Source organism: Thauera sp. SWB20, from assembly GCF_000831325.1.
GTDB lineage: Bacteria > Pseudomonadota > Gammaproteobacteria > Burkholderiales > Rhodocyclaceae > Thauera > Thauera aminoaromatica.
In genome coordinates, this window is sequence record NZ_JTDM01000016.1 from 112,610 (window position 1) to 224,764 (window position 112,155).

Below are 112,155 nucleotides of genomic sequence, written 5' to 3' on the forward strand. Positions count from 1 at the left end.
GTGCATGCGCTTGGTGCGCAGCGCGACCCAGCGCAGGGGGTGGCGGCGGGCGAGGGCGTGCCACAGCGCGTGCGCGCCGGCGGACTGGCGGGCGCCGCTGACCAGACAGAAGCCGCGCCCGAGCGCCCAGTCATACACCGCGCTGGCGATGCCGCGGCCCTGGTAGGCGGGGGCGTACTTGGAGTGCGGTGAGCGCACGTGGCGGTCGGTGCGGCGGTCGACCTCGATCAGGCGGTTGAACACCGTGTAGCCGGCGAGGCACCCACGCGCGACGTCTTCCACATAGACGTAGTGCTCGCCGTCGGCCTCGCGGTGGTGGAAGACCAGGTCGGGCAGCAGCGTGGGCAGGCGGGTGCAGGCGTGCAGGGCGTCGCCGGGGGTGTGGAGCCGGCCGTGGAGGGTGTCGAGTTCGGCCTCGATGGCAGTGTCGGGCGGGCTCACGTCGATGCGCAATTCCATGCGCGGCGGCCGCAGCATGCGACGCAGGACGGTAGCGAGCGCAGTGCCGAGTGCGGTGCGCAAGGCCACGGCCGGCCCGGCAACGAACGGCGGCGGCTGCGGGAAGGCCAGCACCGAGCGCGGTGAGAGGCTGGCGCGGTGGGAGAGCGGGGTGTGGCGGGCGGGCAGGCCGCGCAGGTGCAGGGCGAGAGTGTTCATGACGCGTCCTCCGTTCAGCACGGCGAGGGGCCGGCCCACCAGCCGCTCATCAGGCCCTCGGGGCGCTGCGGCGCGCTCACCCGCGCGCTCGCCTCCCAGGCTTCCATCTGCACGTCGAGACCGGCGAACACGCCATAGCCGGTGCCGGCACGGATCGCCTCGCCCGCCGCCAGGCTCTCGCCGGCACGGATCGCGCCCGCAGCGGCGATCACGCCGCCGGCCTTGATGCCCCAGCCGGCCTCGAGGTGCATGCCGGAACGGATCGAGCCGCCCGCGGCGATGCCCTGTGCGGCGCGCAAGGTGTTCTCGACCTGGATGTCGCCGCCCGCCTGCAGGCCCTTGGCGCAGCGCACGCCCTCTTCGGCCTGCAGGTCGAGGCCGACGTACGCGTTGCCGGCGACGCGCAGGCGCCCGCCGCAGCGCAGGTCCCAGCCGGTGCGCAGATCGCCGTCGCAGCGCAGCTCGCCCGCGCAGTCCACGCCCCAGCCCACGCGCAGGTCGCCGCCGATCTGGAGGCCGGCCTCGGCGCGCACGCTGCCTTCCACACGCAGGTCGGCGCCGATGTGGACTTCGCCACCCGCGCGCACCCCGGCACCGGCCTGCAGCGAGCGGCCGACACGCAGCACACCGTCGACGTCCACGCCGCCGCGCACCTCGAGGGTGCCGGCGAACACGATCGCGTCGGCCTCGATCGCGTCGACCACGCGCAACTCGTCGGTGGGGCCGAACTGCTCGAGCAGCCAGCAGGCGTCGCCGACGCGGCCGGCGGCGACCATCTCGTCGAGCATGGCCTGGTAGTCGCCGCCTTCGCCGAACTGGCGGACGAACCAGCGGAATCCATCGGTACAGGGCCGCTTCGCCCTGACGAAACTTCTTGTGAGAACCATCGCATCACCCTCGTGCATCGCATCGCCACGCGGCGGGCGTGGCGTTCCGGGTGCAGCCCCGTGGGGCAGTGCCGATGGCCGGGAGGATCCGGATGGACCGCGGCCGGACCGCCAGCCTGGTCGATGAGCGGTCGATGGGCGGGAAGCTGGAGAAAGACCCGCGGCGGCTGCACGTTGAACGGGAGGCGCGGCGTGCGCGTCCCGGGCAAGGTGCCGTGCGGGGGTGGGGCTCAGCCCCTTTGGTGGCCCCGCACGGCCTGGGAAAGCACGGCGGGAGACCCTGTGACCTTGAATGCGAGCTGGGTCGCGAGATCGCGCAGCGGCGACACGATGCCGCGCGCACGCACACGCACGCCCGCGCGCAACGCGGCGCGACGATGGGCGGAACGAAGGCGGGCGGGCAGGGTCATGCGGCGCTCGATCGGTGGAAAGAGGCGACATTGTAGGCCAGGAGGTGGGGCATTGTCCCCCCCCCGCCCGGTCCGCGCCGCCCCGGCTCGGCGGATTCGGCGCCGAAGATCGCGAATGCGCCGCTCCTTCGGCAAGGATGCATCCCGCGTCGCCCCGGGGCAGGTGACGCGGCGGCGGTGGCGACCGGGCGCATTTCCGATTACCTTGCCGGGCGATGAAGACTCCCGCCAATCCCATCTCCGCGAGCGGCCGCACGGCGCTTGCCCATTTCCGCGAGGCCGCACGATGAGCGGCCAGTTCCGCCTGCTGCGGGAGCGCCGCTTCCTGCCCTTCTTCCTGACCCAGTTCCTCGGCGCCTTCAACGACAACGTCTACAAGAACGCGCTGGTGGTGCTGATCACCTTCCAGGCCGCGCGTCTGGGGGCGGACTCGCCCGGGGTGCTGGTGAACCTCGCCGCGGGTGTCTTCATCCTGCCCTTCTTCCTGTTCTCGGCCACCGCCGGCCAACTCGCCGACAAGTACGAGAAGAGCCGCCTGATCCGCGCCACCAAGCTGCTCGAGATCGCCGTAATGGCGCTTGCGGTGGTCGGCTTCGCCCTGATGTCGCTGCCGCTGCTGCTCGTCGTGCTGTTCCTGATGGGGGCGCAGTCGGCACTGTTCGGGCCGGTCAAGTACGCGATCATCCCGCAGCAGCTCGCCGACGACGAGCTGGTGGGCGGCAACGCGCTGGTGGAGGCGGCGACCTTCGTCGCCATCCTCGCCGGCACCATCGTCGGCGGCCTGCTGGTGGCGGGGGATGCCGGGCCCGGCCGTGTGGCGGTCGCGGTGCTCGCGATCGCGCTGCTCGGCTGGTGGTCCAGCCGCGCCATCCCGCCCGCGGCGGCGGCCGACCCCGGGCTGCGGGTGAACTGGAATCCGGTGACGCAGACGCGCGAGATGCTGCGCTTCATGCTCGAGGCGCGCGCGGTCTTCGTCGCCATCGTCGGCATCTCGTGGTTCTGGTTCTACGGTGCCGTGTTCCTGTCGCAGTTTCCCGGCTTCGCCGCGGATCATCTCGGCGGCGACGAGCGCGCGGTGACGCTGCTGCTGGCGCTGTTCTCGGTCGGCATCGGCGCGGGCTCGCTGTTGTGCGGGCGCCTGTCGCGCGGGCGGGTGGAGCCGCGCATGGTGCTGCCGGGGGCGATCGGGCTGAGCCTGTTCGCGCTCGACCTGTGGTGGGCGAGCCCGGCGGCGGGCGCCTTCCCGCCCGGCCAGGGGCTGGATGCGCTGTTTGCCCGCGCCGAGGTGTGGCGGGTGGTGTTCGACCTCGTGATGATCGGGGTGTGCGGCGGCTTCTTCATCGTGCCGCTGTATGCGCTCGTGCAGCAGCGCTCCGCGCCGGCGCACCGCGCGCGCGTGATCGCCGGCAACAACATCCTCAACGCGCTCTTCATGGTTGCCGCCGCGGCGATGGGCATCGGGCTGCTGGCCGCGGGCTTCGCGGTGCCGCAGCTCTTCCTGGCCACGGCCTTGCTCAACGCGCTGGTCGCCGCGCTGCTGTTCGCCCGCGAGCCCGCCTTCCGCCAGCGCGGCGGCCCCCCGTAGGAGCGACGCGAGTCGCGATCGCAGCGCTCGATCGGCGAGGGCGCGAAAGTTCTGGGCGGCCTGATCGCGACTTGCGTCGCTCCCACAAAACCACCGCATCCGGTGCGAGCGGTAGGCGCGACGCAAGTCGCGATTCGAAAATGCGACCGCATCCGGTGTGAGCGGTAGGAGCGACGCGAGTCGCGATCGCGGCGCGGGCTGAGGCACGGCGCCGGCTGGAGGATCGGAGATCGCGGCTCGTGTCGCTGCTGCGCAGGATGCCGGCCCACGCTACATTCCCGCGCCGAAACGTGGAAAGATGCAGCCCATCCGTCCCAATGACGAGGTCCCCCGCAATGAACCCCGCATCGCAAGCGACCCCTGGCGACCGTCCTTCCCCCGCTTACTCCTCCGCCGGCAGCCCTGCGCCCCTCTTCCCGCGCACCCCGCTGCTCTCCGGCACCGATATCGAGGCCAAGCGCGCCGAGCTGCTGCATTACTTCCACGCCACCTTCGACCGCTACGAGTCGCTGTTCGAGGTGCTCACCTGCGACGAGGCCTACTACCGGAAACCGATCAGCCTGCGCCACCCGCTGATCTTCTACTTCGGCCACACCGCCACCTTCTTCATCAACAAGTTCATGCTCGCCGGCCTGATCGAGCAGCGCATCGACCCGCGCCTGGAGTCCATGTTCGCCGTCGGCGTCGACGAGATGAGCTGGGACGACCTCGACGACGCGCGCTACGACTGGCCGAGCGTGGCCGAAGTGGCCGCCTACCGGGGCAAGGTGCGCGCGGTGGTCGAGCGCGTGATCCGCGACATGCCCTTCACCTTGCCGATCGGCTGGAAGGACCCGTTCTGGGCGGTGGTGATGGGCATCGAGCACGAGCGCATCCACCTCGAGACCTCCTCGGTGCTGATGCGCCAGCACGCGCTGCAGTACGTGAAGCCGCATCCCGCCTGGCAGCCCTGCGCCGAGCATGGCGAGCCGCCGGCCAACGCGCTGGTCGACATCCCCGCCGGCACGGTCACGCTCGGCCGCAGCTTCGACGAGCCGATCTACGGCTGGGACAACGAGTACGGCACGCACCGCGCCGAGGTGCCGGCCTTCCAGGCCGCCCGCCATCTGGTGACCAATCGCGAATACCTCGGCTTCGTCGAGGCCGGCGGCTACGCCGACGACAGCGTCTGGGACGAGGAGGGCCTGGGCTGGCGCAGGTTCGCCCGCGCCGAGCACCCGACCTTCTGGGTCCCCGACGCTGCGGGCTGGAAGCTACGCCTGATGACCGAGGAAGTGCCGATGCGCTGGGACTGGCCGGTGGAGGTCAACTGTCTGGAGGCGCGCGCCTTCTGCCGCTGGAAAGCGCGCGAGACCGGCCAGCCGGTGCGCCTGCCCACCGAGGACGAGTGGAACCGCATCCACGACCACGCGGGCCTCGCCGATGTGCCGCACGACGCCCCCGCCAACGCCAACCTGCATCTGGACCACTGGGCCTCGAGCTGTCCGGTGACGCGCTTCGCCCACGGCGAGCTCTTCGACGTGGTCGGCAACGTCTGGCAGTGGTGCGAGACCCCGACCTATCCCTTCGATGGCTTCGACGTGCACCCGATCTACGACGACTTCACCACGCCGACCTTCGACGACCGCCATGCCATCATCAAGGGCGGCAGCTGGATTTCCGCCGGCAACGAGTCGCGCCACGCCTCGCGCTACGCCTTCCGCCGCCATTTCTTCCAGCACGCGGGCTTGCGCTACGTCGTCAGCGAGGCGCCGGTGATCAACCCGGCCTCGAGCTACGAGACCGACACCCTGCTGTCGCAGTACGCCGAGTTCCACTACGGCGACGAGGCCTTCGGCGTGCCCAACTTCCCGAAGGCGCTCGCCGACATCGCGATCGCGGCCCAGCGCCGCTTCGGCAAGGGCCGCTTCGGCCGCGCGCTCGACCTCGGCTGCGCCACCGGTCGCGCCAGCTTCGAGCTGGCGCGCGCCTTCGAGCGCGTGGTCGGCATCGACTTCTCGGCGCGCTTCATCCAGGCTGGCGTCAAGCTCGCCGAGACCGGCGTGCTGCGCTACACGATGCCCGACGAGGGCGAGCTGGTCACCTACCACGAGCGCCGGCTCGACGCCCTCGGGCTGGCCGGGACCGCCGGCCGCGTCGAGTTCTGGCAAGGCGACGCGTGCAACCTCAAGGACGTGTTCACCGGCTTCGACCTCATCCTCGCCGCCAACCTGATCGACCGCCTGTACAGCCCGCGCCGCTTCCTCGCCGACGTGCCGCGGCGGCTCAAGCCCGGCGGCCTGCTGCTGCTCGCCTCGCCCTACACCTGGCTGGAAGAGCACACCAAGCGCGAGGAGTGGATCGGCGGCTTCAAGAAGGATGGCGAGTCGTACACGACCCTCGACGGGCTCAAGGACCTGCTCGCCGCCGACTTCGAGCTGGTGCAGGGGCCGCAGGCGGTGCCCTTCGTGATCCGCGAGACACGGCGCAAGCACCAGCACACGCTGTCGGAGCTGACCGTCTGGAGGAAGCGCTCCTGAGCCGCCCCGCGCCGCGCTCGTCCGTCGTGCCATGCGGCGGGGCGCGGCCGGCTTGCAAGCCCACGACCGCGGGCTATGCTGGAAGCGTGACCCGCATGGCGGTGCTCCCGGAGGGCCGGGGATCGTCACCGGGCGAAGCGCCCACGGTGGCTTCCGCCGGCGTGGTTCATCGAGCCTGACATGAATCCCCTGGTCGATTCGATCCTGCGAGGTGGAGCGCTGGCCGTGCTGGCCTTGGCAGGCGGGTGCGCGCACGTGTGGGTCGATGCCGAGGGGCAGCGGCATTTGCTCGGCTGGATGCATCTGACCCTCCCGCCGGCGCAAGGCGCGGTCGCCGGGGAGACCTTGCGCGTGCAGACCCTGGGCCTGGGCTGGACTCGTGCCGAGGCGGGCAGCGCGCTCGTGCTGGGCTATGCGGACACCACGCTCGGATTCCTGCGCGATGGCGCCTGCCTCGCGCCCGCTGCAGATCGAACGGAGGTCGTCAGATGAGCACTCGCCGCGTTTCGATCCTCCTGTCGCTCGCGCTGATGGTCGCCGGCTGCGCGAGTCGGCCGGACACCGTGGTCTTCGTGACCAAGAGCTCCCTCGGCGTGGACGTCGAGCAGACGCCGCCATCGGCCAGCATCGCCTACGATCGCGTCGAGGGTTATTTCGGCCCGCGCTACGAGAGCGGCGCGGTGCCGCCCGTGTTGGCGGTGTTCATGACCAACGGGCAGCTGCTCGATCGCCAGGTGAAGCAGCTCTATGCCACCGGCGACGCCGCCCGCGCGTTGCTCGCGCCCGCGGCGCCGCTGCCGTCCGATCCGGAGCAGGGGGGCGACTTCAAGCCGATGTTCTTCGGCAGCTCGACCACGGTGGGCCTGAAGATCGGCTACGAGGCCGGCGGCAGCACCTCCACCTTCACCCTCGGCTACAAGCGCAAGGAGCTGTCGGTGATCCCGGTGAACGCAGGCCGCTTCCCCTCGGTGCTGGCGACCCTGCAGACCGATGTCGACGCCCGCAGCGCGACCGACTCGCGCTTCGGCGCCGGGCAGCTGTTCGCGACCGGCGCCGCCGCGACCGCCCTCGCCGCGCGGCCGGAGGTCCGGGACGTCTTCCTGACCAAGGCCGACGCCGCGCTGAACGCCTATCGCAGCGAGGAACGCCAGCAGTCCCGGCACGCCCTGGTCACGCTGGGCTGCCTGGCCGCGCTGCCCGATGCGAAGCTGCCCGCGGTATGGCGGAACGCCGAGGCGCTGGGGGTCCTGGACCAGGAAGCCGGTGCCGGCGCGTTCGCCAGCCTGGGCCCGGATGCCGCGCGCGAGCGCTATACCCGCTACCTGGCGCTGCTGGACGCCGATTCCGCGGACGCCACGACGCGTCTGTCCCTGCACCGCCAGTACGTGTGCGGCCTTGCCGGGCGTTGATCCCCGAACCCGAAGGAGCGAGCCATGGAACGCATCATTCCCTGCACGGATTGCGCCGAGAAGACGCTCGACGTCGAGCAGCTCGGCTTCCGGGTCACCAGCTGCGATCCCCATCCCGAGCGGCCCGGGTTCTGCGTGCTGCGCTTCGAGGATCGCAGCGCCACGCCGGCGGCCGGGGCAAGCCTCGCAGCCCCCGCCGCAGCGGCGCGCGCGGGGAGGGGGGCGGTCGCCGGTGGCGTCACCGCCACCCAGGCGGCGGTCGCCAAGGCGATCGTCAACCTGTTCGAGACCGGGGAGGTGCTGGGCCAGTACGGGAAGGTGACGCTGATCCCGGGCGATACCGGCCACCTGACCTTCGGCCGATCGCAGACCACGCTCGGCTCTGGCAACCTCGCCAAGCTGCTGCAGCAATACTGCGCCAACCCCGGGGCACGCTTCGCCGGCCGGCTGGCGTCCTACCTGCCGCGCTTCCTGGCCATCGACGAGAGCCTCGACGACGATCCCCGCCTGCACAACGTGCTGCGTGCGACCGCCGACGATCCGGTGATGCGCGATACGCAGGATGCGTTTTTCGATCGGACCTACTGGGAGCCTGCGCTGCGCGCGGCCGCAAGCTTGGGCGTGCACACCCCGCTCGGCGTGGCGGTGGTGTACGACAGCGCCGTGCACGGCTCCTGGCTGGCGATGCGCGACCGCACCACGCGCGCGGTCGGCGAGCCCGCGGCGGTGGGCGAGCAGGCCTGGATCGACGCCTATGTGCGCACGCGACGAGCCTGGCTGGAGGGCCACGCGCGCGCCGACCTGCGCCAGACGGTGTATCGCATGGAAGCGTTCGGACGCCTCATCGACCAGGGCTTCTGGGGGCTCGAGATGCCGCTCGTGGTGCGCGGCAGGGAGATCTCGAGCGTGACGCTCGCCGCCTTGCCGCCCGGCTGCTACGACGGGCCGCAGCCGGGTTCGCGCCCCTTGACGCTGGCGACCCCGCTGGCGCGCGGGCTGGATGTCCGCCTGCTGCAGCTCGGCCTGTCCGACCGGGGCGTGGACATCCTCGCCGATGGCATCTTCGGGCGGACCAGCTTCAACCTGCTCAAGGCCTGGCAGGCGCAGCACGGGCTGGCGGCCACCGGCATCGCGGACCCCGCCCTGATCGGCGAGTTGACGGCCTGAGGGGGCGGGTCGATGAAGCGCGCGAAGACGCTGTGGATGGTGGCGCTGGCCGTGCTGCTGCTCGTGGCCGGCCTGTACGCGGGCGAAAGGCGCGGCGTGCCGGCGCCAGCGCCGGCTCCGGCCCGCACTGCGGTCGAGGAGATCGTCCTGGTCGCGAACGAGGTCGTGGAGGCCTTTGTGCGACGCGACGGCGAACGCCTCGCGGGCAGGGCGCATCCGCACAAGGGCGTGCGCTTCTCGCCCTATGCCTACGTCGATGTCGAGGAGGATCGCGTCTTCCTGCCCGCACAGCTGCGCCACTTCTGGGACGACGCCACGGTCCACGTGTGGGGCCATGCCGACGGCAGCGGCGAGCCGATCGCCTTGACGGCCGCGCAGTATGTCGAGCGCTTCGTGCTCGACCGCGACTATCGCGGGGCGGGCAGGATCGGTGTGAATGTCGACCAGCAGCGCGGCAACACTGCCGACAACGCTGCCCAAGCGTATCCGCAGGGAACACGGGTGGAGTACTACGTCGAGCCCGCGCCGGGTGGCGGGGCCGCGGCCTTCGACTGGAGCGCCTTGCGCCTGGTCTTCGAGCAGGTGGACGGACGCTGGCTGCTGGTGGGGGTCATCCACGACCAATGGACGACCTGATCGGGCCTGGAATCCGCTTGTCGGGGCGCATCGACGGCCTATATTGAAGGGTATCCCGCATGGGCGTCACCGTCCTGCGGGCGCACCCAGGACAGGAAGGAGGGCTGCAAGATGAACGGAACGACCGAAAAACGCGAACCCGACGAGCAGGAGATCGACGTGTGCGACCGCCCGGTCCAGGAGACCGAGGCGACGCCCGACGAAGACCTTCCCGCCGCCGAAGGGGGGGTAGCCTGACATGCCATTCCAGCTGACATGGTTGCCGGTCGTTCTGAGGGACGCCGGCTTGAAGGTCGCGGAGGTCGATGGCTGGCCGAACCGCGGACGGAGCGAAATGGGTGTCGTCAAGGGCGTGATCTGCCATCACACCGCCGGTCCGCGGAGCGGAAACATGCCCAGCCTCGGGGTACTCAAGAACGGGCGTGCCGATCTGGCGAGGCCGCTGGCGCAGCTCGGTCTCGGGCGGGACGGCACGTTCTACGTGATCGCCGCGGGAAGGGCCAATCACGCGGGGCGGGGCGAGTGGAAGGGCATCACTGACGGCAACGGCAGCTTCATCGGCATCGAGGCCGAGAGCACCGGAATCGGTGATCCGACCAAACCCGGGTTCGAACCCTGGCCCGAGGTGCAGCTCGACGCCTATCGTCGCGGCGTGGCCGCCATCCTGGCGCATCTCGGCCAGGATGCCGGGATGTGCTGCGGTCACAAGGAATATGCGCTGCCGAAAGGGCGCAAGAGCGACCCGCACACGCTCGACATGGAGCGTTTCCGCAGCGAGGTCGCGGCCCTCATGAGCGGCGCGGCTGCGCCCGTGCCCTCGATCCCGCGCAAGGATGCGGAGGATCGACCCACCATCCGGCGCGGCGCGACGGGCAATCCGATCTTTCTGGTGAAGGAAGTCCAGCGCAAGCTCGGCTTCGGCGCACAGCAGGTGGATGGCGCCTTCGGCCCCCTGACCGAGGCGGCGATGCGGCGCTTCCAGCGCGCGCACGGCCTGGTGCCGGACGGCATCGTCGGTCCGCGGACCTGGAAGGCGCTCGACACCGTGGCGATCGGCCCCTGATGTCTGCCGACCCGGTTTCCGTCGCGGGCATCGACGGGCCCGCCGCCCTGCGGGACCGTGCCCTCGGTGCCCTGCTCGGAGCCTTCATCGGCGACGCGCTGGCGCTCGGCCCGCACTGGTACTACGACCTCGACGAGCTGCGCGCGCGCTACGGGCCGTGGATCACCGGCTATACCGCGCCCATGCCCGACCACTACCATGCGGGCATGAAGGCGGGCGAATCCTCGCAGGCCGGCGTGCTGCTGAGGCTCACGATGGAGTCGCTGGCCGAATGCGGCGGCTACGACGAGGCCGACTTCTGCCGCCGCATGGACGAGGATTTCTTTCCACGACTCGACGGCACGCCGATGCAGGGGCCCGGCGGCTACACCAGCCAGTCGATCCGCGAGGCCTGGCGCAAGCGCATCCGGCAGGGCCTGCCCTGGGGCCGGGTGGCCGGCAACGCCGACACCACCGAGGCCGCCGAGCGCACGCTGGCGATCGCGGTGCGCTACGCCCTCGACCCCGCCGCGCTCGCCGACGCCGTCACCCGCAACACGGTGCTGACCCAGACCGACGGCACCGTGGTGGCGATGACCGTCGCCTTCGGCGCGGTGCTCGGCATGCTGGTCGAGGGCCACAAGTTCGACGCGGCGATCTCGGCCAAGCTGATGGCGCGGGTGAAATCCGGCGCGCTGCCCTTCCACACCGTGACCGCGGGAAACCTCCAGGCGCCGCGCCCCGGTGCCGCCGAGGCCCCGACCGCCGGCCGCTTCCCGTCGCCGGATGCGCTGCTCACGCAGTCGTCGATCGCGCGCGCGGCGCACAACCCGGACGTGCGCATCGAGCCGGCGTGGAAGGTCGCGCTGGTGTATGGCATGCCCTGCGCGGTGTATCACCAGTTTCCGGCGGCGTATTACCTCGCGGCGCGCTTCGCCGACGACTTCGAGTCGGCGGTGCTGCATGCGCTCAATGGCGGCGGGCAGAACCTCGCGCGCACCATGCTGACCGGTGCGCTGGTGGGGGCGCAGGTCGGTCTGGCGGGGATCCCCACGCGCTTCGTGAAGGGGCTCGTGGATCACGCGGCGCTGCTTGCGCTGGCGGGACGGATCGGGCCGGGCCGGGTCCTGTAGGCGCGACGCAAGTCGAGATGCATGGCGTGCCGATACCCGCCACGCCGGGCTCCTCCGCCGCTGTCCGCCGCACCGCGCTCCTTCGTGCCGCCGCAAAATCCGCTCACGATCCGGGGGGCTGCGAGGCGTCGTCGCCCGCCCCCGGCCTGCGATAATGCAGGCGTCGATGTCGGGCGCGCTTCCGCGCCCGCACGCCGAACCACGAGGACCGCCCCGATGACCCCGATCCGCGCTGCCGCGCTCGCTCTTGTCCTGACCTGCGCCGTGCCGGCCGCGCACGCGCTGGACGACCTCCGCCCCGGCCTGTGGGAGTTCCGCTCCACCCGCCTGAGCTTGGCCGGCCTGCCCGACATGGCGGCGCAGATGGACATGCTGCAGCAACACATCAAGGGCCTGCCGGCCGACACCCGGCGCATGCTGGAGCAGCAGATGCAGCAGCGCGGGGTGAGCCTGGGCGCGGACGGCAGCGTGCGCAGCTGCATCACACCCGCGCAGGCGCGCCAGGACAACGTCTTCGCCGGCAAGGTCGAGGGCAACTGCACGCTGACGCGGGTCGAGCGTAGCGGCAACACCATCCGCGGCAGCCTGCGCTGCACCGATCCGGACGCCGAGGGCGATTTCCACGCGCGCGTCGAAGGCCCGGAGCATTTCACGACCCGCGTGAAGCTCGCCTCGGTGCGCGGCGACCTCGATCTCGAGACGGATGCGCGCTGGCTCGGTGCGGGCTGCGGGGCGGCGGCGGTCGCGCCGAAGCCGGCGCGTTAGCGCGCTGCTGACGGAAATCCGCGCTCGCCTTTTGCGTGCGAGCGTGATGGATTGCGGCCACACCGCGCTTTCATGCTACGCGTTGCGGGGCGTATGAGGGATGATTCCAGGAAGGACGGAGACCCACTGCCTGCGAGCCTGGAACCATGAAAAGTCATCTCGCCGAAGACATCCGCATCGCCAGCCCGCGTTTTCACCTGCCCACCCGCGACGGACTCTATGCACCGATCGCCTTCCTGTTCGTGACCGAGCGGATGCGCGACGACATCCTGAACGAGCGCTCGCTGCTCGTCGCTTCCCTGCCCCCGGCCCTGCGCGCACGCCAGCAGAAGCTCTTCGATCGCTACGACCCGGTGGCGGGGGCGCGCAGCTTCACCGAGCTGCTCGAGCTCTATCGCTACCCCTTCGCCGGCTCGCATTGAGCGGATCCACGCCGCTGCCGCCGCGCACGCAGCGTGTGCGGCGGGATCTTTTTTCCGCTTCCATGGTCGTTCAGACGGACGCGCCGGCCTGCCGCCCGCGTCGACAGCTTTCCGAGCCCGCGTGGTGCGGGACGGACATCGATTTCGACCGTACGACGGAGCCATGAAGAGTCATCTCGCCGAGAACATCCAGATCGCCCACCCCCGTTATCACCTTTCGTCCGACGACGGCCTGTACCGGCCGATCCCCTTCCTGTTCGTGAGTCCGCGGATGCGCGACGACATTCTCGACGAGCGCGAGATGCTGCTGTCGGCACAGCCCGCGGCGCTGCACGAGCGCCAGCAAAAGCTGTTCGCCAGCTACGACCCCGCGGTCAGCATGGAGGCCTTCCGCCAGCTGCTGCGCCTGTACGGCTACCCGTTCAACAACCGGCGCTGAGTCGGCGTCGAGCCGACGGCAGCCGCCCGCTCAGCGTGCGAGCCGCCAGGCATGGCCCTGACGTTCGCCGGCTTCGAGCGCGCGGGCGAGATTGGGAAAGTCCAGTCCGGTGCGCGCCTGCAGGGCGTGGGCTTGGCTGCGCATCCAGTTCCAGCGCGGCGTGAAGGCGGGATCGCGGAAGGCGAACAGGATGTGGTTGCCGTCCTCGCGCACCGGTATCGCGATCACGCGTTCGTCGAAGATCTCGAGCAGGCGGGCGACGTGGGGGGCGAAGGATTCGCGTGCGCCGGCGAGGTTCATGGCCAGCACACCGTGCCCGCCCAGGTGACGGAAGGCGTTGGCGTGGAAATCGGTGTCGAGCAGGGTGTGGGCGACGCCCTCGGCGCCGAAGGCGTCGATCAGCAGCACGTCGCTGCGCGTCTGCGTCTCGCCCAGCCAGCGCACGCCGTCGGCGTGGAGGACGCGAAAGCGCGCGTCGTCGGCGGGCACGCCGAAGTGTCGGCGCAGGGCGATCACGTCGGCGTCGATCTCCACCACGGTCAGCTCGGCCGCCGCCAGATGGCGGTGGCAGAAGTTGGCCAGCGAGCCCCCGCCGAGGCCGATCATGCCGATCCGGCGTGGGCGCGGATTGAACAGCAGGAAGGCCATCATCGCGCGTGCATAGGCGAGCACGAGCGCGCTGGGATTGGCGATGTCCATCACGCTCTGCACGTAGCCGAGGCTGAAGTGCAGCGCTCGCAGGCCGCCATTCTCGAGCACGAAGGGCTTGCCGTAGTCGCCTGCGACGAGGCGGGCGGCGAGCGCGGCGGCGTCGCTCCCGGGCGGCTCGAGCAGGCGCACCACGCCGGGCTCGGCGGGGAAGGGGCTGGGGAACTCGAGGAGGCTGTGCATCGGATCGGCGGCTGCGCGGCGCGCCCGCTCCGGGACGCGCCTGGCATCCGGCCGGGGTGGCGCCGCTCGGGGCGTGGCCGGGCTCAGTCCCAGATGCCCGGCGTGAGCTTGCTGCGGATCTCTGGGTACGCGCGGGCGTCGAAGGTGGGCAGCTTGCCGGCGGCGCGCTGGGCGTTGTAGTCCTTCGCCAGCTTCACCACCAAGCCCGAGAGCAACAGGATGGCGACGAGGTTGGTGATCGCCATCAGGCCCATCGCCACGTCGGCGAAGTTCCACACGAAGGGCAGCGAGCCGATCGCGCCGAACATCACCATGGCCAGCACGATCAGGCGGAAGATCAGCAGGCCCGCGGGGTGGTTGTGCTCGATGAACACCAGGCAGTTCTCGGCGTAGAAGTAGTTGGCGACGATCGAGGTGAAGGCGAAGAACAGCACCACGACGGCGAGGAAGTACTTGCCCCAGCCGCCCACTTCGCTGGTCAGGGCGTTCTGCACCAGGCCGACGCCGGTGCCTTCGACCGGACCGGCGAGCAGGATGATGGCGGCGGACGCGGTGCAGATCAGGATCGTGTCGATGAACACGCCGGCCATCTGCACGTAGCCCTGCGAGGCCGGGTGCGGCGGGTAGGGCGTGGCCGCGGCGGCGGCGTTGGGCGCCGAGCCCATGCCGGCCTCGTTGGAGAACAGGCCGCGCTTGAAGCCGTTGAGGATGGCCGCGCCGATGCCGCCGGCGGCGGCTTCGTGGAAGCCGAAGGCGCTCTTGACGATCATCGCCAGCACGCCCGGCACCTCGCCGAGGTTGACGAGGAGGATGCCGACCGCCACCACCAGGTAACCGACCGCCATGAAGGGCACGGCGAGCTCGGAGAAGCGCGCGATCGAGCGCAGGCCGCCGAAGATGATCACCGCGGTGAGCACGGTGACCGCCACGCCGACCACCAGCGCCGCGACGGCGACCTCGTTGCCGCCCAGCGTGAAGCTGCCCATGTCGAGCTCGAAGGCGCCGACCATCGCGCCGGCGATCGTGTTCGACTGCACCGAGTTGAAGGCGAAGCCGAAGGCGATGATCAGGAAGATCGAGAACATCGTGCCCGCCCAGCGCTGGCCGAGACCTTTCTCCATGTAGTAGGCGGGGCCGCCGCGGAACTGCCCCTTGTCGTCGCGCTGCTTGAAGAGCTGCGCGAGCGTGGCCTCGGCGAAGCCGGTGGCCATGCCCACGAGCGCGATCACCCACATCCAGAAGATCGCGCCCGGGCCGCCGAGCGTGATCGCCACCGCCACGCCGGCGATGTTGCCGGTGCCCACGCGCGCAGCGAGCGAGGTGCACAGGGCCTGGAAGGACGAGATGCCGGAGGCGTCGGACTGGCGGCTGCCGCGCAGCACCGTGAAGGTGTGGCCGAAGTGGCGCAACTGGATGAAGCCCAGGCGCAGGGTGAAATAGATGCCGGTGCCGACCAGCAGCCAGATCAGGATCTTGCCCCAGAGCAGGCCGTTGAGCAGGTCGACGACCTGGTTGGCGAATGCTTCCATGTTTGGTCTCCAGCCGCGGGTGGCGGCGTTTCGTCATGAAGCCCGGATCGCGGGCGGAAAAAGCGAGGGCGCGATTCTAGCGTGCGCATCGGCGATCTCCGCGCTTTTCGCCGCTATCATCGCGGCATCGGTCGTCGTCGCGACACCGTCCGCAGCTTCATGCTGCAGGCGTGGCAACGCGCCGGCACGGCCCCCGAATCCAGGAATCCGATGATGCGCTCGTTCCCTTCGTGCGGGTGGCGTATACGCCTTGCCCGCGTTCGCCTTGCCTGCGTTCTGGCCGCTGCGGCGGCCTGCGTTGCCCTGCCGGTCGCGGCGCTGGAACTGCCGCGCGAGCGCGCGGTGGCGGGCGGGGTCGCCCTGGTCGAACTCGGATCCGCACTGGTCGCGCCCCAGGCCAGCCTGGACGGCGTGCCGGTGCTGGTCGCCGGGCGCCCGGGCGGGTGGACCGCGGTGGTGGGCATTGCGCTCGAAGCCGAGCCGGGCAGCGTGGACCTGGAGGTGCGCGCGGAAGGCGAGCCGCCGCGCCGGGTGCCGGTCGCGGTGGGGCCGGTGCGCTACGCCGAGCAGCGCCTGAAGGTGGCGCCGGGCAAGGTCGACCTGTCGCCCGCCGACCTCGCCCGCCACGAGCGCGAGCGCCTGCGCTCGGCCGAGATCGTCGCCACCTGGAGCACGCTCGATCCCGGCAGCCTGCGCATGCTGCAGCCGGTACCGGGGCGGCGCTCGGGCTCCTTCGGGCTGCGCCGGGTGTTCAACGACCAGCCGCGCAAGCCGCATGGCGGCATGGACATCGCCGCGCCCACGGGCACCCCGGTGGTGGCCGCCGCGGCGGGCCGGGTGATCGACACCGGCGACTACTTCTTCAACGGCAACACGGTATGGCTCGACCATGGCCGCGGCCTGCTCACCATGTATTGCCACCTGTCCTCGATCGCGGTGAAGGCGGGCGACACGGTGAAGGCCGGCGCACGCATCGGCGCGGTGGGCGCCACCGGGCGCGTCACCGGCCCGCACCTGCACTGGTCGGTGATGCTCAACCGCAGCATGGTCGACCCGGCGCTCTTTCTGCCCGGCGGCGGCTAGACGCCTCGAAGCGGGTTGCAGCGCGCTTGCCGCAGCGCAACAATGCGGACATTCTTCTGTCTGCGTGCACCGGCCCGGCCGCGATCGCACGCCTCCACGCCATGAACCACGCTCCCGCCGCCGATGCCGCCACCCGCGGCCGCCATGCCGGCCTGCGCCTCGCCTTTCCGCTCATCGCCCTCACCGTGCTGGTGGGCGGCGTGGGTGCCTTCGGCTACCGCTCGCTGAGCGAGGAGATCCGCCGCGAGACCCAGCGCACGCTGGCGGTCATCGCCGAGCAGAAGCGCCAGCACATCGAAGGCTGGCTCGCCGAGGCGCGCGTGGATGTGCGGATGGTCTTCACCGGCCATTCGCAGCTCGAGGCCTTGTTCGAGGCCTGGCTGGACGGCGGCCGCCGCGACGATGCGGCGTTCGCGCGCATGCGGGCGCTCGTCGAGGAGCTCGCCCGCCTGCGCGGCTGGCAGGGCGTCGCCCTGCTCGACGCCGACGGCGCGCCTGCGCTCGCGGTCGGCAGCCCCGACCTCTCGGCCCATGCCGAACTGATCGCCGACGTGCTGCGGCAGCCGCGCGTCGAGCTCGTCGACCTGCACCAGGACGCCCGGGGGCGCACGCATTACGGCGTGCTCGCGCCGGTGGGCGCGCCGTCGCGCGGTGTGGCCTACCTGACCTGGGAGGCCGAGACCGCGCTGTATCCGATGGTCGAGGCCTGGCCGGTGCCCACGCGCAGCGCCGAGACTTACCTGGTGCGGCGCGAGGGCGAGGGCGTGCGCTTCCTGACCCCGCTGCGCCATCAGGCCGATGCGGCGCTCGCGCTCGAGCGCCCGCTCGCCACTCCCGATCTGCCGGCCGCGCGCGCGGCGCTCGGCGAGCGCGGCATCCTCTCCGGCGGGCGCGACTACCGCGGCGTGCCGGTACTGGCCTACGCCGCCGCGGTCGAGGGCACGCCCTGGCTGATGCTCGCCGAGATCGACGAGCGCGAGGCCTACTCGGGCATCCGCACGCTGACCTGGGGCATGGGCGTGGTGATGGCGCTCGGCCTCATGCTGGTGTACTCGGGCGGCTACCTGGTGTGGCGGCGCGACCGCGAGCAGCGCGAGCGCGCCACCCTGCAGGCCCGCCAGGTCGCCGAGGCGCGCTTTCGGGTGATCTTCGAGCAGGCGCCGCTGGGCGTGGTGCTGCTCGACCCGCGCACGCGGCGGATCACCGAGGCCAACCCGCGCTTCGCCGCGATCGTCGGCCGCAGCGTCGGCGAGCTGGTCGGCGTCGACCCGATCGCGCTCACTCATCCGGACGACGTCGCCGAGAGCCTGCGCCAGCTCGGCCGCCTCGACGCCGGGCGCATCGCCGGCTACCGCCTCAACAAGCGCTACCTGCGCCCGGACGGCACGCCGGTGTGGGTGAGCCTGGCCTTCGCGCCGGTGCAGGTGGCCTCGGAGGACGCACCGCGCTACCTCGGCATCGTCGAGGACATCTCCGCGCGCATCGAGATGGAGGAGCGCCTGCGCGAGGCCTCGGCCGCGGCTGCCGCGGCCAACGCCGCCAAGAGCGAGTTCCTCGCCCACATGAGCCACGAGATCCGCACGCCGATGAACGCGGTGCTCGGCCTCGCCCAGGTCCTCGAGCGCGAGCCGCTCGCGCCTGCGCAGCGCGACATGGTCGGGCGCATCCGCGGCGCCGGCGCTTCGCTGCTGGCGATCCTCGACGACGTGCTCGACCTCTCCAAGATCGAGGCCGGCCAGCTGCGCATCGAGCCGCGGCCCTTCGACCTGCGCGCGCTGCTCGCCAATCTCGACAGCCTGATGGGCCAGGCCGCGCGTGCGAAGGGGCTGGCGCTGCGCATCGAGCCGCCGGCGCTGCCGCCCGGGCAGCTGCGCGGCGATGGGCTGCGCATCGAGCAGATCCTCATCAACCTGGTCAGCAACGCGATCAAGTTCACCGAGCGTGGCGAGGTTTCCCTGCGCGTGCGCGCCGACGAGGTGGGGGATGTGCGACTGCGCCTGCGTGCGGAGGTGCGCGACACCGGCATCGGCATCGCGCCCGAGGCGCAGGCGCGCCTGTTCGCCCCCTTCACCCAGGCCGATGCCGGCATCGCGCGGCGCTTCGGCGGCACCGGGCTGGGCCTGTCGATCTGCAAGCGCCTGGTCGAGCTGATGGGGGGCGCGATCGGTGTGCATAGCCAGCCCGGGCTGGGCAGCACCTTCTGGTTCGAGCTGCCGCTGGAGCGGGTTGCCGGCGGCGAGCCGGCGAGCGTCGGAGTGGTCGCGGCGCCGGAAGGCGATCGCGCGGCCGGGCCGCGGCTGGCCGGCATGCAGGTGCTGGTGGTGGACGACAGCGCGATGAACCGCGATCTGGTGCAACGCGCGCTGGCGCTGGAGGGCGCGTGCGCCACCCTCGCCGCCGACGGCCAGCAGGCCATCGAGTTGCTGCGTGGCCGGCCGCAGGCCTTCGACGCGGTGCTGATGGACGTGCAGATGCCGGTGCTCGACGGCCTCTCCGCCACCCGCCGCATCCGCGACGAGCTCGGCCTCGCCGCGCTGCCCGTGATCGCCTTCACCGCCGGCGTGGGCGAGGATCAGCAGGCCGCCGCGCGCGCCGCCGGCGCCGACGACGTGCTGCCCAAGCCGATGGACCTGGAGCAGATGACGCAGCTGCTGATGCGCTGGGTAATGCCGCAGTCGGCTGCGGGCCTGGCCGAAGCGACGCCCGCGGCCGGCGCGGGTGATCGGCCTGCGCACGTGGTCGCTGCCGCACCCATGCCGGCCGCCGCGCCCGTGCCCCCGCCCGCGTCGCCGGCGCAGAGCGCAGCAGCGCCGCCTGCCGCGGCTGGCGACGATTTCCCCGCGCTGCCCAGCATCGACCGCGAGCGTGCGATGCAGCGCCTCGGCAAGGATCGCGACATGTTCATCGGCCTGCTCGGGCTCTTCATCGAGGACAACGCCGGGGTGGTGGCGGCGACCCGCGCCGATCTCGCACGCGGCGAGCGCGAATCGGCGGCGCGCCGCATGCACACGCTGCGCAGCAACGCCGGCTTCATCTGCGCGCTCGCGATCATGCAGGCGGCCGCAGCGCTGGAGAAGGCAATCGCGCAGGACGAGCCCGACGTGGCGGCGCGCCTGGACGAACTTGCGGCGGACATCGCCGGGCTGGTGGAGGCCGGCCGTGCGTTCTTGTGAACGCCGCCCGCGTTCAGCGCGCGGGTGAGCGGCTCCATGCGGCGAGGGCGAACAGCATGCCGGCCGCGACGGTGAGACCGAGCGCCGCGGTGCCGCGCTGCACGCCGTGCCCGACCAGCATGCCCGCCCCGGCGCCCAGGCCCATCTGCACGAAACCCATCAGCGAGGCCGCGGCACCGGCCATCTTGGGATAGCCGGCGAGTCCGAGCGCGGTGGCGTTGGGCAGGATCAGCCCGATCGCCGCGGTGACGCCCCACATCGGCAGCATCACCGCCGCCGGGTGCTGCGGGCTGGCGAAGGCGAGCGCGGCGAGCAGCACGCCGCACGCCGCGCCGATCCAGACGCCGTAGCGGATCAGGCGAGCCGGGCCGAGGCGGCGCGAGTGCCGCGCCGACAGCGTCGAGCCGATCATGAAGCCGGTGACGTTGAGCCCGAAGGCCAGGCCCATCTGCTGCGGCGACATGCCGAAGTGCTCGATGAACACGAAGGGCGAGCCGGAGATGAAGGCGAACAGCGCGGCGAAGGCGCCGCAGCCGATCAGCAGCGCGCCGCGGTAGGCGGGGTCGGCGAGCAGCGTACGGTAGTTGGCCAGCATCCGGGCCGGGCGCATCGCATGGGCATCGGGGTGGCGGTTGGTCTCCTTCAGCAGCGCGGCCACGGCGAGCATCAGGACCATGGCGTAGATCGCGAGCGCGACGAAGGTCGCGCGCCAGCCCCAGGCGGCGGTGAGCCAGCCGCCGAACAGCGGCGCGAGCAGCGGTGCGAGCGCGGTGGCGGTGGACACGTGCGAGAGTACGCGCGCCGATTCGGCGGGGCCGTAGAGGTCGCGCACCACGGCACGGCCGAGCACCGGCCCTGCGCAGGCGCCGAGGGCCTGCACCAGGCGCGCGCCCACCAGCACGGCGAGCGATTCCGCGAACACGCACACCAGCGTGGAGAGCAGGAACACCAGCATGCCCCACAGCATCACCGGCCGCCGTCCGCAGCGATCCGAGAGCGGGCCGACGAGCAACTGCCCGGCGCCGAAGCCGAGCAGGTAGACCGACAGGGTGAGCTGCACGCCGGCGCTGTCGGTGTGCAGGGCACGCGCGATCGCGGGCAGGGCGGGCAGGTAGAAGTCGGTGGAGAGCGGCCCGAGCGAGGTCAGCGCCACCACCAGCACCGCCAGCGCTGCGGAGGGCATCACCGCCATGGGCCGCCCGCATCCGTCCGCAGCGAAGGGAGCAGGGCCGGTGGCGCGGGCGGGGTGGAATGTTTCGTCATCGGCAATGAGGCGGTCCAGCGGAGCGTGATTGTATCCCGCCTCCGCGCCGTCGCCGCCGTTCATCCACCGCAGCGATCGCGACTCGCGTCGCTCCCACGATCAACCGGCACGGTATCCGCAGCGCCCCGGCGCGACGCGAGTCGCGAGCGGGCGGACGGATCGCACGGACGGTCCCGGCAAGGCGGCGTTCGCGCCCCGCCGTCAGTAGATCGTGCCGGTGAGCGGTGGCGGCTCGTCGCGCTGGATCGGCGCATCGCCGCGCGCCTCCATGCGCGCGGCGATGGCGATGCGTTCGCGGATGCGCTCGTCCTTCGAACGTGCGGCGATGTCGACCAGGGTGGTGCCGTTCTTCATCGTCGCCTGCGTGGAGGCGCCGGCGTCGAGCAGCGTGTTGACGATCTCCCAGTGTCCGTTGGCGACCGCCTTGAGCAGTGCCGTGGAGCCGTCCGCGGCGACGAGATTGACCTTGGCCTTGCGGTCGAGCAGCAGGCGCACGACGCCCAGGTGGCCGCGCGCCGCGGCCTGCAGCAGCGGCGTGATGCCGGCGTTGCTCGTGGCATTGACCTCGGCCTGGCGGCGCACGAGCACCTCGCCGACCTTCTGGTAGCCGTTCACCGAGGCCCAGTGCAGCGGCGTGTAGCCGTCGGCGTCCGTCGCATCCACGCTGGCGCCGAGCCGGATCAGCTCGAGGGCGAGCGCCTCGCGGCCATGGAAGCAGGCGATCATCAGCGGCGTCCACTGGCGCGCGTCGCGGCCGTCGATGTCGAAGCCGGCATGCAGGAAGAGCGAGCACAGGTGCTGGTCGCCAGCCTCCAGCGCGCGCACGAACTGCGCCATCGTGATCGGAATGTCGAGGCGCTCGAGCTCGGCGACCGCGCGCTCGTAGTCCCAGGCGTCGTCGCGCGCGGCCGTCGTGGGCTCGGGGGCCGCTTGCGGGGTGGGACGCACCGGGCCGTGGAGGTCGTAGGCCATGCTCAGATAAACGATCTCTGCGCCCACCTCGGGCGGGAAACCGCGCCGGTTCGGCCGTTTCGAGACCATGAGCTCGGTGAAGTATTCGCCCAGCTTGTCCTTGTCGTCCCAGAGCTCCGCGATGCGGCGGGCGACATGGGGAAAGCCCTCGACGAGCTTGCGCGGATAGCGGCTCGCGTACGGCGTGGTCAGCAGAAATGCCAGCGGTGATTCGATTTCGGCCATGTCCGTTCCGGATGCGCCCGCATCCGTCCTCCTCGACTTTCCGGTTCCGTCCGGGCGCGGCGCCCTGTCTCCTGTCCACCTTGCGTGGCGGACTCCCCGATTCTAGCAGTTCGATCGCAGCACAAAGGCATGGATCGGCGGTGTCGGCGCGGACAGGTCAGCTCGTGAAGAAACGCGCGGAAAGTTCTTCCAGCCCGAGCATCCCGAGCAGCGCGGCGAGGCGTTCGGCCGCGCGCCGGCGCGGGCGCTCGGGCTGGCGGCGGGCGATGATCAGCTCGTTCTTCAACGAGTGCTCCCAGCCCACGAGCTCGGTGACCGTGACCTCGTAGCCGTGGGCCTCGAGCTGCAGGCAGCGCAGCACGTTGGTGACGTGGCTGCCGAACTCGCGGGTGTGGATGGGGTGGCGCCACAGCTCGGCGATCGGGCCGCGCAGCGCCTGTTGCTTGTTCCGGCGCAGCGCCGCGGCGACCTCGGCCTGGCAGCACGGCACCAGCACGATCGCGCGGGCATCCTTCTTCAGCGCGAAGCGGATGGCGTCGTCGGTGGCGGTGTTGCAGGCGTGCAGCGCGGTGACGAGGTCGATGCGTCCGGGCAGGCGGTCCGAGGTGATCGAGTCCGCCACGCTGAGGTTCTGGAAGCGCATCCCGGACGAGAAGCCGAGCTTGTCGGCGAGCCGGCGCGAGCTCGTCACCAGCTCGTCGCGCGTCTCGATGCCGTGGATGCGGCCGCCGGGGGCGTGCGCCTTGAAGAACAGGTCGTAGAGGATGAAGCCCAGGTAGGACTTGCCGGCGCCGTGGTCGACCAGCTCGATGTCGGGGCGCTCGGCCAGGGCCTCGGCGAGCAGCGGTTCGATGAACTGGTAGAGGTGGTAGACCTGCTTGAGCTTGCGCCGGCTGTCCTGGTTGAGCTTGCCGTCGCGGGTCAGGATGTGGAGCTGCTTGAGCAGCTCGACCGACTGGCCGGGGCGGATTTCGGGGTGCGGGGTGGTCATGGCGGGCGGGGCGCGCGGGCGCGGAAGCGGGGTGGGCGCAAATGTACACGGCGGGGGGCGGACCACCAAGCCGCGAACGCGGCGGGCTCGCCCGCGCGCACGCCGGCGCGATCGCGGCTATGCTCTCGTCGCCCATCGAGAGGCTGAGAGGAGACCATGAGCCGCACAGAAGCTTCCCGGAACATGGGCGGGCACGCGCCGTCCGCGGCTGCGGGCGTCCCGCCCGCCTTCGTCGTCATCATCGCCGGCATGGTCGCCGCGCTGCACATCGGCAAGATCCCGCCGGCGATCCCGGTGCTGCGCGATGCGCTCGGCGTGAGCCTGGTCGAGGCCGGCTTCCTGCTCTCCATGGTGCAGATGGCGGGCATGCTCGGCGGCGTCTTCATCGGCCTGGCCGCAGACGGCTTCGGCCTGCGCCGCAGCGTGCTGCTCGGCCAGGGCGTGCTCGCCTCCGCCAGCCTCGCCGGCGCGTGGGCGACCCAGCCCGGCGAGCTGCTGGTCTTGCGCGCGATCGAGGGGCTGGGCTTCCTGCTCGTGGTGCTGCCGGTGCCCAGCCTGATCCGCCAGCTCGTGCCCCCCAGCCGGCTGGCGCTGCACCTGGGCCTGTGGGGCACCTACATGGCCACGGGAACCTCGCTGGTGCTGGCCGGTGGGCCGGCGCTGATGGGGGTGATGGGCTGGCAGGGGCTGTGGGGGCTGCTGGCGATGGCCTCGGCTGCGGTGGCGGCGTGGCTGGCGGTGCGCGTGCCATCCGACCACGCGCGCCGTGCTGCGGCGGGCACCCCCGTCGGGGCGGCGGTCGCGGCACGTGCGCGCTGGGGCGCACGCCTGCGCGCCACGCTCGGCAGCGCGGGGCCGTGGCGGGTGGCGATCACCTTCTCCATGTACTCCAGCCAGTGGCTGGCGGTGATCGGATTCCTGCCGTCGATCTACGCCCAGGCCGGACTGTCGGGCCAGGTGGCCGGGCTGCTGACCGCCTTCGCCTGCCTCGCGAACGTCACCGGCAACGTCGCCGCCGGCCGCCTGCTGCATCGCGGCGTGTGCGCGCGCCACCTGCTGTACGCCGGCTTCCTCGCCATGGCGGCGACCACCTTCGTCGCCTTCTCGCCGCTCACGGCCGAGTTGCCGGTCGCGCGTTACCTGGCCGTGGTGCTGTTCTCGGCGATCGGCGGGCTTATCCCGGCGACCCTGTTCGCGCTCGCGGTGCATGTGGCGCCCGACGACGACACGGTGTCGACCACCGTGGGCTGGATGCAGCAGTGCTCCTCGGCCGGCCAGTTCCTCGGCCCGCCGCTGGTGGCCTGGGTGGCGGGCGCTGTCGGCGGCTGGCAATGGACCTGGGTGATCACCGGGCTCGCCTCCCTTGTCGGCCTGGTGCTGTCGAGCCGGACGCGCTACCAGCGCGCCTGATGCGCGCGGCGCGTCAGCCCCGCCGCCAGGCGTGGTGGCGTTCCAGCCAGCGCAGCACGCGCTGCGGCGCGTGCGCGCGCTTCCATTCGCCGGCGACCGACTTGTTGGCCTCGGCGAAGGTCGGGTAGGCGTGGATCGTGCCGAGGAGCTTGTTCAGGCCCAGACCGTGCTTCATCGCCAGCACGAACTCGGCGAGCAACTCGCCGGCGTGCTCGCCGACGATGGTGGCGCCGAGGATGCGGTCCTTGCCGGGCACGGTCAGCACCTTGACGAAGCCGCGGTCGGCGCCATCGGTGATTGCGCGGTCGAGCTCGGCCAGATCGTAGCGGGTGAACTCGAACGCGATGCCGCGTGCGCGCGCCTCGGTCTCGTTGAGCCCGACGCGGGCGACCTCGGGGTCGGTGAAGGTGGTGTGGGGCACGCAGCGGTAGTCGACGCGGAAACGGCGCAGGTGGCCGAAGAGCGCATTGACCGCCGCGTGCCAGGCCTGGTGCGCGGCGACGTGGGTGAATTGCAGGGGCCCGGCGACGTCGCCGGCGGCGAGGATGTTGGGGTAGCGCGTCTGCAGGAAGTCGTCGGTCGCCACCGTCGCGCCGGTCGGGATGCCGAGCGCCTCCAGGCCGAAGCCCTCCAGGCGGGCGCTGCGGCCGACCGCGCACAGCAGGGTGTCGAAGGCGATGCGGCGCTCGCCGCCGCTGGCGGGGTCGGCGACGACAAGGAATTTGTCTGTGCCGCCCGCTGCCGTTTCCTGCTCGCAGCGCAATGCCGCGACTCCGGTCAGCACCTCCACACCGTCCGCCTCCAGCGCGGCGCGGGCGAAGGCGCCGACATCGGCGTCCTCGCGCGGCAGGAGCTGCGGCGCGCGCGCCACCAGCACCACCTGCGAGCCGAGGCGCGCGCACGCCTGCGCCAGCTCGCAGCCGATCGGCCCGCCGCCGAGCACCAGCAGCCGGCGCGGCGGCGCGTCGAGCGCGGCGAAGGCGTCCCATACCGTGTCGCTGGTGAGGTAGCCCACCGCCTCCAGCCCGGGCAGGTCGGGCACGGTCGGGCGGGCGCCGGTGGCGATCACGATGCTGCGGGTGCTGAGCCGGCGCGTGCCGCCCTCGTTCAGCGCCACCTCCACCGTCCATGGGTCGACGATGCGCGCGCGCCCCTGCAGCACCTCGACGCCGAGCGCGCTGTAGCGCTCCACGCTGTCGTGCGGCTCGATCTTGCGGATTACCGCGCGCACGCGCGCCATCAGCCTGCGGAAGTCGATCTCCGGCTCGCCGGGCTCCAGGCCGTAGCGGTCGGCGTGGCGGATCTGGTGGGCCAGCCTGGCGCTGCGGATCAGCGCCTTGCTCGGCACGCAGCCGGTGTTGAGGCAGTCGCCGCCCATGCGTCCGGCCTCGACCAGGGTCACCTTCGCCTTCACCGCCGCCGCGATGTAGGACGTCACCAGCCCGGCGGCGCCGGCGCCGATCACCACCAGGTTGCGCTCGAAGCGTGCCGGGCGCTGCCACCCCGCATACACCCGGCGCGCCTGCACGCGCTCGACCATCCAGCGTGCGAGCAGCGGGAAGAGGCCGAGCAGCACGAAGGAGGCGACGAGGCCCGGAGACAGCACGCCGGCCAGGCTGTCCACCGCGCCGAGCTCGGTGCCCGCGTTCACATACACCAGCGTGCCGGGCAGCATGCCGAGCTGGCTCACCCAGTAGAAGGTGCGCGTGCGGATCGGGGTGAGCCCCATCAGCAGGTTGATCAGGAAGAAGGGGAAGGCCGGCACCAGGCGCAGCGAGAACAGGTAGAACGCGCCGTCGCGCGCGATGCCCTCGTCGATCGCGCGCAGGCGCGCGCCGAAGCGCGCGTGCACGCTGTCGCGCAGCAGGTGGCGCGAGACCAGGAAGGCGAGCGTGGCGCCGATGGTCGACGCGAAGGACACGATCAGCAGCCCCCAGCCCAGCCCGAACAGTGCCCCGCCGGCCAGGGTCATCACCGCCGCGCCGGGCAGCGACAGCGCGGTCACCGCCACGTAGGCGGCGAAATAGAGGGCGGCGACCAGGACCGGCGAGGCCTCGCGCCAGGCAGCGAACCCGGCCATGCCGGCCTTGAGGGTGTCGAGGTCGAGCTGGCGGTGCAGCCCGCTGGCGAAGAAGCCGGCGACGAGCGCGAGCACGAGCAGCAGCAGAAGGGGTTTCTTCATCTTCGTCCCGGGAGCGGGTGAGCCGTGCGGAGCCGTCGTGGCCCGATCAGCAGCAGGATTTGCGCGCCGCGCTGCCGAGGGTCGCGGGGACCGGCGCCGGCATTGTCGTCGGCGCCGGGTTGTCCGTGACGGTGCCGCGCGCCGCCGTGTCGAAGGGCATCGCCGGGCCCTCTGCAATGAAGCGGCCGTAATGGCGCTCGAAGCTGCCGATGAAGTCGAAGTGCGGCCGCAGCCGGCTGTCATGCAGCATGCGCCAGGTGTTGCCGCTCACCGGTACGACCCGGCCGGCGTCGAAGCCGTGCCGCTTGTCGAGCACGAAGCGCGTGGCTTGCTCGGGCAGCGTGCCGCGATACACCACCGCCTGGCCGAAGTCCTCGCAGGCGCTCTCCAGTCCGTCTATCCGGAACAGCCGCCAGGTCGCCGAGAAGAAGCGGACGTCGCCCAGCTTCGCGGCCAGCGCGGGGTCGGTCGCCGCGAGCGGCCGGTCCTCCACGAGGCGCGGGTCGGCGAAGCCTGCGGCGCGGGCGAGCGCGAGGAAGTCGTTCCAGTACAGCGCGCCGCCCAGGCATTCGCCGTACAGGACCGGATCGTCGCGCACGGCGGCGGGCACGCGGCGGTCGGCATACACGTCCGAGAAGTAGAACTCGCCACCCCGGCGAAGCAGGCGGAAGACCTCGCGCAGCACCGCAGCCTTGTCCGGGCACAGGTTGATCACGCAGTTCGACACGATCACGTCGAAGCTGGCGTCCTCCAGGCCGAGCTCGTCGAGACGCTCGATATAGCCCTCGAGGAAGCGCACGTTGCTGCGCGCGAAGCCGAAGGCCTCGCGGTGGTAGTCCTCGTGGCGGCGCGCGACGGCGAGCTGCTCCGCGGTCATGTCCACGCCGACGACCTCGCCATGCTCGCCAACGAGCTGGGCGAGCGCATACACGTCGCGCCCCGAACCGCAGCCGAGGTCGAGCACCCGGCAGCCTTCGAGCAGGGGCGGGCTCACCAGGCCGCAGCCGTAGTAGCGCGCGAGCACTTCGGGGTGGATGCGCCCGAGCACGGGCCTGAGCGCCGGCGGCGGGGCGCTGGCATCGCAGCAGGCCGAGGTCCTGAGGTCGGCGGAGGATTGCAGGGTGCGGCCGTAGTAGTCCTGGACGAGTTCATGCATGGTGGGGCCCCGGGGAATAAGGGAGTGAGAAGGGAGCTTCGGGCTTTGTCGCATGTGCTCCGCGGATTCTTACACCGGCACGATGGCTGCGCGCCGGTGACGTGCAATGAATCCTCGGTCGATGCGGTCCTTCCAGCGCCACACCCAGCGCCCCTCGGCGGACCAGCGTCCCCACGAGGCGATGGCGTGGCGCGGACCGCTTGCGATCAGGTAGAGCGAACGCGGGCGCGGCCGGTAGCTGCGCACCGGCGCGCTCGCCGGGCCGCCCGCCAGTGCGGCGAGCAGATTGGCGGCGAGCACCGGGCCGGCATGGACCGCGTGCACGCCCGAGCGCGCGAAGCCGGGATCCGCGCGGGTGCACACGTCGCCGGCGGCGTGGATGAAAGGATGCGAGACGCTGCGATGGCCGGCGTCGACCATGACCCAGCCCGCGGCGTCGCAGGCCAGGCCGCTGCTTTGCGTCCAGGGCGGGGCGTGTGCGCCGGTGGCGGCGATCACGCAGTCCGCGGGCAGCGTTGTCGGCGCGTCGCGCCCGGCGTCCACAAGCTCGAGCCCCGCAGGCGTGCCCCGTGCACGAGCCGGGTGGAGCGCGATGCCGGCCGCGGCCAGACGGCGCAGCACGCGCCACCGCGCACCTTCGGCATGGCCGGCGAGCAGCCCGCCGGGTGGCGCGACGAGCGCCAGCGCCACCGCGCAGCCGGCACGGCGAAAGGCCTCCGCGGCGGCGAGCACGAGCTCCACCCCCGCCGCGCCGCCGCCCACCACGGCGAGCCGGCGCAGCTGCCCGGCGCGTGCCATGGCCAGCCGCTGCGGCCAGGCGGCGATGAAGGCTTCCAACGGCTTCACCGCCAGCAAGACGTCCGTCCGCAGGGCGTCGAGCGCGCGCGTGTCGACGAGGCTGCCGACGTCGAGCGCGAGCAGGTCGAAGTCGTGCGTGGTGCCGGTGTCGTCCAGCAGCATGCGACGTTCTGCGTCGAGCGTGATCGCGGAGGCGAGGCAGAGCCGCACACCGGCTGCGTCGGCGAGCGCGCGCAGGTCGATGCGACAGTCCTCGGCGCGGTAGTGGCCGGCCATCCAGCCGGGCAGCATCCCCGAGTACCATTGCCAGGGCGAGGGCGTCAGCAGCACCGCCTCCACCCCGTGCGGACGCCGTCGGGCGAGGGCCTGGAGGACCGCGAGCTGGGCGTGGCCGCCGCCGACGAGGAGGAGTCGCTTCATGGTTTCGGGCGGACAAGGAGGCGCGGATGGGGGGGTGAGGGGGGGACGGACGAGGGGAACGGTTCGAACTTCCCGAGCGTAAGCTTTTCCGAGGCAGGTACGACAAAAGACCGTGCCGGCTGCCGCGGATTCCGCAGGTGCCGAAAGAATCGACTTTCCCGATGGAGACACTCCGCATGCATGCCACCCTCCCGCTGCTCGAATCGCGCCGCTTTCCGCCGCTGCGCCGCGAGGCGATCACCACGCTGCAGGTGAACCTCGGCTATCGCTGCAACCAGAGCTGCGTGCACTGCCACGTCAACGCCGGCCCCGGCCGGACCGAGATGATGGACGCCGACACGCTGGCGCTGATCCCGCGCGTGCTCGCCGCGCGCGCGATCGGAACGCTCGATCTCACCGGCGGCGCGCCCGAGCTGCATCCGGGCTTCCGTGCGCTGGTGCGGGAGGCGCGGGCGCTCGGGGTGCGCGTGATCGACCGTTGCAACCTCACCATCCTGTCCGAGCCGGGGCAGGAGGACCTCGCCGAATTCCTCGCCGAGCACGGCGTCGAGGTGGTGGCCTCGCTGCCCTGCTACGCCGCGGACAACGTCGACCGCCAGCGCGGCAAGGGCGTGTTCGAGCGCAGCATCGCCGGCCTGCTGCGCCTGAATGCGCTCGGCTACGGCCAGGCCGGCAGCGGCCGGGTGCTGAACCTGGTGTACAACCCGCAGGGGCCGGTGCTGCCGCCCGACCAGGCCAGACTCGAGGCCGACTACCGGCGCGAGCTCGCGGCGCAGTTCGGCATCGTCTTCAACCAGTTGTTCGCGCTCGCCAACATGCCGATCCAGCGCTTCGGCTCGATGCTGATCTCGAAGGGGCAGTTCAACGCCTACATGGCGCTGCTGCAGGCCAGCCACCGCGACGAGAATCTCGGCGGGGTGATGTGCCGCACCTTGGTCAGCGTGGACTGGCAGGGGCGGCTGTACGACTGCGACTTCAACCAGCAGCTCGGCCTGCCGCTGGGGGCGGAAGGGGCGCTCACGTCCGCGCAGGGGCACGACGACGGCGACGCGGCGGCGCGCTCGGGCCGACTGCATCTGCGCGACCTGCTCGCGGGAGATCTCGCCGGCGCACCGATCCGCGTCGCCGATCACTGCTTCGGCTGCACCGCGGGCAGCGGTTCGAGCTGCGGCGGGGCGCTAAAGGCGTGAGTGCGGCGGCGTCGGACATGGGGGGGCGCCCGGTTTCGCTCTCCATCGTCGTGCCGATGGTGGACGAGGCGGCCACGCTGCCCGAACTGCTCACCCATCTCGCCGCTTGGCGTGACCGCGGCTGCGAGATCGTGCTGGTGGACGGCGGCAGCCGCGACGACTCGGTGGCGATCGCGCGCGCAGCCGGCTTCCGCGTGATGGTCGCCGAGCGTGGCCGCGCCAGGCAGATGAACGCGGGTGCGGCGGCGTGCGGCGGAGACATCCTGTTGTTCCTGCATGCGGACACGCGCCTGCCGGAAGATGCGGACGCGACGCTGCGGGCCGTGCAGGCCGGCCATGCCTGGGGCCGTTTCGACGTGCGCATCGACGGGCGCCCGCGCATGCTGCGCGTGGTGGCAGCGTTGATGAACCTGCGCTCGCGCTCGAGCGGGATCGCCACCGGCGACCAGGCCATCTTCGTGCGCCGGGAGGTGTTCGAGGCGGTGGGCGGTTTCCCGGACCAGCCGCTGATGGAGGACATCGAGCTCTCGCGCCGGCTGCTGCGCGTGTCGCGCCCGGCCTGCCTGCGGGCGCGGGTGCGGACCTCGGGGCGACGCTGGGAGCAGCGCGGGGTGTGGCGCACCATCGTACTGATGTGGCGCCTGCGGTGGGCCTACTGGCGCGGCGTGCCGGCCGAGCGCCTCGCCGAGGCCTACCGGTGAGCACGACCCGTATCGTGGTGATCGCCAAGGCGCCGCAGCCGGGGCGGGTGAAGACGCGCCTGATCCCGGCGCTCGGTGCGGAAGGAGCCGCGGCGCTGGCTGCCCGCATGCTGGCGTGCACGCTGGTGGCGGCTTTCGAGGCCGCCGGGGCTGCCGATACCGCCGATCCAGCGCTCGGCGTGGTCGAGCTGTGCGCCAGCCCCGCCCCGGGCGATCCGGCCTGGCAGGGCGTCGTGGTCCCGGCAGGCCTGCGCTGGTCCGCGCAGGGCGAGGGCGATCTCGGCGCATGCATGGCGGGCGCGGCGCGGCGGGTGCTTGCCGGCGGCGAGCGCGTGCTGCTGATCGGCACCGACTGCCCGGCGCTCGACGCAGCCTGCCTGCGCACCGCGGCCGAGGCGCTCGACGAGGTCGAGGCGGTGATCGTGCCGAGCTTCGACGGCGGCTACGTGCTTCTCGGCCTGCGCCGCTTCGACCCGAGCCTGTTCGAGGGCATCGCCTGGAGTACATCGACGGTCGCGGCGGCGACCCGGGCGCGCCTCGATGCGCTGGCGTGGTCGTATCAGGTGTTGCCCGCGCTGCAAGACATCGACGTCCCGGCCGACCTCGTCCATCTTCCATCCGCCGGATGAAGCCGGGGCAAGCCGGGATCCGCCGGTGCGGGCCGGCTTTTGCGGCACAATCGGGTTCCCGATCCCACGAAGGAGAATCCCCATGGACTTCCATCCGCTGCTGCTTTTCGTGCACGTCGCCGGCGTCGTCGTCTGGGTGGGCGGGATGTTCTTCGCCTACGTCTGCCTGCGTCCCGAGGCCGCCAGCCAGCTCGAGCCACCGCCGCGCTTGCGGCTGTGGCGCGGGGTGCTGGCGCGCTTCTTCACCTGGGTGTGGGTTGCGGTGGCTGCGGTGCTGGCGAGCGGGTTGGCGTTGCTGCTGCGCATCGGCTTCGCGGCGGCGCCGCCGCACCAGCACCTCATGTTGCTGATGGGCCTGGTGATGATCGCGATCTATGTGTTCGTCTATTCCGTGCCCTACGCAGCCCTGAGCAAGGCGGTCGCGGCCGAGGAGTGGAAGGCGGGCGGTGCGGCGCTCGGGCGCATCCGGCAGCTGGTGGGGACGAACCTGACGCTCGGCTTCCTCACCATCGCCATGGGTACGATCGGGCGCTGGCTGGGCTGAGCCGCAGCGCCCGTTCGCGGCGGTGCGGTGGCCACCCATGCACACCGCTCGTCGCAACGGCCGGATCGGGGAGAACCCTGATCCTGACGCTGCGTGCTTGGCCGGCCGACCCGGCCGGTGCAACAATCGACCGCCATGCTGGGTGCCGAGCCGGTCCGGCAGTCCCCCGGCCCACCCGTTCCTCAATCCCGGCAGCACCCGACGGAGATCGAAAAATGAACAAGACCCGACTTGCCCTCGCCCTGCCTTTCGCCCTCGCGACGCTCGCCAGCGTGGCGGCCGCCCCCGCGGCCGCCCAGACCGTGCGCTGGGCGGCGGCCGGGGACGCGCTGACCATGGACCCGCATTCTCAGAACGAGGGCCCGACCCACGTCATGAACCACCAGGTCTACGACTCGCTGGTGTTCCGCGACCAGGCCATGAAGCTGGCGCCGCGGCTGGCGACCGCGTGGAAGATCACCGAGGACCCCAACGTGTGGGAGTTCAAGCTGCGCGAGGGCGTGAAGTACCACAACGGCAACCCCTTCACGGCCGACGACGTGGTGTTCTCCATTCAGCGTGCCAAGCACGAGAACTCGGACATGAAGGGCCTGCTCACCAGCGTGGTCGAGGTGGTCAAGGTCGACGAGCACACCGTGCGCATGCGCACCGACGGCCCCAACCCGCTGCTGCCCAACAACCTGACCAACCTCTTCATCATGGACCGCGAGTGGTCCGAGGCGAACAAGGTCATGCTGCCGCAGAACTACAAGGCCGGCGACGAGACCTTCGCGGTGCGCAATGCCAACGGCACCGGTCCCTTCCGGCTCGTGAAGCGCGAGCCCGACGTGCGCACCGAACTCGAACGCAACGAGGACTACTGGGGCAAGGGGACCTATCCCATGGAGGTGGCCAAGGTGGTGTTCACCCCGGTGCGCTCGGCCGCCACCCGGGTCGCGGCGCTGCTCTCGGGCGAGGTCGATTTCCTCCTCGACCCGCCGGTGCAGGACCTCGAGCGCCTGTCCGCGGCCAAGGGGATCGTGGTGCGCTCCGGGCCGGAGAACCGCACGATCTTCCTCGGCATGAACCAGGGCGCGGCGGAGCTGCGCAGCGCGGACGTGAAAGGCAGGAACCCCTTCGCGGACAAGCGCGTGCGCGCGGCGATGAACATCGCGATCAACCGCGACGCGGTGAAGCGCGTGGTGATGCGCGGCCAGTCGGTGCCCGCCGGCATCGTCGCGCCGCCCTTCATCGACGGCTACGACAAGGCGATGGACGTCGTGCCGGCGCCCGACGTCGCGCGCGCCAAGGCGCTGCTCGCCGAGGCCGGCTACCCGAACGGCTTCGCGGTGACGCTGTCCTGCCCCAACGACCGCTATGTGAACGACGAGGCCATCTGCCAGGCGGTGACCGGCATGTTCGGCCAGATCGGCGTCAAGGCGCGGCTGGACGCACGGCCCAAGAGCATCCACTTCGCCGAGCTGCCCAAGGGCGAGCTCGACCTCTACATGCTCGGCTGGGGTGTGCCGACCATGGACTCGCACTACGTCTTCCATTACCTCTACGAGACCAGGACCGACAAGGGCGGCTCGTGGAACGTGACCGGCTATTCCAGCGCGAAGGTGGACGAGCTGACCAAGGCGATGAACCGCGAGATCGACCTCGGCAAGCGCGCCGGCATGGTCGCCGAAGTGTGGAAGACGGTGCAGGACGACGTCGTCTACCTGCCGATCCACCACCAGATGCTGAACTGGGCGATGAAGGACGACATCGACTTCCCGGTGCAGTCGGAGAACTATCCCTACTTCAAGCTGTTGAAGTACAGGAAGTGATGACCCGCGGGATCGCGACTTGCGTCGCTCCTACAGAAAGCTCACCGGACGCGACGACCGCCCTGTAGGCGCGACGCCAGTCGCGATCCCCCGCTCCCCCGCCCGCGATCACGCTCCCATCCCCTCCCTCGCACCCCGCATCCGATTCCTCACTCCCGCTCCCCCGAATGCCCGCCTTCATCCTGCGCCGCCTGCTGCAGTCCGTCCTCGTCATGCTGACGGTGGCGCTGGTCGCGTTCGGGCTGTTCCGCTTCATCGGCGACCCGGTGAACAACATGGTCGGTCAGGAGGCGACCATGGCCGAGCGCGCGGCGCTGCGCGAGTCGCTCGGCCTCGACGACCCGGTGCCGGTGCAGTTCCTGCGCTTCGTCGTGAATGCGGCGCAGGGCGAGTTCGGCGTGTCCTACCGCATGGCGCGGCCGGTGGCCGACGTGATCGCCGAGCGCCTGCCGGCGACGCTGGAGCTGGCGCTGATCTCGGGCTTCGGCGCGCTCGCGCTGGGGATCGCGCTCGGCGTGTATACCGCGCTGCGCCGCGACGGCTGGCTGAGCCACGCGATCATGAGCCTGTCGCTGGTGGGGGTGTCGCTGCCCACCTTCCTGATCGGCATTTTGCTGATCTACGTGTTCGCGGTCGAATTGAAGCTGCTGCCCGCCTTCGGCCGCGGCGAGGTGGTGGACCTGGGATGGTGGACAACCGGGCTGCTGACCACCTCGGGGCTGAAGTCGCTGGTGATGCCGGCGATCACGCTCGGCCTGTACCAGCTCACGCTGATCATGCGCCTCGTGCGCGCCGAGATGCTCGAGGTGCTGCGCACCGACTACATCAAGTTCGCCCGCGCGCGCGGGCTCACCGACCGCACGGTGCATTTCGGCCACGCGCTGCGCAACACCCTGCTGCCGGTGATCACCATCACCGGGCTGCAGATCGGCTCGATCATCGCCTTCGCCATCATCACCGAGACGGTATTCCAGTGGCCGGGCGTGGGCCTGCTCTTCATCACCGCGGTGCAGTTCGTCGACATCCCGGTGATGGCGGCCTACCTGGTGCTGATCGCGCTGATCTTCGTCGTCATCAACTTGATCGTCGACCTGCTCTACTTCGTCGTCGATCCGCGCCTGCGCGTGCAGCGCACCGGGCGCGGGCAGTGAGCGCCCCCGGAACCCCGGAACCCAGCATGAGCACCGAATCCCCCACGCCCACCACCGCTGCCGCACCGCGCGGTGCGCTCGCACGCCTGCTCGACAGCGACCTCCTGCACGGCTTCCTCCGCTCGCCGATCACCGTGCTCTCGGCCTTGATCGTGCTGGCGATCCTGATCGCCGCGTTGCTCGCGCCGGTGATCGCGCCACAGAACCCCTTCGATCCCGCCACGCTGAACCTGATGGACGGCTTCAGCCGCCCCATGCAGGCCAACGCGTTCACCGGCAACGTGTATTGGCTGGGCACCGACGCGCAGGGGCGCGACCTCTTCTCGGCCATCCTCTACGGCTCGCGGGTGTCGCTGCTGGTCGGTTTCGCGGCGGTGGCCTTCGCCGCGGTGCTCGGCATCGCGCTCGGGCTGATCGCCGGCTATCGCGGCGGCTGGGTGGACAGCCTGATCATGCGCATCGCCGACGTGCAGCTGAGCTTCCCGGCGATCCTGGTGGCGCTGCTGATCTTCGGCGTGTTCAAGGGCGTGGTGCCGCCGGCGCTGCACGACAAGGCGGCGATCTACGTGCTGATCCTGGCGATCGGCCTGTCGGACTGGGTGCAGTACGCGCGCACGGTGCGCAGCTCCACGCTGGCCGAGCGCAACAAGGAATACGTGCAGGCCGCGCGCGTGATCGGCGTGCCGGCGCCCACCATCCTGCTGCGCCACATCCTGCCCAACGTGATGGGGCCGGTGCTGGTGATCGCCACCATCGGCCTCGCGCTGGCGATCATCCTGGAGTCGACGCTGTCCTTCCTCGGCGTGGGCGTGCCGCCCACCCAGCCCAGCCTCGGCACCCTGATCCGCGTCGGCCAGGACTACCTGTTTTCGGGCGAGTGGTGGATCGTGTTCTTCCCCGGGCTGACGCTGCTGCTGCTCGCGCTGTCGGTGAACCTGCTCGGCGACTGGCTGCGCGACGCGCTCGACCCGAGGCTGCGCCGATGAACGTGCCGCACATCGACCGGATGAACGCCGGCGGCGACCTGCCGCTGCTGTCGGTACGCAACCTGCGCGTGGAGTTTCCCCGCCGGCGCGGGACGCTGGTGGCGCTCGACGACGTCTCCTTCGACATCGCGCGCGGCGAGGTGCTCGGCGTGGTGGGCGAGTCGGGTGCGGGCAAGTCGCTCACCGGCGCGGCCATCATCGGCCTGCTCGAGCCCCCCGGGCGTATCGCCGGCGGCGACATCCTGCTCGATGGCGAGGCCATCCACGCGCTGCGCGGCGAGGCCATGCGGCGCCTGCGCGGACGCCGCATCGCGATGATCTTCCAGGATCCGCTCACCAGCCTGAACCCGCTATATACGGTGGGCGAGCAGCTGGTCGAGACCATGCTGACCCACCTCGACCTGACGCCCGCCGCCGCGCGCGAGCGCGCGCTCGCGCTCCTCGACGAGGTCGGCATCCCGGCGCCGGCGCAGCGCATCGACCATTACCCCCACCAGTTCTCCGGCGGCATGCGCCAGCGCGTGGTGATCGCGCTCGCCTTGTGCGCCGAGCCCGAGCTGATCATCGCCGACGAGCCCACCACCGCGCTCGACGTCTCGGTGCAGGCGCAGATCATCGCGCTGCTGCGTCGCCTGTGCCGCCAGCACCGCACCGCGGTGATGCTGATCACCCACGACATGGGCGTGATCGCCGAGACCGCCGACCGCGTCGCGGTGATGTACGCCGGGCGGGTGGTGGAGATCGGGCCGGTGGCCGAGGTGGTGCGCGCTCCGGCGCATCCCTACACCCGCGGCCTGATGGGCGCCATCCCGGTGCTCGGCGCCGAGGTTGAGCGCCTGGTGCAGATCGACGGCGCGATGCCGCGCCTGGATGCGATCCCGTCCGGCTGCGCCTTCCATCCGCGCTGCACCGAGGCCAGCGCGCGCTGCCGCGTCGAGCGCCCGGAGTTGCTGCCGGCCGGCGCCACGCGCGCGGCGTGCTGGTTGTACGCGCCGGCGCGCGAGAACACCGACGGAGGCCCGCAGTGAGCATCATCGAGCGCGCGCTCGCCAAGGCGAAGCAGGAGGACCGCGCCGCGGTCGAGCAGGCCGAGGGCCTGGTGCATCGGCCGCAGGCCGGGCAGGACGCGCAGGGAGCGGTCGCGGAGCGGACGGGCGATGTGGCGGACCATCCCGCCGTGGCGGCCGCGGTCGAAGCCGAGATCGAGCCCGCAGCGCTTGCACCGGCGCCGGCTGCGGCTGGCGCGCGCCGTGTGCGCGATGCGCGTGCCGCGGCGCCGCTGCTGTACGTCGAGGACCTGCGCTGCGCCTTCGACGTCTCCCGGCCCTGGCTCGAGCGGGTGCTCGCGCGCGAGCCGCGGCGCTGGCTGCGCGCGGTCGATGGGGTCTCGTTCGCGATCGGGCGCGGATGCACCTTCGCGCTGGTGGGAGAGTCGGGCTGCGGCAAATCCACGGTCGCGCGCCTGATCGTCGGCCTCCATGAGCCCTCGGCCGGCCGCATCGTCTTCGACGGCCGCGACGTGGCCGAGGTGCGCGGGAGCGCCGAGCGCCAGCAGCTGCGCAGCCGCTTCCAGATGATCTTCCAGGACCCCTACGCCAGCCTCAACCCGCGCTGGCGCGTGGAGCGCATCATCGCCGAGCCGATCCGCGTGTTCGGACTGGAGCGGGACGAGGCGGCGATCCGTGCGCGCGTGGCCGCTCTGCTGGGCCAGGTCGGCCTGTCGCCGGCCGACGGCGCGAAGTATCCGCACGAGTTCTCCGGTGGGCAGCGCCAGCGCATCTGCATCGCGCGTGCGCTCGCCAACCGGCCCGAGTTCCTCGTCTGCGACGAGCCGACCTCGGCGCTCGACGTGTCGGTGCAGGCGCAGATCCTCAACCTGATGCGCGACCTGCAGGACGAACTCGGGCTCACCTTCCTGTTCATCAGCCACGACCTCGCCGTGGTGCGCCACATGGCCGACGAGGTGGGCGTGATGTACCTCGGCCGCATCGTCGAGATCGCTGCCAGTCGCGCACTGTTCGAGCGCCCGCGCCACCCCTACACGCGCATGCTGCTGGCGGCCATCCCCGACTTTTCCCGCCGGGGTCGGGGCGACGATGCGGTGCGTGGCGAGGTCCCCAACCCGATCACCCCGCCATCCGGCTGCAGCTTCCACCCGCGCTGCCCGCTCGCGGACGCGCGCTGCCGGGGCGAGGCGCCGGTCCTGCGCGAGCTCGACGACGGCCGGCGCGTGGCCTGTCATGCGGTGGAGGAGGGGCGCGACACGATCGAGGCGGGCGCGGAGATCTGCACGGAGGTGTCATGAGCGGCGGTACGAGCGAGGCGGCGCGCGCCGAGGTGCGCATGGAGGAAGCCGGCGGCAGGACGCTCGCCGTGGTCGTGGGCGGCGGCGGTGGGGTGGGCGCGGCCGTGGTCGCCGCGTTGCGCGAGGCGGGTGGCCACGACGAGGTCCTTGCCCTCGGGCGCCGGAGCAGCCCCGCGCTCGATCTGCTCGAAGAGGCCTCGATCGCCGCTGCGGCCGCCGCGGTGCGTGCGCGCGGCGTGCCGACCCTGGTCTTCGACGCCACCGGTTTCCTGCACGGCGCGGGCATGGAGCCGGAGAAGAGCTGGCGCGAGCTCGATGCGGCCCACCTGGCGCACGCGTTCGCGATCAACGCGATCGGCCCGGCCCTGCTGATGAAGCATTTCCTGCCGCTGCTGCCGCGCGACCGCCGCGCGGTGTTCGCCACGCTGTCGGCGCGCGTGGGCAGCATCGGTGACAATCGGCTCGGCGGCTGGTACGCCTACCGCGCCTCGAAGGCGGCGCTCAACCAGCTGGTGCGCACCGCCGCGGTCGAGCTGCGCCGCAGCCGGCCGCAGGCGATCTGCGTGGCGCTGCATCCGGGCACGGTCGACACCGGGCTGTCGGCGCCCTTCGCCAAGTCCGGGCTGCAGGTGCAGGCCCCCGCCGAGGCGGCGGCGCGCCTGCTCGCGGTGATCGAGGGCCTCGGGCCGGGCGACTCGGGCGAATTCTTCGACCATCGCGGCGAACCCGTGCCGTGGTGACCGCCGCGCCGCCGCGGCGCTTTCAGGGACCAGGGATGAACGCACAGGAACAGGAACACATGTGGTCCACCCGCTATCGCAGCGCGGGCGAGGACTACGTCTTCGGCACCACCCCCAACCGCTTCCTCGCCGCACAGGCGGCGCTGCTCGCAGCCGGCGCCAGCGCGCTCTCGGTGGCCGACGGCGAGGGGCGCAACGCGGTGTGGCTGGCCGAGCAGGGGCTCGCGGTGACCGCCACCGAGATCTCCCCGGTGGCGCTGGAGAAGGCGCGCAAGCTTGCCGCCGGCCGCCATGTCGAGGTCGACTTCGTGCTCGCCGACGCGGTCGAGTGGGACTACCCGGAGGCCGCCTTCGACTTCGTGGTGGCGATCTTCATCCAGTTCGCCGACCCGGCGCAGCGTGCGCGCATCTTTGCCGGCATGGCGCGCGCGTTGAAGCCGGGCGGCCACCTGATCCTGCAGGGCTACACGCCGCAACAGCTCGAATACCGCACCGGCGGCCCGTCCGCGGTGGAGAACCTGTATACGGCCGCACTGCTGCGCGAGGCCTTCGCCGGGCTCGACATCGTGCATGTGCAGGAATACGAGGACGTGCTGGAGGAGGGTGTGGGCCACAAGGGGCGTTCGGCCCTGGTCGGCCTGGTCGCGCGCCGTCCGCCCGCGCTGGGGGAGGGGCGCCGATGAACGCGATGCGCGCCGTACTCACCGGACACAACCGCGGCCTCGGCGAGGCGGTCGCCGCGGAGCTGCTCGATCGCGGCATCGCGGTGCTCGCGCTCGCACGCCGCAGCAATCCCGCGCTCGCCGCCCGCCACGGCGAGCGCCTGCGCGAGGTCGCGCTCGATCTCGCCGACGCCGCGGCGCTCGCCGCCTGGCTCGGCTCGGGCATGCTGCAAGGCTGGCTCGCCGACGCCGACGAGGCGCTGCTGATCAACAACGCCGGCACCCTGCAGCCGATGGGACCGCTCGCGCTGCAGGACCCGGCGGCGGTGGCGCGTGCGGTGGCGAGCAACGTCGGCGCGCCGCTGGCGCTCGCCGCCGCCTTCGCCGCCGCCGAAGGCCCGCAGGCGCGCCGCGTGCTGCATGTCTCCAGCGGTGCGGCGCGCAAGCCCTACCCGGGCTGGAGCGTGTATTGCGCCACCAAGGCCGCGCTCGACCACCACGCCCGCGCGGTGCAGCTCGACGCCGTGCCGGGGCTGCGCATCTGCGCGCTGGCCCCGGGCGTGATCGATACCGGCATGCAGGCCGAGATCCGCGCCAGCACGTCGGAACGCTTCCCGCTGCGCGACCGCTTCGCCGAGATGCAGGCCAGCGGCGGTCTGGTCGCCCCGGCCGAGTGCGCGATGCACCTGGTCGACTTCCTGCTCGACGAAGACTTCGGCCGCGAGGCGGTGGCCGACCTGCGCGACCTCGGACGATGAAGGACGAGTCCTTCCCGACGACCGAGGCCCTGGTCGCCTCGCTTCAGGAAACCGAGTCGGCGCCGGGGACGAGTGGGAGCCGCCTCGCCCGCCTGAAGCGGCGCGGCCTGTGCGTGGTGGTGTGGCTGCGCCGCCATCCCGGGCTGATCGCCACCTTCGGCTTCGTCTCCGGGGTGTCGAGCTTCTTCCTGGTCGAGCGCCACGAGGGTGTGGCGCGCGCGATGGCGGTGGCGATGCTGGCGGGCTGGCTGCTGCTGGTGCTCGAGCGCGTGCTCGACCGCGCGCTGAAGCGGCGCTTCGGCTTCGGCCTGCCACCGGCGCTGGTGCGCTACCTGACCCAGTTCACCCACCAGGAGAGCCTGTTCTTCGCGCTGCCCTTCTTCTTCGCCAGCACCTCGTGGAACAGCGGGCAGGCGGTGTTCACCGGCGTGCTCGGGCTCATGGCGCTGGTCGCCATCCTCGACCCGGTCTACTTCGGTCGTCTGGCCACGCGGCGCTGGCTCTTCCTCGGCTACCACACGCTGACCCTGTTCGCGCTGCTGCTGGTGGTGTTCCCGCTGGTGCTGCAGGTGCCGGCGCTGGCGAGCTACCAGCTCGCGCTCGCGCTCGCGGTGGTGCTGTCCTTCCCGACGCTGACCGGGGCGATCAGCGTGCCGCGCTGGTGGCGCGGGCTGCTGGTGCTGGCGCTGCTGGCCGCGCTCGGCGCCGCGGGCTGGCTGGCGCGGCTGTGGGTGCCGCCGGCCACGCTGCGCCTGACCCAGGTCGCGGTGACCAGCGTGGTGGACGAGGCGCAGCGCGCGCCCGCCGAGAGCCTGCGCCAGATCGAGGCCGGGCAGCTGCTCGCCGAGGGCCTGTACGCCTACACCGCGATCCATGCGCCGCTGGGCCTGTCGGAGAAGGTCGTGCACGTGTGGCGCCACGAGGGACGCGTGGTGGACCGTATCGAGCTGGAGGTGAACGGCGGCCGTGCCGAGGGCTACCGGGCGTGGACGCGCAAGCGCAACTTCCCGGACGACCCGCGCGGGCGCTGGCAGGTGCAGGTGCTCGCCGCCGACGACCGCATGATCGGCACGCTGCGCTTCAGGGTGGAGTGAAGAAAAGGCCCGCGCGCCCCTGCCGTGGTGCGCGCGGGCCTGGACGTCTTGCCGGCCGGCTTGCCGTGGCGGCTAGCAGATGCGTTCCCAGAGGCTCTGCTCGTCCTCGAACTGGTCGAGCTCCAGGCCCTTGAAGTCGCTGCGCGAGACGATGCCGACCACCTTGCCGTCGACCACCACCGGCAGGTGGCGGTAGCCGCCATCGCACATCATGTGCAGCGCGTCGATCGCCTTGTGCTCGGGGTCGATGGTGTCGGGCTTCGCCGTCATGACCTCGGACAGCTGCACCTTGGCCGGGTCGCCGCCGTTGGCGATCACCTGCACCGCGTCGCGGCCGGTGAAGATGCCCTTGAGGTGCGCGCGCGCGTCGGTCACCAGCACCGCGCCCACGCTGCGTTCGCACATGCTGCGGCAGGCCGTCTGCACGGTGTCCGTGGGACGCAGCATCAGCGGGTTCTGGTCCTTGACGATGAAGGAGATGTTGCGGTTGGTCATGGCGGCCTCCTCTTGTTCTGCTTGGTGTGATTTCTGTCACACCATAGGACGAATACCGGAGCGCGATCTTGATATTGGTTAAGGTTCATGGGTATCGATCGAAGGGGCCTGGTGGCTTCGGCACGGTCTCGCGGTGGCGAGAGACTCGCCGCGCCGCCGATCGCCGCCGTCGTGGCGCCGTCTGCGTGTGAACTGCGTCCTGTTTCGTCTGTCCATGCGGGTGTAGGCTGAATTTATGGAACCACACGCCGGACCGCTTCCCGCCACCGCCGAGTCGGCCTCTCCCCTGCGCCTGCGCAGGGTGGCGATCGACACCTGGCGCGAGAACGTCGCCTACCTGCACCGCGACTGCGCGATCTATCGCGCCGAGGGTTTCCAGGCCCTTTCCAAGGTCGAGGTGCGGGCCAACGGGCGCCGCATCCTCGCCACCCTCAACGTCGTCGACGACGGCTGCATCGTCGAGCCCGAAGAGCTCGGGGTGTCGATCGACGCCTTCTTCCAGCTCGGCGTCGACGACGGCCATCCGGCGATGATCGCGCAGGCCGAGCCGCCGTCCTCCATCCCGGCGCTGCATCGCAAGATCGCCGGCGAGCGGCTCGCCCGTGAGGACTTCCGCGCCATCGTCCGCGACATCGCCGAGCACCGCTATTCCAAGATCGAGCTCACCGCCTTCGTGGTCGCCACCAACCAGGGCGAACTCGATCGCGAGGAGGTCTCTTTCCTCACCGAGGCGATGGCGGCGGTGGGCGACCGCATCGACTGGCACGAGCGCCCGGTGGTGGACAAGCATTGCATCGGCGGCATCCCCGGCAACCGCACCTCGATGCTGGTGGTGCCGATCGTCGCCGCGCACGGCATGCTGTGCCCCAAGACCTCCTCGCGCGCGATCACTTCGCCCGCGGGGACCGCCGACACCATGGAGGTGCTCGCGCGCGTCGAACTGCCGACCGAGGAGCTGTCGGGCATCGTGCGCGAGCATCGCGGCTGCCTCGCCTGGGGCGGCACCGCCAACCTGTCGCCGGCCGACGACGTGCTGATCTCGGTCGAGCGTCCGCTGTCGATCGACTCGCCCGGGCAGATGGTGGCCTCCATCCTGTCCAAGAAGCTCGCCGCGGGTTCGACCCACCTGGTGCTCGACATCCCGGTGGGACCGACGGCCAAGGTGCGCTCGATGGCCGAGGCGCAGAAGCTGCGCAAGCTCTTCGAGTTCGTCGCCGGGCGCATGAACCTGACCATCGACGTGGTCATCACCGATGGCCGCCAGCCGATCGGCAGCGGGATCGGGCCGGTGCTGGAGGCGCGCGATGTGATGCGCGTGCTCGAGAACGACCCGCGCGCGCCCTACGACCTGCGCCAGAAGGCCTTGCGTCTGGCCGGGCGCATGCTCGAGTTCGACCCCGACGTGCGCGGCGGCGACGGCTTCGCGATCGCGCGCGACATCCTCGACTCGGGTCGCGCGCTGGCGAAGATGGACGCGATCATCCGCGCCCAGGGCGCGCGCGCCTTCGACCACAACGCGCCGCAGCTCGCCCGCCTGAGCTTCGAGGTGTGCGCCGAGGCCGACGGTGTGGTGGTGGCGATCGACAACCACCAGCTCGCGCGCATCGCCCGCCTGGCGGGGGCGCCCAAGATGCAGGGCTCGGGTGTCGATCTGCTCAGGAAGCTCGGCGAGCCGGTGGGCAGGGGCGAGCCTCTCTACCGCGTCCACGCCGACTATCCGGCCGATCTCGAGTTCGCCCGCCAGGCCAGCGTGCGCGCCAGCGGCTACGCGCTGGGGACGGCGGATGGTGTGCCGCATCTGTTCGTGGAGTTCTGAACTCGACGTTGCCGAGGCGACGTGACAGGCTTCCGGGCGGACCGCGGACCGCGTTCCGTTTTGCAGCCGGGGCGTGAATTTCTGCGCGGCGACCGCCGCCGCACGGCGTGTAATCTTCCGCCAATGAGTACTGAAGACACCCTGCTGCTGCATTTCGACGACGAGCGCGAGGAAGCCTTGCGCCTCGCGCGTGCGGCGGGACTCGAGGCGGCGGAGATCGAGCGCCACCGCTTCCCCGACGACGAGTTGCGCCTGCGCCTGCCGGCCGAACTGCCGGCCAACGCGGTGCTGTTCCGCAGCCTGCACCGTCCCAACGAGAAACTGCTCGAGCTGCTGCTGGTGGCGCGCAGCGCCGGGCGCGGCGGCGTGCGCCACCTCATCCTGGTCGCGCCCTATCTGGCCTACATGCGCCAGGACAAGGCCTTTCATCCGGGCGAGGTGGTGAGCCAGCGCATCGTCGGCGGATTCCTGGCCGGGTTGTTCGACGGCGTCATCACGGTCGATCCCCACCTGCACCGCATCTCCAGCCTCGCCGAGGCGATTCCGGTGCCGCATGCGGTCGCGCTCTCGGGCGCCGGCCTGCTCGCCGACGTGGCGGTCGCGCGCCGTGACCGCCCGCTGCTGGTGGGGCCGGATGCCGAGTCGGCGCAGTGGGTCGAGACCGCGGCGCGGCGCCACGGGCTCGATGCCATCGTGTGCACCAAGCTCCGCCACGGCGACCGCGAGGTCGATATCGCGCTGCCCGAGGGCGCGCAGGTGGCCGGGCGTGCGGTGGTGTTGCTCGACGACGTCGCCAGCTCCGGGCACACCCTCGCGCGTGCGGCCGAGCGCCTGCGCGCGGCGGGTGCGGCCTCGGTCGATGTCGCGGTCACCCACGCGCTGTTCGCCGGCGACGCGCTCGAGGTGATCCGTGCCGCCGGCGTGGGCGAAGTCTGGAGCACCGACTGCATCGCCCACCCGAGCAATGCCGTTCACATCGCGCCGATGCTGGCCGAGGCCCTGCGGGCCGTCCTCGCCGACTAGCGTCCTGCAGCGCGCACCCGGCCCCGCGCGTGCCTTGCCGCGGGCGCATCGTCGCGTGCGCGGCGATGACGATCACGGTCCTTAATGCTAGGATTCTTGCTTGCGCACTGCAGCGAGCCCCGCTTTTCGGGGTCGCGGGCAGTGCCCGCACATCCGTCGGGGCAGGAATTCAGTGGAGCAAGCGGTCAGGACCGTGATCTTCGCCGATCTGACAGGCAGCACAGGCCTGTTCGAATCGGCTGGCAACGTGGCGGCGACGCAGATCGTCACCCGGTGCACGCACGCGCTCGGCCGCCACCTCGCCTGTGCCGGCGGGCGCATCGTCAAGTATCTCGGCGATGGCGTGCTGGTGCTGTTCGACGATCCGGTCGCCGCGGTGCAGGCGGCGTCGCGCCTGCAGGACGTGCTCGAGGAGCTTGCCAGCGCCGAGTTGCGGCGGGCGCCGATCGGGGTCAAGACGGGGGTCGCACTCGGCCCCATCGTCGAGCACGACGGCGACTGCTACGGCGATCCGGTCAACGTCGCCGCGCGCCTGAGCGATCGCGCCCAGACCGGTGAGACGCTGATCGGCGAGGCAGTGTTCGCCAGCCTGCCTGACGGCCTGCGACTGGCCTGTCACAGCCTCGACCGCATCAGCATCAAGGGCAAGGCCGAGCCGCTGCGGGTATGGCGGGTGGACTTCGCCCGCACCGCGGAGACCACGCTCACCACGCTGCTCGGTTTCGACGACCTCGTCGCGGGCGTGCGCCCGGTGCGCCGGGTCGATCTGGAGCGCCTCGACCAGCGCGTCGAACTGCACGCCGACGATCCCCCGCTGATTCTCGGGCGTGGCGACGGTGCCGGCTTCCCGGTCGAGGACGCGCGCGTGTCGCGCCGCCATGCGCGCCTGGAATGGACCGCCGGGCAGTGCGTGCTCACCGATTTCAGCAGCAACGGCAGCTGGGTGCGCCTGCGCGGCAACTCGGCGCCCGTGGTGCTGCGCCGCGACAGCTGCACGCTCTACGGCGAGGGGGAGATCGGCCTCGGCGCCGCCCCCGACGATTTCACCGCACCCACGCTCTCCTTCCGCGTCATAGACGAAGGCTGAGGGCCCATGCACGACGGGTCTGCGGGTGCGCCCGCCGTCTGCGGCCTCGCCCATGCATTGCGGTGTGTTCCGATGCGAATCCTGAGTATCCTCCTGCTCCTGCTGCCTTTCTGTGCGACCGCCCAGGACTGGAGCGCGCGTGCGCTCGGCGAGATCGCGGTGTATCCCGAGTTCCGCGCCCCGGCGAGCGTGGTCGCGGGCGAAGAGGCGCGCATCGCCGCCGAAGTCGGCGCGCGCATCGTCGCGATGCCGGCGCGTACCGGCGTGGAGGTCGCGCGCGGCACCGAGCTGGTGCGCCTGGACGAGGCCGCCTTCCGCATCGAGCGCGACCGCGCGCGCGCCCAGGTGGCGCTGATCGACAGCCGCATCGGGCTGGCGCGCGCCCAGCTCGACCAGGCGCGCGCGCTCGCCGGACGCGGCTTCATCAGCGCCGACGGCCTGCGCATCCGCGAGACCGAACTCGGCGTGCTGCAGCGCGAGCGCGACGCGGCACGCGCGGCCCAGGCCGCCACCGAGCTCGCGCTCGCCCGCACCGTGATCCGCGCGCCTTTTGCCGGCGTGGTGCGCGAGCGCCTCGCCGCGGTGGGCGATCTCGCCGCCCCCGGCACGCCGCTGCTGAGCCTGGCGGCGAGCGCCGGCGCCGAGGTGCACGCGCGCGTGCCCGCAGCGCAGATAGACGGACTGCTCGCCGCTGCGCCGCCGGTGCTGGTCGCGGGCGGCGCGGAACATGCGCTGCGCATCGTGCGCGTGTCGCCGGTGCTCGATGCCGCGGGCCAGGCGCGCGACGTGATCCTCGCCGCCGCGCCCGCGCTGCCGCCGGGCCTGGCCGGCGAGCTGCGCTGGCGCAGCGTCGTGCCGCACCTGCCGGCCGCCTACCTGCAGCAGCGCGAGGGCCGCCTCGGCGCCTGGCTGGTGCGCGGCGGCGAGCCGGCGTTCGTGGCGCTCCCCGACGCGCAGGCCGGCCGCCCCGTCGCGGTCGACTGGCCCGCGGACACCCGGGTGGTGGACGCGGGGCGCTTCGCGCTCGGACTGCGGGCGCCGACCGCGGCGGCCGGGGGCTCGCGTTGAACGGCTTGTACCGGCGGCTGATCGACAATCACCCGCTCGCCAACATCGCCTTCGTGATGGTGCTGCTCGGCGGCCTGTTCAGTTATCTCTCCATGCCGCGGGCGCAGGACCCCGAGATCAACTTCAACTGGGTCAGCATCGTCACCGCACTGCCCGGCGCCTCGGCGGAGGACGTCGAGCGCGACCTCACCGGGCCGCTCGAGGACGCGCTCAAGCAGGTCAAGGACATCCGCTTCAGCTCCTCGTCCAGCCGCGAGGGGGTGTCGTCCATCCTGGTGCGCTTCGAGGAGCTCCCCGAGCGGGTGTTCGACAAGCGAGTGAACGACCTGCGCCGCGAGATCCAGAACAAGGCCTCGGCAGAGCTGCCGCCGGACGCCAACGACCCCGTGGTGGTCGAGTTCACCAGCTCGAACGGCTTCCCGACCGCGATCCTGGTGCTCCATGGCGCCGGCGGCGAGACCCTGCGGCGCGCAGGCTTCGTGATGAAGAAGGAGCTCGAGGGCCTGGACGGCGTGGACCAGGTGATCGCCGCCGGCCTGGAAGATCCGCAGCTCCACGTCGATTTTGATCCCGCCCGGGTAGCGGCGTCCGGGTTGTCGCCGCTGCAGGTCGCCGACAGCGTGGCGGCCTGGTTCCGCAACACCCTCGCCGGCCGGGTGCGGGTGCAGGACCGCGAGTGGCTGGTGCGCATGGAGGGCAAGACGCCCGACCCCGAGGCGCTCGCCCAGGCTGCGGTGGTGACGCCGGCGGGCCGGGTGGCGCTCGACGAGGTTGCCAGCGTGGCGCGCGGCCACGAGCGTCCGGGCCAGCTCGTGAGCTACAACGGCGCGCCGGCGCTGATGCTGTCGATCACCAAGGATGCCGACGCCAACACGCTCGAGCTGGTCGAGCGCCTGCAGGACTTCGCTGCCCGGCGCAACCCGCTGCTCGCCGACCAGGGCGTGCAGCTGCGCCTGATCGACGACCAGACCCACGCCACCCGCCACGCGATCGGGGTGATGGAGTCGAACGCGGTGTTCGGCCTGTTCGCGGTGCTGGCGATGTGCTGGATCTTCCTCGGCTCGCGCCTGTCGGTGCTGGTCGGGCTGGGCGTGCCGTTCGCGCTTGCCGGCACCTTCATCGCGGTCGACCTGATCGGCTCCACGCTCAACCTCACCGTGCTGCTCGGGGTCGTGATCGCGCTCGGCATGCTGGTCGACGACGCGGTGGTGATCGTCGAGGCGATCTACTACCGCCTGCAGCGCGGCGATCCTCCGCACGAGGCGGTGGTGGCCGGGGTGGAGGAGGTCGGCCTGCCGGTGCTGTCCTCGGTGCTGACCACCATCGCCGCCTTCCTGCCGCTGATGCTGCTGCCCGGCATCCTCGGCAAGTTCATGTTCGTGGTGCCCTTCGTGGTGACCGTCGGCTTGCTGGTCAGCCTGGTCGAGGCCTACTGGATCCTGCCCACCCACATCCTGGCGCTGCGCCCGCAGCCGGCGCAGCGGCCCTCGCGGTCGCAGCGGCTGCGCGAGCGCTTCACCCTGCGCATCCGCATCGCCTATGCGCGTGCCCTGGTGGCGGTGATGCGCCGCCGCCGCCTCACCGTCGCGGTCCTGGTGCTGATGATGGCGGGTGCCGGCGCGGCGGTGGCGACCGGCCTGGTGCGCGTGCAGTTCTTCGCCTTCGACTCGATGCGGCTCTTCTATGTGAACGTCGACATGCCTGCCGGTGTCGTGCCCCAGCGCACGCTGGCCGAGGCCGAGCGCGCGGTGAAGGTGCTGGGCGAGACGATCGGCGCCGACGAGCTGCGCGCGGTCGCGGTGTATGCGGGCCTGAAGTTCACCGAGACCGAGCCGGTGTATGGCGACCAGTACGCCCAGGTGCTGGTCTCGCTGCTGCCGCGCGCGGCCGGCGGGCGCGATACCGGCGAAATCATCGACGCGGTGCGTCCGGCGATCGAGGCGCTCGCCGGCGAAGCGAAGCTCTCCTTCATGGAGATGAAGGGCGGGCCGCCGACGGCGAAGCCGATCTCGGTGAAGATGAAGTCCGACGACTACCCGCAGCTGCGCGCCGCGGCCGATGCGCTCCTCGCCGAGGCGGCAAAGCTGCCCGGGGTGCGCGATCTCACCGACGACGATGTGCCCGGGCGCGGCGAGATGCGCCTCGCGCTCGATCGCGAGAAGCTGGCGCGTGCCGGGGTGCAGCCGGCCGAGGTGGCGCGCTTGCTGCGTTTGTACGGCGAGGGCGAGATCGTTGCCACGACGCGCGACGGCGGCGAGAAGGTGGAGGTGGTGGTGCGCGCCCGCCAGGAGAGCCTGGATGACGTCACCGGGCTGCTGCAGCGCCCGGTGCCGCTGGCCGACGGGCGCAGCGTGCAGCTGGGCGAGCTGGTGAGCCGGCAGCTGCTGCTGTCGAAGGGCTACATCCGCCACTACCAGCTCACGCGCGCGATCACCGTCGAGGCCGAGCTCGATCGCGAGCGCCTCGACACGGTCGAAGCCAACGACCGCCTGAAGGCCGCGTGGGCGCAGCTGCAGCCGCGCTTCCCGGGCGTGGAGCTGGATTTCTCCGGCGAACTGGAGGACATCCAGGAGAGTCTGGATGCGATGGGCAAGCTGTTCGCGCTCGGCGTCGGGCTGATCTACCTGATCCTCGCCACCCAGTTCCGCAGCTACTGGCAGCCGCTGATCATCCTGCTGACCGTGCCGCTCGCCTTCACCGGGGTGGTGCTCGGACTGCTGGTGTCGGGCAATCCGCTGTCGCTATACACGCTGTATGGGGTGATCGCGCTCACCGGCATCGCGGTGAACTCGGCGATCGTGCTCATCGACGCCGCCAACGAGCGCCGCGCCGTCGGCATGAGCGTGCAGCACGCCGCGATCTACGCCGCGCGCCGGCGCGTGGTGCCGATCCTGATCACCTCCACCACCACCATCGGCGGGCTGCTTTCGCTGGCGATCGGCCTGGGCGGCAAGTCGCTGATGTGGGGACCGGTGGCGGCGAGCATCGTGTGGGGGCTGGGTTTTTCCACGGTGCTGACTTTGTTCGCGGTGCCGCTGGTGTATCGGATGGCGATGCAGCGCGGTGGCGGCTAGAATCGCGCTCCCGCCACCACCTGAATTCCCATGGACGCCTTTCTCGTCTCTACCGCCATCGTGGCCCTCGCCGAGATCGGCGACAAGACGCAGCTGCTCGCCTTCATCCTTGCCGCACGCTTCCGCCGGCCGTGGCCGATCGTGCTCGGCATCCTGGTTGCCACGCTGGCCAACCACGCCTTCGCCGCCGCGGTCGGCACCTGGCTGACCACGCTGATGGGGCCGCACACCCTGCGCTGGGTGCTCGGCCTGTCCTTCATCGCGATGGCGGTGTGGACGCTGATCCCCGACAAGTTCGACGAGGACGAGGCCAGGCTGCCGCGCCTGGGCGTGTTCGGCGCCACGCTGGTGGCCTTCTTCCTTGCCGAGATGGGCGACAAGACGCAGATCGCCACGGTGGCGCTGGCGGCGCAGTACCAGGCCCTGGTCGCGGTGGTGGCCGGCACCACGCTCGGCATGATGATCGCCAACGTGCCCGCGGTGCTGCTCGGCGACCGCATCGCCACGCGCATGCCGGTGAAGCTGGTGCACGGCATCGCCGCGGCGATCTTCCTCGGCCTGGGCATCGCGACCCTGGCCGGTGCGGGCGAGGGACTGGGGTTCTGATGGAATCCTCGTTCCGCCGCGGTGCCCGCGAGGGCATGCGCGACTTCCTGCCGCTCTCGGTCGGCCTGGTGCCCTGGGCGATCGTGACCGGCATCGCCATGCGCTCGATCGGCCTGTCCCCGGCCGAGTCCATGGGCATGAACCTGCTGGTCTATGCCGGCACCGCCCAGCTCGGCACGCTGCCGCTGATCGGCAGCGGTGCACCCTTATGGCTGATCTTTCTCACTGCGCTGGTGCTCAACCTGCGCTTCATCATCTTCAGTGCCGCGCTGGCGCCGGTCTTCCATGATCACCGCTTCATGCGCCGGCTGGCGTCGAGCTATCTGCTGGTGGACGGCATGTTCGCAGTCGGCGCGGACAAGCTGCAAAGGGCCGACGATCCGCACTGGCGATGGGGGTACTACATCGTGCCCTCGGTGTATTGCTGGCTGCTTTGGCAGCTCTGCGGTGCGGTCGGCGTGTTCGGCGCAGGGGCGATTCCGCGCGACTGGTCGCTGGAGTTCATGACCACGATCGCGCTGACGGTGATGATGATCCCCATGCTGCGCGAGCGACCGATGTGGGTGGGTGCGCTGGTGGGCGGGCTGGGTGCGGTGCTGCTGCGCGAGCTGCCGCTGCGCCTGGGGCTGATTGCCGGCATCGCGCTCGGCATCGGCGCGGGCTTCATTGCCGAGCGTGCGCTGGCAGGGAGGGCCGCGCGATGAGCGAGGGGTTGTGGTTATGGCTGACGCTGCTGGCCATCGGCTCGACGACGATCATGACGCGTGGCAGCTTCATCCTCGCCGGCGAGAAGGGGCGTCTGCCGCCAGCCTTGCAGCGTGCCTTGCGCTACGCGCCGGCGGCGGCGCTGTCGGCGCTGGTGATGCCCGACCTGCTGCTCGATGGCGGTGCGTTCGATCCGCTCAATCCCAAGCTCGCGGCGGGGGGAGTCGTGATCCTGGTCGCGCTGCGCTCGCGCAATCCGTGGCTGCCCTTCATCCTCGGCATGGCGATGCTGCTGTTGCTGCGCAAGGGATTCGGCTGGTAGTACGTGTGGAAGGAAAAATGCCGCGTCCGTCCGGTGACGGAACGCGGCATCGGCGCGCGGCGAGTGCGGTCGGCCCCGACGGGCCGACCGCGTGACACGATCACTCGATCGCGGAGGCCGACTTCGCCATCTCGCGCAGGGCGAACTTCTGGATCTTGCCGGTCGAGGTCTTGGGCAGCACGCAGAACTCGATGAACTTGGGCACCTTGTAGCGCGCCAGGTGTTCGCGGCAGTGCGCGATGATGTCGTCGGCGGTCACGCCGGCGCCTTCCTTGACCTCGATGTAGGCCGCCGGCACCTCGCCCCACTTCTCGTCGGGCTTGGCGACGACCGCCGCGGTCAGCACCGCCGGGTGGCGGTACAGCACCTCTTCGACCTCGAGCGAGGAGATGTTCTCGCCGCCCGAGATGATCACGTCCTTGGAGCGGTCCTTGATCTTGACGTAGCCGTCCGGGTGCATGACCGCGAGGTCGCCGGTGTGGAACCAGCCGCCGGCGAAGGACTCCTGGGTGGCCTTCTCGTTCTTGAGGTAGCCCTTCATGACGAGGTTGCCGCGGAACATGATCTCGCCCATGGTCTCGCCGTCGGCGGGCACCGGCTCCATGGTCACCGGGTCGAGCACGGTGATCGCTTCCTGCATGTGGTAGCGCACGCCCTGGCGGCCGTTGCGCTCGGCGCGGCGGTCGATCGGCAGCGCATCCCACTCGGGGTGCTTGGCGCACACCGAGGCCGGGCCGTAGGTTTCGGTCAGGCCATACACGTGGGTGATGTCGAAGCCGATCTTCTCGGCGCCCTCGATGATCGCCGCCGGGGGCGCGGCGCCGGCGATGAGGCCGGCGACGCTGTGCTCGATGCCGGCGCGCAGGCCCTCGGGGGCGTTGATCAGCATGCCGTAGACGATCGGCGCGCCGCACATGTGGGTGACCTTGTGGCGGCGGATCAGCTCGTAGATCAGCGCCGGGTCGACCTTGCGCAGGCAGACGTTGACGCCGGCGTTGGCCGCCATGGTCCACGGGAAGCACCAGCCGTTGCAGTGGAACATCGGCAGCGTCCACAGGTAGGACGAGTGCTGCGGCATGCCCCAGCTGATGATGTTGGAGGCGGCGTTGAGATACGCGCCGCGGTGGTGGTAGACCACGCCCTTCGGGTTGCCGGTGGTGCCGGAGGTGTAGTTGAGCGCGATCGCGTCCCACTCGTCCTCGGGCAGCTTCCACTGGAAGTCGGGGTTGCCGCCGGCGAGGAAGTCCTCGTAGAGCACGGTGCCGATGCGCTCGGTGCCCGGATACTCGGGGTCGAGGGCGTCGACCACCAGGGGCTTGTCTCCCGGCAGCAGCTCGAGCGCGGCGCGGACCACGCCGGCGAACTCGGGGTCGGTGATCAGCACCTTGGCTTCGCCGTGCTGCAGCATGAAGGCGATGGCATCGGCGTCGAGCCGGGTGTTGAGGGTGTTGAGGACCGCGCCGGTCATCGGCACCCCGAAGTGGGCTTCGAACATCGATGGCACGTTGGGCAGCATGCACGCGACCGTGTCGCCCTTCTTCACGCCGTGCGCGACCAAGGCGCTCGCGAGGCGGCGGCAGCGCTCGTAGGTCTGGCTCCAGGTGTAGATGAGCGTGCCATGGACGACGCTGGTGCGCGTCGGATAGACCATGGCGGTGCGCTCGATGAAGCTCAGCGGGGACAGCGGCACGTAGTTGGCCGCGTTCTTGTCGAGGCCTTGCTGATATGCGTTTTGCGACATCCTTTTCCTCTCCCGTTCATTGTCAAACAAACTGGTCGGGCCGGCGTCCCACGCGGGGTTCGGTCCATACCGTATAGTATGGAGGATGGCGTCGGTCTTGTCTGCAGTTCTCCCGCGCGCAACGTTTGCGAAGGCAGGTTGGAGCGCTCAGGCGGGCTGCACCCAGATATGGCGCGACACCGCGTGCTCGATCGCGAGCTCGACGTGCTCGCACAATAGCACCGTCATCGGTTGCTGTTGCAGCACCTTCACCGCGTGCGCGGCGGAGAGCCCGTAGGCGTGGAGCTGCTCACGCTGCAGCGGATCGATCTCGTCGTCGAAGTCGTCGATGCGCACCATGCGCCCGACCGGGGTGCCGATCAGGCGGATGCGCTCGTGGGGCAGGGGTTTGGAGGGGGCGGCGTTCATGGCGCGGATTCCTCAGAAGATCAGGCGCAGGCCGTGGTTGAGCAGGCCGCCGATCAGGAAGGCGGTGGGGATGATCATCGCCAGCATCAGCGCGGCGACCTTCATCCCCTGCTCCTTGATGATCATCATCAGGCTGGCGATGCAGGGCACGAAGAGCGTGATCGTGACCATGCCCACCACGGCCTGGATCATCGACAGCTCGCTCTGCAGCGCGAACAGGCCGCTGGCGCCGAAGTCGCGGCGCAGGAAGCCCATCACGAAGGCGGCGCTCGCCTCCGGCGGCAGGCCGAGCCAGCCCACCACCAGCGGCTCGCCGGCCTCGATGATCCACGGCAGCGCGCCGCTGCGGTCGAGCCCGAACATGATCAGGGTGCCGATCAGGAACAGCGGGATCACCTCGATCAGATACCACTTCAGCCTTCCGCCGGTCTTCTTGAGCACGTTGCCGAGCACCGGCATGCGCATCGGCGGCAGCTCGGTGACGAGCGGCACGCGGCGGCCGGGCACGACCTTGCTCGCCAGCCAGCCGGTGAACAGCAGCACGCCGACGATCGCCAGCACCCAGATCAGCGTGGCGCCGAAGGAGATGCCGCCGAGCAGGCCGAGCACCACGCCGAGTTGCGCAGAGCACGGGATCGCCAGCGCCATCAGGTAGATGGTGATCAGGCGCTCGCGCGGGGTGTGCAGGATGCGGGTGGTGAGCGTGGCCATGGTCACGCAGCCCAGGCCGAGCACCATCGGCAGCACCGCGCGGCCGTTGAGGCCGATGGCGGCGAACATGCGGTTGGCGATCACCGACAGGCGCGAGAAGTAGCCCGAATCCTCGAGCACGCCGAAGGCGAGGAAGAAGGTGGTGACGATGGGCAGGATCAGCGCGAGCGCGTAGGTCATGCCCATGGTCCACAGGCCGTATTCGCCCACGATCAGGTCGGCCAGCCAGGGCGTGGAGATGTGGCTCGTGACGAACTCGGTGACCGCGGGGTTGAGGACCTCGCCGAAGAAGTCTTCTTCCAGCAGTCCGACCAGGGTGCTGGCGCCGAAGTCGCCGACGAACAGATACACCAGATACAGCACGCCGAGCAGCATCGGCCAGCCCCACAGCCGGTGCACCGCGATGCGGCCGAGCAGCATCGACAGCGTGCGGTCCTTGCCGGCAGCCTGCTGCGTGACGGTGCGCGCGAGCGCCTCGGCGGCGCCGCCGCGCTCGCGCGCGAGCCGCGCCGGGAGCGAGTCGCGGCCGATGGGCGCGGTGAGCTCGGCGAGCGCGGCGCGCACGGTCTCGCTGTTCGCTTGCGCCGCGAGCCAGGCCTCGACCTCGGGGTCGCGGCCGATGGCGAGGATGGCCAGCCCGCGTGCGGCCAGGCGCGGATGCGGGCATTGCGCGAGGATGAGCTGCTCGACGCGGGCGATGTCGCGCTCGAGCACCGGGTCGTAGCGCAGCAGCGGCGCGGGTACCGCGGCGCGCGCCAGGGCGTCGGTGAGTGCTGCGACGCCCTCGCCGCCGGTGGCGACGGTCGCCACCACCGGCACGCCGAGCGCCGCGGCGAGCGCGCTGCTGTCCACCGTGACCCCGCGCGCCTTGGCCTCGTCGGTCATGTTGAGCGCCATCACCATCGGCACCCCGAGTTCGGCCAGCAGCGCGGTGAGGTTGAGCGTGCGGCGCAGGTTCTTGGCGTCGCCGACCTGGATCAGCGTGCGCATGTCCTCATGGAGCAGCGCGCGCATGGTGGCGCGCTCGTCGTCGCTGCGCGATGGCAGGGCGAGCACGCCCGGGGTGTCGAGCAGCGAGGCCTCGCGGTCGAAGCGCGGCGTGGCGCGCGAGACCTCTACCGTGGTGCCGGGGTAATTGGACACCGTGACGTAGGTGCCGGTGAGGCGGTGGAACAGCACCGACTTGCCGACGTTGGGGTGGCCGACGAGGGCCAGGGTGCGCAGCGCGGCGGCAGCGGCGGAGGAGGGCGAAGTGGCGCAGTCCATGAACTCGGGTGTCCGGAGGGCGGAGTAAGCCTAGAACGATAATGGGTCGCATTATGACTTTTACTGATCTAGCTCAAAGGTCGTGCGCCCGGCGTGTATTCGATGCGGTCCGGACCGCAGGACAGAGAGGCTTGACAGTGATTCGGATTTTAACGATATTGCGAATCATTCGCAAAGACGATATTCAACCGACCCTGTCTCGACTTCGAGGCTGTCCTGCTGGCGCTCTTCGTGCGTCGGCGCAGCAAGAATCCCTGAATGAAGGAGAACCGATTGTCCCGATACACCGGCCCCCGCCTGAAAGTGATGCGTGCCCTCGGCGCCGAGCTGCCCGGCCTGTCGCGCAAGCCGCTGGGTGAGCGCAACCATCCCCCTGGCCAGCACGGCCGGCGCCCGAGGCGCAAGTCCGGCTTCGGCGTGCAGCTGATCGAGAAGCAGAAGCTGCGCTTCAACTATGGTCTCGGCGAGAAGCAGATCCAGCGCCTGTTCCGCGAGGCCAAGCGCGACCGCGGCCCGACCGGCGACAAGCTGCTGGAATTGCTCGAGCGTCGCCTCGACAACTTCGTGTTCCGCGCCGGCTTCGCGCCCACCGCGGTGGCGGCGCGGCAGCTCGTGCGCCACAAGCACGTACTGCTCAACGGACGGGCGGTGAACATCCCCTCCATCCGCATCCGGCCGGGCGACCGCATCCAGCTTGGCGAGCGTGCGCGGCGCATCCCGGTGGTGATCGAGGCGCTCGCCGAGCCTGCGCTGACCCGCCCCGAATGGCTCATCTTCGACGAGGCGGCGTTCGTGGCGACGATGACGCGCACCCCGTCGCCCGACGAGGTGCCCTTCCCGGTCGACGTCCAGCAGGTCGTCGAGTACTACGCGGTGCGGCTGTGAGCGCGCATTCATCCGCCAGCCGGCGAAGGGTTGCCGCGAACGCGGGGCCGGAGTACGACAACCATCCCGAGCTCGCGCTGGCGGCGGTGCTGCAGCTGCTGTCGCGCTTCCCGGCGCGGCGCTCGCCCGCGCTGGCGCAGGCGATCGCCGGTCACTTCCGGGTGATCGGCAGCGATCAGCGCCTTTCCGCTTGTGTGCGCGACTGCGCCGCCCGGCTGGTGGCGGAGTGGGAGGCCTATGCAGTGCTGGGCGATGGCGGCGACGATCCGCGGGCACTGCACTGAGCAGTCCGGTTCGATGGTGTCCGTCCTTTCCATTCCACGAGGAGAAGTCCATGAGCAAGAAATGCTGCAGGAAGGACAAGCCCTGCAAGGGATGTCCGCGGCGCGCAAAGTAAGCCGGAATCCCGCGCGCTGTTGATGATTATCAAATGGTAATGATTGTTGTTGCGGTTAATATTTTTCAACCCATCCCCAGGCCCGGCGACCGCGATCATCGGCTGCATTGAGGCGGGGGCCGAATATTCCGGGAAGCTCGATCGCGATGCGGTGCTCGAACATGGCCGCACCGCCCTTTCCGTGTCTGGCCAGGTGCTCGAGCAAGAAGCCCCTCCCGGCGCATGCGGGCACGTCCGAGGCACGAGTGTCGGGCGTCCCTGCCGCATCGACGGCGTGGGTCTTGTCCAGCGATCACCTCGTAGCCCCGGTCGTTCGGAGTTGCGCATCCCTTTTCGGGCCGCTCGTGTGGGCGGCCCGTCTTTGTCCACCTCTCCCTGCAAAGGAATCGTCATGTCTCAACCCTGAATCCGTGTTCGTTTAGCCGGAAATCCAGCCTAACGCATTGATGTAATTGTACAATTACGCATCCGACTCATTCACCCAACCGACCATGCCGCGCTTCGAAGTCAAGCAATCCGCCAAGCTCAACCTGACCTCGTACTCGGGCCTGGCGCTGATCGGGCAGTGCTGCCAGGCGGCACAGGTTCAGGCGGTGATCGACCCGAGGCTGCCAGTGTCGCAGGGCATGCTGAGCTCGGATCTGGTCAAGTCGGTGGTCGGGCTGCTGAGCCTGGGCAAAAGCGACTTCGAGGCGATCGAGCCGTTTCGCGGCGACCGCTTCTTCAAGGAAGCGCTCGGGCTCGCCAAGGTGCCCGGCAGCGTGTGGATGCGCCAACGGCTCGATGCCCGCGCGGCCGAGCTGCGCGAGCTGACCGACGAGCTGAGCCTGCGCCTGCTCGAGCGCACCGAGGCGCCGATCACGGCGCACAAGGGCTACGTCTGCGCCGATCTGGACACCTTCGTGATGGACAACTCCGACACCAAGAAGGAGGCGGTCAGCCGCACTTACCAGGGCGTCGATGGCTACACGCCGATCGCGCTGTACCTGGGCAACGAGGGCTGGAACCTCGGCCTAGAGCTGCGCGCGGGGTCGCACCACTCGGCGCTGGAGACCGAGTATTTCTTCGAGCGCGCGTTCCCGCGCCTGCGCCGGGTGTGTGCGGCCGATGCGAAGCTGCTGTGGCGGGCCGACAGCGGCTTCGACAGCGCCCGGCTGCTGTTCGCGCTGGCCGACGAGCGCGATCGCTGGGCAGCGCTGGGGCGTTCGTTCGACTACCTCACCAAGTGGAATCCGCGCCGTCAGGACAAGACCGCCTGGGTGGACCGGGCCGAGGCCGCCGGCGTCTTCGAGGAAGTGCGCGCGGGCAAGCGGGTGGGGCTGCTGGACCTGAAGATCGACCGTGCCTGGAAGAAGGCCAAGCGCACGCTGCGTCTGGTGGTGCGGGTGACCGAGCGCACGATCGACAAGAAGGGCCAGCACCTGCTGACCCCCGAGATCGAGATCGAAGGCTGGTGGACCAGCCTCGAAGTGGCGATGGCCGACGTGATCGAGCTCTACAAGCACCACGGCACGCACGAGCAGTTCCACTCCGAGATCAAGACCGACCTGGACCTCGAGCGCCTGCCCTCGGGCAAGTTCGACACCAACGACGCGGTCATGCATCTGGCCGCGTTCGCCTACAACTGCCTGCGCCTGATCGGCCAACTCGGGCTGACCGGCGAGCTCTCGCCGATCCGTCACCCGGCCAAGCGCCGACGCATCAAGACAGTGCTGCAGGAGGTGATGTACCGTGCGGCGAAGTTCGTCGAACACGCCCGCCGCCTGGTGCTGGACTTCGGACGCGGCGTCGCCGCGCATGTGAAGGTGTTCACCACGGTGCAGGCGCGACTGTGCGCGGTGGCTTCGCCGTGATGCAAATCCGACGGCCGAATTCTCCGAATCGAGGCCATTTCGCTGCGGCGGAAGGGCGACGGCCGCGCGGGAGAAGGGAAATGACATAGCGCACCCGCCGGAAGCCCGGCTCGCCGGCGCTCCGGGCCATGAAAGGACGGCGCTCGGGGCTGCGGTGAGCTGAGATTGGGAGTCAGGCAGCAGAAGAATCATGCGCTGGGGCTCGCGGAGCGGGTATGCGCTGTAGAGAACACGGATTCAGGTCAACGCAAGTCCGGGCTGCGCCCGATCGTGCTGGCCTCGCTGTTCGCCTTGTGTTCCCCTCCGGCTCTCGCCGAACGCCCGATGGCGGTCGATGATGCCGGCACGCTCGAGCGCGGCGGCGCCAAGCTCGAGTTCGGCTGGAGCCGCGACGACGCGGTGCGCGGCTACGAGGGCGCGGCCGGTTTCGGTCCGATCGACAATGTCGAAGTGGAGGTGGGCTATGGCCGCGGGAAGGATCGTGACGCCGATCCAGACGCGAAGATCCGCGCCGTCGGCGCGGCGGTCAAATGGGTGCCATTGCAGTCCGAGCGCGGGCTTTCGGCTGGCCTGAAATACGAGTATGGGCGCGAGCGCGTCAGCGGCGAGGACTCCTCGCGTGTCGACGCGCTCGCCGGCCTGGCGACCTGGGCGTTCGAGCAGGGCCCGCGGGTGCATGTGAACCTCGGCCGCGAGTGGGCGCGCGACGACGAGGACCTCGACTTCTGGGGCATCGGCCTCGACGTGCCGCTCGGCGAGCAGCTCGACTTCGTCGTCGAGACCTTCGGTGCGGAGCATTCCGGCCCGGATCGCCAGGTCGGTCTGCGCTACACGATCGCCGAGGGCGTGAAGATCTCTGGCGCGGTCGGTCGCGGCAACGATCGCAACATCGCCAACGTGGGCGTGGCCTGGGAGTTCTGAGCGTCCCATCCCCCGCCCGCGGTGGAATGGGTTCGCAAAGAAAATACCAACTTGTAGCGCGTTTTCTCGAGAGCCGCGGGTCGTCGTGGCGGTCGTTTCCCGTAAGCGGGAAACGCGTCGGGGCGAATTCTCCGCTCCATGTCGCGACGCGCGTCGCTCCTGCAGAAAACCCCCGCTTCGGAGCTTCCTGTAGGAGCGACGCGAGTCGCGATACGGCGATCCAGGCGGGTGGCGGGGTTCAGGCTCCGACCAGCGTCCAGTGGTTGTCCGGCGCGATCTCCACCGGCCAGCGCAGCAGCATCGGATCGTGCTGCGGGTGCCAGAAGCCGAGGCCGCGCGGTGAGCCGATCAGGCTGGCGTGGGTACCGTCGAGCGGGAGTTCGGCCAGCGCGCCCGCCTTGTTCAGCTCGGCGATGATCTCCAGGCGCGCGGGGGCCGCCGGATGCCAGCGCGCTACCCGATGGCTGCGCTCGGCGGAGAGGTAGAAGCCGCCGTCCATGCCGGTGGCGATGTCGCCGCAGTAGCCCGCGCCGACGGTCTCGCGGCTGGGGATTGCCAGGCTGTCGCCATTCCACACCGCGAGGATGGGGGCGGCGGCGCGCTCGGCAGGGTCGTCGTGCTCGGCCTGCAGTGCGATACCTACCAGCGCAGGGCCGCCCGCTGCCGGCGCGGAGCCGAGGGCGAGGTGGCGCAGGCTCAGGCGCTTGTCCTTCAGCCACCACTGGCCCAGGCGCTCGCCGCTGCGCGGATCGAGCCGCACCAGCGAGGAGTCCATGCGCTCGAGGTCGCGCTTGCGGTCGCCCGCGGCGCGCAGGATGCCGCCGTTGGCGACCACCAGCTTGCCCTCGGCGTCGAACAGCAGCTCGTGCGGCTCGATCCCGCGGGTGGAGAACTCCGCCTCCTTGCGCAGGCTGTCGCGCCGGCGCACGGCGATCCAGCCCTGGGTGGAGCCGGTCTCGGATTCGGTGGTGTACAGCCACTCGCCCGCGGGGTCGAAGGCCGCGTGACCATTGAGCGTACGCCCGCCCTTCTCGTCCTCGAGGACCTGGCGGGCGAGCACTTCGCCGTCGGCGGCGCAGCGCATCAGCCAGGGGCCGGGACGGTTGGCGCACACCAGGAAACCGCCGTCGCGGTCGGGCAGCAGGCCGTGGACCCGATCGGGAACCGCGACCGCGGTCTCGATGCGGGCGAGGCCTTGCTGCCAGTCGGTGGCCAGGATGCCGACGTAGTCGGTACTGCCCTCCGCCTTCGCGCCGCGCGAGGCGCCGTCGCGGCCAAGGTCGTGCAGGCTGCGCCAGGCGGCGATCAGGCGGATTGCGGGGAGTTCGCCGGGCGTGGTGGCGGCGAACAGGGTGCGGGGCAGCAGGGCGAGCGAGAGGCCGCCGCCCAGTGTGCGCAGGAAGTCGCGTTTGTTCATCGGGATGTTCCAGTGGAAGCGACGGGCCCGCAGGGGCCCGCCGATCGATAGGCTCGGATCAGAACTTGTATTCGCCGGTCAGGATGATCGCGCGGCCGCTGCCGGGGATGGCGAAGCCGCCCTGGTCATACACCGCGTCGTAGTACACCCGGTCGAAGATGTTCTTGACGTTGAGGCGCGCGGCCCAGCTCTTCTGCTCGTAGGCCAGCATCGCGTCCCAGCGCGCGTAGCCGGGTGCCGTGTTGGGCGAGAACTTGCCGTTGACGAAGTTGCTGTTTGCGTTGGCAGCCGTCGGCACGTAGGCGTAGCGGTCGCTCTTGGCCTCGACGCCGCCGCCGATCTTCCAGCCGCCGCCGAGCGCGTAGGTCGACCACAGGTTGAAGGTGAGCGTGGGCGTGTTGCGCGGGCGCTGGCCTTCGAGGCGGGCGTCTGCGCCCGGGGCGACTTCGAGGATCTCGGCGTCCATCAGCGAGAAGCCGCTGAAGACCTCCCATTTCGGGGTGACGCGACCGGCGACCTCGAGCTCCAGACCGTCGGTGCGGCGCTTCTTCGTGAGGATTGCGGCGGTGGACTCGAGGTCGGTGTTGCGCTCCCACTCCTTGTCGGCGCGGTACAACGCGGCGCGCAGGGCGAGGTCGCCCTCCATCAGCATCCACTTGGCGCCGAGTTCGGTGACCTTGCTGCGCTCGGCCGGGTAGCTGCCGCCGGAGAGCTGGTAGAGGTCGGCGGTCGGACTGAAGGAGTCGCTGTAGCTGATGTAGTAGTGGGTGTATGCGTTCGGGTGCCAGGACAGGCCGGTGCGCAGGCTGGTCTCGCTGAAGTCGAGCTGCGGCGAGTTGAGGCTGGAATACTCGGCGTCGAGCGAGTCATGCCTTGCACCCAGGGTCAGCTTCCAGTTCGGCACGAACTCGATCGTGTCCTGGGCGTAGAAGGCGAGCGTGTCGCCCTGGTAGGTGATCGCCGGCGCCGAGGTGAAGGCGCCCGGACGATAGAAGCGGCCTGCACCGGGATCCAGATCCCGCAGCCCCCAGCGGCTCGAGTCTTCCTTCAGGTACTCGACGCCGGCGAGCAGCTCGTGCTTCATGCCGAGGAGCTCCGCACGTGCGGTGAGGTCGGACTGCAGGGTCAGGTTCTCGGTGTCGGTCTGGCGCACCTTCGGGCTGCCGGTGCTGCCATCGAAGCTCGGCGGGTTGATGCGCTCGGGTGCCTGCGCCCAGTACACTCGCTCGTAGCTCGCATGGCGCAGCTGGGTGCGGATCTCGGCCTGCGAGGACAGCTTGTACTGGTGCACCAGCGAAGTCATCGAGGTGTCGCTGTCGTCGAAGGTGTTGTTCGTGCCCCAGAAGGTGTCGGCGGAGAAGTTCTTCGTCGGGCGCTTGGTCGCCGGATCGAAGGAGATGCCGTAGTCCGGGTTGTCGCGCGTCTTCAGGTAGTAATGGTTGAAGGTGAACTCGTTGTCGGTGTACAGGCCGGTGACCAGGCTCAGGCCGGCGCCCTCGCGGTGGATCTCCGGTTCGGCGCCATCGGCCGGGTTGCTGCGCCAGCTCCCCTCGTCGCGCTTCATCGCGTTCAGACGCACGGCGGTGGTGTCGCCGAGCTCCTTGTTGAAGTCGCCAGTCACTTCCCGATAGTCGTCGATGCCGACGCTGCCGGTGATCCTGCCGCGGTTGCCGAGCAGCGGCGTCTTGGTGACCTGGTTGATGACGCCGCCGGCCTGGCCGCGGCCGAACAGCATCGCGGCCGAGCCGCGCAGCACGTCGATCTGTTCGAGGTTGAAGGTCTCGCGGTTGTATTGCGCGGTGTCGCGGATGCCATCGAGGTACATGTCGCCGAAGGTGTAGAAGCCGCGCAGGTTCATGTTGTCGCCCGAGCGGCCGCCCTCGGCGGCGTTGAACGACAGGCCGGAGACGTTGCGCAGCGCCTCCTTGAGGCTGCCGACCTGCTGCTCTTCCATCAGGGTGTTGGTGACCGTGGTGACCGCCTGGGGGATGTCGTGCGGGTCCTGCAGGACCTTGCCGACACGGGTGGCGGTGGCGCGGTGGCCGTCGTGGGGGGCTTCCTCGGCAGCGTTGACGGTGACCGTCGGGAGCGTCTTGGCCGAGGACGGGGTGGATTGCGCCTGCGCGCCCGCCGACAGGACGGCGAGCATGATCGCGCTCAGGGGTAGCAGCGGGCGGGCGGGGGCGTGCGCGGACTGCGCCGCGCCGGAACGAACGGCAGCTTTCATCGTGACTCTCTAGGGTTGGATCGGGAAGTCGGTGCTGGCTGGCTTCCCGATCGACGGAGTGACGATGACCGTTTCAGGTGGCTGGCTGGGCGAGACGTTGAGAATTATGTAAAAAACGAGAATCGTTCGCAACAAATTTCAGTGAGTCGAGATGGATCCCGGCTCGTGGTCGTGTTGTTCTCGCTCCGCCAGGCGGCTTGCGGCCCGCGGTGCGCGTGCCGGCTGCGGCTCAGTTGCCCGCCTGCCCCGCGCTCCACCCGCCCCCGAGCGCCTTGTACAGATTCACTGCAGCGGTGAGTCGGGCCAGGCGCGTGAGGGCGAGTTGGTCCTGCGACGCGAACAGGGTGCGCTGGGCGAGGAGTACCGTGAGCAGGCCGTCCGCGCCTTCGCGGTAACGCAGTTCGGCCAGGCGCAGGCTGCGCTCGGCTTCGGCGAGGATCTCGCGCTCGGCGGCCTCCTGGTTGGTGTCGCGGACGCCGTTGGCGAGGGCGTCCTCGACTTCCTTGAGGGCGGCGAGGATCGCGCGGCGGTGGGATTCGACCAGCTCGCGCTGGCGCGAGCGCTGGATGTCGACGTCCGCGCGCAGGCGGCCGCCGTCGAAGATCTTCTGCAGCACGCTGGCCGAGATCGACAGCGTGCGTGTGGTGTCGGCCAGCGCCAGCAGCGCGGCGCTGCCCACGCCCGCACCGGCCGACAGGCTGATCCCGGGCAGCAGCGCGGCGCGCGCGGCGGCGATGTTGGCGGCCGCGGCGACGAGCCGGGCTTCGCTGGCGGCGAGGTCGGGGCGGCGCAGCAGCAGCTCGGACGGCAAGCCGGCGCCGACCGCGGGCACCTTCAGGGCCCCCAGGCGCTCGATGCCGCCAGCGCCGTCGGGGGTGGGTCCGGCCTGCGGGTTGCGGCCAAGCAGGATTGCGAGCGCGCTGCGCGTCTGGCGCAGTTGCACCTCGAGCGGCTCGATGGCCTTGCGCTGGTTGAGCACCGTGGTGCGCTGCTGACTCAGATCGAGCGCCGAGGCCGCACCGTTGTCGTAGCGCGCCTGCACCACGCGCAGCACGCGCTCGGCGGTGGCGAGGTTCCGGCGCGCGATGTCCAGGCGCTCCTGCAGCGCCAGGACCTGGAACCAGGTGGTGGCGACGCTGGCGCTGATCGACAGGCGGGCCGCGTCATAGTCGAAGCGGGTGGCCATGAGACCGGCGCGGCTGGCGTCGACACCGGCGGCGATCCGGCCCCAGAGGTCGATCTCGTAGCTGGCGCCGAGGTCGATGCCGGTCGAGCTGGATTCATTGCTGTCGACATTGCGCGCGCTGCTCCCGCCGCTCACGTCAAGTGACGGCAATAGCGACGCCCCGGCCTGGCGCAGCGCAAGCTCGGCCTGGACCACGCGTTCGGCCTGGATGCGCAGGTCGGGGGTGGTGGCCAGCGCTTCGGTGACGAAGGCATCGAGCCGGGCCGAGCCGAAGTCCTGCCACCAGGTGTCATGCGGCGGTGTGGCGGGTTCTGCCGCCCGGGCGGGTTCCGCCCACTGCGCCGGCAGCGCTTGCTCGGGACGCAGGACGGGCTCGGTGAGCGCGCAGCCGGCGGTCAGGGCGGCGAGCAGGGCAGGGAGCAGACGGGTGCGCAGGGGGAAACCGGATGGATGTGTCATTCGGAGGCGAGGGCGACGACGGGGTCGAGTCGGGCAGCCTTGCGCGCGGGCAGGTAGCCGAACACCAGCCCGGTGAGGAAGGCACAACTGAAGGCGAGCACGACCGGCGTCAGCGAGTACTGCACCGCGGTGCCGAAGGCCTCGATGATCGCGGCGGCGCCGAGCCCGGCCGCGACCCCGATCAGCCCGCCCACCGCCGACACCACCAGGGCCTCGATGAGGAACTGCTGCAGGATGTTGCGGGTGCGTGCACCGGTGGCCATGCGGATGCCGATCTCGCGGGTGCGCTCGGTCACCGACACCAGCATGATGTTCATCACGCCGATGCCGCCCACCAGCAGCGAGATTGCCGCCACCGTGCCGAGCAGCACGGTGAGCGTGTTCTGCGTCTCCGACACGGTATCGATCACCGAGGCCATGTTGCGGATCTGGAAGTCCTCCACGCCGTGGCGGGCGAGCAGCAGCGCGCTTACCGCGGCCTGGGTGTCGTCGATCTGCCCGACGTCCTCGACCGCCACGGTCACGTTGCGCAGGAATCGCTGGCCGGTGATGCGCAGGCTCGCCGTGGTGTAGGGCATGAAGACGATGTCGTCCTGATCCTGCCCCCAGGGCGTGGCGCCCTTGGGCGTCATCACGCCCATGACCTGGAAGGGGATGTTGTTGACCAGGATGAACTCGCCCACCGCGTCGCGCCCGGGGAACAGGGCGCGCGCCACCGTCTGGCCGAGCACGGCGACCGTGGCGTAGCGCGCCTCGTCCTCCGCGCTGAAGAAGGTGCCGCTCGCCGGTGCCCAGTTGCGCGCCACGACGTAGTCGGCCGAGGTGCCGTTGACGCTGCTGCGGTGGTCGATGTTGCCGGCGCGCAGGGTGATGGTGGCGCCCTGCTCGGGCACCGAGGCGAGCACGTTGGGCAGCTCGGCGATCGCCTGCACGTCCTCGATCACCAGGGTGGCGGGGGCGTCGCGTCCGCGCGTGTTGGGTGCGCCGGGGCGCACGGTGAGCAGGTTCGTGCCCATCGCGCTGACCTGGTCGATCACCTTCTGCTTGGCGCCGTCGCCGATCGCCAGCATGGCGATCACCGAGGCGACGCCGATGACGATGCCGAGCAGGGTCAGGACGGTGCGGAAGAGGTTGGCGCGCAGCGCGCGCAGCGCGGTGCGGGTGGCCTCCACCACGTCCGACAGCGGCGAGGTGCGATCGATGTGGGGGGCGAAGTCGGGCTCCGGCTCCTGCGGCGGGTGCGGCCCGGGGTCGGCGACGATGCGGCCGTCGCGGATCTCGATGATGCGCTGCGCCTGCTCGGCGATCTCGCGCTCGTGGGTGATGAGCACGATGGAGTGGCCGGCGGCGGAGAGCTCGGCGAGCAGCTTCATGACCTCGGCGCCGCTTCGGCTGTCGAGCGCGCCGGTGGGCTCGTCGGCGAAGATGATGCGGCCACCGTTCATCAGCGCGCGCGCGATCGACACGCGCTGCTGCTGGCCGCCGGAGAGCTGGCCGGGGCGATGGTGGATGCGCTCGCCGAGCCCGAGGCGCGCCAGCAACGCCTCGGCACGGGCATGGCGTTCCTCGCGTGGCATGCCGGAATACACCGCCGGCACCTCGACATTGTCGCGCGCGGAGGCGCCGCCGAGCAGGTTGTAGCTCTGGAAGACGAAGCCGAAGGCCTCGCGGCGCAGGCGCGCGAGCGCGTCGCGGTCCAGCGCCGCGACGTCCGTGCCCATGAAGCGGTAGGTGCCGCCGGTGGGGCGATCGAGGCAGCCGAGGATGTTCATCAGCGTGGATTTGCCCGAACCCGAGGTGCCCATGATGGCGACGAACTCGCCAGGGTGGATGGTGAGGTCGATGCCGTGCAGCACGCGGGTCTCGACCTCGCCATTGACGAAGCTGCGCGTGATGCCCGAGAGCTCGATCAGCGGTGTTGCGGTCGTGGGCGGGGCGGCGGGCCGCGTGGCCGCTGCGCGCGCGCTGGCGGACGAGGTCGCGTCCTCGTCGGGAAGGCGTTCGATCTTCATAGCCGCGGCGTCATCTGCGGGCGACCGGCGCCGTTTCCGACCACCAGCCCGGAGACGACGCGTTCGCCCTCGGCCAGCCCGGACAGCACCTGTGCCTGCACGCGGTTGGAGACGCCGAGCTCGACCTTGCGTTCTTCCAGCGCGCCGCGTGCATCGGCGACCCGCACCGTACCCTGGCGCGGTCCGGCGCCGGAGGTGCCCGACGCTGCGCCGCGCCCCTGGCTCATCATGCCGCGCCCCGAGCCCATGCCATTGCCTGCGGGCGCCCCGGCGCCGGGCGGGGCTGCGGGGGCGGGGCCGGCCCCTGCCTGGGGCGGGCGCGCCTGGCCCTGGGCGAGTGCGGCCATCGGGATCAGCAGCGCATCCTTGGCCTGCGCGACCACGAAGAAGACCTGTGCGGTCATCTGCGTCATCAGCCGGCCGTCGGGATTGAGGACGTCGAAGAGCGCGTTGTAGAGCACCACGTTGTTGGTCACCGTGGGCGTGGGCTCGACCTTCTCGAGCTTGCCCTGCCAACGCTTGCCGCTTCCGCCCAGGGTGGTGAAGTAGGCTTCCATGCCCAGCTTCAGGCGGCCGATGTCGGCCTCCGATACCTGGGTCTGCACGGTCATCGTGGACAGGTCGGCGATGCGCATCACCACCGGTGCCTGCTGGTTGGTGTTGAGCGTCTGGCCCTGGCGCGCAGTGATCGACACCACGGTGCCGGCCATCGGCGACAGGATGCGGGCGTATTGCAGGTTGGCCTCGTCGGCGCGCAGGGTCGATTCGATCTGCTCGATCTGCGCGCGCAGCGCCTCGAGCTGAGCCTCCGCCGACATCGCCGAGGCTTCGGCGGTCTGCAGGCTCTCCTTGGTGGTGGCGTCCTCGGCCATCAGCGCGCGCTGGCGGCGCTGCTGGATCTGCGCAAGGGCGAGCTGGGCCTCGCGGTCCTTCAGCTGCGCACGCAGGTTCTTCAACTGGGCGCGCGAGGCGTCGACGCGGGCGCGATAGACCGTGGGGTCGATCTCCGCGAGCAGCTGGCCGGCCTCGACCGTGTCGCCGACCTCGACGTGGATCTTGCGCAACTGACCGGAGACCTGCGCGCCCACGTCCACATAGTCGCGCGGCTGCAGGGTGCCGGTGGCGGTAACGACGTCCTCGACGTCGCCGCGCTGCACGGTGGTGAACTGGTAGTTGGTGGTGGGGTCGCGCTCACCGATGAAGGCGCTGCGACCGTACCAGGCGCCGGCGAGCAGCAGCGGCACCAGGATCAGCAGGGCGCGGCGTCCCCAGCGCGGGCGGGCGGTTCGGTTGGAGGGCTTGTCTTCGTTCATTGGGCTCAGGGCTTGCCGGCGGACCGCCGGGCGCTGCATCGATTCGTGGGCAAGAGCATAGCGGCCCGCGAGACCTGCGCTTGTATCGGATTGAAGCCGCGTCGTTTACGGCTGGAGAGACCGCCCGTGGGACGCATCGTTCCGGCGCGCGACTCCAAAACGTTGACCGTAGTCAAGAAATAGCTTGTTTAGATAGAGTCTAATTAGCGCGTCGGAACATCCTGCTCCGGGCAGGGTGGGAAACCAAGAAGCGACAATTCGCCGAACTGGCAAGGAGAAGCATCATGATGAAGTTGAAGGCAACGAGCGTGGCGGTGGCATTGGTGGTGGCTGGCAGCGCCTGGGCGGCCGTGGCGGTGCGGGACGAACCGATCAAGCCGATCGAGCCGGCGAAGGTGGAGAACGCCGCCAAGGTCGAGCTCGGCAAGAAGTTGTGGTTCGAGCCGCGCCTGTCGATGTCGGGCATCATCTCCTGCAATACCTGCCACAACCTGTCGATGGGGGGCACCGACAACCTCAAGACCTCGATCGGCCACGGCTGGAAAGCCGGTCCGGTGAACTCGCCGACCGTCTATAACTCCAGCCTGGCGATCGCCCAGTTCTGGGACGGCCGTGCGGCCGACCTCAAGGAGCAGGCCGGCGGCCCGATCCAGGCCGGCGTCGAGATGAACATGCCGCACACCCTGGCGGTCGGCATCCTGCAGTCGATCCCGGGCTACGTCGAAGAGTTCGAGTCGGTGTACGGCAAGAACAAGATCGACATCGACATGATCACCGACTCGATCGCCGAGTTCGAGAAGACCCTGGTCACGCCCGATTCGCGCTTCGACAAGTGGCTCAGGGGCGACGACAAGGCGCTGTCCGAGAAAGAGCTCGCCGGCTACACCCTATTCAAGGAAAGCGGCTGCGTGGCCTGCCACAACGGTCCGGCGGCCGGCGGCACGTCATTCCAGCGCATGGGCGTGGTCGAGCCGTACAAGAGCAGCTCGCCCGCCGAAGGCCGCTCGGCGGTCACCGGTGCCGATGCCGACCGCTTCAACTTCAAGGTGCCGACCCTGCGCAACGTCGCGCTGACCTACCCGTACTTCCACGACGGCGAGGCGGCGACGCTCGAGCAGGCGGTGGATGCCATGGGGCGCCTGCAGCTCGGCCGCACCTACAGCAAGGATGAGATCGGACAGATCGTCGCCTTCCTGAAGACGCTGACCGGCGAACTGCCGCAGATCGCGATGCCGGTGCTGCCGCCGTCGAGCAACGCGACGCCGCGTCCCGATCCGTTCAAGTAATCCGAAAAGCCATCCGGCTTGTCGCAGGAATGCCGGGGCACGGACGCAGGTTCGTGCCCCGGTACTAGTTCTCATGGATTATTGACACGATCCGGGACCCGGTCCAGCATTCAGACAGGGTCCAATGCAAATCCGCACGGGGTGCGGATGCGCAACCAGAAGGTCGACTGCCATGATGAACACCTACGCATCCTCCGACGCCATCGCCTGCCTGCGCCAGGCCGGCATTCCGGTCACGCACCAGCGCATCGAGATTGCACGCGCCCTGTTTTCGGCGCCGGTGCATCTCTCGGCGGACCAGATCTGGGCGAAGGTGCTCGAGGCCTCGCCCGACGTCTCGCGCGCCACGGTGTACAACACCTTGCGGCTGTTCAGCGAGAAGAAGATGATCCGCGAGCTGTTCGTCGATCCCCAGCGCGTGGTGTACGACTCCACGACCGCGCCGCACCACCACCTCTACAACATCGACAGCGGCGAGGTGCGCGACATCTCGGACGACGAGTTGCGCGTGATCGGCCAGCCCCGCCTGCCCGCGGGCGTGGTGCTCGACGCAATCGACGTCATCGTCCGCGTGCGCAACCGCGCCGTCTGATCGCCTGCTCCCGGGAGCCGGGAGCGAGGGGGCCGCAATCGAAATAAGGGCGCCAGGGCGCGGAATCGCTCCGCATCCTGGCGCCTCCTTTCATTCCTTCCTCGACGTTCAGCGTTCCGGCACGGTCACAAAGCCCATCTTCTCGATGCCGGCGCTGCGCGCCTCGGCCATCACCTCCGCGATCACCTCGTAGCGCGTGTTGCGGTCGGCGCGCAGGTGAAGCTCCGGCTGGGGCTTTTGCGCCGCGGCGGCGCTCAGACGGGCGGGAAGGGCCACCTCGTCGACCGCCTCGTTGTTCCAGAACACGCGGCCGTCGCCGTCGATCGACAGTGCCACCGTCTCCGGCTTCTGTTCGGTCGGCGCGCTGGAGGCCTGCGGCAGGTCGATCTTGACCGAGTGGGTCAGCAGCGGCGCGGTGATCATGAACACGATCAGCAGCACCAGCATGACGTCGATCAGCGGCACCATGTTGATGTCGCTCTGCGGGGCGCGCGTCTCGCCCTGGCTGAATCCCCCGAAGGCCATCACGCCGCTCCGTGCGCGCCGGCCGGCGTGCCCGTGGCGACTTCGGCCGCGCGTGGCGCGGCGCCGGGCACTGCAGCGATGCGTGCGCCGGTGGCGAACCAGGCGTGCAGGTCGTGGGCGAAGGCGTCGAGTTCGGAGAGCTCGACGCGGTTGGCGCGCGTGATGCCGTTGTAGGCCAGCACCGCCGGGATGGCGACGAAGAGGCCGAAGGCGGTCATGATCAGCGCCTCGCCGACCGGGCCCGCCACCTTGTCCAGCGTCGCCATGCCCGAAACGCTGATGTTCACCAGCGCGTGGTAGATGCCCCACACCGTGCCGAAGAGGCCGACGAAGGGGGCGGTCGAGCCGATCGAGGCGAGCACGGTGAGGCCGGACTCGAGCGCCGCGGTCGACAGCGCGATCGACTTGCGCAGCGCGCGGGTGATGACCTCGTCGGTGTCGAGCTTGCCGCCGAGGGTGTTGCTGTGGGTGTGCCGGCGCACGTGCTGGGCGGCGGCGGCGCCCTGCTGGGCAAGCGCCTCGAAGGGCGACTCCGGGGCGCGCTCGGCGAGCACGCGCAGACCGGCGTCGAGGTCGGGGGCGGCCCAGAAGGCCTCTACGGCGCCGCTGTGGCTGCGCGCACGCAGCTGACGCAGGGAGCGGCTGAGGATCAGGTACCAGCTGGTGATCGACATCACCAGCAGGATCAGCGCCACCGCGCGGATGATGTTGTCGGATTGCGCCCACAGGTGGGCGAGGCCGAAGGCCTGCGAACTGTCCATGCTCAGTTTCCTTGAAGTTTGAAGACGATGGGCACCAGGACCCAGGATTCGATCGCGCTGTCGCCGCGCCGTGCGGGCACGAAGCGCCAGCGCGCCACCGCCTCGCGCGCGGCGCGGTCGAGGCGCTCGGAGCCGGAGCTGGTGCGCAGCTCGACCTGGGCGGGCTGGCCGTCGGGCGACACCAACACGCGCAGCGTCACCTGGCCCTCCTCGCGCAGGCGGCGCGACAGCGCCGGGTAGGCCGGATGCGGGTTGTTCAGATAGGCGGCGTCGAAGCGCGCGGCGGTGACCGTGGCGGGCGCGGCCGTCGCTGCGGGTGCTGCGGCGGGTGGTGCCGGCGCGGGCGGCGGAGGGGCTGCGGGTTCTTCGGCCGCGCTCAGCGCGGTGGGCGACTCGGTGACTGGCGCCGGCTTCTTCACCACGGGCTTGGGCGTCGGCTTCTTCACCATCGGCGGGGTTGGCGGCGTGGGCTCGGGCGGGCGCGCCACCGGCCGAGGTTCAGGCGGGCGCGGCGGCTCCACGACGGGTTCGGGAGGCGCCGGTAAGGGCTCGGCGACTGCGGGCGCTGCGATGAGTGCGACCTGGATTGGCATCAGCTCGGCGGGCACGGGGCGCTCGCCGGCGAGCCTGGCGAGCATCGCCAGCCCGCCGAGGTGGGCGGCGACGATCAGGCCGAGGAGGGCGCCGCGCCGCAGCGGCGAGCTCCCGCGCGCTGCCGCGGTCGGGCGCGGAGCGACTTCCGCTCCGGAGGCAGGGGCGCGCATGGGCTGCGCCTCAGGATCCGTGGACAGCGACGGCGAAGGGGAAGGCAACAGCGACAATGCTTGGGCAGCTGGGTGCATCGGGGCGGAGGCGACGAGCCGCCTCCGCGGAGGCAGCGTTGGGTTGGTCGGGAGCGATCGGGCGGGCCGGGATCAGGAGGCGCCGGGGTCCATCTGCGACTGCAGGTAGTTCTGCAGGCCGACGCTGTCGACCAGACCGAGCTGCGTCTCCAGGTAGTCGATGTGTTCCTCGGTGTCTTCCAGGATGTGCTCGAAGAGCTCGCGCGACACGTAATCCTTGCTGGACTCGCAGTAGGCGATCGCCTCGATCAGGTTGGCGCGTCCGCCGAGCTCGAGCTTGAGATCCCCCTGCATGCATTCGGGCACGTTCTCGCCGATCAGCAGCTTGTCGAGATTCTGCAGGTTGGGCAGCCCCTCCAGGAAGAGCACGCGCTCGATCAGCATGTCCGCGTGCTTCATCTCCTCGATCGACTCGTCGTACTCGTGCTTGCCGAGCCGCGTGAAACCCCAGTTCTTGTACATGCGCGCATGCAGGAAGTACTGGTTGATCGCGGTGAGTTCGATGGTGAGCTGCTTGTTGAGGTACTGGATGACTTTCTTGTCGCCTTTCATGTTGCCTCCAGGGATGCGGTGAATGCCGGAGCGATGCCTGCGAACAGCGCGGTCACGCCCGGGCGGGGCGTGGCGGGTACGGCCGAGCGCAGGCACTCGTGCGCGCAGCGGGCGCAGCGACCACACTCTGCGGTCACGCCGAGCGAATGGCGCAGGTCGCGCAGGGTCCGCGCGCCCTGCGCCGCGGCGTGGTGGATCTGGCGTTCGGTGACCGCGTTGCATACGCACACGTACATAGTCTAGCCTCCTGACGGCGTTTTGCCCCGATATGGCATCGCCTGGAAGGTCATTTGGTGAGGATCAGCTTGCCGTTGCGCGTCGTGCGCAAGATGTACTCGCTGCCCTCGTGCTCGATCCGCAACTCGCGCTGGCCGCCGAGGAGCTCCTTGCTGGTGAGCAGGGGGCGCCGCTGTGCAGTCGAATCCGCATCGGGCCGGCTGGCCGGCATGGCGGCGGAAACGGGGAATTCGCAAGGTTGCATGATCGAACGACGTTAAAAATACGAATGATTCGCATTAAATCACGAGTCGCCGACGCATGCAATGCCGGCGCGCATTCGCTGCCCGCTGGCTTCACTCCAGGAGCATCAGGACGTTCAGGGGCTGGTTGGCGGCAGAGGCGGCAGGCAGGTAGGCGAGCGCGTTCGGGTCGGCGAGCACGCGGCCGAGCGCGTCGGCCGCGTCGGCCGCCTCGTGGGGCGGATGGGCGCGCCCGGTGAAGACCATCCGCGACCAGTAGGCGCGGATCTGGCTGGGGTTCTTGCCGGTCAGGCGCTGATAGAAGAGGTCGCGTTCGGCGCCAGCCGGCAGGTCGAGCAGGCGGACGCCACGCCCGTCGGGCAGGGTGGTGCGGCGGCCGAGGTAGAGCTGGGCGGCGGTCTCGCGGTCGACTTCGGCGATGCCTCCGGCGTGGGCGCTGACCAGGACGACGCCTTGCGCGTGCGCTCCGGCCTGCCAGAGGGCGAGCACGAGCGTCAGCATCGGCGCAAGACCGAGCCGTCGGAGCAGGCGCGCCGGATCAGAACACCACATCGACCGACACGCTCAGCAGATTGATGCTGCGATCGTCGAGACCGGGGGCGAAGGGGTTGCCCCGCGCGATGAAGCTGCCGTGCGCGCCGCGATCGGTTTCGATGTGGCTGAATTCCGCCTTCACCGCCGAATTCGGCGTGAAGTCCCAACGCGTGCCGAGGGTGACGCTGCGCTGGGCCTGGTTGCGCGAGCGGTTGAAGACCGCAACCGCTGCGGCGCTTTGTGGCGAGTCCGCCAGCCCGGGGTCGGCCAGCGGCGCGTCCTGGCGCTGGCGGGCGAGACCGAAATAAGGCATCCATGCGCCGAAGCGCCGCCCGACCGCGACATAGGCTCCGGTCGCGCTGTTGACGAAGGCGTCCGCCTGCAGGCGCCCGAGCTCGGCGATCACCCGCCAGCGCCCGTCGTCCCACTGCATGCCGAGGGAGCTGAAGCTGGCGTGGGCACCCTTCCCGCTCAATCGCGCCTGCAGGTCGGGCGGGATCCGCCAGGTGTCGACGAGGTCCCGGTACGACTGCGAGGTCCGGATCACCGCCAGCTCCGCCTCCGCGTGGCTCGCGCTGAAGCTCAACTCGTCGCGCTCCAGCGTCACGGTGAGGCCGCGCAGCCGGCGCAGATTCGCGCGTCCGCCACCGATCACGGGGATGCGGCTGCTGCCAAGATACGGGTGCAACTCGATGAAGGATCCGCCGATCGGGCTGCGATGCAGCAGGTCGATGCCATCCATGTCGGCGAAGGGGTTGAGCGCGTAGACCTCTGCCGGCGGGCGGACCCAGGGCTGGCTGTAGTTGATGTCGGCGGTCTCGGACAGCATGAAGAAGGGGCTGCGCAGGCGCCCGGCACGCACGGTCAGCGCGGGGCTCAGGGCGTGGCTCAGGAAGGCCAGGGCAGGCCGCGGCGTGTAGTCGCCGCGCTGGGTCTCGCGCGTCACGACCTGCAGCACCGCTCCGGTGCCGTCACCGGACTGCCAGCCGAGCTGTACCCCGAGCACCGAGTCCGGCCCGGTGTCGACGCGGTTGCCGCCCGGCGCGTCGATCCCGACGCGGGCGAACTCCAGGTCGTCCGCGCGGCTGTAGACCGCCCCGGCGGTCGCGAAGCCCGACACCTGCAGGTCGGGTGCGGCGCCCGTGCCGGGGCTGGACGCCAGCGCGGCGATGCCGGCGAGCAGCAACAAGGTGCGGCGAGGGCTCATCGGCGCTCCGGAGCGGGATTGTGCAAGCGGTTGAAGGTGGCGTCGCGGTCGAGCGGCCGCGAGAACAGGTAGCCCTGTCCGAAGTCGCAGCCCATCGCGCGCAGGATCTCGAGCTGGGCCTCATCCTCGATGCACTCGGCGACGACGGTCATGCCGAGGTCGTGGGCGAGTTCGATGCTGTGCCGCACGATCGCGCGCAGGCGCTGGTCGTACGGCAGCGAGCGCACGAAGGAGCCGTCGAGCTTGACCTGGTTGCACGGCATCGTGTGCAGGTAGCTCAGCGTCGAGTAGCCGGTGCCGAAGTCGTCGATGAGGATGTCGAGTCCGGCGGCGCGCAGGGCATGGAGGTGGTCGATCGCCGGGCCGTCCGGATGGGCGAGCACGCTCTCCGTGACCTCGAAGCGGATGCGTTCGCGCGCCACGCCGACACGGTCGATGGCGGCGAGCAGTTCGGCGGCGAGATCCGGGCGTGCGAGCTGGCGCGCGGACAGGTTCACGCTGACGCGCAGCGGCGCGTCGGCTGGCAGCCGGCCCGCCCATTCGCGCAGGTCGGCGCACACGCGCTCGAGCACGAGCGTGCCGATGTCGTGGATCAGGTCGAGCGCCTCGGCGAGCGGGATGAACTCGCCCGGCGAGAGCAGGCCGAGCGTCGGGTGCGGCCAGCGCACCAGGGCCTCGAAGCTGGTCGTACGCAGGTTCGCGAGCTCGACGATGGGCTGGTACCACACCTGCAGCCCGCCCTGGGTGAGCGCCTTGCGCAGTTCGGCCTCGACCTGCAGCGCGCGCACCGCGGCGGCGTGCATCTCGGTGTGGAAGAATTCGATCGGCCCCCGCTCGCTGCGACGGGCCTTGTGCAGTGCGTTGTCGGCATCGCGCAGCAGCGATTCGGCGTCCTCGCGCTCGTTGTCGCTGATGGCGACGCCCACCCGGCAGCGCGGGTGCAGTTGCTGACCGTCGTCGTCGGGTGCGAAGGCCGGCAGCGCGACCAGCTGCTCGCAGATGCGCAGCGCGTCGATCGAGCTCTCCACACCGTTGAGCAGCACCGCGAACTGGTCACCCCCCACCCGCGCGCACACGTCCCCATCGCGCATCAGGGCCGCGATGTGGGCACCGATCCGGCGCAGCAGTTCGTCGCCCACGAGGTGCCCGTAGCTGTCGTTGACCAGGCTGAAGCGCTCCAGGTTGATCGCCAGGATCGCGATCTGGGTGAGGTCCCCGCGCCGGCGCTGGGCAAGCGCGCGGTTGGCGTGCTCGATGAACATTGCCCGGTTGGGCAGGCCGGTGAGCCCGTCGTGCAAGGCATCGTGCACCAGCTGCTGTTCGGCGCGCTTGCGCAGGTCGATGTCGCCGAGCGAACCAGCCATGCGGTAGGCATGCAGGTTCTCGTCGCGATCGGCGACTCCGCGCATCAGCACCCAGCGGTAGGCGCCGTCGGGCAGACGGACGCGCAGTTCCATGATGAAATGGTTGCTGTCGCCCTTGAGGTGTTCGACCAGGCGCTGGCGGTAGGCGTCGCGCTCGTAGGGGTGGAGGTAGGCAAGCATGTCCTCCGGCCGGTTCGACAGGGTTCCCGGCTGGACCCCGAGGATCTGGCAGAAGCGCTCGGAGTAATAGACGTCGTCGGCGTCGATGTCCCAGTCCCACAGGCCGTCGTTGGACCCGCGCAGGGCCAGGGCATGGCGCTCCTCGCTCGCCCGCAGGCGCACCGCCGTATCCTGCAGCTCGGCGATCCGGTTCTGCAGCGCCTCGGCCATCAGGTTGAAGTGGTTGGCGATCACCGCCAGCTCGTCCTTGCCACGCGACTCGACGCGGTGCGCGAGGAAGCCGTTGGCGATCGCACGACTGCCCTCCAGCAGCAGGCGCAGGTTGCGGGTGAGCAGATAGCCGAGCGAGGAGAGCAGGACGAAGGTGAGCAGGATCTCCGCGATCGCGATCGCCAGGCCTTGCTGCATGATCGCCTCGCGGGCCGCGGCGAGTACCGAGACCGAGACTCCGAACTGCAGCACGCCGACCTGGTTGCGCGGCAGCAGCAGTTGCCGGCGCACATGCACGAGGTCGTCGGCGAGCAGGGTCTCGAAGAAACGGTGGCGTTGTTCGTCCGGCTCCGGCACCTGCTCCAGCCCGGGCATGCCGGCGCTCACCAGCAGATGACCGCGCGCGTCGCGGATGCGCACATAGAGCAGGCCTTCGTCGGCGTCGGCAAGAAGCTCGCCGAGCACGTCCTCGAGCCCGTCGAGCCGGCCCTGCTCGCCGTAGGCGGTGGCCATCGCGTGCAGCATGCTCGCGGTCTGACCGATCGTCGTCTCCAGGCTCGCCGACATTGCGTTGTTCATCAGCCGCACGCTGTTCGCGAGCAACATGCTCAGCAACACCACCTGCACCACCGTACTCGCGAGCAACAGGCGGATGCGGATCGACGAGGGGCGGAGGGCGAACGAGCTCGGCGATGTTTCGGGCGGCACGCGAACCTCAGCGCCGGGCGAGCCTGCGCACCGCGGACGAGGCTGCGATGCTGCCGTTGGCAGCGAAGCTCTCCAGGTTGGCTTCCAGGCGGTCCGGGTCGTACAGATAATTGACCATCAATCCCCAAGACTGGCGCAGGCCCTTGTCCGAGCGGTCGGCGAGCCAGTTCAGGCGCTCGATGCGGGCACCGTTGCCGAGGTGGAAGCGCGCCACCGTGTCGACCGGGCGGTCGCCGCGGCGTGCCTCGCTCAGGTAGCGTGCGCCCAGCCGCAGCAGGGGCTCGCGCAAGGACTCGGCGAGCGCCTCGTCCTCGACCCACGCCGGGTCGCCGGCGAGCACCGCGGCGAGGCGCGTCGAGTCGACGCCTTCGATGCCGAGCGTCGCCAGGCGCTTCCAGTCGGTGGCGGTGAAGGCCTCGGCGAAGGCCTCCGGGTCGCGCTGCGCCCAGCGCACCAGGCCCGGCATCGGCGACAGCGTGGCGAAGGTCTTCAGGCGCGGAAAGTCGCGCTTGAGGTCGTCGATCACCCGCTTGAGCAGGAAGTTGCCGAAGCTCACCCCGCGCAGGCCCTTTTGCGTGGCGCTGATCGAATAGAAGATCGCGGTCGTCGCCCGGCTCGCATCGGCGAGCGGCGCCTCGATGTCGAGCAGGCGCTGCACGTCGTCGGCGATCTCCTCGAGCAGTGCGACCTGAACGAAGATCAGCGGCTCGAGCGGCATGCGCGGATGGAAGAAGGCGTAGCAGCGGCGGTCGGAGTCGAGCCGGTTCTTGAGGTCCTTCCAGGAGCGGATCTCGTGCACCGCCTCGTACTCGACGAGCTTCTCGAGCAGGGCGGCGGGCGAACTCCAGGTGATGCGCTGCAGTTCCAGGAAGCCGACGTCGAACCACGCCGACAGGCGCGTCTCGAGCTCGCGGTCGAGCGGCTTGAGCAGCGGATCGTCGGCGATGAAGCGCAGCAGGTCGGCACGCAGGTCGACGAGGAACTTGACCCCCTGCGGGATCGCGTTGAACTGGGTGAGGATGCGCAGCCGGCGCGAGCGCAGCGCGGCGCGCAGCTCGGCTTCCGCGTCCCATTGCCGCGGCGTGCCGACCGCGGCCTGGTAGGCGGCGTGCGCCTGCGCCACCCGCGCCGGATCGGGGCCGAACTCGTGGGCGATCAGGCGCAGGAAGGCGTGGCGGCCGACGTCGTCCAGGCGCAGATAGGTCTCGGCCAGGCGGGCGGCACGCTGGCGCGTCGATACTTCGCCGCCGCGGCCCTCGGCGCACTCCTGCAACTGCGTGCGCAGGCGCTCGAGATCGCTCTCATCCGGGGGCTTGCCCAGGTGCGCGGCGCTCGCGACGAGCTCGCGAACGCGGTTCAGTCCCCGGGAGACCAGTCCTGCACCGCCCATGTCGTCCTCCTGTCCGATTCAGTTCGGATATCGTGCTTACATGATAGCCCGCTTTGGGGAGTCGCTTGTGCAGCCTGCGAATGGACTGTGTGCGATATTCACGTCCCTGCCGCAGCCCCGCCTACCTTCCGGTCCCGCGCGTGCGCGCGGCGGCGAGCATCAGCAGCCCGGCGAGCACCATGGGCACGCAAAGCCATTGTGCGGTGGACAGGCCGAGCGACAAGGTGCCGAAGATGCCCGGATCGGGCGTACGGAAGAACTCCGCGACGAAGCGCAGCGCGCCATAGCCGACCAGGAACATCGCCGACACCGCGCGCAGCGGGCGCGGGCTGGCCGAGTAAGACCACAGCAGCAGGAACAGCAGCAATCCCTCGCCAGCGGCCTGGTAGAGCTGCGAGGGATGGCGCGGCAGCGCATCCACCCAGGGGAAGATCATGGCCCACGGCAGCTCCGTCTCCGCCGGCCGGCCCCACAGTTCGCCGTTGATGAAGTTGCCGAGCCGCCCGGCCGCCAGCCCGGTCGGCACCAGCGGCGCGATGAAGTCGGTGACCTGCCAGAAGCCCTTGCCGTGCCGGCGACCGTACAGCCACATCGCCACCAGCACGCCCAGGAAGCCGCCGTGGAAGCTCATCCCGCCCTTCCACACCGCGAGGATCTCGCCCGGGTGTTGCAGATAGTAGCCGGGCTGGAAGAACAACACCTCGCCGAGGCGCCCGCCCACGATCACCCCGATCACACCGTACATCAGGAGGTCGTCGATCCCCTGCTCGTCCCAGCCCAGCTCCGGACGGCGCCGCGCGTGGAGGCGGCCGAGCACGACGAAGAGCACGAAGGCGACCAAGTACATCAGCCCGTACCAGCGCACCGAAAGCGGGCCGAGGGAGAAGGCGATCGGGTCGAATTGGGGGTGGACGAGCATGGAGTGTGCGAGGCGCGAGGCGCGAGGTGTGAGGTGTGAGGTGTGAGGTGTGAGGCGCCGAGCGCAGGGCTGCCGGCCTTCAGTCGAACTGCTTGCGGAACTCCGCGAACGCTCCGCGCAGTGCCTCGAGTTCCTCGCGCAGACGGCGGACCTCGTCCTCGAGTTCCCCGATGCGCCCGCGCCCGCCGCCTGCCGTGCCGACGGACTGCGCCTCGGCCATCTCCTGCACCGCGGCGTCGCCGCCGAGCAGGTGAACGTGGCGGGTCTCCTTGGTGCCGGGCGCACGCGGCAGCTCGGCGACCAGCGGCGGGTACTTCTCGGCCAGGTGCTCGAGCACGGCATCGACCGCGGCGACGTCGTCGAAACGGTGCAGGCGCTCGCAGCGCTGGCGCAGCTCGCCCGCGGTCTGCGCGCCGCGCAGCAGCAGGATCGCCAATACGGCCTGTTCGGCCGGCGGCAACGAGTGGCGCAGGCGGACCAGGTGCTCGTACTTGGCCACGCGCGCGCTCTGCTGGTCGCGCTTGGACACCAGGCGGCGGACGATCAGGCGGTCGACCGCGTCCTGCACCTCGGCCTCGGACAGGCTCATCACCGGCTCGCGCGCGGTGAGCTGGTTGCATCCGGTGGTGATGGCGTTGATCGACAGCGGATAGGCGTCGGGGGTGATGAAGGACTTCTCGATCAGCACGCCGAGCACGCGGATCTCGGCCGGGTCGAGGTCGAAGCCGGCCTCGGTCGTGGGGGTCGTGTCCTGCATGGAGCCTCCTGCGGTGTCGGACTTCGGATGATACGCCAGCCGGATCGTCCGCCCCACCGCGGCGTCCCCGCATGCACCGCAGCTTGCCGACGCTCGCCCCACGCGCGTTAGAATCGAACCCTTTCCCGCCGATTTCCCGGAGCGCCCCATGCCCCAGTACCGTTCCCGCACGTCCACCGCCGGCCGCAACATGGCGGGCGCCCGCGCCCTGTGGCGCGCCACCGGCATGAAGGACGGCGACTTCGAAAAGCCGATCATCGCGATCGCCAACAGCTTCACCCAGTTCGTGCCCGGCCACGTGCACCTGAAGGATCTCGGTCAGCTCGTCGCGCGCGAGATCGAGGCCGCCGGCGGCGTCGCCAAGGAATTCAACACCATCGCGGTCGATGACGGGATCGCCATGGGCCACGGCGGCATGCTGTATTCGCTGCCCTCGCGCGAGCTCATCGCCGACAGCGTCGAGTACATGTGCAACGCGCACACGGCGGACGCGCTGGTGTGCATCTCGAACTGCGACAAGATCACCCCGGGCATGCTGATGGCCGCGCTGCGCCTGAACATCCCGGCGATCTTCGTCTCCGGCGGTCCGATGGAGGCCGGCAAGGTCAAGTGGGAAGCCAAGGTGATCTCGCTCGACCTCGTGGATGCGATGGTCAAGGCGGCCGACAAGTCGTGTTCGGACGAGGAAGTCGACGCCATCGAGCGCTCGGCCTGCCCGACCTGCGGGTCGTGCTCGGGCATGTTCACAGCCAACTCGATGAACTGCCTCACCGAGGCGCTCGGCCTGTCGCTGCCCGGCAACGGCACCACGCTCGCCACCCACGCCGACCGCGAGCGCCTGTTCAAGGAAGCCGGCCGCCGCATCGTCGATCTCGCGCGTCGTTACTACGAAAAGGACGACGCCTCGGTGCTGCCGCGCTCGATCGCCAGCTTCCAGGCCTTCGAGAACGCGATGAGCCTGGACGTGGCCATGGGCGGCTCGACCAACACCGTGCTGCACCTGCTCGCCGCCGCGCGCGAGGCCGGCGTGGACTTTACGATGAAGGACATCGACCGCGTCAGCCGCCGCGTGCCCTGCCTGTGCAAGGTCGCGCCCGCGATCGCCGACGTGCACATCGAGGACGTGCATCGTGCCGGCGGCATCATGTCCATCCTTGGTGAACTCGACCGCGCCGGCCTGCTGCACACCGATGTGCCGACCGTGCACAGCGCGAGCCTGGGCGAAGCCCTGGACAAGTGGGACATCAAGCGCACCGAAGACGAAGCGGTGCACACCTTCTTCCGTGCTGCGCCGGGCGGGGTGCCGACCCAGGTCGCCTTCAGTCAGGACCGGCGCTGGAAGTCGCTCGACGCCGACCGCGAGCACGGCATCATCCGCAACAAGGAACATGCCTTCACGGCCGACGGAGGGCTGGCCGTGCTCTACGGCAACATCGCCGAGAAGGGCTGCATCGTGAAGACCGCCGGGGTGGATGAATCCATCTGGAAGTTCACCGGCAAGGCCAGGGTGTACGAGAGCCAGGAAGACGCGGTGGAGGGCATCCTCGGCGAGCAGGTGCAGGCGGGCGACGTGGTGGTGATCCGCTACGAAGGCCCGAAGGGTGGCCCCGGCATGCAGGAGATGCTCTATCCCACCTCTTACCTGAAGAGCCGCGGCCTGGGCGCGCAGTGCGCGCTGCTCACCGACGGACGCTTCTCGGGCGGCACTTCGGGCCTGTCGATCGGTCATGCTTCGCCCGAGGCGGCCTGCGGCGGTGCGATCGCGCTGGTCGAGGACGGCGACACGATCGAGATCGACATCCCCGCGCGCCGCATCCACCTCGCCGTCGCCGACGCCGAGCTCGCCCGCCGTCGTGCCGCGATGGAGGCGAAGGGCAATGCGGCCTGGAAGCCGGTGAAGCGCGAACGCGTGGTCTCCGCCGCGCTGCAGGCCTACGCCGCGCTCACCACCTCGGCCGACACCGGCGCGGTGCGGGACGTCACCCAGGTCCAGCGCTGATCGACCCCGGCCGATTGACCCGTCATCGGCCGCTCACTACCATCGACGCCATGGATACCGAACTCGCACAGCTCGAAGCCCAGCTCGAGCACCTGATCAGCCACTACGAGCGCCTGAAGGCCGACAACGCCGCCCTGCGCGGTCGCGTCGTGCAGCTCGAGGGCGAGAATCGCCGGCTCTCCGACAAGGTCCGCGTCGCCGCGGACCGCCTCGCGGGCCTGCTCGACAAACTGCCGGAGGCTTGAAGCGATGTCCGCCGATCACCTCGACATGATGCTGCTGGGCAAGGAGTACCGCATCTCCTGCACGCCCGAATCGCGCGACGAACTGCTCGCCACCGTCGCCTTCCTCGACGACAAGCTTCGTGAGATCGGTGCCCGCACCGGCTCCTCCGGCGAAAAGCTGGCGGTCATGACCGCGCTCAACATCGCCCACGAGTTCCTCCTGCACCAGCGCGGCAACGGGTTTGACATGCCGGGCATGAAGCGTAGAATCGGTCTCATGAAAGCGCGCCTGGACGGTGTTCTGGGGCAGCAGGACAAGCTTTTCTGAAGGCAGTTCGAGCAGTACCGGTCAATCCCCTGCAGTGTTCGTCGAAGTCGTAGATTCCTTGAACCAATAGTCGAGAGACTCGGTCGCCAACCATCGATGCCGCTGGTGTGAACGCCCCTCGCCGGGTGATCCTGAAGCGGAAGGGACGCGACCTCCCTGAACCCAAGGTTCAGGATGCCCGGCGGAGACGGCACAGGCGGGGGGCCTTACAAGAGGGCGCGGTGAGCGATCACCGCGCCCTCTTCACGTCCACGCGCCCGACACCTCGCTCCCTGCGCCTCACGCTCATGCTGCACTGCAAACTCTTAACGCAATCTTTACGCATGGCCGCCTAGTATCCGCAGCGTCCATACACAGTCTCGCGGCGTTTGCCGTCCTTGTCGCGATGCAAGCCTATTTCCCCGTCCTCGGTGTGCTCGGCATGATGCTGATGCTGTTCGGGCTGGTGATGGGCTTTCCGCTCGCGGTGTCCTTCGCGCTCGAAGACGGTGCCACCGAGGCCTACGACCTCGCCATCCTCGCCACCTTCGCGACCGGGCTGCTCATGTGGGCCGCGGGCCGGCGGGCGCGGCGCGACCTGCACGTCTCCGACGGCTTCCTGCTCGTGGCCGCGACCTGGCTGATCACGCCGGTGTTCGGGGCGCTGCCGCTGCTGTTCTACCTTCCGGAACTCTCGTTCACCGACGCCTACTTCGAGGCCGCCTCCGGGCTCACCACGACCGGTGCCACGGTGCTTACCGGGCTCGACACGATGCCGGTGTCGATCAACCTGTGGCGCTGCTTCATGCACTGGGTGGGCGGCATGGGCGTGATCGTGCTGATGGTCGCGGTGCTGCCGCTGCTGGGCATCGGCGGGCGGCAGATCTTCCGCGCCGAGACGCCCGGGCCGATGAAGGAGTCCAGCCTCACCCCGCGCATCGCCGAGACCGCCAAGGGCCTGTGGGGCGTTTATGTAGTGCTCACCGCAGGCTGCACCCTCGCGCTCTCGCAGGCCGGCATGGCGCCGTGGGATGCCTTGATCCATGCCTTCTCGATCATGGGGCTGGGCGGCTTCTCCACCCGGGACGCCAGCCTCGGCGCCTTCGACAGCGTGCCGATCGAGACCGTCACCATCGTGTTCGCGCTGCTCTCGGGCATCAACTATGCCACCCACTACCTCGCCCTCGTGCGGCGCACGCCGCGCCCTTACGGCGAGGACCCCGAGCTACGCTGGTTCTTCGGCGTGCTCGGGGTCACCGTGGTCTTTCTGACCGTGTATCTGCTCGAATCGGGCGCCTATCGGGATGGCGCGCTCGCGTTCCGCCACGTCTCCTTCCACGCCGTCTCGCTGGCGACCTCGCTCGGTCTGGCGACCTACGACTACACGGTGTGGCCGATGTTCGCGCAGGTGTGGATTCTGTTCCTGAGCAGCTTCGCCGCCTGCTCCGGCTCGACCGGTGGCGGCATCAAGATGATGCGCGCGATCATCCTGTACAAGCAGGTTCACCGCGAGATCGTGCGCTCGCTGCATCCGAGCGCGGTGGTGCCGCTGCGTCTGGGCAGGCAGCCGGTGTCCGACAACGTGCTGCACGCGGTACTCGCGTTCAGCTTCATGTACATGGTCAGCATCGTCAGCCTGACGCTGATCCTCGCCGCTTCCGGGCTGGACCTGATCACCGCGTTCTCGGGCGTGGTGGCCTGCATCAACAATGCCGGGCCAGGGCTGGCCGCGCTGGGGCCGGCGGGCAACTACCAGGGCTTGGGCGATTTCCAGACTTGGGTGATGAGCTTTGCGATGATTCTCGGCCGCCTGGAGATCTTCACCCTGCTGGTGGTGCTGACGCCGGCGTTCTGGCGGCGCTGAGCGGCTCGGGCACCAGCCGGTAGCCCACGCCGGGTTCGGTGAGGATGTGGACGGGCAGGCGCGGGTCGGGTTCGAGCTTGCGGCGCAAACCGGCCATATAGACGCGCAGGTAATGTGCGTGCTCGACGTGGTTCGGGCCCCAGGCGCCGGCCAGCAGCTGGCGCTGCGTCACCACGCGACCCGCTGCGGTGGCGAGCAGGCCGAGCAGGCGGAACTCGATCGGGGTCAGGTGGACCGGCGCGCCGCCACGCGTCACCCGGCGCTGCTCGAGGTCGAGTTCCACGTCGCCGAAGGCGATGCACGCCGCGGCCTGCGGCGGACGCAGCGCGCGGCGCAGCAGGGCGCGGACGCGGGCGAGCAACTCGGCGACGCCGAAGGGCTTGGCTAGATAGTCGTCGGCGCCGGCGTCGAGCGCCGCGACCTTGTCGGTCTCGTCGCTGCGCGCCGACAGCACCAGCACCGGCATGCCGCTCCAGCCGCGCAGCTCGGCCAGCAGCGCCGTGCCGTCGCCGTCGGGCAGGCCGAGGTCGAGCACCAGCAGGTCGGGCCGGCGGCTGGCGAGCTCGATGCGGCCGCGCTCGAGCGCGGCGGCCTCGCGCACCGTGCAGCCCTCGGATTCCAGCGCCGTGCGCACGAAACGGCGGATGCCGGCCTCGTCCTCGACCAGCAGCACGACCGGGGAGGGGGGCTGGGCGCTCTTCATCGTGGGGGCGCTCCGGCCTCGTCCTCGGGAGGCGGTCGGTCCGGCTGGCGTGGCAGCGGCAGCTGCAGCACGAAGCAGGCGCCGCCGCCGGCGCGGTTGTGTGCGCTCACGCTGCCGCCGTGTGCCGCGACGATGGCGTGCACGATCGCCAGACCCAGCCCGGTGCCGGCATCGCCGGTCGCCGTCGTTGCGTCGGCCGCGCCGCGCGGATGGGGGGCGCGCACGAAGCGCTCGAAGATCGCCTGCTCGCGCCCCGGCGGCAGGCCGCAACCGTCGTCGCACAGACTGATGCGGATCCAGTCGGTGCCCACCTGCGCCGCCAGCACGATGTGCCCTCCCTCCGGGGTGTGCGCGATCGCGTTGTCGAGCAGGTTGCACACCACCCGCTCCATCAGCACCGCGTCGGCGTGCAGCAGTGGCAGTTCCTCGGGCAGCTCGAGCGCGAACACGTGCGCGCGCAGGGCGTGGGCGCGCGCCTGCAGCGCGCTGCCGAGCAGCTCGTCCACCGCCAGCCAGTCGAGCGCGAGGCGCGGCGCCCCGGATTGCAGGCGGGAGAGGTCGAGCAGGTCGCGCGCGAGCGCATGGGTGCGCAAGGCCTCGGCGCGGATCGCCTCGGCCAGCTCGGCCTGCGCCGGGGGCAGCGGCGGTCCGGCCAGCGGGAGCGACTCGGCGAGTCCGGCGAGTGCGGTCAGCGGCGTGCGCAGGTCGTGCGACAGCGAGGCGAGCAAGGTGTTGCGCAGGCGCTCGGTGTCGGCGGCGAGGCGCGCCTGTGCCGCCTCTTCCGCACGCGCCTCGGCAGAGTCGCGTTCGCGGCGCAGGCGCGCGGCCAGCTCCGCGGTGGTCAGTGCCACCGCGAGCAGCACGGCGAAGGTCAGCAGGTACTGCAGGTCCGAGACCGCCAGCGTGAAGTGCGGATGCACGAAGAAGAAGTCGAACAGCGCCACCGCCAGGAAGGCGGCGAACACGGCCGGCCCGCGACCGAGCCGGATCGCTGCGAACAGCACCGCGAGCGGGAACAGCATGGCGATGTTGGCGAGATCGAACTGCCCGAGCAGCGGCGCACCGACCAGCGCCACCGCACCCGCCGCCAGCGCAGCGAGCAGGTAATTGCGCAGCGGGGCGCGGTCGGGAAGGCGGTCGCGTGGTGTCGGCAGGGCCATGCCGCGATGGTACCAGCGTGCCCATCCCGCCGCGTCCGCGCCGGCCCTGCCCGGGAGGATTCCCACGGTCCGCTTGCACTGCCCCTCGGCTTTGACCGATAGTTCCGCTCCTTGCGCACTGCAACACGCGGCGTGCCTCGAACCCGAACGGAAACGCAATGACCTTCGACCTCTGGTGGCTCGCCTACCCGGTGCTCGGCGCGGCGGTGGGCTTCTTCGCCGGCCTGCTCGGTGTGGGCGGCGGCGGCATCATGGTGCCGATGTTGACGACCTTCTTCCTTGCCCAGGGCTTCCCGCAGTCCCAGGTGGTGCACATGGCGCTCGGCACCTCGATGGCGGCCATCGTGCTGACCTCGGTGTCCAGCCTGCGTGCGCACCACGCGCGTGGAGCGGTGCGCTGGGACGTGGTGCGCGCGATCACGCCCGGCATCCTCGTCGGCACCTTCGCCGCCACTTTCATCGCCGCGCGCGTGTCCACCGTGCCGCTGGCGATCTTCTTCGCCGTCTTCATGGCCTACGTGTCGATCCAGATGCTGCTCAACATCAAGCCCAAGCCCGCGCGCGAGCTGCCCGGGGCACTCGGCATGAGCGCGGCCGGCCTCGGCATCGGCGGTGTGTCGGCGCTGGTCGCGATCGGCGGCGGCTCGCTGTCGGTGCCCTTCATGACCTGGTGCAACGTCAAGATGCAGAACGCGATCGGTACCTCCGCGGCGATCGGCTTGCCGATCGCGCTCGCCGGCACGGTCGGCTACCTGGTCAATGGCTGGGGCGCACCCGACATGCCGGCGCTCACCTTCGGCTATGTGTACCTGCCGGCGCTGGTGCTGGTCTCCGTGGTCAGCACCTTCTTCGCCCCGCTCGGCGCGAAGCTGGCCCACCGCCTGCCGGTGGCGACGCTGAAGAAGGTGTTTGCCGGGATGCTGGTCCTGCTGTGTGCCAAGATGCTGCACAGCATCTTCGCCTGAACGAACTCGCTGGACGAATCTGCCGGAGACTTCCATGAGCTGGACGATGTGGCTTGGCTTTCTTGCCGCCGCACTGGTGATCGCGGTCTCGCCGGGACCGGGCGCCGTGCTGTCGATGTCGACCGGCCTGCGCTACGGCTACACCGCCGCGCTGCGCGCGATCACCGGCCTGGAGATCGCGCTGTTGCTGCAACTCGGCGTCGTGGCGCTCGGCCTCGGTGCGGTGCTCGCGACCTCGGAGACGGCGTTCGCGGTGGTGAAATTCGCCGGCGCGGCCTACCTGATCTGGCTCGGCGTGCAGAAGTGGCGCTCGCCGCCCGAGCCGATCGACGGGGACGGCGAGGGCGTGCGGGTGCAGTCGCGCCGCCAGCTCTACGCTCAGGGCATCCTGGTGAACCTGACCAACCCGAAGGCGATCGTGTTCATCGCCGCGCTGGTGCCGCAGTTCATCGTGCCCGACCGGCCGCAGTGGCCGCAGTTCGCGATCATCGGCGCAACCATGGTCGGGGTCGACGTGATGGTGATGTCCTGCTATGCGCTGCTCGCCACGCGTTTCCGCCCCCTGCTGCGCGACCCGCGCCTGCTGCGCCTGCAGAACCGCCTGTTCGGCGGCCTCTTCGTCGGCGCCGGGGCGATGCTGGCGGCCTCGAGCCGCTGAGCCGCCCCGGGTCCGGGCCGGCAATGGGCGATGGCGCGAACGGCGGCGCCGCAATCGCGGCTTGCGTCGCTCCCACAAGAACGCTCCGCCGCCCCCGAGCCCCGGCAGGAGCGACGCAAGTCGCGATCCCCCGCGCCCCGAGACCCGCCGCCGCTCCGTGGAAACCGATCCGGTTCAGCGCTCGGGTGCCGCGAGTGCCTTCTGCAGCGTCGCCAGGTTGGCGCGCATCATGCGTACGTAGCTGGGCGCCGGGCCGTCAGCCTTCGACAGTGCGTCGGAATACAGCGTGCCGCCCACGACCGCGCCGCTTTCGCTGCGGATGCGCTCGATCAGGCGAGGATCGGCGATGTTCTCGATGAACACCGCCGGCACCTTTTCCGCCGCGAGCTGGCGGATCAGGCCGGCCACGCCCTTGGCGGTGGGCTCGGCGTTGTTCGCCACGCCGACGGGCGACAGGAAGCGGATGTCGTAGGCGCGCGCGAAGTACCCGAAGGCCGCGTGCGAACTCACCACCTTGCGGCGCTCGGCGGGCAGCGCCGCGAAGGCGGCACGGATCTCCGCGTCGAGCGCCTCCAACTCGCCGTCGTAGCGTGCGGCCGCGGCGCGGTAGGTGGCCGCGCCGTCCGGGTCGGCGGTGGCGAGGGCGGCGGCGATGTTGGCGACGTAGCGGCGCACGTTCGCCACGTCCTGCCAGGCGTGCGGGTCGACCGCCTTGCCCTTGCCATGATCGTGGCCATGGTCGTGCCCGTCGTCGCGCCTCATCTCCAGCGTCGAGATCCCCGCGCTCGCCACCACCACCGCCCCCTTGAATCCGCCGGCGCGCGCCAGCCGCGTCATCCAGTCGTCGAAGCCGAGGCCGTTGACCACCACCAGCGCAGCCTTGCCGATCTCGCGCGCGTCCGAGGGACGCGGCTGGAAGGCGTGGGCGTCCTCGTCGGGACCGACCAGGGTGCGCACCTTGATGCGCTCGCCGCCGACCTGGGCGACGAGGTCGCCGAGGATGCTGAAGCTGGTCGCCACTTCGAGCGCCTGGGCGTGGACGCTGCCGCCCAGGAGCAGGGCGGCGCAGGCCGCGAGGGTGCGCAGGCGGCGCAAGCGGTAGGGGAATCTCATCGTCGTCGGGTCCGGGTTGAAGAAAGGAAAGAAGGTGTACTCGAGCCGCAGGGCCCCACCGCGGATTTCCGCCGCAATCGCATTCGTAGGAGCGACGCAAGTCGCGACTCCGGTCGCAGGGCGGTCGCTCGTGTCGGCGACTGACCAAGCGCTGCGATCGCGACTTGCGTCGCGCCCACAAGAGCCATCACGTCTCCGCGTCGCTCCTGCCGGAGCAGTCGAGCTGCCCGCAGGCGACATCGGGCCTCACGACTCGAGGTGGTGCCGTACCGGCAGGCGTCCGGCGAGCAGGCCACCGGGGGCCGCGAGCAGCGACACGAAATAGACCACGCCGCACACCAGCACGATCGCCGGCCCGGCAGGCACGTCGGCATGGAAGGACAGCAGCAGCCCGCTCGCGCCGCTGCCGAAGGCGAACAGCACCGCGAGCAGCAGCAGCATCGGCAGGCCGTTCGTCCACAGGCGCGCCGCGGCCGCGGGCAGGATCATGATGCCTACCGCCATCAGCGTGCCGAGCGCGTGGAAGCCGCTCACCAGGTTCACCACCACCAGCATCAGGAAGCCGTAGTGCGCCACCGGCGACCACCGGCTCACCCCGCGCAGGAAGGCGGGGTCGAAGCACTCCATGACGAGCGGGCGGAACAGCAGCGCCAGGCTCGCCAGGGTCACGCTGGCGATGCTCGCGATCAGCAGCAGCGAGGCGTCGTCGAGCCCGAGCACGGAGCCGAAGAGGACGTGCAGCAGGTCGAGGTTCTGCCCGCGCAGCGACACGATCATGACCCCCGCGGCGAGCGAGAGCAGGTAGAAGGCGGCCAGGCTGGCGTCCTCCTTGAGCACCGAGGCGCGCGTCACCAGCCCCGCGGCGAACACCACCACCAGGCCGGCGACGATGCCGCCCACCGTCATCGCGCCCAGTGACAGGCCGAAGGCGAGGTAGCCGAGCGCGGCGCCGGGCAGGATGGCGTGGCTCATCGCGTCGCCCATCAGGCTCATGCGGCGCAGCAGCAGGAACACGCCCACCGGCGTGGCGCCGAGCGCGAGCGCCAGGCAGCCGGCGAGCGCGCGGCGCATGAAGGCGAACTCGGTGAAGGGGGAGATGAGGAGGTCGAACACTGCGAAGGCCTGGTTTGCTGGCGCGGGTTGCGGATTCAGTGGCGGGGAAGGCCGCGGCGCGGACGCGGCGCGGTGTGTGCCGCGGGGTGCGGATGGGCGTGGCCGTGGCCTTCGTCGTGCGCATGTCCATGGTCATGCGCGTGCGGATGTGCCGCCGAATCGGGCGCCACCGCGACTGTCAACTCCTCGATGTGGCATTCGTGCGCGTGCTCGTCGAAGGCTTCCGACAGGCGGCGCGCGCGCGCCAGGCGCTCGGGCGTCAGCACCTCGGCGGTGGGGCCGAAGGCCACCGGCTCGCGCGACAGCAGCAGTGCGGTCGGAAAGTGGCGGCGCACCTGCTCGAGGTCGTGCACCACGGTGAGGATGGTGCGGCCCTCGTCGTGCCAGCCCAGGATCAGCTCCACGAGATCGTCCACCGTGCGGCTGTCGATGGCCGCGAAGGGCTCGTCGAGCAGGATCAGCGGCGCGTCCTGCAACATCAGGCGGGCGAAACGCGCGCGCTGCAGTTGGCCGCCCGAGAGCGATCCGATGGGGCGCGACTCGAAGCCCGCCATGCCCACCGCCTCGAGCGCGGCGCGCACGCGTCGGCGCTGCTCGCGCGAGACGCCGCCGAAGGCGCCGATCTCGTGCCACAGGCCCATCGCGACCACGTCGAACACCGACACCGGGAAGCTGTGGTCGATCTCGCCGCGCTGTGGCATGTAGGCCAGTCCCCCCGCGGGCAGCTCGGGCAGCAGGATGCGCCCGCCGATCGGCCGCAGCTCGCCGGCGAGGCCCTTGAGCAGGGTGGATTTGCCTGCGCCGTTGGGGCCCACCACGGCGACGAGCGCGCCCGCGGGAATCTCGGCCGACAGGTGATGCACCGCCGGGTGGCGGTCGTAGCCCAGGGTGAGGTTGTCGAGGCGGATCATCGGCAGCGCGAGGCGGTTCATTGCAAGGCCCACAGCACGGTCGCCCATAGCAGCGCCAGCGCGCCGGCGACCAGGGCGAGGCGCGCGGCCAGGCCCGCGCCCAGCAGGCTACGTGCCGGGAAGGGGCGCGTGTCGTCGTCGGCTTGGGGATCGGTGCCGTGCAGGACGGGGGGCGCGCGCTTCATCGTTCCTTCCTCTCCACGCCCTCGCGGCCGCAATCGGCGCACGCGCCATGCAGCACCAGCTCGGCGCGTGCGACCGCGAAGCCGGCGGGCAGGGTCGGCGCGGCGGCGGACACGTCCTCCAGGCACACGATCTGGCCACAGCGCTCGCAGTGGAAATGGGCGTGGCGGTGGTCGCCGTCGCGGCGGATCTCGAAGCGCCAGGCGCGTTCGCCCCCCGCGATTCGCTGCGCAATACCCTGTTCCACCAGCCAGTCGAGCGCGCGGTAGAGGGTGACACGGTCGTGGGCGATGCCCGCCCCGTCGAGCGCGGCGCCGAGCTCGTCGTGCGAGAGCGGATGGGCGCTGCGCTGCAAGGCCTGGATCACCGCCACCCGCGTGCGCGTGACGCGGCCGCCGCGTGCGGCGATGAGCTCGCGGGCAGCGTCGGTGGCGGCAGGGTGTTCGTGCAGGGGCATATCGAAGCCTGTTGCGGCGGGGCGCGGGGAAACGGCTCTTGTGGCAGGGCGGTCGCTTTTGATGCAACATTGTAGCATTAGACTTGCGTGCCCCGCGCTGCATGGTTTTCAGCACTCGTCACGCGCCCCGAATCGCTTGTCTCCACTTCCCACGACCATGCCAGCCTGCTTGCGTCCGATCCTCCTCTCCAGCGTCATCGTCCTGGCCCTCGCGCTCCCTGTCGCCGCGCCGGCACAGCATGCGCATGGCGCACACCAGCACGGCGTCGCCGAACTGACCGTTGTACTGGAAGGCCGCATGTTGCAGCTGGAGCTGATCTCGCCGCTCGACAACCTCGTCGGCTTCGAGCATGCGCCGGCGAACGAGACGCAGCGCGGTGCGCTCGCCGATGCGGAGCGCCTTCTGCGCGACAGCGAGGCGGTGTTCGCGCTCCCGCCGGAAGCTGGCTGCGTGACCCGTGAGGTCGGCATCGAATCGCCGTGGCGGGACAGCGGGCGCGAACACGGTCGGGGCCAAACACGCGACCACAACCGGCCGGCCCGCGGCGATCACGAGGACATGGTGGCAAGCTACGGTTTCGAGTGCGCGCATCCCGAGGCGCTGCGTCGGCTGGAGTTGCGCGCCTTCAAGCACTTCCCGCGCCTGCAGCGCGTGCGCGCCGAGTTCGCCACCCCGCGCGGCCAGGGGGGCGGTGTGCTCACCTCGGGCGCCGCCGCGCTCGCGCTGTGAGCGCGGCAGTGCGAGCGCACCCGACGCCGGCGGTGCGCATCTCCGGCCTGCGCTACCGCTGGCCGGGCAGCGCGCAGGACTGCCTGGCGATCGACGCGCTGCAGCTCGGCGCCGGTGAGCGCGTCTTCCTGCGCGGGCCGAGCGGCAGCGGCAAGACCACGCTGCTGTCGCTGGTCGGCGGGGTGATCCTGCCGCAGGCCGGCACGGTCGAGGTCGGCGGGCAGGCGCTCGGCGCGCTGTCGGCGGGCGCGCGCGACCGCTTCCGTGCCGACCACGTCGGCTTCGTGTTCCAGCTCTTCAACCTGCTGCCCTGGCTGTCCGCGCGCGACAACATCCTGCTCGCCTGCCGCTTCGCGCCGCAGCGGCGCGCGCGTATCGCGGCCGCGGGCAGCACGCCGGCTGCCGAGGCGGCGCGCCTGGCGGCGCGGCTCGACCTCGGCGTCGAGCTGCTCGAGCGCCCGGCCACGCAGCTCTCGGTCGGCCAGCAGCAGCGCGTGGCCGCGGCGCGCGCGCTGATCGGCCGTCCCGGCCTGGTGGTGGCGGACGAGCCCACCTCCGCGCTCGACGCCGATCGTCAGCAGACCTTCATCGACCTGCTGCTCGACGAATGCGCCGCGGTCGGCGCCGCGCTGCTCTTCGTCAGCCACGACCAGCGCCTGGCAGCGCACTTCGACCGCGTGCTCGACCTCGGTGCGCTCGTCCGCGCCGGCCTCGCTGCGGAGGACGCGCGATGAGCCCCGTCTTCATGCTGTCGCTGCGCAGCATCGCCAACCGCAGGCTGTCGGCCGCGCTCACCGTGGTCGCGGTGGCGCTGGCAGTGGCGCTGCTGCTCGGGGTCGAGCGCCTGCGCAACGATGCGCGCGCGGGCTTCGCGCAGACGATTTCCGCCACCGACCTGGTGGTGGGCGCGCGCAGCGGCCCGGTGCAGCTGCTGCTGTACTCGGTCTTCCACATCGGCGACGCCACCGCCAACCTGTCGTGGGCCAGCATCGAGCACGTCGCCGCGCTGCCCCAGGTGAAGTGGCTGGTACCGCTCGCGCTCGGCGACTCGCACCGCGGTCACCGCGTGGTCGGCACCACCACGGACTTCTTCGCGCAATACCGCCATGGCGAGGGGCGCAGTCTGGTCTTCGCGGCCGGCGGCCCGTTCGCCGGCGCAACCGCGCGCGTCGAGGACCTCTTCCAGACCGTGATCGGCGCCGAGGTCGCCGCCCGCCATGGTTACCGCCTCGGCGAGCGCATCGTGCTCAGCCACGGCGGCGGCGCGGGGGAGGGCGGAGCGCGCTTCGCCGAGCACGCCGACAAGCCCTTCACCGTGGTCGGCATCCTCGCGCCCAGCGCCACGCCGCTCGACCGCGCCGTGCTGGTGAGCCTGGAGGGCCTGGAGGCGATTCATGTCGATTGGCATGGCGGCGCGCCCATCCCGGGCCTGAAGATCACGCCCGAGCAGGTGCGCAAGTTCGACCTGCGCCCCAAATCCGTCACGGCCGCGCTCGTCGGGCTGCACAGCCGCAGCGCGGTGTTCCGCGTGCAGCGCCAGATCAACGCCTACGCCGGCGAACCGCTCACCGCCATCCTGCCCGGTGCGACCCTGCAGCAGCTGTGGGACCTCGTCGGCATCGCCGAGCGCGCGCTGCTCGCGGTCTCGGCCCTGGTGGTCGTGGTCGGCCTGACGGGCATGGTGGCGGTGGTGCTGGCAAGCCTGGGCGAGCGCCGCCGCGAGCTCGCCATCCTGCGTGCGCTGGGTGCCAGCCCGCGCGAGGTCTTCGCGCTGCTCGCGCTTGAGAGCCTGCTGCTCGCCACTGCGGGCATCGCGCTCGGCCTCGGGCTGCTGTATGGTGCGGGCGCCGCGCTCGCCCCCTGGCTCGCCGCGCAGCATGGTCTGCAGCCGAGCCTGGGCTGGCCCGCGGCGGGCGAATGGCGCCTGCTCGGCGCGGTGCTCGCCGCCAGCCTGGTCGCCAGCCTGCTGCCGGCGCTGCGCGCCTACCGCCAGTCGCTCGCCGACGGCATGACCGTGCGGACCTGAGGCGGGATGCACCGCCTCGTTCGCGGGGCCGGGAGGGCCCGGATCCATCACCGCACGCCTGCAACCGGAGGCAGGAAATGAACACGAATCTGCACCTCGCCCGCTTGGTCCCGCGCGCGCTGCGCGTCGTACCGCTGCTTGCCCTGTTGGCGTTCGCGCCGCTGCCGGCTGGCGCGCAGGCCCCGGCCGGCGAGTCCGCCGGCCAGTACGCGGTGGGCGACCGCCTCGCTGCGCCCGCGCCGGGAAAGGGCGAGTTCCGCGAGATCAGCTGGGACGACCTCATCCCTGCCGACTGGAACCCCGAGGGCTTCCTCTCGGGCCTCGAGCTCGACAAGCTCGAGGACAACGACCCGCGCGCCGCCGAGGCGCTGCAGCGCATGCGCGAGGAGTGGGACCGTGCGCCCCTGGTCGAGCGCATGGCCGGTGCGCGCGTGCGCATCCCCGGCTTCGTCGTGCCGCTCGAGACCAGCGGCGAGAAGATCCGCGAGTTTCTCCTCGTCCCGTATTTCGGTGCCTGCGTGCACGTCCCGCCGCCGCCCGCCAACCAGCTCATCCACGTCATCCCCGACAAGCCCGTGCCGGGCGGCTGGAACATGCTGCCGGTGTGGGTGGACGGGGTCATGGCGGTGGGGCGCATCGATTCCGACATGGGTACCGCGGGCTACCAGCTGCGCGCGGTGAAGGTGGAGGAGTACGTCGAGGAGAAGCCGAAGCGGCGATGAAGCGCCTGCCCGCGCCGGGATCGCGACTCGCGTCGCTCCCACAGGCGCTTTCGGAAGCGCGGTGACGTGCCGTGGGAGCGACGCAAGTCGCGATTGCGGCGCCGCAGTCCTCGCCGGCCGCGCATCGCCGACCGGATCGCCCGATCGCGACTCGCGTCGCTCCTACAGGCGCCTTCGGAAGCGCGGTGACGTGCCGTAGGAGCGACGCAAGTCGCGATTGCGGCGCCGCGGCTAGCGCCCCCGGAACACCGGTGCCCGCTTCTCGCTGAATGCGGCAAGGCCCTCGCGATAGTCCGCGGTGGCGAGGAAGTCGAAGGCGCGGCGCTTCTCCTCCTCGTCCAGCGCCACGCCGGTGGTCAGCCGGCGCACCCATTGCTTGTGCCAGCGCGCCACCAGCGGCGCGCCCGCGCGGATGCGCTCGGCCGACACGGCGGCCTCCTCGAATACGCGTTCGTCGTCCACCACGCGGGTCAGCAGGCCCTTCTGCAGCGCCTCGCGCGCATCCAGGATGCGGCCCTCGAGCAGGATTTCCAGGACCACCGCCGGGCCGACCAGGGCGAGCAGGCCGGCCATCTCGCCCGGATACATCGAGAACCCCAGGCGGTTGATCGGCGCGCCGAAGCGTGCCGACTCGCCCGCGATGCGGATGTCGCAGCAGCCGGCGATCTCCAGCCCGCCGCCCACGCAGGCGCCGCGGATCGCCGCCACGGTGGGCACGGCGCAGTCGCGGATCGCGTTCAGCGCGCTCGCCACCAGGTCCTCGTGGTAGTGCAGCGCATCGTCCACCGTCGCGCGCACGCTGCGGAACTCCTCGATGTCGCCGCCGGCGGCGAAGGCGTTCTCGCCCGCGCCGCGCACGATCACGCAGCGCACCGAATCGTCGGCGGCGATGCGCGCCATCGCCGCCGAGAGTCCGCGCCACATCGCCGCGTTCACAGCGTTCAGCTTGGTCGGGTTGTGCAGGGTCACGGTGGCGATGCCCTGGTCGATGTCGAGGTCGATTCTTGTGTTCATCGGTTCGCCGTTTTCGATAAATAAAATTTTTCCATACGGATGTGTATGGAGTCTTATGGATGATATATCATCCGCTCGCCTACGATGCCGCGTCAGACGGCCGCCGAGGCAGGAGGAAAGGTGGAGGCAAAGCAGTTCGTGTTGCTTATCCTTGGGAGGGAGTGAAAGTGTCTAGCTCGATGTATGCGCACATCCGGCGCAACCCGCGGTTCGCGGAGCTTGTCGCCAAGCGCACCCGCTTCGCGGGCATTCTGGCGGCGATCGTCCTGATCGTCTTTTACGGCTTCGTGCTGCTCGTGGCGTTCGCGCCCGAGCTCATCGGCAAGCGTCTGTTCGAGGGCAGCAACCTGACCTTCGGCATCCTCGCCGGCCTGCTGCAGTTCATCTTCTTCTGGGTCCTGACCCTGGTGTACGTCCGCCGCGCCAACGGCGAGTTCGACGACATCAACAAGGAACTCGTGAAGGCCGCCTGGAAGGAGGAAAAATGATGAACGCCCGTAGCCTTTCCCGTAGCGCCGCCGGCCTGCTCGCGCTGGCCGCCAGCCCGCTGGTGCTCGCCGCCGGTCCCGCGATGGACGCCGCCGAGAAGCAGCCGCTCAACCTCCACGCCATCGGCATGTTCTTTGTGTTCGTGCTGATGACCCTGGGCATCACCTACTGGGCGGCCAGCCGCACCAAGTCGACCGCCGACTTCTACACCGCCGGCGGTGGCATCACCGGCTTCCAGAACGGCCTCGCGATCGCCGGCGACTACATGTCCGCCGCCACGCTGCTCGGTCTCACCGCGATGATGTACGCGCAGGGTGTGGATGCCTACATCTACATGCTCTCCTTCTTCGTGGGCTGGCCGATCATCCTGTTCCTGATGGCCGAGCGTCTGCGCAACCTGGGCAAGTTCACCTTCGCCGACATCACTGCCTACCGCCTCGACCAGGGCAAGGTGCGCACGATGGCCGCGGTGAGCTCGCTGACCGTGGTGTGCTTCTACCTGGTGGCGCAGATGGTCGGTGCCGGCCAGCTCATCAAGCTGCTGTTCGGTCTCGACTACAACATCGCGCTCGTCGTCGTCGGCGCGCTGATGATGGTGTACGTCACCTTCGGCGGCATGGTCGCCACCACCTGGGTGCAGATCATCAAGGCCTGCATGCTGCTGATCGGCGGTACCGCGGTGGGCGTGCTCGCGTTCAGCCAGTTCGGCTTCTCGTTCGACGAGCTCACCAACCGTGCGATGGAAGTGCACAAGCTGGGCCAGAAGCTGCTCAACCCCGGCAGCCTGCTCGCCGATCCGGTGACCGCGATCTCGCTCGGCCTCGGCCTGATGTTCGGCACCGCCGGCCTGCCGCACATCCTGATGCGCTTCTTCACCGTGACCGATGCCAAGGAAGCGCGCAAGTCCGTGCTCTACGCCTCGGGTATCGTCGCCTACTTCTTCAACGTCATCGCCATCATGGGCCTGTGCGCGATCATCATCGTCGGCCAGAACCCGCAGTTCTTCGAAGGCGGCGTGATCGGCGGCAAGGTCATCGGCGGCGGCAACATGATCGCCATGCACCTGGCCAACGCGGTCGGCGGCAACCTTCTGCTCGGCTTCCTGTCGGCGGTGGCCTTCGCGACCATCCTCGCGGTGGTGGCCGGCCTGGCGCTGGCCGGTGCCTCGGCGATCTCGCACGACATCTACTCGCGCGTCATCATGAAGGGCAAGGCCGACGAAGCGACCGAACTGCGGGTGTCGAAGTTCGCCACCATCGGCCTCGGTGTGGTCGCGGTGCTGCTCGGCATGGCCTTCGAGAAGATGAACATCGCGTTCATGGTCGCGCTCGCCTTCGGCGTGGCCGCTTCGGCCAACTTCCCGGTGCTGATCCTGTCGATGTACTGGAAGGGCCTCACCACCAAGGGCGCCCTCGTGGGCGGCTACTCCGGCCTGGTCAGCGCAGTGCTGTTCGTGCTGCTGTCCAAGTCGGTGTGGGTGGATGTGCTGGGCAACGCTTCGGCGATCTTCCCCTATACCCAGCCGGCGCTGTTCTCGATGCCGATCGCCTTCTTCATGACCTGGCTGTTCTCCACGCTCGACAAGAGCAAGGCGGCCGAGGCCGAGAAGGAAGCCTTCGAGGACCAGTACGTGCGCGCCCAGACCGGTGTCGGCGCCGCGACCGCCTCGTCGCACTGACCGAAGCGCGCGGTTCCCCGAACCGCGCCGCATCCCCGACCCGCCCCGCGCTCCCGCGCCGGGCGGGTTTTTCGTCGACCGGCGGTGCGCCTCTTCGCCGCCGGATCGCGACGGGCGTCACTCCTGCAAGAAACTCGAGGCGCTGGTCGGGCCACGACGGTTTTCGTGGGAGCGACGCCAGCCGCGATCGGGCGATGTGGCGGGCGATGCGCGGCCGGAAAGGGCTGCGGGGGCGCAATCGCGACCCGCGTCGCTCCTACATTCCTCCTGCATTCCTCCTCCATCCCTTCCCGGGGGGGGCGGCGATGCGCCGGGGCACCGATTGCCCTTCAGGCCGCGGTGGTAGACTCGCAGACTAGATTCTGGTTTTGCCTTCCGGCGGGACCTTCATCCCAAAGGAGTCGTCGTGCCTGTCAACGAACTGCTCGTCATCCTGCTGCTGATCGCAGCGAGCGCCTTCTTTTCCATGTCCGAGATCTCCCTCGCGGCTGCGCGCAAGATCAAGCTGCGCGTCATGGCCGAGGCAGGGCATCTCAACGCCCGGCGCGTGCTTGCGCTGCAGGACAGTCCGGGCCACTTCTTCACCGTGGTGCAGATCGGCCTCAACGCCGTCGCCATTCTCGGCGGCGTAGTCGGCGAACAGGCGCTTTCTCCCTACGTCACCGAGCTGCTGCGCCGGGCCTACGCCGGCCCGATGCTCGACACCATCGCCTTCGTCGTCTCCTTCGTTTTCGTCACCTCGCTGTTCGTGCTTTTTGCCGACCTCATGCCCAAGCGCCTGGCCATGGTCCAGCCCGAACGCATCGCGGTGGCGGTGGTGCAGCCGATGCAGGTGTGCATGTGGCTGTTCGCGCCGCTGGTGTGGGTCTTCAACGGCGCGGCCAACCTCATCTTCCGCTGGTTCAAGTTGCCGAGCGTGCGCATCGAGGACATCACCGCCGACGACATCATGGCCATGGCCGACGCCGGTGCCCAGGCCGGCGCGCTGCTGCGCCAGGAGCAGCACCTGATCAGCAACGTGTTCGAGCTCGACTCGCGCATCGTGCCCTCGGCGATGACCTCGCGCGAGAACATCGTCTTCCTCACCCTGTCGGAGTCCGAGGAGAGCATCCGGCGCAAGATCGCCGCCCACCCGCACGGGAAGTTTCCGGTGTGCGAGGACGGCATCGACAGCGTGATCGGCTATGTGGACTCGAAGGACATCCTGCCGCGCATCGTGCAGGGCCAGGATCTGTCCTTGCGCACCCAGCCGATCGTGCGCAAGGTGCTGATGCTGCCCGACACGCTCACGCTCTTCGAGGCGCTCGAGCGCTTCCGCGACGCCAAGGAGGATTTCGCGCTCATCCTCAACGAATACGCGCTGGTGGTGGGCCTGCTGTCGCTGCAGGACGTGATGAACACGGTGATGGGCGATCTCGTCAGCCCCTTCCAGGAAGAGCTCATCGTGCGCCGAGACGACAACTCCTGGCTCATCGACGGCGCCACGCCGATCGAGGACGTCATGCAGGCGCTCGAGATCGAGGTCTTCGAGGGCTTCCAGAACTACGAGACCGTCGCCGGTTTCCTGATGTACCGCCTGCGCAAGGTCCCCAAGCGCACCGACTTCGTGACCTACCTCGGCTACAAGTTCGAGGTGGTCGACATCGACAACTACCGCATCGACCAAGTGCTGGTCACCCGCGAGACCCCGGTCGGCGCCGTGTAACAACAAGCCGGTTCCGACGCCCGTCGTCCGCGTCGGCGCCTGTCGGGTGCGGAATCGCCGCAATCGCGACTTGCGTCGCTCCCACGAAAACCGGCGGCGGCTTCGGTGGGATGTAGGAGCGACGCGAGTCGCGATTGCGGGCGTGTCGGCCGGGTCGCTCCCACACGAAATCAATGTGGCCAGGCCTCACGCGGCCTGCGTCTTCGCCTCGGCGATGCGGGCGAGGGCGGCGCGGCCGCTGAGGATGTGGGTGCGCATCAGGGTCTCGGCGCGCGCGCCGTCGCGGTCGAGCAAGGCCTGGAGGATGTCGCGGTGCTCGGCGAGCGACTGCTCCAGCCGGCCCTCCGAGAACAGCGAGTGGTGGCGCGACAGCTTGATCACCTTGCGCAGGTCCTCGATCACGTGGAGCAACCAGCGATTGTCGGCGATCTCCTGCAGGGCGAGGTGGAAGGCCTGGTTGGCCTCGAAGAAGCGGTCGATGTCGGGCTTGCCGGCGGCCTTCTCGAGGTTGGCGTGGATCGCGCGCAGGCGGGCGAGGTCGTCCTCGGTCGCGCGCGCAGCCGACAGCCGGGCGCACTCGCCTTCGAGCATCGACATCACGCTGAACACCTCGTCGAGATCGCGCTCCGAGATCTCGGTCACGTAGCAGCCGCGCCGCGGCTTGAGCGTCACCAGGCCCTCGGAGGCCAGTACCTTCAGCGCCTCGCGCAGCGGTGTGCGCGAGATGCCGTAGTGCTCGGCCAGCGCCTGTTCGTCCACCCAGGTGCCGGGCGGCAGCTCGTGCGAGAAGATCCGCTGGCGCAGGCGCTCGGCCACTTCCTGGTAGAGCGCGATCGGAGCGATGCGGGTGGCGTTCATGGGCGGATTCTTTCTTCGGAGCGGATTCAAAAGGTGGCGCGGGGCAGGGCCATCACGGGTGGTGGTGGCGCGTGCATGCCCTCTCTCGCCGGACGGGCCCGGCTCGCTGCGCGCCCTTTCCGACCGTCGGAACGCATTCGCCCGCTGCCGCCTATTGCATTCATAATTATGGATAAAGTATTATTTTTCCTGCAGTGCAAGTCAACTTCCGAAGCGCGATGCGTCATGGGAGGCGCCGGGACCACCCGGCGGAAGAGAGGGGACGCGTCGCTTGCCGGAGCGTCGACGGCCGCTCGTGGGATCGCCACGGGCGGCTTCGTCGCCGCCCCGGGGGGGTTTGGCTTGCCGATAAATCACCAATCCGGGTCGCGCCTGTACCCCAGGCCGCCGCAGATCTCACGAGGTTTCCCATGTCGAAAGCCAACGATCCCGTCTATCCCCAGCCCGACATCGAGGCCTGGAAAAAGGCTGCCGCCAAGCAGGCGCCGGGGGGCGACCTCGACAAGCTGAACTGGATCACGCCCGAGGGCCTCTCGGTCAAGCCGCTGTACACCAAGGCCGACACCGAAGGCCTGCAGCACGCCGACACGCTGCCCGGCTTCGAGCCCTTCCTGCGCGGCCCGCAGCCCACCATGTACGCGGTCAAGCCGTGGACCATCCGCCAGTACGCCGGCTTCTCCACCGCCGAAGCGTCCAACGCCTTCTACCGCAAGGCGCTCGCCGCCGGCGGCCAGGGCGTGTCGGTCGCGTTCGACCTGGCGACCCACCGCGGCTACGACTCCGACCATCCGCGCGTGACCGGCGACGTCGGCAAGGCCGGCGTGGCGATCGACTCGGTCGAGGACATGAAGATCCTGTTCGACCAGATCCCGCTCGACAAGGTGTCGGTGTCGATGACCATGAACGGTGCCGTGCTGCCGATCCTCGCCGGCTACATCGTCGCCGCCGAGGAGCAGGGCGTGAGCCAGGACAAGCTCTCGGGCACGATCCAGAACGACATCCTGAAAGAGTTCATGGTGCGGAACACCTACATCTATCCGCCCACCCCGTCGATGAAGATCATCGCCGACATCTTCGGCTACACCGCGCAGCACATGCCGAAGTTCAACAGCATCTCGATTTCCGGTTACCACATCCAGGAGGCGGGCGCCAACCAGGCCATCGAGCTCGCCTTCACGCTCGCCGACGGTGTCGAGTACGTGCGCACCGGCATCAACTCCGGCATGGACGTCGACACCTTCGCCGGCCGCCTGTCCTTCTTCTGGGCGGTGGGCATGAACTTCTACCTCGAGATCGCCAAGATGCGCGCCGCGCGCCTGCTGTGGTGGCGGCTCATGAAGCAGTTCAACCCCAAGAGCGCCAAGTCGATGATGCTGCGCACGCACTCGCAGACCTCCGGCTGGTCGCTCACCGAGCAGGACCCCTACAACAACGTCGTGCGCACCACGATCGAGGCCATGGCTGCGGTGTTCGGCGGCACCCAGTCGCTGCACACCAACGCGCTCGACGAGGCGATCGCCCTGCCTACCGAGTTCTCCGCCCGCATCGCGCGCAACACCCAGATCATCATCCAGGAAGAGACCCACATCTGTAACGTGGTCGACCCCTGGGCCGGCTCCTACATGATGGAGAAGCTCACCCAGGACATGGCCGACAAGGCCTGGGCGCTGATCGAGGAGATCGAGTCCATGGGCGGCATGACCCGCGCGGTCGAATCCGGCTGGGCCAAGATGAAGGTCGAGGAGTGCGCCGCCGACAAGCAGGCGCGCATCGACTCGGGCAAGGACGTGATCGTCGGCGTGAACAAGTACAAGCTCGCCAAGGAAGACCCGATCGACATCCTCGACATCGACAACCATGCGGTGCGCGAGGCGCAGATCGCCCGCCTCGACAAGATCCGCGCCACCCGCGACACCGCCGCGGTGCAGGCCGCGCTCGCTGCGCTCACCAAGTGCGCCGAGACGGGCGAAGGCAACCTGCTCGACCTGTCGGTCAAGGCCATTCGCCTGCGTGCCACCGTCGGCGAGATCTCCGACGCGCTCGAGAAGGTCTTCGGCCGTTACCGTGCCAATCCGCAAGCCGTTTCCGGCGTCTATGGAGCCGTCGTGGAAGAACAGGAAGACTGGAAGACCCTCAAGGCCGACATCGAGGCCTTCATCGCCGAAGAAGGCCGCCGCCCGCGCGTGATGATCGCCAAGCTCGGCCAGGACGGCCACGACCGCGGCGCCAAGGTGGTGGCCTCGGCCTTCGCCGACCTCGGTTTCGACATCGACATCGGCCCGCTCTTCCAGACCCCGGAAGAAGCGGCCCGCCACGCGGTCGAGAACGACGTCCATGCGGTCGGCTGCTCCAGCCTCGCCGCCGGCCACAAGACCCTGGTCCCGGCCGTCATCGACGAGTTGAAGCGCCTCGGCGCCGACGACATCATCACTTTCGTCGGTGGCGTGATCCCGGCGCAGGACTACGACACGCTGTACGCCGCCGGCGCCAAGGGGATCTTCGGCCCCGGCACGCCGATCCCGGCGGCCGCACGCGAGGTGCTGAAGCAGATCCGCGCCGCACGCAAGGCGACGTAAGGTCGATGTAGGAGCGAGGCAAGTCGCGATCGCAGCGCCCGGGCAGGCGCCGCCGACCTCACGCTTCCCGTAGGAGCGACGCAAGTCGCGATTGCAGCGGATCAGCGGGCGGCGTGCGCATCGTCGAGGCGGGAATCGCGACTTGCGTCGCTCCTACAAGAACCACGAACCGCAAACCGTAGAACGGACGCCCCCTATAAGACCCGACATGCCTGCTCCGATATCCACCCCTCTCGATCCCGCCGACCAGTCGCTGGTCGCTGGCGTGCTGGCGCGCCAGCTGCGGCCGCTGGCCAAGGCCATCACGCTGATCGAATCGCAGCGCGAGGACCATCAGGCGCGCGCGCAGAAGGTGCTCGAGGCGCTGCTGCCGCATACCGGCGGGGCGATGCGGGTGGGGATCTCGGGCGTGCCGGGCGTGGGCAAGAGCACCTTCATCGAGGCGCTCGGGCTCTACCTCATCGAGCAGGGCCTGCGCGTCGCGGTGCTCGCGGTCGATCCGTCCTCGTCGGTCACCGGTGGCTCCATCCTCGGCGACAAGACGCGCATGGAGCTGCTGTCACAGAACCCCGCGGCCTTCATCCGCCCCAGCCCCTCGGCCTGCAGCCTCGGCGGCGTGGCCGAGAAGACGCGCGAGACCATGCTGGTGTGCGAAGCTTCGGGCTTCGACGTCATCATCGTCGAGACCGTCGGCGTCGGGCAGTCCGAGACCGCGGTCGCCGGCATGACCGACATCTTCTGCCTGCTGCAACTGCCCAACGCCGGTGACGACCTGCAGGCGATCAAGAAAGGGATCATGGAGATCGCCGACCTGATCGTCATCAACAAGGCCGACATCGACGCCGGTGCGGCCATGCGCGCCAAGGCGCAGATCAAGACCGCGCTGCACATGCTGCGCCCGGCCAGCCCCAACTGGACCGTGCCGGTGCTCACCCTGTCGGCGCTGCAGAAGCAGGGCATCGCCGACTTCTGGAAGGCGGTGTGCGACTACCGCGAGGCGCTCGGCGCCTCCGGGGAGTTCGCCGCCAAGCGTCGCCACCAGGCATTGGCCTGGATGTGGGAGATGATCGATTCCGGGCTGCGCAGCCGTTTCCGCAGCCATCCCCGCGTGCGCGAGGAACTTCCCGCCCTCGCACGCGCGGTCGAGGAGGGCGGCACCACACCCGCGGCCGCGGCCTTCCGGCTGCTCGGCCACCTCCAATCCAACGAACAGGGCCGACTGCCGCGACAGCCGGCCGAAACCGAGATCTGACAGGAGATCGCACTCATGCAAGACATCATTCGCCAGCTCGAGAAAAAGCGCGAACTGGCCCGCCTCGGTGGCGGCCAGAAGCGCATCGACGCGCAGCACCGCAAGGGCAAGCTCACCGCGCGCGAGCGCATCGAACTGCTGCTCGACGACGACAGCTTCGAAGAGTGGGACATGTACAAGGAGCACCGCTGCACCGAGTTCGGCATGGATGCCGAGCACATCCCCGGTGACGGCGTGGTCACCGGCTACGGCACCGTCAACGGCCGCCTGGTCTTCGTGTTCTCGCAGGACTTCACGGTCTTCGGCGGCTCGCTCTCCGAGACCCACGCCGAGAAGATCTGCAAGGTCATGGACCACGCCATGAAGGTCGGCGCCCCGGTCATCGGCCTCAACGACTCGGGCGGAGCGCGCATCCAGGAAGGCGTGGACTCGCTCGGCGGCTACGCCGACGTGTTCCAGCGCAACGTGCTGGCCTCCGGGGTCATCCCGCAGATCTCGCTGATCATGGGCCCCTGCGCCGGCGGCGCGGTGTACAGCCCGGCGATGACGGACTTCATCTTCATGGTCAAGGACTCGTCCTACATGTTCGTGACCGGTCCCGAGGTCGTGAAGACCGTGACCCACGAGGAAGTCACCGCCGAGGAGCTCGGCGGCGCCGTCACCCACAACACCAAGTCCGGCGTCGCCGACCTCGCCTTCGAGAACGACGTCGAGGCGCTGATGATGACGCGTCGCCTGATCGGCTTCCTGCCCTCCAGCAACCGCGAGAAGCCGCCCGCGATCCCCTGCGCCGACTCCGCCGACCGCATCGACCTGTCGCTCGACACCCTGGTCCCGGAGAACCCGAATCAGCCCTACGACATGAAGGAGCTGATCTTCAAGATGGTCGACGACGGCGATTTCTTCGAGCTGCAGCCCGACTACGCCAAGAACATCATCATCGGCCTGGCGCGCATGGAAGGCTCGCCGGTGGGCATCGTCGCCAACCAGCCGCTCGTGCTGGCCGGCTGCCTCGACATCAAGAGCTCGATCAAGGCCGCCCGCTTCGTGCGCTTCTGCGACGCCTTCAATATCCCGGTCGTCACCCTGGTCGATGTCCCCGGCTTCATGCCCGGCACCGCGCAGGAATACGGCGGCATCATCAAGCACGGCGCCAAGCTGCTCTACGCCTACGCCGAGTGCACCGTGCCCAAGGTCACCCTGATCACCCGCAAGGCCTACGGCGGCGCCTACGACGTGATGTCGTCCAAGCACCTGCGCGGCGACGTGAACCTCGCCTGGCCGAGCGCCGAGATCGCGGTGATGGGCGCCAAGGGCGCGGTCGAGATCATCTTCCGCGAAGAGAAGGGCGACCCCGAGAAGCTCGCCCAGCGCGAAGCCGAATACAAGGCCCGTTTCGCCAACCCCTTCGTCGCCGCCAGCCGCGGCTTCATCGACGACGTGGTCATGCCGCACAACACCCGCAAGCGCATCTGCCGCTCGCTGGCCATGCTGCGCGACAAGCAGCTCGACAACCCGTGGCGCAAGCACGGCAACATCCCGCTCTGACCCGCGCACGAGGAACCGACCAAATGTTCAAGAAAATCCTGATTGCAAACCGCGGTGAAATCACCTGCCGCGTCATCAAGACCGCCCGCAAGATGGGCATCAAGACCGTCGCGGTGTACTCCGAGGCGGACAAGAACGCGCTCCACGTCGAACTCGCCGACGAAGCCGTCTGCATCGGCCCGGCGGCCTCGAAAGAGTCCTACCTGGTCATGGACAAGATCATCGCCGCCTGCAAGCAGACCGGCGCCGAGGCGGTCCACCCGGGCTACGGCTTCCTGTCCGAGAACGCCGAGTTCTCGCGCCGCCTCGAAGAGGAAGGCATCAAGTTCATCGGCCCGAAGCACTACTCGGTCGCCAAGATGGGCGACAAGATCGAGTCCAAGAAGCTCGCCATCGCGGCCGGCGTGAACACCATCCCCGGCTACAACGACGCCATCTCCGGCCCCGACGAGGCGGTCGAGATCGCGAAGAAGATCGGCTACCCGGTCATGATCAAGGCCTCCGCCGGCGGCGGCGGCAAGGGCCTGCGCGTCGCCTTCAACGACAAGGAGGCGCACGAGGGTTTCGCCTCCTGCGTCAACGAGGCGCGCAACGCCTTCGGCGACGACCGCGTCTTCATCGAGAAGTACGTGCTCGAGCCGCGCCACATCGAGATCCAGGTGCTGGGCGACTCGCATGGCAACTACGTCTACCTGAACGAGCGCGACTGCTCCATCCAGCGCCGTCACCAGAAGGTCATCGAGGAAGCCCCCAGCCCCTTCGTCGACCCCGCGATGCGCAAGGCCATGGGCGAGCAGGCCGTGGCCCTGGCGCGCGCGGTGAACTACGAGTCGGCCGGTACGGTCGAGTTCGTGGTCAGCGGCGCGACCAAGGAGTTCTACTTCCTCGAGATGAACACCCGCCTGCAGGTCGAGCACCCGGTCACCGAGCTCATCACCGGGCTGGACCTCGTCGAGCAGATGATCCGCGTCGCCTACGGCGAAAAGCTGCCGCTCGCCCAGGCCGACGTCAAGATCGACGGCTGGGCGATGGAATGCCGCATCAACGCCGAAGACCCCTTCCGCGGCTTCCTGCCCTCCACCGGCCGCCTCATCAAGTTCCAGCCCCCGGCCGAAGGCAACGGCGTGCGCGTCGACACCGGCGTGTATGAAGGCGGCGAGATCTCGATGTTCTACGACTCGATGATCGCCAAGCTCATCGTGCACGGCAAGGACCGCCAGGATGCGATCGAGCGCATGCGCGACGCCCTCAACGGCTTCGTCATCCGCGGCATCAGCTCCAACATCCCCTTCCAGGCCGCGCTGCTGCAGCATCCGCGCTTCTGCTCGGGCCACTTCAACACCGGCTTCATCGCCGAGGAGTATCCGAAGGGCTTCGACGCCTCCATGGTCCCGCACGACGACCCCGCGCTGCTCGCCGCCGTCGCCACCTTCGCCCGCATGCGCTACATCGAGCGCGCCGTGCAGATCGAAGGTCAGCTCGCCGGCCACGGCCGCAAGGTCGCCAGCGAATGGGTCGTCGTCATGGGCGGCAAGCAGTACGCCATGCGCACCGCCGCCATCGAAGGCGGCCTCGCCGTCACCTGCGAAGGCCGGACCTACAACATCGTCTCCGACTGGAAGTTCGGCGAGCTGCTCTTCGCGGGCACCGTCAACGGCGCCCCGATCGGCCTGCAGATCGAACGCCGCGGCCTGCGCTACCGCATCTCGCACTTCGGCCTGCAGGTCGAACCCGTCGTGATGACCGTGCGCGCGGCCCACCTGCTGTCGCTGATGCCCGCGAAGCTGCCGCCCGACCTCTCCAAGTTCCTGCTCTCGCCCATGCCCGGCCTGCTGCGCGAGATCGCGGTGACCGAGGGCCAGGACGTCAAGGCCGGCGAGAAGCTCGCCATCATCGAAGCCATGAAGATGGAAAACGTCCTCAAGGCCGAGCAGGACGGCAAGGTCAAGAAGATCGTCGCCAAGCCCGGCGCCAGCCTGTCGGTGGACGAGGTCATCATCGAGTTCGAGTGATCGCCACCCGAAAACCGTTTTGATCGATGGGGAGGGAGACCCGGGCCACGCCCGGGTGCCTGTCGGCACGAGGCCTGCGCAAGCAGGCCTCTTTTTTGTCCGGCCACCGCGGGACCGGAACGCGCGCCGCGGACGGGCTCCCGGGTGACGTCGGTGCGATGTGTTGCGTCGCTCCTACGCGAAAACAATCGGCGTCATCGCCCTGGACGGGCTCCCGGGCGATGGCGCCGTGCCTTTGCGGCGACGGCGTAACTACAACCGCGGCGCGCTGAACGTGTCGCAGGACTTGAACTGCCCCTGCTGCAATCCGATCGCGAACCACCGCCGGCGCTGCTCGGCACTGCCGTGGGTGAAGCTGTCCGGCACCGCGTAACCCTGGCTGCGCTTCTGGATGTGGTCGTCGCCCACCGCGGTGGCGGCGGCGAGGCCTTCCTCGATGTCGCCGGCCTCGAGCACGCTGCGGCTGCGGTTGGCGTGGTGGGCCCAGATGCCCGCGAGGCAATCCGCCTGCAGTTCCAGGCGCACCGAGAGCTGGTTCGCCTCGCGCTCCGACACCCGCGTGCGCGCCTGCTGCACCTTGTCCGAGATGCCCAGCAGGTTCTGCACGTGGTGGCCGATCTCGTGCGCGATCACGTACGCCTGGGCAAAGTCGCCGGGCGCGCCGAAGCGGTGGTGAAGCTCGTCGAAGAAGGCCAGGTCGAGATACACCTTGGCGTCCGCCGGACAGTAGAACGGCCCCATCTCCGCCTGCCCGACCCCGCAGGCGCTGCGCGTCGCGCCGGTGTAGAGCACGAGCTTGGGCTCGCGGTAGGTCGCGCCCCCCTGCTGGAAGATCGTCCGCCAGGTGTCCTCGGTGTCGGCCAGCACCATCGACACGAAGCGCGCCTGCGCGTTCTCGGCGGCGGGGCGGGTCTGGGTGGATTCGACCGGCGCGGGGTCGGTCATGGCCGTGTCGAGGACCACGCTCGGATCGATCCCGAAGTACATCGCCACCAGCGCGAGCACGATCGTCCCGATGCCGATCTTGCCCCCGCCGCGCAGGCCGCGCCCGCCTTGTCCGCGGCGGTCCTCGACGTTGTCGCTCTCCCTGCCGTTGCGGAAGTCCATGGTGCGCTCCATTCGTGGGGAACCTCTTCAGCTTAGTGAGTGCGGAGGGGGCAAGGCAAGCGCAAGCCATCCGCGCAGCGGCTCTCCGGCAGGCGCGACGCAAGTCGCGAATGCGGCGCTTCCGCCCACGCCGCGCTGCCCGAAGGCCGGAATCGCGACTTGCGTCGCTCCTACGTGAACCAAATCAAGGCCATCGCCTTGGATCGTCGCCCGGGCAGCGCGCCACGCATCGCCCGATACCGATGCCGATGCCGATGCCGATGCCGATCCCGATGCCGATGCCGATGCCGATGCCGATGCCGATGCCGATGCCGATGCAACTGTGATGGTGTCGTAGGAGCGACGCAAGTCGCGATCGCTGCGGTCGAGAACCGGCGCGGCCACGGGCGCCGCGGCCGGCAGCAGAGCTTCCTCCGAGTATGCCTTTATTAGATTTGCACAAAACAACTTTGTGACATACCATCACATCCCCAAGCGACTCCCCACTCCGGGGTGTCGACGGATGCCGGGAGCCTGGCCGCCGTCGGCCGATGCTTGCCTCGGGCGCCGCCGTTTGCCCGGCCACCGCACGCGCTGCCGAACCGCAACCGGTGCGCGGCCGCAACCCGCGGCACCGGCAGACCCCCAGCACAACCAGACCAAGGAGACGAACATGAGCGCACAAGTGCATGCTCTCGCGGCCCCGACCCCGCGCACAGCCGCCGCTGCCGCGACCGCGCGAGCGGTCCCCATCGCCGCCGCAGTGCCGAACCCGCGCGCCGCGCCCGCCGCCGAGCGCTTCGCCCCGATGTCCTTCAAGGTCTTCACCGCCCGCGATCTCGACCGCATCCCGCAGCTCGCGCGCCTTTCTCCCGAGCAGCGCTTCGAGATGAAGGTCGTGGCCGCCGTGCTGCCCTTCCGCGTCAACCAATACGTCATCGACGAGCTCATCGACTGGGCCGACGTCCCCCGCGACCCCATCTTCCAGCTCACCTTCCCGCAGCGCGGCATGCTCGCGTCCGAGCACTACGAGCGCATCGCCCGCCTCATCGAAGGCGACGCGGACAAGGACGCGCTCGAGGCCGCCATCGCCGAGGTCCGCCACGCCCTCAACCCGCACCCCGCCGACCAGATGCAGATGAACATGCCGCTCGACGAGCACGGCAAGCGCATCGACGGCCTGCAGCACAAGTATCGCGAGACCGTGCTCTTCTTCCCCAGCCAGGGCCAGACCTGCCACGCCTATTGCAGCTTCTGCTTCCGCTGGGCGCAATTCGTCGGCGACAAGGAGCTGCGCATCGCCAGCTCCGAAGCCCGCGTGCTGCAGGACTACCTGCGCACCCATACCGAGGTCACCGACCTGCTCGTCACCGGTGGCGACCCCATGGTCATGAAGACCCGTCACCTGCGCGAATACCTCGAACCCCTGCTGCGCCCCGAGTTCGACCACATCCAGACCATCCGCATCGGCTCCAAGGCGCTCACCTTCTGGCCGCACCGCTTCCTCGGCGCCGAGGATGCCGACGATCTCATGCGCCTTCTCCGGCAGCTCGTCGAAGCCGGCAAGCACGTCGCGCTGATGGCGCACTACAACCACTGGAAGGAGCTCGAGACCGACGCCGCCCACGCCGCCATCCGCCGCATCCGCGCCACCGGTGCCGTCATCCGCGCACAAGGTCCGCTCATCGCCCACATCAACGACGACCCCGCCGCCTGGGCGCGCTTGTGGAAGACCGAGGTCCGCCTCGGCCTCGTCCCCTATTACATG

The 112,155-nt window shown here is 70.1% G+C and carries 102 protein-coding genes and 1 other RNA gene (2 of these 103 only partly in view); 61 read left to right on the forward strand and 42 right to left on the reverse strand.

Going from position 1 to position 112,155, the window contains the following annotated elements; all coding sequences use genetic code 11:
* The 3 genes from PO78_RS07975 to PO78_RS22220 all read right to left on the reverse strand — a co-directional run.
* Window positions 1-657 carry the 5' portion of a hypothetical protein gene (locus PO78_RS07975; RefSeq protein ID WP_012586024.1) on the reverse strand. The gene continues 156 nt to the left of window position 1, outside the view, so the window shows 657 of its 813 coding nt (coding positions 1-657); it begins with the start codon at window positions 655-657; its stop codon lies beyond the left edge, outside the window.
* Window positions 658-671: 14 nt separating this feature from the next.
* Window positions 672-1,544 (reverse strand): hypothetical protein, encoded by an 873-nt coding sequence (locus PO78_RS07980; RefSeq protein WP_043743251.1) that lies wholly within the window; start codon window positions 1,542-1,544, stop codon window positions 672-674.
* A gap of 230 nt (window positions 1,545-1,774) precedes the next feature.
* Window positions 1,775-1,954, reverse strand: a complete 180-nt coding sequence (locus PO78_RS22220; protein ID WP_012586022.1) for a hypothetical protein — start codon at window positions 1,952-1,954, stop codon at window positions 1,775-1,777.
* Between the two features lie 286 nt (window positions 1,955-2,240).
* On the opposite strand from PO78_RS22220, the gene PO78_RS07990 reads away from it, so the two are divergent.
* The 12 genes from PO78_RS07990 (at window position 2,241) to PO78_RS08040 (ending at window position 13,071) form a co-directional block, all read left to right on the forward strand.
* Window positions 2,241-3,539: an MFS transporter gene (locus PO78_RS07990; RefSeq protein WP_043743100.1), complete on the forward strand. Its 1,299-nt coding sequence runs from the start codon at window positions 2,241-2,243 to the stop codon at window positions 3,537-3,539.
* A gap of 335 nt (window positions 3,540-3,874) precedes the next feature.
* Entirely contained in the window at window positions 3,875-6,058 is a 2,184-nt protein-coding gene (ovoA, locus tag PO78_RS07995; RefSeq protein WP_043743101.1) for a 5-histidylcysteine sulfoxide synthase, read from the forward strand.
* 180 nt (window positions 6,059-6,238) lie between these two features.
* Complete coding sequence (locus tag PO78_RS08000) at window positions 6,239-6,550, forward strand: hypothetical protein (RefSeq protein ID WP_004311293.1); 312 nt, start codon at window positions 6,239-6,241, stop codon at window positions 6,548-6,550.
* A complete protein-coding gene (locus tag PO78_RS08005) occupies window positions 6,547-7,467 on the forward strand; it encodes a hypothetical protein (protein WP_004311291.1) in 921 nt (306 codons plus the stop codon). Before PO78_RS08000 ends, PO78_RS08005 begins: the two co-directional genes overlap by 4 nt.
* Window positions 7,468-7,491: 24 nt before the next feature.
* Complete coding sequence (locus tag PO78_RS08010) at window positions 7,492-8,634, forward strand: chitosanase (RefSeq protein ID WP_004311289.1); 1,143 nt, start codon at window positions 7,492-7,494, stop codon at window positions 8,632-8,634.
* Between the two features lie 12 nt (window positions 8,635-8,646).
* A complete protein-coding gene (locus PO78_RS08015; RefSeq protein WP_043743103.1) occupies window positions 8,647-9,270 on the forward strand; it encodes a hypothetical protein in 624 nt (207 codons plus the stop codon).
* A gap of 111 nt (window positions 9,271-9,381) precedes the next feature.
* Window positions 9,382-9,507 (forward strand): hypothetical protein, encoded by a 126-nt coding sequence (locus PO78_RS23530; RefSeq protein WP_004311285.1) that lies wholly within the window; start codon window positions 9,382-9,384, stop codon window positions 9,505-9,507.
* 1 nt (window position 9,508) lies between these two features.
* Window positions 9,509-10,333, forward strand: a complete 825-nt coding sequence (locus tag PO78_RS08020) for a peptidoglycan recognition protein family protein (protein WP_043743107.1) — start codon at window positions 9,509-9,511, stop codon at window positions 10,331-10,333.
* A complete protein-coding gene (locus PO78_RS08025) occupies window positions 10,333-11,445 on the forward strand; it encodes an ADP-ribosylglycohydrolase family protein (RefSeq protein WP_043743108.1) in 1,113 nt (370 codons plus the stop codon). The genes PO78_RS08020 and PO78_RS08025 overlap by 1 nt, the downstream gene beginning before the upstream one ends.
* A gap of 216 nt (window positions 11,446-11,661) precedes the next feature.
* Window positions 11,662-12,210, forward strand: a complete 549-nt coding sequence (locus tag PO78_RS08030) for a DUF3617 domain-containing protein (RefSeq protein WP_043743110.1) — start codon at window positions 11,662-11,664, stop codon at window positions 12,208-12,210.
* Window positions 12,211-12,356: 146 nt separating this feature from the next.
* Window positions 12,357-12,632, forward strand: a complete 276-nt coding sequence (locus PO78_RS08035) for a hypothetical protein (RefSeq protein WP_004311278.1) — start codon at window positions 12,357-12,359, stop codon at window positions 12,630-12,632.
* Window positions 12,633-12,795: 163 nt separating this feature from the next.
* The gene (locus PO78_RS08040) at window positions 12,796-13,071 is read left to right on the forward strand and encodes a hypothetical protein (protein ID WP_004311276.1); all 276 of its coding nucleotides are present in this window, start codon (window positions 12,796-12,798) and stop codon (window positions 13,069-13,071) included.
* Between the two features lie 30 nt (window positions 13,072-13,101).
* Here PO78_RS08040 and PO78_RS08045 read toward each other — a convergent pair whose 3' ends face one another.
* Window positions 13,102-13,962: a fused MFS/spermidine synthase gene (locus tag PO78_RS08045; protein ID WP_043743113.1), complete on the reverse strand. Its 861-nt coding sequence runs from the start codon at window positions 13,960-13,962 to the stop codon at window positions 13,102-13,104.
* An 83-nt stretch (window positions 13,963-14,045) separates the two neighbouring features.
* Complete coding sequence (locus tag PO78_RS08050; RefSeq protein ID WP_004311272.1) at window positions 14,046-15,491, reverse strand: alanine/glycine:cation symporter family protein; 1,446 nt, start codon at window positions 15,489-15,491, stop codon at window positions 14,046-14,048.
* 210 nt (window positions 15,492-15,701) lie between these two features.
* Here PO78_RS08050 and PO78_RS08055 point away from each other — a divergent pair, with 210 nt between their 5' ends.
* Both PO78_RS08055 and PO78_RS08060 read left to right on the forward strand, forming a co-directional pair.
* The gene (locus PO78_RS08055; protein WP_043743253.1) at window positions 15,702-16,574 is read left to right on the forward strand and encodes a peptidoglycan DD-metalloendopeptidase family protein; all 873 of its coding nucleotides are present in this window, start codon (window positions 15,702-15,704) and stop codon (window positions 16,572-16,574) included.
* Window positions 16,575-16,675: 101 nt separating this feature from the next.
* Window positions 16,676-19,747 (forward strand): ATP-binding protein, encoded by a 3,072-nt coding sequence (locus PO78_RS08060; RefSeq protein WP_043743255.1) that lies wholly within the window; start codon window positions 16,676-16,678, stop codon window positions 19,745-19,747.
* A 13-nt stretch (window positions 19,748-19,760) separates the two neighbouring features.
* Here the strand turns inward: PO78_RS08060 and PO78_RS08065 are convergent, their stop codons facing one another.
* The 3 genes from PO78_RS08065 to PO78_RS08075 form a co-directional block, all read right to left on the reverse strand.
* A complete protein-coding gene (locus PO78_RS08065) occupies window positions 19,761-20,939 on the reverse strand; it encodes a multidrug effflux MFS transporter (protein WP_043743116.1) in 1,179 nt (392 codons plus the stop codon).
* A gap of 273 nt (window positions 20,940-21,212) precedes the next feature.
* Complete coding sequence (locus PO78_RS08070) at window positions 21,213-22,208, reverse strand: ankyrin repeat domain-containing protein (RefSeq protein ID WP_004326275.1); 996 nt, start codon at window positions 22,206-22,208, stop codon at window positions 21,213-21,215.
* Window positions 22,209-22,365: 157 nt separating this feature from the next.
* Window positions 22,366-23,199: a class I SAM-dependent methyltransferase gene (locus tag PO78_RS08075; protein ID WP_043743118.1), complete on the reverse strand. Its 834-nt coding sequence runs from the start codon at window positions 23,197-23,199 to the stop codon at window positions 22,366-22,368.
* 156 nt (window positions 23,200-23,355) lie between these two features.
* On the opposite strand from PO78_RS08075, the gene PO78_RS08080 reads away from it, so the two are divergent.
* Window positions 23,356-24,609: an MFS transporter gene (locus PO78_RS08080; RefSeq protein ID WP_082047708.1), complete on the forward strand. Its 1,254-nt coding sequence runs from the start codon at window positions 23,356-23,358 to the stop codon at window positions 24,607-24,609.
* Window positions 24,610-24,622: 13 nt separating this feature from the next.
* On the opposite strand, the gene PO78_RS08085 is transcribed toward PO78_RS08080, so the two are convergent.
* From PO78_RS08085 to PO78_RS08095, 3 genes are all read right to left on the reverse strand, one after another.
* Entirely contained in the window at window positions 24,623-26,791 is a 2,169-nt protein-coding gene (locus PO78_RS08085; protein ID WP_043743122.1) for an FAD-dependent oxidoreductase, read from the reverse strand.
* A gap of 46 nt (window positions 26,792-26,837) precedes the next feature.
* On the reverse strand, window positions 26,838-27,947 hold the full coding sequence (locus PO78_RS08090) for a methyltransferase domain-containing protein (protein ID WP_043743124.1): 1,110 nt from the start codon (window positions 27,945-27,947) through the stop codon (window positions 26,838-26,840).
* Window positions 27,948-28,016: 69 nt separating this feature from the next.
* Entirely contained in the window at window positions 28,017-29,165 is a 1,149-nt protein-coding gene (locus PO78_RS08095) for an FAD-dependent oxidoreductase (protein ID WP_043743126.1), read from the reverse strand.
* Window positions 29,166-29,341: 176 nt separating this feature from the next.
* Here PO78_RS08095 and arsS point away from each other — a divergent pair, with 176 nt between their 5' ends.
* From arsS to PO78_RS08160, 13 genes are all read left to right on the forward strand, one after another.
* Entirely contained in the window at window positions 29,342-30,355 is a 1,014-nt protein-coding gene (arsS, locus tag PO78_RS08100; RefSeq protein WP_043743129.1) for an arsenosugar biosynthesis radical SAM (seleno)protein ArsS, read from the forward strand.
* Window positions 30,356-30,372: 17 nt separating this feature from the next.
* Window positions 30,373-31,056: a TIGR04283 family arsenosugar biosynthesis glycosyltransferase gene (locus PO78_RS08105; RefSeq protein WP_043743131.1), complete on the forward strand. Its 684-nt coding sequence runs from the start codon at window positions 30,373-30,375 to the stop codon at window positions 31,054-31,056.
* Window positions 31,053-31,685 carry a TIGR04282 family arsenosugar biosynthesis glycosyltransferase gene (locus PO78_RS08110; RefSeq protein ID WP_043743135.1) on the forward strand — a complete coding sequence of 211 codons (633 nt, stop codon included), beginning with the start codon at window positions 31,053-31,055 and terminating at the stop codon, window positions 31,683-31,685. The genes PO78_RS08105 and PO78_RS08110 overlap by 4 nt, the downstream gene beginning before the upstream one ends.
* Window positions 31,686-31,767: 82 nt before the next feature.
* Window positions 31,768-32,229, forward strand: a complete 462-nt coding sequence (locus PO78_RS08115) for a CopD family protein (RefSeq protein ID WP_004323223.1) — start codon at window positions 31,768-31,770, stop codon at window positions 32,227-32,229.
* A 215-nt stretch (window positions 32,230-32,444) separates the two neighbouring features.
* Window positions 32,445-34,040 (forward strand): ABC transporter substrate-binding protein, encoded by a 1,596-nt coding sequence (locus PO78_RS08120; RefSeq protein ID WP_004323225.1) that lies wholly within the window; start codon window positions 32,445-32,447, stop codon window positions 34,038-34,040.
* A gap of 167 nt (window positions 34,041-34,207) precedes the next feature.
* Window positions 34,208-35,191, forward strand: a complete 984-nt coding sequence (locus PO78_RS08125; RefSeq protein ID WP_043743138.1) for an ABC transporter permease — start codon at window positions 34,208-34,210, stop codon at window positions 35,189-35,191.
* Between the two features lie 26 nt (window positions 35,192-35,217).
* Window positions 35,218-36,177, forward strand: coding sequence for an ABC transporter permease (locus PO78_RS08130; RefSeq protein WP_004323229.1), 960 nt, complete (start codon window positions 35,218-35,220; stop codon window positions 36,175-36,177).
* The gene (locus PO78_RS08135; protein WP_004323232.1) at window positions 36,174-37,205 is read left to right on the forward strand and encodes an ABC transporter ATP-binding protein; all 1,032 of its coding nucleotides are present in this window, start codon (window positions 36,174-36,176) and stop codon (window positions 37,203-37,205) included. Before PO78_RS08130 ends, PO78_RS08135 begins: the two co-directional genes overlap by 4 nt.
* Complete coding sequence (locus PO78_RS08140) at window positions 37,202-38,482, forward strand: ABC transporter ATP-binding protein (RefSeq protein ID WP_004323234.1); 1,281 nt, start codon at window positions 37,202-37,204, stop codon at window positions 38,480-38,482. Before PO78_RS08135 ends, PO78_RS08140 begins: the two co-directional genes overlap by 4 nt.
* A complete protein-coding gene (locus PO78_RS08145; protein WP_012586009.1) occupies window positions 38,479-39,222 on the forward strand; it encodes an SDR family NAD(P)-dependent oxidoreductase in 744 nt (247 codons plus the stop codon). The genes PO78_RS08140 and PO78_RS08145 overlap by 4 nt, the downstream gene beginning before the upstream one ends.
* Window positions 39,223-39,281: 59 nt before the next feature.
* Window positions 39,282-39,905, forward strand: a complete 624-nt coding sequence (locus tag PO78_RS08150; RefSeq protein WP_012586008.1) for a class I SAM-dependent methyltransferase — start codon at window positions 39,282-39,284, stop codon at window positions 39,903-39,905.
* The gene (locus PO78_RS08155; protein ID WP_012586007.1) at window positions 39,902-40,642 is read left to right on the forward strand and encodes an SDR family oxidoreductase; all 741 of its coding nucleotides are present in this window, start codon (window positions 39,902-39,904) and stop codon (window positions 40,640-40,642) included. The genes PO78_RS08150 and PO78_RS08155 overlap by 4 nt, the downstream gene beginning before the upstream one ends.
* Window positions 40,639-41,736, forward strand: a complete 1,098-nt coding sequence (locus PO78_RS08160; protein ID WP_043743140.1) for a DUF5924 family protein — start codon at window positions 40,639-40,641, stop codon at window positions 41,734-41,736. Before PO78_RS08155 ends, PO78_RS08160 begins: the two co-directional genes overlap by 4 nt.
* A 72-nt stretch (window positions 41,737-41,808) precedes the next feature.
* Here the strand turns inward: PO78_RS08160 and PO78_RS08165 are convergent, their stop codons facing one another.
* Window positions 41,809-42,231, reverse strand: coding sequence for a CBS domain-containing protein (locus tag PO78_RS08165; protein WP_004324928.1), 423 nt, complete (start codon window positions 42,229-42,231; stop codon window positions 41,809-41,811).
* Between the two features lie 235 nt (window positions 42,232-42,466).
* Between PO78_RS08165 and PO78_RS08170 the strand changes: the two genes are divergently transcribed.
* The 8 genes from PO78_RS08170 to PO78_RS08205 all read left to right on the forward strand — a co-directional run bounded on the left by PO78_RS08170 (window position 42,467) and on the right by PO78_RS08205 (window position 51,932).
* Window positions 42,467-44,047, forward strand: coding sequence for a thymidine phosphorylase family protein (locus PO78_RS08170; RefSeq protein WP_043743142.1), 1,581 nt, complete (start codon window positions 42,467-42,469; stop codon window positions 44,045-44,047).
* 123 nt (window positions 44,048-44,170) lie between these two features.
* Window positions 44,171-45,070: a ribose-phosphate diphosphokinase gene (locus PO78_RS08175; protein WP_004324923.1), complete on the forward strand. Its 900-nt coding sequence runs from the start codon at window positions 44,171-44,173 to the stop codon at window positions 45,068-45,070.
* 172 nt (window positions 45,071-45,242) lie between these two features.
* Entirely contained in the window at window positions 45,243-46,157 is a 915-nt protein-coding gene (locus PO78_RS08180; protein ID WP_043743144.1) for an adenylate/guanylate cyclase domain-containing protein, read from the forward strand.
* 72 nt (window positions 46,158-46,229) lie between these two features.
* A complete protein-coding gene (locus PO78_RS08185) occupies window positions 46,230-47,225 on the forward strand; it encodes an efflux RND transporter periplasmic adaptor subunit (protein ID WP_043743146.1) in 996 nt (331 codons plus the stop codon).
* The gene (locus PO78_RS08190) at window positions 47,222-50,299 is read left to right on the forward strand and encodes an efflux RND transporter permease subunit (RefSeq protein WP_004323579.1); all 3,078 of its coding nucleotides are present in this window, start codon (window positions 47,222-47,224) and stop codon (window positions 50,297-50,299) included. Before PO78_RS08185 ends, PO78_RS08190 begins: the two co-directional genes overlap by 4 nt.
* A 30-nt stretch (window positions 50,300-50,329) precedes the next feature.
* A complete protein-coding gene (locus PO78_RS08195; RefSeq protein ID WP_004323580.1) occupies window positions 50,330-50,905 on the forward strand; it encodes a TMEM165/GDT1 family protein in 576 nt (191 codons plus the stop codon).
* Window positions 50,905-51,609 carry an AzlC family ABC transporter permease gene (locus PO78_RS08200; protein ID WP_043743148.1) on the forward strand — a complete coding sequence of 235 codons (705 nt, stop codon included), beginning with the start codon at window positions 50,905-50,907 and terminating at the stop codon, window positions 51,607-51,609. Before PO78_RS08195 ends, PO78_RS08200 begins: the two co-directional genes overlap by 1 nt.
* Complete coding sequence (locus tag PO78_RS08205; protein ID WP_004323583.1) at window positions 51,606-51,932, forward strand: AzlD domain-containing protein; 327 nt, start codon at window positions 51,606-51,608, stop codon at window positions 51,930-51,932. Before PO78_RS08200 ends, PO78_RS08205 begins: the two co-directional genes overlap by 4 nt.
* A gap of 100 nt (window positions 51,933-52,032) precedes the next feature.
* Here PO78_RS08205 and PO78_RS08210 read toward each other — a convergent pair whose 3' ends face one another.
* From PO78_RS08210 to feoB, 3 genes are all read right to left on the reverse strand, one after another.
* Window positions 52,033-53,673: an acyl-CoA synthetase gene (locus PO78_RS08210; RefSeq protein WP_004323585.1), complete on the reverse strand. Its 1,641-nt coding sequence runs from the start codon at window positions 53,671-53,673 to the stop codon at window positions 52,033-52,035.
* A 147-nt stretch (window positions 53,674-53,820) separates the two neighbouring features.
* Window positions 53,821-54,081 carry a ferrous iron transport protein A gene (locus PO78_RS08215; RefSeq protein ID WP_004323587.1) on the reverse strand — a complete coding sequence of 87 codons (261 nt, stop codon included), beginning with the start codon at window positions 54,079-54,081 and terminating at the stop codon, window positions 53,821-53,823.
* A gap of 12 nt (window positions 54,082-54,093) precedes the next feature.
* Entirely contained in the window at window positions 54,094-56,058 is a 1,965-nt protein-coding gene (gene feoB / locus PO78_RS08220; protein ID WP_043743151.1) for a ferrous iron transport protein B, read from the reverse strand.
* Window positions 56,059-56,331: 273 nt separating this feature from the next.
* Here feoB and rpsD point away from each other — a divergent pair, with 273 nt between their 5' ends.
* The 4 genes from rpsD (at window position 56,332) to PO78_RS08240 (ending at window position 60,114) form a co-directional block, all read left to right on the forward strand.
* Window positions 56,332-56,943 carry a 30S ribosomal protein S4 gene (gene rpsD / locus PO78_RS08225; RefSeq protein ID WP_043743154.1) on the forward strand — a complete coding sequence of 204 codons (612 nt, stop codon included), beginning with the start codon at window positions 56,332-56,334 and terminating at the stop codon, window positions 56,941-56,943.
* Entirely contained in the window at window positions 56,940-57,227 is a 288-nt protein-coding gene (locus PO78_RS08230) for a hypothetical protein (RefSeq protein ID WP_043743156.1), read from the forward strand. Before rpsD ends, PO78_RS08230 begins: the two co-directional genes overlap by 4 nt.
* Window positions 57,228-57,831: 604 nt before the next feature.
* The gene (locus PO78_RS08235) at window positions 57,832-59,193 is read left to right on the forward strand and encodes an IS1380 family transposase (protein WP_043743158.1); all 1,362 of its coding nucleotides are present in this window, start codon (window positions 57,832-57,834) and stop codon (window positions 59,191-59,193) included.
* 324 nt (window positions 59,194-59,517) lie between these two features.
* Window positions 59,518-60,114, forward strand: a complete 597-nt coding sequence (locus PO78_RS08240) for a hypothetical protein (RefSeq protein WP_197068750.1) — start codon at window positions 59,518-59,520, stop codon at window positions 60,112-60,114.
* Between the two features lie 238 nt (window positions 60,115-60,352).
* Here PO78_RS08240 and PO78_RS08245 read toward each other — a convergent pair whose 3' ends face one another.
* The 5 genes from PO78_RS08245 to PO78_RS08265 all read right to left on the reverse strand — a co-directional run bounded on the left by PO78_RS08245 (window position 60,353) and on the right by PO78_RS08265 (window position 68,728).
* On the reverse strand, window positions 60,353-61,531 hold the full coding sequence (locus PO78_RS08245; protein WP_012586000.1) for a DUF1513 domain-containing protein: 1,179 nt from the start codon (window positions 61,529-61,531) through the stop codon (window positions 60,353-60,355).
* Between the two features lie 58 nt (window positions 61,532-61,589).
* Window positions 61,590-63,758, reverse strand: coding sequence for a TonB-dependent receptor (locus PO78_RS08250; RefSeq protein ID WP_043743161.1), 2,169 nt, complete (start codon window positions 63,756-63,758; stop codon window positions 61,590-61,592).
* Window positions 63,759-63,987: 229 nt separating this feature from the next.
* Window positions 63,988-65,403, reverse strand: a complete 1,416-nt coding sequence (locus tag PO78_RS08255; protein WP_043743162.1) for an efflux transporter outer membrane subunit — start codon at window positions 65,401-65,403, stop codon at window positions 63,988-63,990.
* Entirely contained in the window at window positions 65,400-67,415 is a 2,016-nt protein-coding gene (locus PO78_RS08260) for a MacB family efflux pump subunit (protein ID WP_043743163.1), read from the reverse strand. The genes PO78_RS08255 and PO78_RS08260 overlap by 4 nt, the downstream gene beginning before the upstream one ends.
* Entirely contained in the window at window positions 67,412-68,728 is a 1,317-nt protein-coding gene (locus tag PO78_RS08265; RefSeq protein WP_043743164.1) for an efflux RND transporter periplasmic adaptor subunit, read from the reverse strand. Before PO78_RS08265 ends, PO78_RS08260 begins: the two co-directional genes overlap by 4 nt.
* Window positions 68,729-69,012: 284 nt before the next feature.
* Between PO78_RS08265 and PO78_RS08270 the strand changes: the two genes are divergently transcribed.
* Both PO78_RS08270 and PO78_RS08275 read left to right on the forward strand, forming a co-directional pair.
* On the forward strand, window positions 69,013-70,014 hold the full coding sequence (locus PO78_RS08270) for a cytochrome-c peroxidase (protein ID WP_082047710.1): 1,002 nt from the start codon (window positions 69,013-69,015) through the stop codon (window positions 70,012-70,014).
* A 172-nt stretch (window positions 70,015-70,186) separates the two neighbouring features.
* Window positions 70,187-70,606 (forward strand): Fur family transcriptional regulator, encoded by a 420-nt coding sequence (locus PO78_RS08275; RefSeq protein ID WP_004326360.1) that lies wholly within the window; start codon window positions 70,187-70,189, stop codon window positions 70,604-70,606.
* Between the two features lie 108 nt (window positions 70,607-70,714).
* Here the strand turns inward: PO78_RS08275 and PO78_RS08280 are convergent, their stop codons facing one another.
* The 12 genes from PO78_RS08280 to PO78_RS08330 form a co-directional block, all read right to left on the reverse strand.
* Window positions 70,715-71,131, reverse strand: coding sequence for an ExbD/TolR family protein (locus PO78_RS08280; protein ID WP_004326359.1), 417 nt, complete (start codon window positions 71,129-71,131; stop codon window positions 70,715-70,717).
* On the reverse strand, window positions 71,131-71,892 hold the full coding sequence (locus PO78_RS08285; RefSeq protein WP_012585994.1) for a MotA/TolQ/ExbB proton channel family protein: 762 nt from the start codon (window positions 71,890-71,892) through the stop codon (window positions 71,131-71,133). The genes PO78_RS08280 and PO78_RS08285 overlap by 1 nt, the downstream gene beginning before the upstream one ends.
* 2 nt (window positions 71,893-71,894) lie before the next feature.
* The gene (locus PO78_RS08290; protein WP_052484388.1) at window positions 71,895-72,656 is read right to left on the reverse strand and encodes an energy transducer TonB; all 762 of its coding nucleotides are present in this window, start codon (window positions 72,654-72,656) and stop codon (window positions 71,895-71,897) included.
* 150 nt (window positions 72,657-72,806) lie between these two features.
* A complete protein-coding gene (gene bfr, locus PO78_RS08295; RefSeq protein WP_004309883.1) occupies window positions 72,807-73,286 on the reverse strand; it encodes a bacterioferritin in 480 nt (159 codons plus the stop codon).
* Entirely contained in the window at window positions 73,283-73,522 is a 240-nt protein-coding gene (locus PO78_RS08300) for a (2Fe-2S)-binding protein (protein WP_004309881.1), read from the reverse strand. Before PO78_RS08300 ends, bfr begins: the two co-directional genes overlap by 4 nt.
* A 50-nt stretch (window positions 73,523-73,572) precedes the next feature.
* Window positions 73,573-73,767, reverse strand: a complete 195-nt coding sequence (gene hemP, locus PO78_RS22225; RefSeq protein ID WP_231570649.1) for a hemin uptake protein HemP — start codon at window positions 73,765-73,767, stop codon at window positions 73,573-73,575.
* 91 nt (window positions 73,768-73,858) lie between these two features.
* Window positions 73,859-74,266: a hypothetical protein gene (locus tag PO78_RS08305; protein WP_004309878.1), complete on the reverse strand. Its 408-nt coding sequence runs from the start codon at window positions 74,264-74,266 to the stop codon at window positions 73,859-73,861.
* Window positions 74,267-74,303: 37 nt separating this feature from the next.
* The gene (locus tag PO78_RS08310; protein ID WP_012585991.1) at window positions 74,304-75,506 is read right to left on the reverse strand and encodes a hypothetical protein; all 1,203 of its coding nucleotides are present in this window, start codon (window positions 75,504-75,506) and stop codon (window positions 74,304-74,306) included.
* On the reverse strand, window positions 75,503-77,968 hold the full coding sequence (locus PO78_RS08315) for an EAL domain-containing protein (RefSeq protein ID WP_043743165.1): 2,466 nt from the start codon (window positions 77,966-77,968) through the stop codon (window positions 75,503-75,505). The genes PO78_RS08310 and PO78_RS08315 overlap by 4 nt, the downstream gene beginning before the upstream one ends.
* 7 nt (window positions 77,969-77,975) lie before the next feature.
* Window positions 77,976-79,358, reverse strand: a complete 1,383-nt coding sequence (locus PO78_RS08320; RefSeq protein ID WP_043743166.1) for a malonyl-CoA decarboxylase domain-containing protein — start codon at window positions 79,356-79,358, stop codon at window positions 77,976-77,978.
* Window positions 79,359-79,479: 121 nt separating this feature from the next.
* Window positions 79,480-80,277 carry a prolipoprotein diacylglyceryl transferase gene (gene lgt, locus PO78_RS08325; RefSeq protein ID WP_004309874.1) on the reverse strand — a complete coding sequence of 266 codons (798 nt, stop codon included), beginning with the start codon at window positions 80,275-80,277 and terminating at the stop codon, window positions 79,480-79,482.
* 79 nt (window positions 80,278-80,356) lie between these two features.
* Complete coding sequence (locus tag PO78_RS08330) at window positions 80,357-81,034, reverse strand: YceH family protein (RefSeq protein WP_004309873.1); 678 nt, start codon at window positions 81,032-81,034, stop codon at window positions 80,357-80,359.
* A 148-nt stretch (window positions 81,035-81,182) separates the two neighbouring features.
* Between PO78_RS08330 and ilvD the strand changes: the two genes are divergently transcribed.
* The 5 genes from ilvD (at window position 81,183) to PO78_RS08350 (ending at window position 85,428) form a co-directional block, all read left to right on the forward strand.
* Complete coding sequence (ilvD, locus tag PO78_RS08335) at window positions 81,183-83,033, forward strand: dihydroxy-acid dehydratase (protein ID WP_043743167.1); 1,851 nt, start codon at window positions 81,183-81,185, stop codon at window positions 83,031-83,033.
* 50 nt (window positions 83,034-83,083) lie between these two features.
* Window positions 83,084-83,278, forward strand: coding sequence for a hypothetical protein (locus PO78_RS08340; protein WP_004309871.1), 195 nt, complete (start codon window positions 83,084-83,086; stop codon window positions 83,276-83,278).
* A 4-nt stretch (window positions 83,279-83,282) separates the two neighbouring features.
* Complete coding sequence (locus tag PO78_RS08345) at window positions 83,283-83,585, forward strand: cell division protein ZapA (protein ID WP_004309870.1); 303 nt, start codon at window positions 83,283-83,285, stop codon at window positions 83,583-83,585.
* A 23-nt stretch (window positions 83,586-83,608) separates the two neighbouring features.
* Window positions 83,609-83,792: non-coding RNA, 6S RNA (gene ssrS, locus PO78_RS22230), on the forward strand.
* Window positions 83,793-83,970: 178 nt separating this feature from the next.
* On the forward strand, window positions 83,971-85,428 hold the full coding sequence (locus PO78_RS08350; protein WP_043743169.1) for a TrkH family potassium uptake protein: 1,458 nt from the start codon (window positions 83,971-83,973) through the stop codon (window positions 85,426-85,428).
* Here PO78_RS08350 and PO78_RS08355 read toward each other — a convergent pair.
* Together PO78_RS08355 and PO78_RS08360 are read right to left on the reverse strand one after the other, a co-directional pair.
* A complete protein-coding gene (locus tag PO78_RS08355; RefSeq protein WP_043743171.1) occupies window positions 85,385-86,131 on the reverse strand; it encodes a response regulator in 747 nt (248 codons plus the stop codon). The two genes, PO78_RS08350 and PO78_RS08355, sit on opposite strands and share 44 nt — an antisense overlap.
* A complete protein-coding gene (locus tag PO78_RS08360; protein WP_043743173.1) occupies window positions 86,128-87,291 on the reverse strand; it encodes a sensor histidine kinase in 1,164 nt (387 codons plus the stop codon). The genes PO78_RS08355 and PO78_RS08360 overlap by 4 nt, the downstream gene beginning before the upstream one ends.
* A 158-nt stretch (window positions 87,292-87,449) precedes the next feature.
* Between PO78_RS08360 and PO78_RS08365 the strand changes: the two genes are divergently transcribed.
* Both PO78_RS08365 and rhtB read left to right on the forward strand, forming a co-directional pair.
* Window positions 87,450-88,256 (forward strand): sulfite exporter TauE/SafE family protein, encoded by an 807-nt coding sequence (locus PO78_RS08365; protein ID WP_012585982.1) that lies wholly within the window; start codon window positions 87,450-87,452, stop codon window positions 88,254-88,256.
* 34 nt (window positions 88,257-88,290) lie between these two features.
* Entirely contained in the window at window positions 88,291-88,914 is a 624-nt protein-coding gene (rhtB, locus tag PO78_RS08370) for a homoserine/homoserine lactone efflux protein (protein WP_012585981.1), read from the forward strand.
* Window positions 88,915-89,088: 174 nt separating this feature from the next.
* Here the strand turns inward: rhtB and PO78_RS08375 are convergent, their stop codons facing one another.
* From PO78_RS08375 to PO78_RS08390, 5 genes are all read right to left on the reverse strand, one after another.
* The gene (locus tag PO78_RS08375) at window positions 89,089-90,027 is read right to left on the reverse strand and encodes a metal ABC transporter solute-binding protein, Zn/Mn family (RefSeq protein WP_004309852.1); all 939 of its coding nucleotides are present in this window, start codon (window positions 90,025-90,027) and stop codon (window positions 89,089-89,091) included.
* Between the two features lie 246 nt (window positions 90,028-90,273).
* Complete coding sequence (locus tag PO78_RS08380) at window positions 90,274-91,140, reverse strand: metal ABC transporter permease (RefSeq protein WP_004309850.1); 867 nt, start codon at window positions 91,138-91,140, stop codon at window positions 90,274-90,276.
* A gap of 35 nt (window positions 91,141-91,175) precedes the next feature.
* Window positions 91,176-92,072 carry a metal ABC transporter ATP-binding protein gene (locus tag PO78_RS08385; RefSeq protein ID WP_043743176.1) on the reverse strand — a complete coding sequence of 299 codons (897 nt, stop codon included), beginning with the start codon at window positions 92,070-92,072 and terminating at the stop codon, window positions 91,176-91,178.
* Window positions 92,069-92,236 carry a hypothetical protein gene (locus tag PO78_RS23160; RefSeq protein WP_004309846.1) on the reverse strand — a complete coding sequence of 56 codons (168 nt, stop codon included), beginning with the start codon at window positions 92,234-92,236 and terminating at the stop codon, window positions 92,069-92,071. Before PO78_RS23160 ends, PO78_RS08385 begins: the two co-directional genes overlap by 4 nt.
* Entirely contained in the window at window positions 92,233-92,691 is a 459-nt protein-coding gene (locus PO78_RS08390) for a Fur family transcriptional regulator (protein ID WP_004309844.1), read from the reverse strand. The genes PO78_RS23160 and PO78_RS08390 overlap by 4 nt, the downstream gene beginning before the upstream one ends.
* Window positions 92,692-92,860: 169 nt before the next feature.
* Here PO78_RS08390 and PO78_RS08395 point away from each other — a divergent pair, with 169 nt between their 5' ends.
* From PO78_RS08395 to PO78_RS08410, 4 genes are all read left to right on the forward strand, one after another.
* The gene (locus PO78_RS08395; RefSeq protein WP_231570650.1) at window positions 92,861-93,421 is read left to right on the forward strand and encodes a DUF2796 domain-containing protein; all 561 of its coding nucleotides are present in this window, start codon (window positions 92,861-92,863) and stop codon (window positions 93,419-93,421) included.
* A gap of 8 nt (window positions 93,422-93,429) precedes the next feature.
* Window positions 93,430-94,155, forward strand: coding sequence for an ABC transporter ATP-binding protein (locus tag PO78_RS08400; RefSeq protein WP_012585977.1), 726 nt, complete (start codon window positions 93,430-93,432; stop codon window positions 94,153-94,155).
* Window positions 94,152-95,447: an FtsX-like permease family protein gene (locus PO78_RS08405; protein ID WP_012585976.1), complete on the forward strand. Its 1,296-nt coding sequence runs from the start codon at window positions 94,152-94,154 to the stop codon at window positions 95,445-95,447. Before PO78_RS08400 ends, PO78_RS08405 begins: the two co-directional genes overlap by 4 nt.
* A 77-nt stretch (window positions 95,448-95,524) precedes the next feature.
* Window positions 95,525-96,169, forward strand: a complete 645-nt coding sequence (locus PO78_RS08410) for a DUF3299 domain-containing protein (protein WP_004314658.1) — start codon at window positions 95,525-95,527, stop codon at window positions 96,167-96,169.
* Between the two features lie 231 nt (window positions 96,170-96,400).
* Here PO78_RS08410 and PO78_RS08415 read toward each other — a convergent pair whose 3' ends face one another.
* A complete protein-coding gene (locus tag PO78_RS08415; protein ID WP_004314659.1) occupies window positions 96,401-97,183 on the reverse strand; it encodes an enoyl-CoA hydratase/isomerase family protein in 783 nt (260 codons plus the stop codon).
* Between the two features lie 167 nt (window positions 97,184-97,350).
* Here PO78_RS08415 and PO78_RS08420 point away from each other — a divergent pair, with 167 nt between their 5' ends.
* The 3 genes from PO78_RS08420 to PO78_RS08430 all read left to right on the forward strand — a co-directional run bounded on the left by PO78_RS08420 (window position 97,351) and on the right by PO78_RS08430 (window position 101,055).
* Window positions 97,351-97,671 (forward strand): DUF485 domain-containing protein, encoded by a 321-nt coding sequence (locus PO78_RS08420; protein ID WP_353799366.1) that lies wholly within the window; start codon window positions 97,351-97,353, stop codon window positions 97,669-97,671.
* Window positions 97,671-99,350, forward strand: a complete 1,680-nt coding sequence (locus PO78_RS08425) for a cation acetate symporter (protein WP_004314661.1) — start codon at window positions 97,671-97,673, stop codon at window positions 99,348-99,350. The genes PO78_RS08420 and PO78_RS08425 overlap by 1 nt, the downstream gene beginning before the upstream one ends.
* Before the next feature lie 406 nt (window positions 99,351-99,756).
* Window positions 99,757-101,055 carry a hemolysin family protein gene (locus PO78_RS08430; RefSeq protein ID WP_012585973.1) on the forward strand — a complete coding sequence of 433 codons (1,299 nt, stop codon included), beginning with the start codon at window positions 99,757-99,759 and terminating at the stop codon, window positions 101,053-101,055.
* 186 nt (window positions 101,056-101,241) lie between these two features.
* Here the strand turns inward: PO78_RS08430 and PO78_RS08435 are convergent, their stop codons facing one another.
* Window positions 101,242-101,913, reverse strand: a complete 672-nt coding sequence (locus PO78_RS08435; RefSeq protein ID WP_004314663.1) for a GntR family transcriptional regulator — start codon at window positions 101,911-101,913, stop codon at window positions 101,242-101,244.
* Between the two features lie 410 nt (window positions 101,914-102,323).
* On the opposite strand from PO78_RS08435, the gene scpA reads away from it, so the two are divergent.
* From scpA to accC, 4 genes are all read left to right on the forward strand, one after another.
* A complete protein-coding gene (gene scpA / locus PO78_RS08440; RefSeq protein WP_043743178.1) occupies window positions 102,324-104,489 on the forward strand; it encodes a methylmalonyl-CoA mutase in 2,166 nt (721 codons plus the stop codon).
* Window positions 104,490-104,697: 208 nt separating this feature from the next.
* The gene (meaB, locus tag PO78_RS08445) at window positions 104,698-105,741 is read left to right on the forward strand and encodes a methylmalonyl Co-A mutase-associated GTPase MeaB (protein ID WP_043743179.1); all 1,044 of its coding nucleotides are present in this window, start codon (window positions 104,698-104,700) and stop codon (window positions 105,739-105,741) included.
* A 15-nt stretch (window positions 105,742-105,756) separates the two neighbouring features.
* The gene (locus PO78_RS08450) at window positions 105,757-107,289 is read left to right on the forward strand and encodes an acyl-CoA carboxylase subunit beta (RefSeq protein WP_004314669.1); all 1,533 of its coding nucleotides are present in this window, start codon (window positions 105,757-105,759) and stop codon (window positions 107,287-107,289) included.
* Between the two features lie 23 nt (window positions 107,290-107,312).
* Window positions 107,313-109,301 carry an acetyl-CoA carboxylase biotin carboxylase subunit gene (accC, locus tag PO78_RS08455; protein ID WP_004314673.1) on the forward strand — a complete coding sequence of 663 codons (1,989 nt, stop codon included), beginning with the start codon at window positions 107,313-107,315 and terminating at the stop codon, window positions 109,299-109,301.
* Window positions 109,302-109,553: 252 nt separating this feature from the next.
* Here the strand turns inward: accC and ypfJ are convergent, their stop codons facing one another.
* Entirely contained in the window at window positions 109,554-110,408 is an 855-nt protein-coding gene (ypfJ, locus tag PO78_RS08460) for a KPN_02809 family neutral zinc metallopeptidase (RefSeq protein WP_187283009.1), read from the reverse strand.
* Between the two features lie 652 nt (window positions 110,409-111,060).
* Here ypfJ and PO78_RS08465 point away from each other — a divergent pair.
* Window positions 111,061-112,155, forward strand: partial view of a KamA family radical SAM protein gene (locus PO78_RS08465; RefSeq protein ID WP_197068751.1) — the 5' portion only. Its footprint extends 360 nt past the window's final position; only the first 1,095 of its 1,455 coding nucleotides appear in the window; it begins with the start codon at window positions 111,061-111,063; its stop codon lies beyond the right edge, outside the window.

Excerpts from the sequence above, each read along its gene's own strand:
- PO78_RS07980 (WP_043743251.1), bottom strand. The coding sequence starts at position 1,544 with ATGGTTCTCACAAGAAGTTTCGTCAGGGCGAAGCGGCCCTGTACCGAT.
- PO78_RS22220 (WP_012586022.1), bottom strand. The coding sequence starts at position 1,954 with ATGACCCTGCCCGCCCGCCTTCGTTCCGCCCATCGTCGCGCCGCGTTG.
- PO78_RS07990 (WP_043743100.1), top strand. The coding sequence starts at position 2,241 with ATGAGCGGCCAGTTCCGCCTGCTGCGGGAGCGCCGCTTCCTGCCCTTC.
- ovoA (WP_043743101.1), top strand. The coding sequence starts at position 3,875 with ATGAACCCCGCATCGCAAGCGACCCCTGGCGACCGTCCTTCCCCCGCT.
- PO78_RS08000 (WP_004311293.1), top strand. The coding sequence starts at position 6,239 with ATGAATCCCCTGGTCGATTCGATCCTGCGAGGTGGAGCGCTGGCCGTG.
- PO78_RS08005 (WP_004311291.1), top strand. The coding sequence starts at position 6,547 with ATGAGCACTCGCCGCGTTTCGATCCTCCTGTCGCTCGCGCTGATGGTC.
- PO78_RS08010 (WP_004311289.1), top strand. The coding sequence starts at position 7,492 with ATGGAACGCATCATTCCCTGCACGGATTGCGCCGAGAAGACGCTCGAC.
- PO78_RS08015 (WP_043743103.1), top strand. The coding sequence starts at position 8,647 with ATGAAGCGCGCGAAGACGCTGTGGATGGTGGCGCTGGCCGTGCTGCTG.
- PO78_RS23530 (WP_004311285.1), top strand. The coding sequence starts at position 9,382 with ATGAACGGAACGACCGAAAAACGCGAACCCGACGAGCAGGAGATCGAC.
- PO78_RS08020 (WP_043743107.1), top strand. The coding sequence starts at position 9,509 with ATGCCATTCCAGCTGACATGGTTGCCGGTCGTTCTGAGGGACGCCGGC.
- PO78_RS08025 (WP_043743108.1), top strand. The coding sequence starts at position 10,333 with ATGTCTGCCGACCCGGTTTCCGTCGCGGGCATCGACGGGCCCGCCGCC.
- PO78_RS08030 (WP_043743110.1), top strand. The coding sequence starts at position 11,662 with ATGACCCCGATCCGCGCTGCCGCGCTCGCTCTTGTCCTGACCTGCGCC.
- PO78_RS08035 (WP_004311278.1), top strand. The coding sequence starts at position 12,357 with ATGAAAAGTCATCTCGCCGAAGACATCCGCATCGCCAGCCCGCGTTTT.
- PO78_RS08040 (WP_004311276.1), top strand. The coding sequence starts at position 12,796 with ATGAAGAGTCATCTCGCCGAGAACATCCAGATCGCCCACCCCCGTTAT.
- PO78_RS08045 (WP_043743113.1), bottom strand. The coding sequence starts at position 13,962 with ATGCACAGCCTCCTCGAGTTCCCCAGCCCCTTCCCCGCCGAGCCCGGC.
- PO78_RS08050 (WP_004311272.1), bottom strand. The coding sequence starts at position 15,491 with ATGGAAGCATTCGCCAACCAGGTCGTCGACCTGCTCAACGGCCTGCTC.
- PO78_RS08055 (WP_043743253.1), top strand. The coding sequence starts at position 15,702 with ATGATGCGCTCGTTCCCTTCGTGCGGGTGGCGTATACGCCTTGCCCGC.
- PO78_RS08060 (WP_043743255.1), top strand. The coding sequence starts at position 16,676 with ATGAACCACGCTCCCGCCGCCGATGCCGCCACCCGCGGCCGCCATGCC.
- PO78_RS08065 (WP_043743116.1), bottom strand. The coding sequence starts at position 20,939 with ATGGCGGTGATGCCCTCCGCAGCGCTGGCGGTGCTGGTGGTGGCGCTG.
- PO78_RS08070 (WP_004326275.1), bottom strand. The coding sequence starts at position 22,208 with ATGGCCGAAATCGAATCACCGCTGGCATTTCTGCTGACCACGCCGTAC.
- PO78_RS08075 (WP_043743118.1), bottom strand. The coding sequence starts at position 23,199 with ATGACCACCCCGCACCCCGAAATCCGCCCCGGCCAGTCGGTCGAGCTG.
- PO78_RS08080 (WP_082047708.1), top strand. The coding sequence starts at position 23,356 with ATGAGCCGCACAGAAGCTTCCCGGAACATGGGCGGGCACGCGCCGTCC.
- PO78_RS08085 (WP_043743122.1), bottom strand. The coding sequence starts at position 26,791 with ATGAAGAAACCCCTTCTGCTGCTGCTCGTGCTCGCGCTCGTCGCCGGC.
- PO78_RS08090 (WP_043743124.1), bottom strand. The coding sequence starts at position 27,947 with ATGCATGAACTCGTCCAGGACTACTACGGCCGCACCCTGCAATCCTCC.
- PO78_RS08095 (WP_043743126.1), bottom strand. The coding sequence starts at position 29,165 with ATGAAGCGACTCCTCCTCGTCGGCGGCGGCCACGCCCAGCTCGCGGTC.
- arsS (WP_043743129.1), top strand. The coding sequence starts at position 29,342 with ATGCATGCCACCCTCCCGCTGCTCGAATCGCGCCGCTTTCCGCCGCTG.
- PO78_RS08105 (WP_043743131.1), top strand. The coding sequence starts at position 30,373 with ATGGGGGGGCGCCCGGTTTCGCTCTCCATCGTCGTGCCGATGGTGGAC.
- PO78_RS08115 (WP_004323223.1), top strand. The coding sequence starts at position 31,768 with ATGGACTTCCATCCGCTGCTGCTTTTCGTGCACGTCGCCGGCGTCGTC.
- PO78_RS08120 (WP_004323225.1), top strand. The coding sequence starts at position 32,445 with ATGAACAAGACCCGACTTGCCCTCGCCCTGCCTTTCGCCCTCGCGACG.
- PO78_RS08125 (WP_043743138.1), top strand. The coding sequence starts at position 34,208 with ATGCCCGCCTTCATCCTGCGCCGCCTGCTGCAGTCCGTCCTCGTCATG.
- PO78_RS08130 (WP_004323229.1), top strand. The coding sequence starts at position 35,218 with ATGAGCACCGAATCCCCCACGCCCACCACCGCTGCCGCACCGCGCGGT.
- PO78_RS08135 (WP_004323232.1), top strand. The coding sequence starts at position 36,174 with ATGAACGTGCCGCACATCGACCGGATGAACGCCGGCGGCGACCTGCCG.
- PO78_RS08145 (WP_012586009.1), top strand. The coding sequence starts at position 38,479 with ATGAGCGGCGGTACGAGCGAGGCGGCGCGCGCCGAGGTGCGCATGGAG.
- PO78_RS08150 (WP_012586008.1), top strand. The coding sequence starts at position 39,282 with ATGTGGTCCACCCGCTATCGCAGCGCGGGCGAGGACTACGTCTTCGGC.
- PO78_RS08155 (WP_012586007.1), top strand. The coding sequence starts at position 39,902 with ATGAACGCGATGCGCGCCGTACTCACCGGACACAACCGCGGCCTCGGC.
- PO78_RS08160 (WP_043743140.1), top strand. The coding sequence starts at position 40,639 with ATGAAGGACGAGTCCTTCCCGACGACCGAGGCCCTGGTCGCCTCGCTT.
- PO78_RS08165 (WP_004324928.1), bottom strand. The coding sequence starts at position 42,231 with ATGACCAACCGCAACATCTCCTTCATCGTCAAGGACCAGAACCCGCTG.
- PO78_RS08170 (WP_043743142.1), top strand. The coding sequence starts at position 42,467 with ATGGAACCACACGCCGGACCGCTTCCCGCCACCGCCGAGTCGGCCTCT.
- PO78_RS08175 (WP_004324923.1), top strand. The coding sequence starts at position 44,171 with ATGAGTACTGAAGACACCCTGCTGCTGCATTTCGACGACGAGCGCGAG.
- PO78_RS08185 (WP_043743146.1), top strand. The coding sequence starts at position 46,230 with ATGCGAATCCTGAGTATCCTCCTGCTCCTGCTGCCTTTCTGTGCGACC.
- PO78_RS08195 (WP_004323580.1), top strand. The coding sequence starts at position 50,330 with ATGGACGCCTTTCTCGTCTCTACCGCCATCGTGGCCCTCGCCGAGATC.
- PO78_RS08200 (WP_043743148.1), top strand. The coding sequence starts at position 50,905 with ATGGAATCCTCGTTCCGCCGCGGTGCCCGCGAGGGCATGCGCGACTTC.
- PO78_RS08205 (WP_004323583.1), top strand. The coding sequence starts at position 51,606 with ATGAGCGAGGGGTTGTGGTTATGGCTGACGCTGCTGGCCATCGGCTCG.
- PO78_RS08210 (WP_004323585.1), bottom strand. The coding sequence starts at position 53,673 with ATGTCGCAAAACGCATATCAGCAAGGCCTCGACAAGAACGCGGCCAAC.
- PO78_RS08215 (WP_004323587.1), bottom strand. The coding sequence starts at position 54,081 with ATGAACGCCGCCCCCTCCAAACCCCTGCCCCACGAGCGCATCCGCCTG.
- feoB (WP_043743151.1), bottom strand. The coding sequence starts at position 56,058 with ATGGACTGCGCCACTTCGCCCTCCTCCGCCGCTGCCGCCGCGCTGCGC.
- PO78_RS08235 (WP_043743158.1), top strand. The coding sequence starts at position 57,832 with ATGCCGCGCTTCGAAGTCAAGCAATCCGCCAAGCTCAACCTGACCTCG.
- PO78_RS08240 (WP_197068750.1), top strand. The coding sequence starts at position 59,518 with ATGGCGGTCGATGATGCCGGCACGCTCGAGCGCGGCGGCGCCAAGCTC.
- PO78_RS08245 (WP_012586000.1), bottom strand. The coding sequence starts at position 61,531 with ATGAACAAACGCGACTTCCTGCGCACACTGGGCGGCGGCCTCTCGCTC.
- PO78_RS08250 (WP_043743161.1), bottom strand. The coding sequence starts at position 63,758 with ATGAAAGCTGCCGTTCGTTCCGGCGCGGCGCAGTCCGCGCACGCCCCC.
- PO78_RS08255 (WP_043743162.1), bottom strand. The coding sequence starts at position 65,403 with ATGACACATCCATCCGGTTTCCCCCTGCGCACCCGTCTGCTCCCTGCC.
- PO78_RS08260 (WP_043743163.1), bottom strand. The coding sequence starts at position 67,415 with ATGAAGATCGAACGCCTTCCCGACGAGGACGCGACCTCGTCCGCCAGC.
- PO78_RS08265 (WP_043743164.1), bottom strand. The coding sequence starts at position 68,728 with ATGAACGAAGACAAGCCCTCCAACCGAACCGCCCGCCCGCGCTGGGGA.
- PO78_RS08270 (WP_082047710.1), top strand. The coding sequence starts at position 69,013 with ATGATGAAGTTGAAGGCAACGAGCGTGGCGGTGGCATTGGTGGTGGCT.
- PO78_RS08275 (WP_004326360.1), top strand. The coding sequence starts at position 70,187 with ATGATGAACACCTACGCATCCTCCGACGCCATCGCCTGCCTGCGCCAG.
- PO78_RS08280 (WP_004326359.1), bottom strand. The coding sequence starts at position 71,131 with ATGGCCTTCGGGGGATTCAGCCAGGGCGAGACGCGCGCCCCGCAGAGC.
- PO78_RS08285 (WP_012585994.1), bottom strand. The coding sequence starts at position 71,892 with ATGGACAGTTCGCAGGCCTTCGGCCTCGCCCACCTGTGGGCGCAATCC.
- PO78_RS08290 (WP_052484388.1), bottom strand. The coding sequence starts at position 72,656 with ATGCGCGCCCCTGCCTCCGGAGCGGAAGTCGCTCCGCGCCCGACCGCG.
- bfr (WP_004309883.1), bottom strand. The coding sequence starts at position 73,286 with ATGAAAGGCGACAAGAAAGTCATCCAGTACCTCAACAAGCAGCTCACC.
- PO78_RS08300 (WP_004309881.1), bottom strand. The coding sequence starts at position 73,522 with ATGTACGTGTGCGTATGCAACGCGGTCACCGAACGCCAGATCCACCAC.
- hemP (WP_231570649.1), bottom strand. The coding sequence starts at position 73,767 with ATGCAACCTTGCGAATTCCCCGTTTCCGCCGCCATGCCGGCCAGCCGG.
- PO78_RS08305 (WP_004309878.1), bottom strand. The coding sequence starts at position 74,266 with ATGCTGACGCTCGTGCTCGCCCTCTGGCAGGCCGGAGCGCACGCGCAA.
- PO78_RS08310 (WP_012585991.1), bottom strand. The coding sequence starts at position 75,506 with ATGAGCCCTCGCCGCACCTTGTTGCTGCTCGCCGGCATCGCCGCGCTG.
- PO78_RS08320 (WP_043743166.1), bottom strand. The coding sequence starts at position 79,358 with ATGGGCGGTGCAGGACTGGTCTCCCGGGGACTGAACCGCGTTCGCGAG.
- lgt (WP_004309874.1), bottom strand. The coding sequence starts at position 80,277 with ATGCTCGTCCACCCCCAATTCGACCCGATCGCCTTCTCCCTCGGCCCG.
- PO78_RS08330 (WP_004309873.1), bottom strand. The coding sequence starts at position 81,034 with ATGCAGGACACGACCCCCACGACCGAGGCCGGCTTCGACCTCGACCCG.
- ilvD (WP_043743167.1), top strand. The coding sequence starts at position 81,183 with ATGCCCCAGTACCGTTCCCGCACGTCCACCGCCGGCCGCAACATGGCG.
- PO78_RS08340 (WP_004309871.1), top strand. The coding sequence starts at position 83,084 with ATGGATACCGAACTCGCACAGCTCGAAGCCCAGCTCGAGCACCTGATC.
- PO78_RS08345 (WP_004309870.1), top strand. The coding sequence starts at position 83,283 with ATGTCCGCCGATCACCTCGACATGATGCTGCTGGGCAAGGAGTACCGC.
- PO78_RS08350 (WP_043743169.1), top strand. The coding sequence starts at position 83,971 with ATGCAAGCCTATTTCCCCGTCCTCGGTGTGCTCGGCATGATGCTGATG.
- PO78_RS08355 (WP_043743171.1), bottom strand. The coding sequence starts at position 86,131 with ATGAAGAGCGCCCAGCCCCCCTCCCCGGTCGTGCTGCTGGTCGAGGAC.
- PO78_RS08360 (WP_043743173.1), bottom strand. The coding sequence starts at position 87,291 with ATGGCCCTGCCGACACCACGCGACCGCCTTCCCGACCGCGCCCCGCTG.
- PO78_RS08365 (WP_012585982.1), top strand. The coding sequence starts at position 87,450 with ATGACCTTCGACCTCTGGTGGCTCGCCTACCCGGTGCTCGGCGCGGCG.
- rhtB (WP_012585981.1), top strand. The coding sequence starts at position 88,291 with ATGAGCTGGACGATGTGGCTTGGCTTTCTTGCCGCCGCACTGGTGATC.
- PO78_RS08375 (WP_004309852.1), bottom strand. The coding sequence starts at position 90,027 with ATGAGATTCCCCTACCGCTTGCGCCGCCTGCGCACCCTCGCGGCCTGC.
- PO78_RS08385 (WP_043743176.1), bottom strand. The coding sequence starts at position 92,072 with ATGAACCGCCTCGCGCTGCCGATGATCCGCCTCGACAACCTCACCCTG.
- PO78_RS23160 (WP_004309846.1), bottom strand. The coding sequence starts at position 92,236 with ATGAAGCGCGCGCCCCCCGTCCTGCACGGCACCGATCCCCAAGCCGAC.
- PO78_RS08390 (WP_004309844.1), bottom strand. The coding sequence starts at position 92,691 with ATGCCCCTGCACGAACACCCTGCCGCCACCGACGCTGCCCGCGAGCTC.
- PO78_RS08405 (WP_012585976.1), top strand. The coding sequence starts at position 94,152 with ATGAGCCCCGTCTTCATGCTGTCGCTGCGCAGCATCGCCAACCGCAGG.
- PO78_RS08410 (WP_004314658.1), top strand. The coding sequence starts at position 95,525 with ATGAACACGAATCTGCACCTCGCCCGCTTGGTCCCGCGCGCGCTGCGC.
- PO78_RS08415 (WP_004314659.1), bottom strand. The coding sequence starts at position 97,183 with ATGAACACAAGAATCGACCTCGACATCGACCAGGGCATCGCCACCGTG.
- PO78_RS08425 (WP_004314661.1), top strand. The coding sequence starts at position 97,671 with ATGAACGCCCGTAGCCTTTCCCGTAGCGCCGCCGGCCTGCTCGCGCTG.
- PO78_RS08435 (WP_004314663.1), bottom strand. The coding sequence starts at position 101,913 with ATGAACGCCACCCGCATCGCTCCGATCGCGCTCTACCAGGAAGTGGCC.
- scpA (WP_043743178.1), top strand. The coding sequence starts at position 102,324 with ATGTCGAAAGCCAACGATCCCGTCTATCCCCAGCCCGACATCGAGGCC.
- meaB (WP_043743179.1), top strand. The coding sequence starts at position 104,698 with ATGCCTGCTCCGATATCCACCCCTCTCGATCCCGCCGACCAGTCGCTG.
- PO78_RS08450 (WP_004314669.1), top strand. The coding sequence starts at position 105,757 with ATGCAAGACATCATTCGCCAGCTCGAGAAAAAGCGCGAACTGGCCCGC.
- accC (WP_004314673.1), top strand. The coding sequence starts at position 107,313 with ATGTTCAAGAAAATCCTGATTGCAAACCGCGGTGAAATCACCTGCCGC.
- ypfJ (WP_187283009.1), bottom strand. The coding sequence starts at position 110,408 with ATGGACTTCCGCAACGGCAGGGAGAGCGACAACGTCGAGGACCGCCGC.